Source organism: Streptomyces sp. NPDC052079, assembly GCF_040680275.1.
Taxonomy (GTDB): domain Bacteria; phylum Actinomycetota; class Actinomycetes; order Streptomycetales; family Streptomycetaceae; genus Streptomyces.
This window is the reverse complement of sequence record NZ_JBFAWL010000008.1, coordinates 171,274-259,763: the sequence shown is the minus strand read 5'-3', so window position 1 is coordinate 259,763 and position 88,490 is coordinate 171,274. Positions and strand designations below refer to the sequence as shown.

77 protein-coding genes and 6 pseudogenes (1 of these 83 running past the window's edge) are annotated in these 88,490 nt (G+C 72.5%); 39 read left to right on the top strand and 44 right to left on the bottom strand.

Annotated elements, in window-relative coordinates; all coding sequences use genetic code 11:
* Nucleotides 1–109: 109 nt before the first annotated feature.
* From AB0L56_RS16225 to AB0L56_RS16210, 4 genes are read right to left on the bottom strand one after another with little or no spacing between them, the layout of a single operon-like run.
* A complete protein-coding gene (locus AB0L56_RS16225; RefSeq protein ID WP_365423760.1) occupies nt 110–1,087 on the bottom strand; it encodes a glycosyltransferase family 9 protein in 978 nt (325 codons plus the stop codon).
* Nucleotides 1,084–2,076, bottom strand: coding sequence for a glycosyltransferase family 9 protein (locus tag AB0L56_RS16220; protein WP_365423757.1), 993 nt, complete (start codon nt 2,074–2,076; stop codon nt 1,084–1,086). The genes AB0L56_RS16225 and AB0L56_RS16220 overlap by 4 nt, the downstream gene beginning before the upstream one ends.
* Nucleotides 2,073–2,687, bottom strand: coding sequence for an HAD family hydrolase (locus AB0L56_RS16215; protein WP_365423754.1), 615 nt, complete (start codon nt 2,685–2,687; stop codon nt 2,073–2,075). The genes AB0L56_RS16220 and AB0L56_RS16215 overlap by 4 nt, the downstream gene beginning before the upstream one ends.
* Entirely contained in the window at nt 2,684–3,688 is a 1,005-nt protein-coding gene (locus AB0L56_RS16210) for a glycosyltransferase (RefSeq protein WP_365423751.1), read from the bottom strand. The genes AB0L56_RS16215 and AB0L56_RS16210 overlap by 4 nt, the downstream gene beginning before the upstream one ends.
* 268 nt (nt 3,689–3,956) lie before the next feature.
* Here AB0L56_RS16210 and AB0L56_RS16205 point away from each other — a divergent pair.
* Together AB0L56_RS16205 and AB0L56_RS16200 are read left to right on the top strand one after the other, a co-directional pair.
* Nucleotides 3,957–4,073: pseudogene (locus AB0L56_RS16205) on the top strand (polysaccharide deacetylase family protein); the annotation flags it as partial.
* A gap of 304 nt (nt 4,074–4,377) precedes the next feature.
* On the top strand, nt 4,378–4,818 hold the full coding sequence (locus AB0L56_RS16200; protein ID WP_365423748.1) for an SRPBCC family protein: 441 nt from the start codon (nt 4,378–4,380) through the stop codon (nt 4,816–4,818).
* Nucleotides 4,819–4,837: 19 nt separating this feature from the next.
* Here the strand turns inward: AB0L56_RS16200 and AB0L56_RS16195 are convergent, their stop codons facing one another.
* From AB0L56_RS16195 to AB0L56_RS16175, 5 genes are all read right to left on the bottom strand, one after another.
* Nucleotides 4,838–5,989 (bottom strand): XdhC/CoxI family protein, encoded by a 1,152-nt coding sequence (locus AB0L56_RS16195; protein WP_365423744.1) that lies wholly within the window; start codon nt 5,987–5,989, stop codon nt 4,838–4,840.
* Nucleotides 5,990–6,042: 53 nt separating this feature from the next.
* A complete protein-coding gene (locus AB0L56_RS16190; protein ID WP_365423741.1) occupies nt 6,043–7,500 on the bottom strand; it encodes an NCS2 family permease in 1,458 nt (485 codons plus the stop codon).
* A 337-nt stretch (nt 7,501–7,837) separates the two neighbouring features.
* On the bottom strand, nt 7,838–10,222 hold the full coding sequence (gene pucD / locus AB0L56_RS16185) for a xanthine dehydrogenase subunit D (RefSeq protein ID WP_361036772.1): 2,385 nt from the start codon (nt 10,220–10,222) through the stop codon (nt 7,838–7,840).
* Between the two features lie 2 nt (nt 10,223–10,224).
* Nucleotides 10,225–10,797: a (2Fe-2S)-binding protein gene (locus AB0L56_RS16180; RefSeq protein ID WP_365423738.1), complete on the bottom strand. Its 573-nt coding sequence runs from the start codon at nt 10,795–10,797 to the stop codon at nt 10,225–10,227.
* Complete coding sequence (locus AB0L56_RS16175) at nt 10,797–11,687, bottom strand: xanthine dehydrogenase family protein subunit M (protein WP_365423735.1); 891 nt, start codon at nt 11,685–11,687, stop codon at nt 10,797–10,799. Before AB0L56_RS16175 ends, AB0L56_RS16180 begins: the two co-directional genes overlap by 1 nt.
* A gap of 348 nt (nt 11,688–12,035) precedes the next feature.
* Between AB0L56_RS16175 and AB0L56_RS16170 the strand changes: the two genes are divergently transcribed.
* Together AB0L56_RS16170 and AB0L56_RS16165 are read left to right on the top strand one after the other, a co-directional pair.
* On the top strand, nt 12,036–13,724 hold the full coding sequence (locus tag AB0L56_RS16170; RefSeq protein WP_365423732.1) for a PucR family transcriptional regulator ligand-binding domain-containing protein: 1,689 nt from the start codon (nt 12,036–12,038) through the stop codon (nt 13,722–13,724).
* A 173-nt stretch (nt 13,725–13,897) separates the two neighbouring features.
* The gene (locus AB0L56_RS16165; protein ID WP_365423777.1) at nt 13,898–14,653 is read left to right on the top strand and encodes a hypothetical protein; all 756 of its coding nucleotides are present in this window, start codon (nt 13,898–13,900) and stop codon (nt 14,651–14,653) included.
* Nucleotides 14,654–14,868: 215 nt separating this feature from the next.
* Here AB0L56_RS16165 and AB0L56_RS16160 read toward each other — a convergent pair whose 3' ends face one another.
* The gene (locus AB0L56_RS16160) at nt 14,869–15,699 is read right to left on the bottom strand and encodes a GntR family transcriptional regulator (RefSeq protein ID WP_365423730.1); all 831 of its coding nucleotides are present in this window, start codon (nt 15,697–15,699) and stop codon (nt 14,869–14,871) included.
* A 166-nt stretch (nt 15,700–15,865) separates the two neighbouring features.
* Between AB0L56_RS16160 and AB0L56_RS16155 the strand changes: the two genes are divergently transcribed.
* Both AB0L56_RS16155 and AB0L56_RS16150 read left to right on the top strand, forming a co-directional pair.
* Nucleotides 15,866–16,729, top strand: coding sequence for a (2Fe-2S)-binding protein (locus AB0L56_RS16155; protein ID WP_365423727.1), 864 nt, complete (start codon nt 15,866–15,868; stop codon nt 16,727–16,729).
* A gap of 302 nt (nt 16,730–17,031) precedes the next feature.
* Entirely contained in the window at nt 17,032–18,078 is a 1,047-nt protein-coding gene (locus AB0L56_RS16150; RefSeq protein WP_361036783.1) for a DUF2637 domain-containing protein, read from the top strand.
* Nucleotides 18,079–18,127: 49 nt separating this feature from the next.
* Here AB0L56_RS16150 and AB0L56_RS16145 read toward each other — a convergent pair whose 3' ends face one another.
* Both AB0L56_RS16145 and AB0L56_RS16140 read right to left on the bottom strand, forming a co-directional pair.
* Nucleotides 18,128–18,529, bottom strand: a complete 402-nt coding sequence (locus AB0L56_RS16145) for an ATP-binding protein (protein WP_365423724.1) — start codon at nt 18,527–18,529, stop codon at nt 18,128–18,130.
* A 216-nt stretch (nt 18,530–18,745) separates the two neighbouring features.
* Complete coding sequence (locus AB0L56_RS16140; RefSeq protein WP_365423721.1) at nt 18,746–19,366, bottom strand: hypothetical protein; 621 nt, start codon at nt 19,364–19,366, stop codon at nt 18,746–18,748.
* 260 nt (nt 19,367–19,626) lie between these two features.
* On the opposite strand from AB0L56_RS16140, the gene AB0L56_RS16135 reads away from it, so the two are divergent.
* Nucleotides 19,627–21,099 (top strand): helix-turn-helix domain-containing protein, encoded by a 1,473-nt coding sequence (locus AB0L56_RS16135; RefSeq protein ID WP_365423718.1) that lies wholly within the window; start codon nt 19,627–19,629, stop codon nt 21,097–21,099.
* A 5-nt stretch (nt 21,100–21,104) separates the two neighbouring features.
* On the opposite strand, the gene AB0L56_RS16130 is transcribed toward AB0L56_RS16135, so the two are convergent.
* Together AB0L56_RS16130 and AB0L56_RS16125 are read right to left on the bottom strand one after the other, a co-directional pair.
* Complete coding sequence (locus tag AB0L56_RS16130) at nt 21,105–22,847, bottom strand: pyruvate dehydrogenase (RefSeq protein WP_365423715.1); 1,743 nt, start codon at nt 22,845–22,847, stop codon at nt 21,105–21,107.
* 66 nt (nt 22,848–22,913) lie between these two features.
* Nucleotides 22,914–24,386: a protein phosphatase 2C domain-containing protein gene (locus tag AB0L56_RS16125; protein ID WP_365423712.1), complete on the bottom strand. Its 1,473-nt coding sequence runs from the start codon at nt 24,384–24,386 to the stop codon at nt 22,914–22,916.
* 171 nt (nt 24,387–24,557) lie between these two features.
* On the opposite strand from AB0L56_RS16125, the gene AB0L56_RS16120 reads away from it, so the two are divergent.
* Entirely contained in the window at nt 24,558–25,040 is a 483-nt protein-coding gene (locus AB0L56_RS16120) for a DUF456 domain-containing protein (RefSeq protein WP_361036795.1), read from the top strand.
* Nucleotides 25,041–25,066: 26 nt separating this feature from the next.
* Here the strand turns inward: AB0L56_RS16120 and AB0L56_RS16115 are convergent, their stop codons facing one another.
* The 5 genes from AB0L56_RS16115 to AB0L56_RS16095 all read right to left on the bottom strand — a co-directional run bounded on the left by AB0L56_RS16115 (nt 25,067) and on the right by AB0L56_RS16095 (nt 31,476).
* Nucleotides 25,067–25,573, bottom strand: coding sequence for a methylated-DNA--[protein]-cysteine S-methyltransferase (locus AB0L56_RS16115; RefSeq protein ID WP_365423709.1), 507 nt, complete (start codon nt 25,571–25,573; stop codon nt 25,067–25,069).
* 2 nt (nt 25,574–25,575) lie between these two features.
* Nucleotides 25,576–26,964, bottom strand: coding sequence for an AlkA N-terminal domain-containing protein (locus AB0L56_RS16110; protein ID WP_365423775.1), 1,389 nt, complete (start codon nt 26,962–26,964; stop codon nt 25,576–25,578).
* An 83-nt stretch (nt 26,965–27,047) separates the two neighbouring features.
* Nucleotides 27,048–28,148: a ribosome small subunit-dependent GTPase A gene (gene rsgA / locus AB0L56_RS16105; protein ID WP_365423706.1), complete on the bottom strand. Its 1,101-nt coding sequence runs from the start codon at nt 28,146–28,148 to the stop codon at nt 27,048–27,050.
* Between the two features lie 272 nt (nt 28,149–28,420).
* On the bottom strand, nt 28,421–29,926 hold the full coding sequence (locus tag AB0L56_RS16100; protein WP_365423703.1) for a cellulose binding domain-containing protein: 1,506 nt from the start codon (nt 29,924–29,926) through the stop codon (nt 28,421–28,423).
* Between the two features lie 227 nt (nt 29,927–30,153).
* Nucleotides 30,154–31,476, bottom strand: coding sequence for a radical SAM protein (locus AB0L56_RS16095; protein WP_365423700.1), 1,323 nt, complete (start codon nt 31,474–31,476; stop codon nt 30,154–30,156).
* Nucleotides 31,477–31,630: 154 nt separating this feature from the next.
* Here AB0L56_RS16095 and AB0L56_RS16090 point away from each other — a divergent pair, with 154 nt between their 5' ends.
* Nucleotides 31,631–32,887: a D-arabinono-1,4-lactone oxidase gene (locus AB0L56_RS16090; protein WP_365423697.1), complete on the top strand. Its 1,257-nt coding sequence runs from the start codon at nt 31,631–31,633 to the stop codon at nt 32,885–32,887.
* A 16-nt stretch (nt 32,888–32,903) separates the two neighbouring features.
* Here the strand turns inward: AB0L56_RS16090 and AB0L56_RS16085 are convergent, their stop codons facing one another.
* The 10 genes and pseudogenes from AB0L56_RS16085 to AB0L56_RS16040 all read right to left on the bottom strand — a co-directional run bounded on the left by AB0L56_RS16085 (nt 32,904) and on the right by AB0L56_RS16040 (nt 43,504).
* The gene (locus tag AB0L56_RS16085) at nt 32,904–33,662 is read right to left on the bottom strand and encodes an isocitrate lyase/phosphoenolpyruvate mutase family protein (protein ID WP_365423694.1); all 759 of its coding nucleotides are present in this window, start codon (nt 33,660–33,662) and stop codon (nt 32,904–32,906) included.
* Nucleotides 33,659–34,129 carry a hypothetical protein gene (locus AB0L56_RS16080; protein WP_365423691.1) on the bottom strand — a complete coding sequence of 157 codons (471 nt, stop codon included), beginning with the start codon at nt 34,127–34,129 and terminating at the stop codon, nt 33,659–33,661. The genes AB0L56_RS16085 and AB0L56_RS16080 overlap by 4 nt, the downstream gene beginning before the upstream one ends.
* A 159-nt stretch (nt 34,130–34,288) precedes the next feature.
* Nucleotides 34,289–34,410, bottom strand: a pseudogene (locus tag AB0L56_RS16075) (class II glutamine amidotransferase); the annotation flags it as partial.
* A gap of 113 nt (nt 34,411–34,523) precedes the next feature.
* Nucleotides 34,524–34,961 (bottom strand): hypothetical protein, encoded by a 438-nt coding sequence (locus AB0L56_RS16070; protein WP_365423688.1) that lies wholly within the window; start codon nt 34,959–34,961, stop codon nt 34,524–34,526.
* A 29-nt stretch (nt 34,962–34,990) separates the two neighbouring features.
* Complete coding sequence (locus tag AB0L56_RS16065) at nt 34,991–35,455, bottom strand: SHOCT domain-containing protein (protein ID WP_365423685.1); 465 nt, start codon at nt 35,453–35,455, stop codon at nt 34,991–34,993.
* A gap of 224 nt (nt 35,456–35,679) precedes the next feature.
* The gene (locus tag AB0L56_RS16060; RefSeq protein ID WP_361036815.1) at nt 35,680–35,877 is read right to left on the bottom strand and encodes a hypothetical protein; all 198 of its coding nucleotides are present in this window, start codon (nt 35,875–35,877) and stop codon (nt 35,680–35,682) included.
* A gap of 122 nt (nt 35,878–35,999) precedes the next feature.
* Entirely contained in the window at nt 36,000–36,524 is a 525-nt protein-coding gene (locus AB0L56_RS16055) for a hypothetical protein (protein ID WP_365423682.1), read from the bottom strand.
* Nucleotides 36,524–38,143: an MFS transporter gene (locus AB0L56_RS16050; RefSeq protein WP_365423680.1), complete on the bottom strand. Its 1,620-nt coding sequence runs from the start codon at nt 38,141–38,143 to the stop codon at nt 36,524–36,526. The genes AB0L56_RS16055 and AB0L56_RS16050 overlap by 1 nt, the downstream gene beginning before the upstream one ends.
* A 13-nt stretch (nt 38,144–38,156) precedes the next feature.
* Entirely contained in the window at nt 38,157–40,820 is a 2,664-nt protein-coding gene (locus AB0L56_RS16045) for a LuxR C-terminal-related transcriptional regulator (protein ID WP_365423677.1), read from the bottom strand.
* 185 nt (nt 40,821–41,005) lie between these two features.
* Complete coding sequence (locus AB0L56_RS16040; protein ID WP_365423674.1) at nt 41,006–43,504, bottom strand: SpoIIE family protein phosphatase; 2,499 nt, start codon at nt 43,502–43,504, stop codon at nt 41,006–41,008.
* A gap of 127 nt (nt 43,505–43,631) precedes the next feature.
* Between AB0L56_RS16040 and mmuM the strand changes: the two genes are divergently transcribed.
* Complete coding sequence (gene mmuM / locus AB0L56_RS16035; protein ID WP_365423671.1) at nt 43,632–44,543, top strand: homocysteine S-methyltransferase; 912 nt, start codon at nt 43,632–43,634, stop codon at nt 44,541–44,543.
* A 1-nt stretch (nt 44,544) separates the two neighbouring features.
* Here mmuM and AB0L56_RS16030 read toward each other — a convergent pair.
* A pseudogene (locus AB0L56_RS16030) lies at nt 44,545–44,634 on the bottom strand (ATP-binding protein); the annotation flags it as partial.
* Between the two features lie 125 nt (nt 44,635–44,759).
* Here AB0L56_RS16030 and AB0L56_RS16025 point away from each other — a divergent pair.
* The 3 genes from AB0L56_RS16025 to AB0L56_RS16015 all read left to right on the top strand — a co-directional run bounded on the left by AB0L56_RS16025 (nt 44,760) and on the right by AB0L56_RS16015 (nt 48,702).
* A complete protein-coding gene (locus AB0L56_RS16025; RefSeq protein WP_365423668.1) occupies nt 44,760–45,884 on the top strand; it encodes a hypothetical protein in 1,125 nt (374 codons plus the stop codon).
* 440 nt (nt 45,885–46,324) lie between these two features.
* Nucleotides 46,325–47,662, top strand: a complete 1,338-nt coding sequence (locus AB0L56_RS16020) for a cytochrome ubiquinol oxidase subunit I (RefSeq protein WP_365423665.1) — start codon at nt 46,325–46,327, stop codon at nt 47,660–47,662.
* Nucleotides 47,659–48,702 carry a cytochrome d ubiquinol oxidase subunit II gene (locus AB0L56_RS16015; RefSeq protein WP_365423662.1) on the top strand — a complete coding sequence of 348 codons (1,044 nt, stop codon included), beginning with the start codon at nt 47,659–47,661 and terminating at the stop codon, nt 48,700–48,702. The genes AB0L56_RS16020 and AB0L56_RS16015 overlap by 4 nt, the downstream gene beginning before the upstream one ends.
* Before the next feature lie 146 nt (nt 48,703–48,848).
* Here AB0L56_RS16015 and AB0L56_RS16010 read toward each other — a convergent pair.
* Nucleotides 48,849–49,394: pseudogene (locus tag AB0L56_RS16010) on the bottom strand (carboxylesterase family protein); the annotation flags it as partial.
* Between the two features lie 214 nt (nt 49,395–49,608).
* Nucleotides 49,609–50,265: pseudogene (locus tag AB0L56_RS16005) on the bottom strand (SDR family NAD(P)-dependent oxidoreductase); the annotation flags it as partial.
* Nucleotide 50,266: 1 nt separating this feature from the next.
* Between AB0L56_RS16005 and AB0L56_RS16000 the strand changes: the two are divergent.
* The 3 genes and pseudogenes from AB0L56_RS16000 to AB0L56_RS15990 all read left to right on the top strand — a co-directional run.
* Nucleotides 50,267–50,904, top strand: a pseudogene (locus AB0L56_RS16000) (AraC family transcriptional regulator); the annotation flags it as partial.
* A 31-nt stretch (nt 50,905–50,935) separates the two neighbouring features.
* Nucleotides 50,936–51,613, top strand: a complete 678-nt coding sequence (locus AB0L56_RS15995; protein WP_365423659.1) for a DNA alkylation repair protein — start codon at nt 50,936–50,938, stop codon at nt 51,611–51,613.
* A gap of 64 nt (nt 51,614–51,677) precedes the next feature.
* Nucleotides 51,678–52,238 (top strand): DinB family protein, encoded by a 561-nt coding sequence (locus tag AB0L56_RS15990; protein ID WP_365423656.1) that lies wholly within the window; start codon nt 51,678–51,680, stop codon nt 52,236–52,238.
* A gap of 24 nt (nt 52,239–52,262) precedes the next feature.
* Here AB0L56_RS15990 and AB0L56_RS15985 read toward each other — a convergent pair whose 3' ends face one another.
* Nucleotides 52,263–53,813: a carboxylesterase family protein gene (locus tag AB0L56_RS15985; protein ID WP_365423654.1), complete on the bottom strand. Its 1,551-nt coding sequence runs from the start codon at nt 53,811–53,813 to the stop codon at nt 52,263–52,265.
* Nucleotides 53,814–54,076: 263 nt separating this feature from the next.
* Here AB0L56_RS15985 and AB0L56_RS15980 point away from each other — a divergent pair, with 263 nt between their 5' ends.
* The 3 genes from AB0L56_RS15980 (at nt 54,077) to AB0L56_RS15970 (ending at nt 56,232) form a co-directional block, all read left to right on the top strand.
* Entirely contained in the window at nt 54,077–54,826 is a 750-nt protein-coding gene (locus AB0L56_RS15980) for a hypothetical protein (RefSeq protein WP_365423651.1), read from the top strand.
* 12 nt (nt 54,827–54,838) lie between these two features.
* Nucleotides 54,839–55,741: a transporter substrate-binding domain-containing protein gene (locus AB0L56_RS15975; protein WP_365423648.1), complete on the top strand. Its 903-nt coding sequence runs from the start codon at nt 54,839–54,841 to the stop codon at nt 55,739–55,741.
* Between the two features lie 89 nt (nt 55,742–55,830).
* Nucleotides 55,831–56,232, top strand: a complete 402-nt coding sequence (locus AB0L56_RS15970; RefSeq protein ID WP_365423645.1) for a VOC family protein — start codon at nt 55,831–55,833, stop codon at nt 56,230–56,232.
* On the opposite strand, the gene AB0L56_RS15965 is transcribed toward AB0L56_RS15970, so the two are convergent.
* Both AB0L56_RS15965 and AB0L56_RS15960 read right to left on the bottom strand, forming a co-directional pair.
* Entirely contained in the window at nt 56,215–56,901 is a 687-nt protein-coding gene (locus tag AB0L56_RS15965; RefSeq protein WP_365423642.1) for a helix-turn-helix transcriptional regulator, read from the bottom strand. The two genes, AB0L56_RS15970 and AB0L56_RS15965, sit on opposite strands and share 18 nt — an antisense overlap.
* A gap of 10 nt (nt 56,902–56,911) precedes the next feature.
* Nucleotides 56,912–57,847 (bottom strand): AraC family transcriptional regulator, encoded by a 936-nt coding sequence (locus AB0L56_RS15960; RefSeq protein WP_365423639.1) that lies wholly within the window; start codon nt 57,845–57,847, stop codon nt 56,912–56,914.
* Nucleotides 57,848–57,929: 82 nt separating this feature from the next.
* On the opposite strand from AB0L56_RS15960, the gene AB0L56_RS15955 reads away from it, so the two are divergent.
* Nucleotides 57,930–58,772: an NmrA family NAD(P)-binding protein gene (locus tag AB0L56_RS15955; RefSeq protein WP_365423636.1), complete on the top strand. Its 843-nt coding sequence runs from the start codon at nt 57,930–57,932 to the stop codon at nt 58,770–58,772.
* Between the two features lie 198 nt (nt 58,773–58,970).
* Here the strand turns inward: AB0L56_RS15955 and AB0L56_RS15950 are convergent, their stop codons facing one another.
* A complete protein-coding gene (locus tag AB0L56_RS15950; RefSeq protein ID WP_365423633.1) occupies nt 58,971–60,116 on the bottom strand; it encodes a YihY/virulence factor BrkB family protein in 1,146 nt (381 codons plus the stop codon).
* A gap of 89 nt (nt 60,117–60,205) precedes the next feature.
* Between AB0L56_RS15950 and AB0L56_RS15945 the strand changes: the two genes are divergently transcribed.
* The 14 genes from AB0L56_RS15945 to AB0L56_RS15880 all read left to right on the top strand — a co-directional run bounded on the left by AB0L56_RS15945 (nt 60,206) and on the right by AB0L56_RS15880 (nt 74,016).
* The gene (locus AB0L56_RS15945; RefSeq protein ID WP_365423630.1) at nt 60,206–61,840 is read left to right on the top strand and encodes an acyl-CoA dehydrogenase family protein; all 1,635 of its coding nucleotides are present in this window, start codon (nt 60,206–60,208) and stop codon (nt 61,838–61,840) included.
* 471 nt (nt 61,841–62,311) lie between these two features.
* A complete protein-coding gene (locus AB0L56_RS15940; RefSeq protein ID WP_365423627.1) occupies nt 62,312–63,586 on the top strand; it encodes a hypothetical protein in 1,275 nt (424 codons plus the stop codon).
* Between the two features lie 71 nt (nt 63,587–63,657).
* Nucleotides 63,658–64,230 carry a GNAT family N-acetyltransferase gene (locus AB0L56_RS15935; protein WP_365423624.1) on the top strand — a complete coding sequence of 191 codons (573 nt, stop codon included), beginning with the start codon at nt 63,658–63,660 and terminating at the stop codon, nt 64,228–64,230.
* A gap of 126 nt (nt 64,231–64,356) precedes the next feature.
* Entirely contained in the window at nt 64,357–64,440 is an 84-nt protein-coding gene (locus tag AB0L56_RS15930) for a putative leader peptide (protein WP_310887545.1), read from the top strand.
* A gap of 180 nt (nt 64,441–64,620) precedes the next feature.
* Complete coding sequence (locus tag AB0L56_RS15925; RefSeq protein ID WP_365423621.1) at nt 64,621–66,336, top strand: nitrite/sulfite reductase; 1,716 nt, start codon at nt 64,621–64,623, stop codon at nt 66,334–66,336.
* A complete protein-coding gene (locus AB0L56_RS15920) occupies nt 66,333–66,512 on the top strand; it encodes a hypothetical protein (RefSeq protein ID WP_006136538.1) in 180 nt (59 codons plus the stop codon). Before AB0L56_RS15925 ends, AB0L56_RS15920 begins: the two co-directional genes overlap by 4 nt.
* The gene (locus AB0L56_RS15915; RefSeq protein ID WP_361034153.1) at nt 66,509–67,219 is read left to right on the top strand and encodes a phosphoadenylyl-sulfate reductase; all 711 of its coding nucleotides are present in this window, start codon (nt 66,509–66,511) and stop codon (nt 67,217–67,219) included. The genes AB0L56_RS15920 and AB0L56_RS15915 overlap by 4 nt, the downstream gene beginning before the upstream one ends.
* A gap of 2 nt (nt 67,220–67,221) precedes the next feature.
* On the top strand, nt 67,222–67,782 hold the full coding sequence (gene cysC / locus AB0L56_RS15910; RefSeq protein ID WP_365423616.1) for an adenylyl-sulfate kinase: 561 nt from the start codon (nt 67,222–67,224) through the stop codon (nt 67,780–67,782).
* Nucleotides 67,779–68,714: a sulfate adenylyltransferase subunit CysD gene (cysD, locus tag AB0L56_RS15905; protein WP_365423613.1), complete on the top strand. Its 936-nt coding sequence runs from the start codon at nt 67,779–67,781 to the stop codon at nt 68,712–68,714. Before cysC ends, cysD begins: the two co-directional genes overlap by 4 nt.
* A 171-nt stretch (nt 68,715–68,885) precedes the next feature.
* Nucleotides 68,886–70,214 (top strand): GTP-binding protein, encoded by a 1,329-nt coding sequence (locus tag AB0L56_RS15900; RefSeq protein ID WP_365423610.1) that lies wholly within the window; start codon nt 68,886–68,888, stop codon nt 70,212–70,214.
* Between the two features lie 245 nt (nt 70,215–70,459).
* Complete coding sequence (locus AB0L56_RS15895) at nt 70,460–71,563, top strand: aliphatic sulfonate ABC transporter substrate-binding protein (protein WP_365423607.1); 1,104 nt, start codon at nt 70,460–70,462, stop codon at nt 71,561–71,563.
* 35 nt (nt 71,564–71,598) lie between these two features.
* Nucleotides 71,599–72,387, top strand: a complete 789-nt coding sequence (locus AB0L56_RS15890) for an ABC transporter ATP-binding protein (protein WP_361034138.1) — start codon at nt 71,599–71,601, stop codon at nt 72,385–72,387.
* Nucleotides 72,374–73,270 (top strand): ABC transporter permease, encoded by an 897-nt coding sequence (locus AB0L56_RS15885; RefSeq protein WP_365423604.1) that lies wholly within the window; start codon nt 72,374–72,376, stop codon nt 73,268–73,270. Before AB0L56_RS15890 ends, AB0L56_RS15885 begins: the two co-directional genes overlap by 14 nt.
* 8 nt (nt 73,271–73,278) lie before the next feature.
* Nucleotides 73,279–74,016, top strand: a complete 738-nt coding sequence (locus AB0L56_RS15880; protein ID WP_365423601.1) for a sirohydrochlorin chelatase — start codon at nt 73,279–73,281, stop codon at nt 74,014–74,016.
* 9 nt (nt 74,017–74,025) lie between these two features.
* On the opposite strand, the gene AB0L56_RS15875 is transcribed toward AB0L56_RS15880, so the two are convergent.
* The 3 genes from AB0L56_RS15875 to erm all read right to left on the bottom strand — a co-directional run bounded on the left by AB0L56_RS15875 (nt 74,026) and on the right by erm (nt 76,863).
* Nucleotides 74,026–74,574, bottom strand: coding sequence for a DUF1697 domain-containing protein (locus AB0L56_RS15875; RefSeq protein WP_365423598.1), 549 nt, complete (start codon nt 74,572–74,574; stop codon nt 74,026–74,028).
* Nucleotides 74,575–74,833: 259 nt separating this feature from the next.
* Nucleotides 74,834–76,087, bottom strand: coding sequence for a macrolide-inactivating glycosyltransferase (mgt, locus tag AB0L56_RS15870; protein ID WP_365423596.1), 1,254 nt, complete (start codon nt 76,085–76,087; stop codon nt 74,834–74,836).
* On the bottom strand, nt 76,084–76,863 hold the full coding sequence (gene erm, locus AB0L56_RS15865; RefSeq protein WP_365423593.1) for an ErmE/ErmH/ErmO/ErmR family 23S rRNA (adenine(2058)-N(6))-methyltransferase: 780 nt from the start codon (nt 76,861–76,863) through the stop codon (nt 76,084–76,086). The genes mgt and erm overlap by 4 nt, the downstream gene beginning before the upstream one ends.
* A gap of 441 nt (nt 76,864–77,304) precedes the next feature.
* On the opposite strand from erm, the gene AB0L56_RS15860 reads away from it, so the two are divergent.
* Nucleotides 77,305–78,168 carry an aminoglycoside phosphotransferase family protein gene (locus tag AB0L56_RS15860; RefSeq protein WP_365423590.1) on the top strand — a complete coding sequence of 288 codons (864 nt, stop codon included), beginning with the start codon at nt 77,305–77,307 and terminating at the stop codon, nt 78,166–78,168.
* A gap of 19 nt (nt 78,169–78,187) precedes the next feature.
* Here the strand turns inward: AB0L56_RS15860 and AB0L56_RS15855 are convergent, their stop codons facing one another.
* Both AB0L56_RS15855 and AB0L56_RS15850 read right to left on the bottom strand, forming a co-directional pair.
* Nucleotides 78,188–78,910: a 3'-5' exonuclease gene (locus tag AB0L56_RS15855; protein WP_361034117.1), complete on the bottom strand. Its 723-nt coding sequence runs from the start codon at nt 78,908–78,910 to the stop codon at nt 78,188–78,190.
* 123 nt (nt 78,911–79,033) lie between these two features.
* Nucleotides 79,034–80,275 carry an SAV2148 family HEPN domain-containing protein gene (locus tag AB0L56_RS15850; RefSeq protein ID WP_365423587.1) on the bottom strand — a complete coding sequence of 414 codons (1,242 nt, stop codon included), beginning with the start codon at nt 80,273–80,275 and terminating at the stop codon, nt 79,034–79,036.
* A 321-nt stretch (nt 80,276–80,596) separates the two neighbouring features.
* Here AB0L56_RS15850 and glgX point away from each other — a divergent pair, with 321 nt between their 5' ends.
* Together glgX and treY are read left to right on the top strand one after the other, a co-directional pair.
* Nucleotides 80,597–82,762 carry a glycogen debranching protein GlgX gene (gene glgX / locus AB0L56_RS15845; RefSeq protein WP_365423584.1) on the top strand — a complete coding sequence of 722 codons (2,166 nt, stop codon included), beginning with the start codon at nt 80,597–80,599 and terminating at the stop codon, nt 82,760–82,762.
* A gap of 82 nt (nt 82,763–82,844) precedes the next feature.
* Nucleotides 82,845–85,199 carry a malto-oligosyltrehalose synthase gene (gene treY / locus AB0L56_RS15840; RefSeq protein WP_365423581.1) on the top strand — a complete coding sequence of 785 codons (2,355 nt, stop codon included), beginning with the start codon at nt 82,845–82,847 and terminating at the stop codon, nt 85,197–85,199.
* A gap of 376 nt (nt 85,200–85,575) precedes the next feature.
* Here the strand turns inward: treY and AB0L56_RS15835 are convergent, their stop codons facing one another.
* Nucleotides 85,576–85,998, bottom strand: coding sequence for an SSI family serine proteinase inhibitor (locus AB0L56_RS15835; protein WP_365423578.1), 423 nt, complete (start codon nt 85,996–85,998; stop codon nt 85,576–85,578).
* Entirely contained in the window at nt 85,995–87,260 is a 1,266-nt protein-coding gene (locus tag AB0L56_RS15830) for a M14 family zinc carboxypeptidase (RefSeq protein WP_365423772.1), read from the bottom strand. Before AB0L56_RS15830 ends, AB0L56_RS15835 begins: the two co-directional genes overlap by 4 nt.
* Here AB0L56_RS15830 and AB0L56_RS15825 point away from each other — a divergent pair.
* On the top strand, nt 87,165–87,410 hold the full coding sequence (locus AB0L56_RS15825) for a hypothetical protein (protein WP_365423575.1): 246 nt from the start codon (nt 87,165–87,167) through the stop codon (nt 87,408–87,410). The two genes, AB0L56_RS15830 and AB0L56_RS15825, sit on opposite strands and share 96 nt — an antisense overlap.
* Nucleotides 87,411–87,483: 73 nt before the next feature.
* Here AB0L56_RS15825 and AB0L56_RS15820 read toward each other — a convergent pair whose 3' ends face one another.
* Nucleotides 87,484–88,035 (bottom strand): DUF1707 and FHA domain-containing protein, encoded by a 552-nt coding sequence (locus tag AB0L56_RS15820; protein WP_365423572.1) that lies wholly within the window; start codon nt 88,033–88,035, stop codon nt 87,484–87,486.
* Nucleotides 88,036–88,209: 174 nt separating this feature from the next.
* Here AB0L56_RS15820 and treZ point away from each other — a divergent pair, with 174 nt between their 5' ends.
* Nucleotides 88,210–88,490 carry the beginning of a malto-oligosyltrehalose trehalohydrolase gene (gene treZ, locus AB0L56_RS15815; RefSeq protein WP_365423569.1) on the top strand. The gene runs 1,462 nt beyond the window's last position, so only the first 281 of its 1,743 coding nucleotides appear in the window; the start codon lies at nt 88,210–88,212; the stop codon falls past the right edge of the window.

The following is an 88,490-nucleotide window of genomic DNA, read 5'->3' as shown; positions in this document are numbered from 1 at the left end:
CGGGGGTCCGCTAGGAGGCATTCGCCCACCTGACCCCGGGCATGGTGGATTTCACCCGGGATCCCCAATCTGCCCTGGATTGGCACTATCGGTGGGCCCACGTCGTGCCTCATCGCGTGCTCACCCCCGACGCCGGCCGTGGGCCGGTCGGGAGGCGGGTCAGGGCCTCCAGGACCTCGGGTGGGGTGATGCGGAGGAGGGCTGGGTCGGGGTGGGGGCCGTGGGGGTTGCCGGGTGGGCCGTGCCACAGGGGGATGTGGCGCGGGTGTGGGGGTGGGCCCCAGTGGGCGGGCGGGACCGGGCCGTAGAGGGTGACGGTGGGGGTGGCGTGGGCGACGGCTAGGTGGGCGATGCCGGTGTCGCCGCTGACCACGGCCCCGGCGTCCGCGACCAGAGCGGCGAGCCGGTCGAAGGGCAGGCCTCCGGCGAAGACGTCGGTGCCGGGGAGTCCGGCCCGGTCGGCGAGGTGGGCCACCAGGTCGCCCTCGTCCGCTCCGCCCGTGACCACGACCCGCCGGCCCTGCGCACGCAGGGCGGTCGCGACGGCCGCGTACCGCTCGACCGGCCAGCAGCGGGCGGGGGCTCCCGCGCCGGGGTGCAGGACGACGGCGCCGGGGGCGGGGGACGGGGCCGTGGGGCGGGGCAGCAGCAGGTCCGTGGGGTCGGCGTCGATGCCGTACGAGCGGAGCAGCCGGCACCAGCGGTTCCGTTCGTGTTCTTCCGCGTGCCAGGGTGGGCCTTCGATCTCGGGGGTTTCGGGGTGGGCGAAGGCCAGCAGGCGAAGGGGGTGCAGGGACTGCAGCAGTCGGTGGCTGGGGGGTCCGTTGCCGTGCAGGTCCACCGCGATGTCCGGGGGCGGGCCGGTCCAGTCGAGGGTGCGGGGCACCGCGCGGTGGGGCGCGGAGGCGGGCAGCAGCCGGTCGACGGCGCCGATGGCCCTGGCGGCCGGCGCGAGTTCCGCGGGTGCGGCCAGTACGAGCTCATGGCCGGGGAACGCCCGGCGCAGCGCCCGTAGCGCGGGAACCCCGGTGAGCAGGTCCCCGAGGCCGAGGGCGCGCAGCACGAGCAGCCGGGGCCGGGGGCTCACCGGACGACCTCCACGAGCTTGTCGACGGCGGCGACGACGTCGTGCGCGGTGATCTGCTCCAGGCACGGGTGGCCCGGGACGGGACACTGCCGGGCCCTGGTGCCGGCGCAGGGTGCCTGCTGGTCGCCCAGCAGCAGGTACGGAACGCCGTACGGCCGCCACCGCTCGGCGGGTACCACCGGCGCGAACAGGGAGACCACCGGGGTGCCCACGGCGGCCGCCAGATGGGCGGGGCCCGTGTTGCCGGTGACCACGCATTCGGCGCCGGCGAGGACCCCGGAGAGCTGGGCGGCGTCGGTGCGGCCGCCGAGGTCCACGGCCCGGCCGCCGGCAACGTACGCGGTCAGCTCCCGCTCCCCCGCGCCGCCGGTGACCACGACCCGGCGGCCGGCAGCGGCGAGTTCGCGGACCGCATGGGCGCACCGTCCGGGGCTCCAGGCGCGGGCGGGCACACTGGCGCCCGGGTGGAGGACGACGTAGGCGCCGGGGCCGGTCAGCGCCTCGGTGGCGGGGGGTGCGAGCACCCGTAGCAGTCCGTCGTCGGGGCGGGGGAAACCGGCGGCCTCGGCGAGGTCGAGCGCGGCCTCGGCCTCGTGGGCGTGCGGTGCGCGGTGGTGGCGTACGTCGAGGAGGGAGCCCGGGTAGTCCTCGCTGTCGGCGGCGATGAAGCGGACGCCGGCCAGGCGCAGCAGCAGGGCGGTGGGCAGGGCCGACTGGTGGAAGGAGGTGATGATCAGCGCGGTGTCCGCGTCGACGGCGTCCACGAGGCGCTCGATCTCCTCGCGGCTGACCTCGGGCGGCTGGAATCCGGTCCAGGGCGAGTCCCACACGAGTACCTTGTCCACTCCCGGCAGCAGCCGCGCCGCGGGCGCCCCGTGCGGCCCGCACAGCAGCGTGACGCGGTCGGCTCGGGCCGCGACGGCCCGTACGGCGGGCCCCGCGAGGAGCACGTCGCCGAAGCTGTCGAGCCGGCTGACCAGGGCCTTCATGCCCACCTCCGCTGCAGGGGCCGGCCGGTGTCGTACGCGGGGCCGGCGGACGGGTTCGCGGGGGGCGGGGTGGTCGGGGGACGCTCGCGGGGCGGGGCGTCGAGGACGAGGCGTACGGCCGTGAGCAGGTCCGGGGCCACGCAGGGGGCCGCGGCCGTTTCCTCGGGGCCAGTCTTGGGGGTGGGGACGAGGATGCCGTGGGCGCCGGCGCGGCGCGCGGCCTCCATGTCGGCGCCGATGTCGCCGATGACGACGCAGTCGGCGGGGCTGGTGCGGATGCGGCCGAGGGCCCACAGGATCATGCCGGGGCGGGGTTTGCGGCAGTGGCAGCCGTCGTCGGGGCCGTGCGGGCACAGGGCCCATACGTCGAAGGGGCCGAGGAGTTCCTCGATGCGCCGGTTGACGCGGCGGGCGTCGGCCTCGGTGAGCAGGCCGCGCGCGATGCCGGACTGGTTGGTGACGACGCCGGTGCGGATACCGCGTGCGCGCAGTGCGTCGAGCGCCTCACGGGCACCCTCCACGGGCCGTACGTGTGCGGGATCGGCGTTGTACGGGACGTCGTGGACCAGCGTGCCGTCGCGGTCGAACAGCACCGCCCGCACCGGGCTCACCGGGCCGTCTCCTGCCAGGCGGGGGCGTTGCGGTGGCGCCAGGCGCCGGCCAGCCGGTGCCAGGTCGCGGCGGGCGGGATGACCACGCTGGTGGCCAGCATGGTCGTCACCTCCTCGCGGGTGCGCGGCCCGGGAACGATGCGGGACCCCGCGAACTCGGCGGTTCCGGCGGCCCAGCCGAGCGCACAGACGCGCGCCGCCCGGCGGTGCCCGGTGGCGCGCAGGACGCAGGCGGCGGCCCCGGCGGCGGTGATCGCGGCGTGCCGGCGGATCCGGCCGCGCGGTGCGACCGCCTTGTCCCACCAGTCCGGGCCGTGCAGCCGCCGCATCAGGGCGTCGTCGGCGTGGCCGCGCTGCGGGCTCAGGGACGCCCAGCGGGAGGCGGGACGCACGGGGTGCAGGGTGGTGCGCCGGCCCCGGCGGATGCGCCAGCCGGCGTCGAGGAGGCGCAGCGCGAGGTCGGCGTCCTCGCGGTAGGGGCGGCGGAAGCGTTCGTCGAAACCGCCGGCCTCTTTGAGCGCTTCGGTGCGGTAGGCCATGTCGGCGGTGATCCAGCGGGCCCGGGAGAGCCCGGCCGTGCCGCGTTCCCAGTCGTTGTGGCGGCGCCCCTCGGGCAGCGGCACGGTGATGACGCCTTGGACGCCGGCCGTGTCGGGGGACGCCTCCTTCAGGTCCCGCACGAGTTCCGCGCACCAGTGCGGGCCCACCTGGACGTCGTCGTCGAGGAACGCGACCCACGGCGCGGTGACCGCGCGCACTCCGGTGTTGCGGGCGGCGGCGGGTCCGCGGCCTCCGCCGGCCCTGACGGTGGTGCGTTCGCGCAGGTGGCCCAGGACGCTCAGCGCGTGGCCCAGCGCATCGGGGCCGGGCGGGACCTCGGGCCGGTCGTCGACGAGGACTATCTCGTCGGGGCGCGGTCCGTTCGCCGCGGCGAGGGCGGCGAGGCAGTCGGCGAGGGTGTCCCGCACCAGGGTGGGGATCACGACGGAATACGACGTCATCCGCACGCCCCCTTGCGTGCTCTGGTACCGGGGATGCGCATCGGGGCTGTACTCCGTCCCTGTGAGGCGTGCGGGTGCTACCGGGACGCGGGTGCCGCATTCGCGGTCGACTCAAACACTTGGACACAGCTTGTCCCAAACAACCGGTTCGGGCACTTCTGGGCGTCGATTCAGGTCACGTCCCGCGGGGTGCGGATGACGAGCCTCACACCTCGGTGACGGTCCGGGTAACGGCATGCGAAGTGGACTATGCACGCTATGCATAGTGACCGTCCCCGCCGTGCCGGGCATCATCGACGCCCTGAAGAAGCGGGGCTACGTCTTCGTGACGGTCCCTCAGCTACTCGCCCCCGGGATGGCGGAGCCGGGGAAGGTGTACCGGTGAGCGGCGCCGGGAAGCGGGAGGCCCGGCGATGGCCGTGCGGCACCGGGGGCCCGGCGATGGGCCGTCCGGCCCACGAGACCCGGCCACGGGCCATCCGACACCATGAGACCCGGCGACGCGCCATCCGACCCCAGGAAGCCCGGCCACGGGCACATCCGGCCCCAGGACGCCCGGCCACGGACCGTCCGGCACCAGGACACCCGGCCACGGGCCATCCGACACCATGAGACCCGGCGATGGGCCATCCGGGTGAGCCGGGCCCGGCCGTGCTGACCGGTAGTCGGGGTTTTCTAGGATTCCCCCCGTGGCCACCTTCCAGCTTCAGCGCACGGCGCCCCTCCCCCTCGACGAGGCCTGGCGGCGGCTCACCGCGTGGCCTCGCCACGGTGAGGTGGTCCCGTTGACCCGGATCACCGTGACCACTCCCCCGCCCACCCGCGCGGGCACCAGGATCGTCGCCCGGACGGGCCTCGGTCCGCTCTCCTTCGACGACCCGATGGAGGTGACGGTGTGGCAGCCGCCCGCGGGGGACTCGCCGGGGCTGTGCCGGCTGGAGAAGCGGGGCCGGGTCGTCCGGGGATGGGCGGAGATCGAGGTGCGGCCGGGGCCGGGTGGCCGGGCGCGGGTGGTCTGGCGGGAGGAGATCCGGGTCCGCTTCCTGCCCGCCCGCGCGGAGGCGCTGCTGGCACGGGCCGGACGCAAGGTGTTCGGGCGGGCGGTGAACCGGCTGCTCCGGTGGGCCTGAGACCCCGGACCGGCGGGCCTCAGGCCACGTAACCGATCCGGCCCGCGGGCGCCGCCGCGCCGTCGTGGTGGATGGGGGTGTGCGCCCCGGTGAGGGGCACTCCGCTGCCGCCGCGCCGGTTGGCGACGATCTCCGCCGCGATGGACAGGGCCGTCTCCTCCGGCGTACGGGCGCCCAGGTCCAGGCCGATGGGGGACCTGAGCCGCGCCAGTTCCAGGTCGGTCACGCCGGCTTCGCGCAGCCGGGCCTCGCGGTCCAGGTGGGTGCGGCGGGAGCCCATCGCGCCGACGTAGGCCACGGGCAGGCGCAGCGCGAGTTCCAGCAGCGGTACGTCGAACTTCGCGTCGTGGGTCAGGACGCACAGGACCGTACGGGCGTCCACGGAGGTGCGTTCCAGGTAGCTGCGGGGCCACTCGACGACGATCTCGTCGGCCTCGGGGAAGCGGGCCCGCGTCGCGAACACGGGGCGTGCGTCGCACACCGTAACGTGGTGGCCGAGGAACTTGCCCACCCGTACCAGCGCCGACGCGAAGTCGATCGCACCGAAGACGATCATCCGGGGCGGCGGAATCGAGGACTCCACCAACAGTGTGAGCGGTGCTCCGCAACGCGAGCCCTGCTCACCGATCTCCAGCGTGCCCGTGCGGCCGGCCTCCAGGAAGGCGCCCGCCTCGGCGGCGACCGTGCGGTCGAGTTCCGGGTGGGCGCCGAAGCCGCCCTCGTACGACCCGTCCGGGCGGACGGTCAGTGCGCGGCCCAGCAGCTCCGCCGGACCGCTCACGATCCGCGCCACGGCCGCCGCCTCCCCTCGCGCGGCGGCGCTGAGCCCCGACGCGAGCACCGGGCGGGCGGGATCGACCGCCCGCACCGGTGTGACCAGGATGTCGATGACTCCGCCGCAGGTCAGACCGACGGCGAAGGCGTCCTCGTCGCTGTAGCCGAAGCGTTCCAGGACGGTTTCGCCGTCCCTCAGCGCCTGCTCGCACAGCTCGTACACCGCGCCCTCCACGCAACCGCCGGAGACCGAGCCGATCGCCGTGCCGTCGGTGTCCACCGCGAGCGCGGCGCCGGGCTGGCGGGGGGCGCTGCCGCCGACCGCCACCACGGTGGCGACCGCGAAGTCACGGCCCTGCTCGACCCACCGGTTCAGCTCCTCGGCGATGTCCAGCATCTCTCGGTCTCCTCAACTGCGGTTGCGGGGTGTTGCGGGTGGCGGGCGGCCGGCTAGTGCACGCCCAGCCAGCTCTCGATCGGGGCGAGGGCGAAGTAGACGACGAAGACCAGTGTCAGGCCCCACATGAAGGCGCCGATCTCCCGGGCCTTGCCCTCGGCGGTCTTGATGGCGACGTAGGAGATGACCCCGGCGGCCACGCCCGCGGTGATGGAGTAGGTGAACGGCATGATCACCACGGTCAGGAACACCGGGATCGCGGTGGCCCGGTCCGCCCAGTCGACATGGCGGGCGTTCATCATCATCATCGCGCCGATCACCACCAGGGCCGCGGCGGCGACCTCGCCCGGCACGATCGCCGTGAGCGGGGTGAAGAAGAGGCAGGCGGCGAAGAAGAGTCCGGTGACGACGGAGGACAGACCGGTCCGGGCGCCTTCGCCGACACCGGTCGCCGACTCGATGAACACCGTCTGGCCGGAGGCGCCGGAGACACCGCCGATCGCACCGCCGGCGCCGTCGATGAACAGGGCCTTGGACAGGCCCGGCATCCGGCCCTTGTCGTCGGCGAGCTTCGCCTCCGTGCCGACGCCGATGATCGTCGCCATGGCGTCGAAGAAGCCCGCGAGGACCAGCGTGAAGACGATCATGCCGACCGTCATCACACCGACCTCGCCCCAGCCACCGAACTCCACGTCCGCGAAGACGGAGAAGTCGGGCATCGACACGGCGCTGCCCTGCAGTTCGGGCGCGCCGCTCGCCCATTGCTTGGGGTCGATGACCCCGAACGCGTTGAGGGTGACCGCGAGCAGGGTGCCGCCGACGATGCCGATCAGGATCGCACCGGGGACCCGGCGCGCCTGGAGCATGAAGATGGCGAGGAGGGTGACGGCGAACAGCAGCACCGGCCAGCCGGCCAGCTCGCCCGCCGGACCCAGGGTGACCGGGGTGGCCTTGCCCTGGTGCACGAAGCCGGCCTTGTAGAAGCCGATCAGGGCGATGAACAGGCCGATGCCCATGGTGATCGCGTGCTTGAGTGCGAGCGGGATCGCGTTCATGATCATCTCGCGCAGGCCGGTGACGACGAGCAGCATGATGATCACGCCGTACATCACGCACATGCCCATGGCCTGCGGCCAGGTCATCTCCGGCGCCACCTGCGAGGCGAGGACGCCGGAGACGGAGAGGCCGGCGGCGAGGGCGAGCGGCACCTTGCCGAAGAAGCCCATCAGCAGGGTGCTGAGGGCCGCGGCGAAGGCGGTGGCCGTGATCAGGGCGGTGCGGCCGAGGGTGTTCCCGGCGGCGTCCTGGCCGGACAGGATCAGGGGGTTGAGCAGGAGGATGTACGCCATCGCCATGAAGGTGGTGACGCCGCCGCGCACTTCTCTTGCGACGGTGGATCCTCGGTGGGTGATGTGGAAGTACCGGTCGAGCCAGGACCGGCCGGCCGGGACGCGGGTTCCCGCGCCCGCGTCGTCGGCGGTGGTCCTGGGCTGCACGGACTGGTGCGTCATGGTGCGATCTCCCAAGGTTCATAGGGGCACCCGTGCCATCGGCGAAGGCGCGGGATTTGGGAGGTGCCGAGACTCGGGGGACGGCCCGGTACTGCACCTTGATGTGGGGCCGGCGCCGGGGGTGACCGTGGGGTGGGTCGCCTGCCCGGCGTCGGGGTGCCGCTGCGCCCACCCGTGCCGCCCCAGCGGCACGACTGCCCGCAGCGGCAGTCGGTGTTGCCAGGTGCCGCACGCTGCCCGCAGCGGCAGGCGGTGTTGCCAGGTGCCGCACGCTGCCCGCAGCGGTAGGCGGTGTTGCCAGGTGCCGCACGCTGCCCGCAGCGTGCGGCACGGGGGGTTACATCGTTCCGGTGAGGTGTTCCGGGCGGACCGGGGTTTTGGTCAAGGGGAGGCCCGTGGCGTTGCGGATGGCTGCCAGGACCGCGGGGGTGGAGGACAGGGTGGGCGCCTCGCCGATGCCGCGCAGACCGTAGGGGGCGTGGTCGTCGGCGAGTTCCAGCACGTCGACGGGGATGGTCGGCGTGTCGAGAATCGTGGGGATGAGGTAGTCCGTGAAGGACGGGTTGCGTACCTTCGCGGTCTTCGGGTCGACGACGATCTCCTCCATGACCGCCACGCCCAGGCCCTGGGTGGTGCCACCCTGGATCTGGCCGATCACGGACAGCGGGTTGAGCGCCTTGCCGACGTCCTGGGCGCAGGCCAGTTCGATGACCTTCACCAGGCCGAGTTCGGTGTCGACCTCGACGACGGCGCGGTGCGCGGCGAAGGAGTACTGGACGTGGCCGTTGCCCTGGCCGGTCCGCAGGTCGAAGGGCTCGGTCGGCCGGTGCCGCCACTCCTCCTCGGCCTCCACGGCCTCGTCGCCGAGGACGTCCACCAGGTCGGCGAGGACCTCGCCGCCGTCGGTGACGACCTTGCCGCCCTCCAGCAGGAGTTCGGCGGTGGCCCAGGCCGGGTGGTACGAGCCGAACCGGCGCCGGCCGAGTTCCAGCACCTTCTCGCGAACGAGCTCGCACGCGTTCTTGACCGCGCCGCCGGTGACGTACGTCTGCCGGGACGCGGAGGTCGAACCGGCCGAGCCCACCTGGGTGTCGGCCGGGTGGATCGTCACCTGGCCGACGCCGAGCTCGGTGCGGGCGATCTGGGCGTGGACGGTGACACCGCCCTGGCCCACCTCGGCCATCGCGGTGTGCACGGTCGCGACCGGCTCGCCGCCGACCACCTCCATGCGCACCCGGGCGGTGGAGTAGTCGTCGAAGCCCTCCGAGAAGCCGACGTTCTTGATGCCGACCGCGTACCCCACCCCGCGGACGACGCCTTCGCCGTGCGTGGTGTTGGACAGTCCGCCCGGCAGCTGGCGCACGTCGGCGCCCTCGCTGGACTCCCACTGGCGCTCCGGCGGCATGGGCATGGCCTTGACGCGGCGCAGGAGTTCGGCGACCGGCGCCGGGGAGTCGACGCGCTGCCCGGTGGGCAGCAGCGTGCCCTGCTCCATGGCGTTGAGCCGCCTCAGCTCCACCGGGTCCATGCCGAGCTTCGCCGCCAGCCGGTCCATCTGCGCCTCGTAGGCGAAGCACGCCTGGACCGCGCCGAAGCCGCGCATGGCGCCACAGGGCGGGTTGTTGGTGTAGAGGGCGATCGCCTCGATCTCCACGTCGTCCACGACGTACGGTCCGATCCCGAGGGAGGAGGCGTTGCCGACCACGGCCGGGGAGGCGGAGGCGTACGCGCCGCCGTCGAGGACGATGCGGCACTTGACGTGGGTCAGCTTGCCGTCCGCGGTGGCGCCGTGCTCGTAGAAGAGCTTGGCCGGGTGGCGGTGGACATGGCCGAAGAACGACTCGAAGCGGTTGTAGACGATCTTGACGGGTTTGCCGGTGCGCAGGGCGAGCAGACAGGCGTGGATCTGCATCGACAGGTCCTCGCGGCCGCCGAAGGCGCCGCCGACGCCGGCCAGCGTCATCCGTACCTTGTCCTCGGGCAGACCGAGGACGGGCGCCATCTGGCGCAGGTCGGAGTGGAGCCACTGGGTGGCGATGTAGAGGTGGACGCCGCCGTCCTCCTCGGGGACCGCGAGGCCGGACTCGGGGCCGAGGAAGGCCTGGTCCTGCATGCCGAAGGTGTACTCGCCCTCGACGATCACGTCGGCCCGCTCCCGGGCCGCCGCGACGTCGCCGCGCACGATGGGCTGGCGGTGGACGACGTTGGGGTGCGGGACGTGGCCTACGTGGTGGTCGCTGCGGTTCTCGTGGACGAGGACCGCGTCCGGGGCGAGGGCGGAGGCCTCGTCGGTGATGACGGGGAGGTCGCGGTACTCGACCTTGATCTTGGCGGCGGCGCGCCGTGCGGTCTCCGGGTGGTCGGCGGCGACGATCGCCACGGGCTCGCCGTGGTGGCGGACCTTGCCGTGGGCGAGGACCGGGGTGTCCTGGATCTCCAGGCCGTAGTTCCGTACGTCGGTCGGCAGGTCGTCGTACGTCATCACGGCGTGGACGCCGGGGACGGCTAGGGCCTCGCTGGTGTCGATGGACACGATCTCGGCGTGGGCGACCGGGGAGCGCAGGATCTGCCCCCAGAGCATGTCCTCGTGCCACATGTCGGAGGAGTACGCGAACTCGCCGGTGACCTTGAGGGTGCCGTCGGGGCGGAGCGTGGACTCGCCGATGCCGCCCTTGGTCCCCGAGCCCTGCGTGATCTTGGTGGGAACACCGTTCGTCGGCATGCTCAGACCCCCTCGGACTGACGGGCGGCCGCCAGGCGGACCGCGTCCATGATCTTCTCGTAGCCGGTGCAGCGGCACAGGTTGCCCGACAGGGCCTCGCGGATGTCCGCGTCGGTCGGGTTGGGGTTGTGCTCGAGCATCTCGTCGGCCGCGACCAGCAGACCCGGGGTGCAGAAGCCGCACTGGACGGCGCCGGCGTCGATGAACGCCTGCTGGATCGGGGAGAGCTCGGTGCCCTCGCCGGTCTGTGAGTCGGTGCCCTGGGGCTGCCACTCCTTGGGCTCGTCCAGTGAGGTGTCGTGGGCGCCTGTGCCGCAGGCCCGCTGCCGTGCGAAGTCGGCCAGGCCCTCCACGGTGACGACCTCGCGGCCCTGGACCTGGCCGGCCGCCACGAGACAGGAGCACACGGGCACGCCGTCCAGGCGGACCGTGCACGAGCCGCATTCGCCCTGCTCGCAGGCGTTCTTGGAACCGGGCAGGCCGAGCCGCTCGCGCAGCACGTACAGCAGGGACTCGCCCTCCCAGACGTCGTCGGCTTCCTGGGGGCGTCCGTTGACGGTGAAGTCGATACGCATTACGCGGCTCCCTCCGTGGTGCGGTGGGCGCCGCGGTACGACTCCCAGGTCCAGGTCAGTGTGCGGCGGGCCATGACACCGACCGCGTGCCGGCGGTAGCTGGCGGTGCCGCGCACGTCGTCGATCGGGTTGCAGGCGGCGGCGCACAGGTCGGCGAACTGCTTGGCGGCGGACGGGGTGATGATCTTCCCGTTGTCCCAGAAGCCGCCCTCCTCCAGCACCGCGTTCAGGAACTCCTCCGCGGCCTGCGCCCGGATGGGCGTCGGGGCGGCCGAACCGATGCCGGTGCGCACCGTCCGGGTCTCCGGGTGCAGGGCGAGTCCGAAGGCGCACACGGCGATGACCATGGCGTTGCGGGTGCCGACCTTGGAGTACTGCTGGGGGCCGTCGGCCTTCTTGATGTGGACGGCGCGGATCAGCTCGTCGGGCGCCAGCGCGTTGCGCTTCACGCCGGTGTAGAAGGCGTCGATCGGGATGCGCCGGGTGCCGCGCACCGACTCGGCCTCGACCTCGGCGCCGGCGGCGAGCAGCGCCGGGTGGGCGTCGCCGGCCGGGGAGGCGGTGCCGAGGTTGCCGCCGACGCCGCCGCGGTTGCGGATCTGCGGGGAGGCGACCGTGTGGGAGGCGAGGGCGAGACCCGGCAGCTCGGCGCGCAGATGCTCCATGATCTTCGCGTACGGGACCGAGGCGCCGAGCCGTACGCTGTCCTCGCCGACCTCCCATTCCTCGAGCTCGCCGATGCGGTTGAGGTCCATCAGGTACTCGGGCCGGCGGTGGTCGAAGTTGATCTCGACCATTACGTCGGTGCCACCCGCAATCGGCACAGCGGCGGGGTGCTCGGCCTTCGCGGCGAGCGCCTCCTCCCAGCTGGCGGGGCGAAGGAAGTCCATGACCGGCTCTCTTCTTCGTCTCGTGGGGCGTACAGATTGAGCCAATCCGTGTGCGGCGGGCGCGGCTCGTTCATGTTCTGTTCACGCGGAGTGGGCCCAGTACACCGCCGGGGATCCGCTGGGGTCAGTCACGGAAACCATGAAGGAGTTGGCTGGCCAGCGACGGCATCTTGTAGATTCATATGAACGATGGTCGGCTCTGGCCTCCCCACTTTCCTCCGGTAACAGAGGACACCGTCCGGGAAACGGCCGACATCGCTGATCAGCCACCCGATGGGCCCTCACGGAAGATCCCTTCCCGGTCCTTCGTAGATGTAGATATCGAGACAGAGAACGGCGGCGACGAGAATGCGGCTGCGCGCACTGCTGGACACCGACGCGCTGGGCCTGAAGCTGCTCGGCGGCGAGGAGGAGCTGGACCGCGGTGTGCGGGGCGTGATGACCACCGACCTGAGGGACCCCAGCCGTTATCTCTCCGGCGGGGAACTGGTGCTCACAGGGCTGGCCTGGCGCCGGGACGCCGCCGACTCCGAGCCGTTCGTACGGATTCTGGTGCAGGCCGGGGTGGCCGCCCTGGCGGCCGGTGAGGCGGAACTGGGCGACGTGCCGGACGACCTGGTCGTGGCCTGTGCGCGGCACCGGCTGCCGCTGTTCGCCGTGCACGAGTCGGTGGCCTTCGCGACCATCACCGAGCATGTGGTGCGGCAGGTCTCGGGCGAGCGCGCCGGGGATCTGGCGGCGGTCGTGGACCGGCACCGGCGGATGATGACGTCGGGTCCGGCGGGCGGCGGGCCCGACGTGGTCCTCGACCTGCTCGGTTCCGATCTGGACCTGCGGGCCTGGGTGCTGTCGCCCACCGGCCGGCTGATCGCGGGGCCGAAGGTCGCGGGGTCGGGCGGGGCCGAGCCGACGCTCCCCGCCGAGGTGTGCGCACGGCTCGCCGCGGAGCAGCTGGCGGCCGCCCGCACGGGCCGGCCCGGACCGCACCGGGTCACGCTGGGCCGGACGACGTACAGCCTCTTTCCGGTGCGCGGCAGCGGGCGCTCCGCGCCGACGGCCGGGGACGTGCGGGAGACGGTGCTGTCGGACTGGCTGCTGGCCGTCGAGGCCGATGCCGGGGACTGGGCCGAGGAGCGGCTGGACCTGCTGCGGGGCGTGACCCAGCTGATCTCCGTCGAGCGGGACCGCCGGGACGCGGCGCGCACGGTCCGGCGCCGGCTCGCCCAGGAGGTGCTGGAACTCCTGCAGACGGGTGCCGCGCCCGCCGAGACGGCGGCGCGGCTGCGGGTGGCCGCGCCCGTGCTGCTGCCCGGCCTCGGCACCGCGCCGCACTGGCAGGTCGTGGTGGCCCGGGTCGACTGGGACGGCGGGGAGGTCGCCGGCGGTCCGGTGGCCCAGGCGCTGCTGGAGGAGATACTGGTCGACCCGGCGTCCACCGGTCCCGAGCACTCCGACCGCATCGCGGTGGCCCACACCGGCGACGAGGCGATAGCGCTCGTACCACTGCCCGCGGTCACCGGCGACGACGACGCCACCGGTGCCGGAGTCGTCGCCGAGGCGCTGCTCGAAGCCATACGTGACCCGCTCTCCGCGGGTCTCGACGGCGACGGCCGGCTCACCGTGGGCGTCTCCGCCGCCGTGCACTCGGCCGAGGGGCTGCGCGGTGCGCTGGAGGAGGCACGGCACGCCCGGCGGGTCGCCGCGGCCCGTCCGGGCCGGGTCTGCGCGGCCGGCCACCAGGAACTCGCGTCGCACGTCCTGCTGCTCCCCTTCGTCCCCGACGACGTGCGGCGGGCGTTCACCGCCCGCCTCCTGGACCCCCTGCGGGACTACGACCGCCGTCACCGCGCGGAGCTGATCCCCACCCTGGAGGCGTTCCTCGACTGCGACGGCTCCTGGACCCGCTGCGCCACCCGCCTCCATCTGCACGTCAACACGCTGCGCTACCGCGTCGGCCGGATCGAGCAGCTGACTGGCCGTGATCTTTCCCGGCTCGAGGACAAGCTGGACTTTTTCCTGGCACTGCGCATGAGTTGAGCGAAAAGGACGCCGTGGAGGACGCCCGTCCGGCCAGTTCGGGTCCGCAGCCCATGACTTTGTGAAATCCTTCACCCACCCTCTTGGCCGGGCCCCGTGGTTCGTGCTGAGATGCGGCCACCACTCAACAGCTCGATGGCGTGCTCGGGGAGGGCAACGTGGCGCATACCGCCATGTCCGGTGACGGAACGACCGCCGATGACGATCCCCTCCGGACGGCGGTGTGGCGGCTGCGCTCCCGCGCCTGCTGGGCCGACGCCGCGGCGCTGCTCTCCCCCGGCACTCCGGACGCGGCGCTGCAACGGGCGTCGCTCCTGGTGGAGCGGTGCGTCTACACCGAGGCGGGGTGGGAGGAGGCCGAGGACGCGCTGCGTACGGCCGAGGCGATGGCGCACAGTGACGAGGAGCGGGGGGCGGCCGCTTGTGAACGCGGGTACTTGGCCTACGCGGCCACCCTGTTCCGGGTGCGCGACCGGGCGGACGAGGCGCGGGCCGCGCTCGGGCGGGCGGCGGCGCTGATCGCTCCGGGGGCGCCGGGGCGGGCGCTGCTGGACTTCCGGCGCGGGCTGATCGCGGAGAACCTCACCCGCTCGCCGCAGGCGGCCCGGGCCGCCTACCGCCGCGCCCACGCGGGCGCCACCGCGCACGCCGATCCGCTGCTGCTGTCCGGCACCTGGCGCCACCTGGCCGGACTGGCCCTACGGGACGGCGAGTTGACGGAGGCCCGGCACGGCTTCGCCGAATCCCTGCGCATCAGGGAGGAGCTGGGCTACCTGGTAGGCACGGCCCCGGCCCTGGTCTCCCTGGCAGAAACAGAAACCGCCCCAGAGGCCACCCGCCTCCGAGAGGAAGCCCGCCGCCTCTTCCGCCTCCTGGGCGGAGTCCCCACCTGGCTGGCAGACCAACTATCCCCACCGGACGCGGCCTAACAGCCCGTCCGGCACAACCAGCCCGTCCGGCGCTTGAGGACGAGGCCAGCCCCTTTCAGCCCGTCCGGCGCTTGAGGACGAGGCCAGCCCCTTTCAGCCCGTCCGGCGTTTGAGGACGAGGCCCGAAGGGCCGGCAGGGGGGTCTGGGGGCGCAGCCCCCAGGGACGGGAAGGGAAGGGGCGGCGGGGGCGAAAAAACCAAACGGAACACCCCCCTCACCCCGCCCCGCTGAAGTGCTCCCCCACCAACACCCGCACGATCTCAAGATCCCCCGCGATCAACGCGTCCAACAACGCGGTGTGCTCATGCGCGTCAGCGATCAACTCCGCCCGCCCCCGCCCCCCACCCGCCCCACCGACCAACGGCCACTGCGCCCGCCGATGCAACTCCCCAGCGACCCCCACCAGTTGCTCGTTCCCCCCAAGAGCAAGCACCGCACCGTGAAACGCACGATCCGCCTCCGCATACGACGCCCGGCACCCGGAGGACGCCGCACGCACCGTCGCCTCGGCCAGCGGCCGCAGCTCGGCCCACCGCTCAGCCGGCACCGCACGCGCCAGCCGCAGCATCACCGGCACCTCGATCAGCGCCCGCACCTCGGCCAGCTCGGCCAGCTCCCGCGCCCCCCGCTCGACGACCCGGAACCCCCGGTTGGGCACAACCTCGACCGCGCCCTCGATGGCAAGCTGCTGCATGGCCTCGCGGACGGGCGTCGCGGAGACCCCGAACCGCTCCCCGAGCACGGGCGCGGAATACACCTCGCCGGGCCGCAGCTCGCCCGAGAAGAGCGCGGTACGCAGGGCGGCGAGAACCTGCCCACGCACGGACGACCGCTGAACGGCGACCCGCGGAGCCGAAAAAGCAGCGGGTTCACCGTGCGTATGCTCACCACGCACCCCGCACCCGCCCGCACCCGCCCGCCCACGCGCCCCGTCACCCGGATCCGGTGCCGCCGCCTGCGCAGGCACCCGGCACCGGCCGGAACCGGCCTGAGCAGCGGCCGCCGCCTCACCTGCCACAGCGGAGCCCTGCGTGCCCTGCTTCACAAGGTCCTCCCGCGGACGTGTCGGTACTTGGGGTCATTACGGCGGGTTGCCACCCGTACGTCAAGCACCATAGGCGCACCGGACACCTGTTCACATCTCGGCGATCTTCGGTAAGGTGAGCCTTACCTTTATTGCCCGGCTCCACGAGACGTGAAGGGGTGCCCCCATGCCCGTGCCCGGTTCGGCCGTCGCGGACGCGTACGCCCGCCTGGCGGAGGCCTTCCCCGCGCTGGCCATCACCGAACTCGGCACCGGCGAGGAGGCGCCCCGGGGCGGCGGCTGGGTGGCCGCGTCGGAGCTCGCGGAGGCCGGGACCGGCCTGGACTCCTTCCTGTCCTGGGACGACACCCAGGTGCTGCGGGACTACGGCCAACGGGGCCGCCCGGACGTGGTCGCCGGCTTCGGTCTGCACCGCTACGCCTGGCCCGCCTGCCTGCTGATCACCGTGCCCTGGTTCCTGCACCGCAGGGTGCCGCGCTACCCCGTGACGCATGTCTCGTACGACCGCACCGCCGCCGGTCTCGCCATGGGCCGCATGGCCGTGCGGCCGGAAGGCTTCGCCTGCCTGCCCGGCGACCCGGCCGCCGCACTGCCCGGCGCCCGCGTGGTGCCCGACGAGGAGGCGCTGCGGGCGGAGGTGCGCGCGGCGGTGGCCCAGCACCTCGAACCCGTCCTGGCCGCTTTCGGCCCCCGGATGCGACGACGCGGGCGCGCCCTGTGGGGCATGGCGACCGACGAGATCGTCGAGAGCCTGTGGTACGTCGCCCAGCTGCTCGGCGAGGAGGAGCGGGCGATGCGCGAGCTGGAGCTGCTGCTGCCGGGGGCGACCAAGCCGTACGTCGGCGCGGCGGCGTTCCGCCGGCCGGCCGGGCCCGGCGGGGAGCAGGAGCGCGCGACCCGGGACCGGGTGAGCTGCTGCATGTTCTACACCGTGCGCCCCGCGGACATCTGCGCCACCTGCCCGCGCACGTGCGCCCAGGACTCGGCGACCGCCGGGCGGGTCAGCGCCGTTTCTGCGAAGGCAAGTTGACGCCGCGTCGGACAATAGGCCCGCCTCAGGAGCCGTAGGATCATGCAGCCGGCACACCGCAGAGGTCACAGCTGATTCACAATTCCCTCACCCGTCGCGGGAACTATCCGCAGAACTACCCGTACGGGTAGTCTTATTCGAACCCAACTCCCGCCCCTCATACGGCAGTTCGAGCTGAGCGTCGCCTGGACGCCCCCCTCGCACTTCCTTGGCGGCCTCTTGCGCCGAAACCCCCTGAGGGCAGCCGGGATTGGGCCACTATGGCGGGCGTTACGCCCTATCCCAATGCAAGGGACCCCTAGATGAGACTGACCGACATATCGCTGAACTGGCTGCTTCCGGGCGCCGTGCTGCTCCTGGGCATGCTGGCGGCGGTGGCGGTGCTGGCGCGCGGGAAGCGCTCCTCGGTCAAGGACACGAGCGCGGACGACTCGTGGGAGCGCAGCGAGGAGCGCCGCCGGCGCAAGGAGGCCATCTACGGCACCGTCTCCTACGTTCTGCTGTTCTGCTGTGCGGCGGTCGCCGCCGCGCTCTCCTTCCACGGCCTCGTCGGCTTCGGCGAACAGAACCTCGGCCTCTCCGACGGCTGGCAGTACCTCGTCCCCTTCGGCCTGGACGGCGCGGCGATGTTCTGCTCGGTGCTCGCCGTGCGCGAGGCCAGCCACGGTGACGCGGCCCTCGGCTCGCGGATACTCGTATGGACGTTCGCGTTCGCCGCGGCCTGGTTCAACTGGGTCCACGCTCCCCGGGGCATCGGGCACGCGGGCGCCCCGCACTTCTTCGCGGGCATGTCCCTGTCCGCCGCGGTGCTGTTCGACCGCGCGCTGAAGCAGACCCGCCGGGCCGCCCTGCGCGAGCAGGGGCTGGTCCCGCGGCCGCTCCCCCAGATCCGTATCGTGCGCTGGCTGCGCGCCCCCCGGGAGACCTACCGCGCCTGGTCGCTGATGCTGCTGGAGGGTGTGCGCAGCCTCGACGAGGCGGTCGAGGAAGTGCGCGAGGACAAGATCCGCAAGGACGAGGCCAAGCGGCGCCGCCGCGACCAGCAGCGGGTGGAACGGGCCCGGCTGAAGGCGATCAGCCGCGGCCACCGGGGTTTCGTGGGCCGGGGCGGCGGGCGCGAACTGGAGACGGCGACCGTGGAGCGCGACTCCGAGCTGGTCTCCGCGGAGCCTGCCATAGCGGCGCCGGAGGCCCTGCCCGTCCGCGCGCGGCCCTCCCTGCAGCCGGTGCGCACCGGCGGCACTGACGCGGTGACCGTCGACCTCACCGCCGAGGACGACACCCAGGCCCTGCCGCGCCTGGACTCCCTGGAGCGCAAGCTCAAGGACCTCGAGCAGCAGTTCGGCTGACACAAGCACGCCGTACGGTTCCGCGGAACCGTACGGCGTGACTGCGCCGTCAGGCGGCGTCCGCGCCGAGTTCGAACCAGACGGACTTGCCCACCTCGTGCTTGCTGACGCCCCACTCGTCCGCGAGGGACTCGACCAGCGCCAGGCCCCTTCCGTGCGTCCCGTCATCGGTGCGGGGCCGTCGCGGCCGGGGCTCCCGGGACACGAAGTCCCGTACCTCCACCCGCAGTCCGCGCGGCCCCACCGTGGCCGTCAGCACCGCCTCGTCGTCGGTGTGGACGAGCGCGTTGGTGACGAGTTCGCTGGTGAGCAGTTCCGCGACCGCGGACCGCTCCGGAGTCCCCCAGTGCGTCAGCAACTCGCGTACCGCCCTGCGGGACTCGCGCACCGCTCTCAGATCCGCCCGCCCCAGTGTGCGCCTCAGCCGATCCGCCGAAGCCTGACTCTTCATGGCCCCCGCCCGCGTACAGATGTCGATTCCCCCTGGCGCTCGAACACGTACACGGGATTCCTTTCCCCGTCCCTCGCGCGCCAGTCATATCGCATCGCCGGCAACCGGTAGTTGGCCGAAGTGCACCGGCCACACATGCGCGCGGGGCCGTCCTCCCGACCCCCGTGGCGAGAGGACGACCCCGGCTTTCATGCGGTGGTCGTGGCGGGCCGTGGCTCAATGGAGCTTGTTGACGGCCCTCTTCGTCGTCTTCTTGAAGGCGCCGACCGGTGCGTCGCCGAAGTCGCCCATCTGCCCCCAGTCGACGACGGTCACCGTCCGGCCGTCCCGTCCCACGGACAGCAGGTGGATGTCCGTGGCGCCCCAGGAGGTCTCCGTGTGCAGTCCGCGCACCGTGGCGCCCTCCTCGACCGGCAGCGTGCCGTAGTACCGGCCCTCGGCCTCGATGTCCGGATACGTCCGCTCCAGCCGGTCGGCGCAGGAACGGATCCTCTTGTCGAGCAGGGCGGCCAGCGCCTTGCCCTTGGCGGCGGAGCCGGTGACGACGGTGACCTGTACGGCGCCGGTGTCCAGGTCGGTGTGGAAGAGGCGGTGCCGGCGGTCGTAGGCCGGTACGCCCTCGCCCAGACAGTAGGCGAGCTGCTCCGGGAAGCCGTCCGTGACCGGGCCGGCCGTCCAGTCGGACAACGGGTGCGGGGGCAGTTCGGAGGCGGAGAGGAAGCTGGGCGGGTTGTTCTCCCGCACAGCGGCGCCGGCTGGTGCGGTGAGCGCCGTGCCGGCCGCGAGGGCGGCGACGGTGAGCGTGGCGAGCGCGGCGGCCCGGGTGCGCATGGGCATGGGTGTCCCCCGTGGGGTGTGCGTGATGGAATGGGCGAGGCGGTACGCCATGACGACCGGGACGGTTCGTCCGGCGGCCGTGGGGCGGTGCGTGCCAAGAGCATCGGCCGCCTCGGGGGCGGGCGCAAGCGTCGTCGCCGGATCCACCGGCATGGAACCATCCCAGCCCGTCCGACGTGCAGGTACATGGGGTGCCTGGGATGCCTGGGAAGCCGTCCCGGGGCCCCTCCGGGTCGGAGCAAGTGGGGGGTGAGGTGTCGGTGTCGGCACAGGACGACGTGGCTGAGTTCGCGGCGCTGCTGCGGGAGTTGAAGGAACACACGGACCGCAGCTACGGCGCGCTGGCCCGCCGCCTGAACATGAACACCTCGACGCTGCACCGCTATTGCGCCGGTGAGGCGGTGCCCGTCGATTTCGCCCCGGTGGAACGGTTCGCCGCGCTCTGCGGCGCGTCCCGCGCGGAACGCCTGGAGCTCCACCACCGCTGGCTCCGCGCGGCGGACACCCGACAACGCGCAACGGCTCCCGCCGCCGAGCCGAAGACACCGCCCCCTTCTGACCCCACGTCAACGGCGGACGCGTCCCCCGCCCCCGCCAAGGTCTCCGCACCCGCGACGGACACTGGGTTCGACGCGGGAACCGCACCCGGCACAAGTAACCCGCCCGACCGGGGCACCGCTGTCGAGAAGGCGGCCGGAGCGTCTGCCGCCGACGGGCGGTCCCTGCGTTCCGAGGCCGTGGAGGGCGGTGAGGTGAGCGGGCCCTTGTCGCAGGGGCACGGAGACCGGCGGCCGTGGTATCGGCGGCGTAAGCGGGTCGCCGTCGCCGTGGCCGCGGCGTGTGCGTTGCTCGCGACGGTGGGGAGTCTGTCCGCGCTGCCGGACGACCGGCGGCCGTCCGCCGGCAGGGAGGTTCCCGGCGCCCCGCCCCCGAACACGCTCACCACGACCGAACCCGCCGCGACGCCGCACAGCCGCACCCCCTCACCGACGCCCTCCGCTCCGGCGACCAGCACCGGAACCGGCGGCACCCCGTCGCCGAAGGCACGTCCGGGGGCCCCGGAGACACAGCGCGGCACTTCCGGACAACCCGGGCCGAAGGCACCGGCCGCTTCCGCGCCGCTCACCTGGTCCGCCGACTCCCATGTCTGGGCGGACGGATGCGGTCACGACTACGTCATCGCCCGCCCGCCCAAGCAGGTGCCGCCGCCTCCGGCTCCCCAGGACGCCCGGACGTGGGCGGAGGCGCAATCGGCCGTGCACGGGGGCGAGACGATGGTGGAGCTGTCGGTCCAGGGGACGTCCGGCACGGCCGTGGTGCTCACGGCCCTCCGGGTCCGGGTGACCGGCCGTGTCGCACCCGCCCCGGGGAACGCCTACGCCATGGACCAGGGCTGCGGCGGCGCCCTCACCCCGCGCTCCTTCCACGTGGACCTGGACAAGGACCGGCCCATCGCCCGCGCGGTCGCCGGGAACGACGCCGGTACGCCGATCCCCGCCGTGAAGCTGCCCTACACCGTCTCCGCGACCGACCCGGAAGTGCTGATCGTCACCGCCCGGACCCGTGACTGCGACTGCCGTTGGTACCTCGAGCTGGACTGGTCCTCGCAGGGCCGCACCGGCACGGTCCGCATCGACGACCAGGGCCGCCCGTTCCGCACCAGCGGTATCGCGGACCGGCCCCGCTACGAGTACGACACATCCGCCCGCGACTGGCGCCCACGCGCACAGTAAGCGCCCTATGGCCGGGGCACGTTGCGCAGGTTGGAGCGGGCCATCTGCAGCATCCTGCCCACCCCGCCGTCCAGTACCATCTTGGACGCGGACAGTGCGAACCCGGTCACCATCTCCTTGCTGATCTTCGGCGGGATGGAGAGCGCGTTGGGGTCGGTGACGACGTCGACGAGGGCCGGGCCCTTGTGCCGGAACGCCGATTTCAGCGCCCCGGCGAGTTCCTTCGGTTTCTCCACCCGTACCCCGTAGGCGCCGCAGGCGCGGGCGACCTCGGCGAAGTCGGGGTTCTTCATGGCGGTGCCGTGCGAGGGCAGACCGGCGACCAGCATCTCCAACTCGACCATGCTGAGCGAGGAGTTGTTGAACAGGACGACCTTCACCGGCAGGTCGTACTGCACGAGGGTGAGGAAGTCGCCCATCAACATGGTGAACCCGCCGTCGCCGGACATCGACACCACCTGCCGGCCCCGGTCGGTGAACTGCGCCCCGATCGCCATCGGCAGCGCGTTGGCCATGGAGCCGTGGGAGAAGGAACCGATCACCCGGCGAAGGCCGTTGGGCGAGATGTAACGGGCCGCCCAGACGTTGCACATGCCGGTGTCGACGGTGAACACCGCGTCTTCGTCGGCCATTTCGTCCAGTACGGACGCCACGTACTCGGGGTGGATCGGCACATGCTTCTCCACCTTCCGGGTGTACGCCTTCACGACGCCCTCGAGCGTGTCGGCGTGCTTCTTGAGCATCCGGTCGAGGAACCTCCGGTCGTCCTTGGTGCGGACCCGGGGCGTCAGACAGCGCAGCGTCTCCTTCACATCGCCCCACACCGCGAGGTCCAGCTTCGAGCGCCGCCCGATGATCTCGGGCCGCACATCGACCTGGACGATCTTCACGTCGTCGGGGAGGAAGGCGTTGTACGGGAAGTCGGTGCCGAGCAGGATCAGCAGATCGCACTCGTGCGTGGCCTCGTAGGCGGCGCCGTAGCCGAGCAGTCCGCTCATGCCGACGTCGTACGGGTTGTCGTACTGGATCCATTCCTTGCCGCGCAGGGCGTGCCCGACCGGGGACTTGATCTTCCCGGCGAACTCCATGACCTCCGCGTGCGCGCCCTTGGTGCCGGCACCGCAGAACAGGGTGACCTTCTCGGCCTGGTCGATCATGTCGACGAGGCGGTCGATCTCCGCGTCGCCGGGGCGGACCGTGGGCCGGGAGGTGACGAGGGCGGTCTCGGGGGCCTGGTCGGGCGCGGGTTCGTCGGCGAGGTCGCCGGGGAGGGAGACGACGCTGACCCCGGAGCGGCCCACCGCGTGCTGGATGGCGGTGTCCAGCAGCCGGGGCATCTGCCGGGTGCTGGAGATCAGCTCGCAGTAGTGGCTGCACTCACGGAACAACTGGTCGGGATGGGTCTCCTGGAAGTAGCCGAGGCCGATCTCGCCGGAGGGGATGTGCGAGGCGAGGGCGAGGACCGGGGCGCTGGAGCGGTGGGCGTCGTAGAGGCCGTTGATGAGGTGCAGGTTGCCCGGCCCGCTGGAGCCGGCGCAGGCGGTGAGCCGGCCGGTGACCTGCGCCTCGGCGCCGGCGGCGAACGCGGCGGTCTCCTCGTGCCGGACGTGGATCCAGTCGATGGCGGCATGGCGGCGCACGGCGTCGACGACCGGGTTGAGGCTGTCGCCGACCACACCGTAGAGGCGCTTGACTCCCGCGCGGGTGAGGATGTCGACGAACTGTTCCGCGATGTTCTGTCTGGCCATGGGTTCCGTCTGCCCCTCCGGTGTCGAAGATGCCTGACGGGTTCCATGAATTCACACCGGGCGCTCTCACGCCTCCCAGACGCCGACGGCCGTGCGGTCGTCGGCGTACCCCTTCACCCGTACCTGGGTGTCGGCCAGGAACGCGGCGAGGCCCGGCGGTCCGGGGCGGGACCACCGGTCGGCCAGGTGAGCGCGGAGTTCCTCCTCGCCCCGCAGCGGGTCGGCGAGACCGGTGCCGCACATCAGCAGCGTGTCACCCGGGCGGGCTACGGAGGCACGGAAGCGGAACGGTTCGCGCGGGGGTTCGGGGGCGGGCTCGTACGGGCTCGGGGGTGTGGGGATGCCGAGGTCCATGGTGAGGCGGTCGCCGTCGGGGGTTTCGGAGGGCGGCGAGCCGAAACCGACCACGGGTTCGCCCTTGACGTCGGCGACCTCCGGTTCGATGTCCTGCCACTCGCCGTCCCGCAGCCGGAACAGACCGCCGGGGCCGACGCCGAAGAAGACCCGGGTGCGGCAGGCCGGGTCGGCGGGCAGGAGCAGGCAGCGCAGGGTGGCCGCGTAGACGTCGGGTTCGAGGCCCTGCTCGGCCGCGCCGGCGCGGAGCCGGCCGAGGCTGCGGTCGGTGAGGCGGTGCAGGCCCGACTTGAGGTCGCCGCGCCGGGCGGCCCTGATGTCGTCGACGAGGCGGTCGTGGCTGCGTCCCACGGCACGGCCGATCCAGCGGCAGGCCTCGGCGGCGGCCAGATGCGCCCGGGGCGCGGTCCGGGTGCCGGTCGCCAGCGCGACGAGGAGCAGCGCCCGCTCGCCCGTCCCGAACCGTGCGGTGAGCAGCGCGTCGCGGCGCGGCTCGCCCCGGTACCGCGCGGAGTCACCGCGCACGGACGCGGCCCGCAGGGTGCAGGCGCCGTACCGGGCGCCGTCGAGCACGGTGTCCGGCGTCAGGTCGTCCAGCTCGTCGGGGTCGGCGGCGGGCAGGGCGGTGGGCTCGGCGTCGTAGGTGGGGGGCCGGGAGCCGACATAGCCGCGGGAGGGCGGGGGCGGGGGTGGTTGCAGGCGGGAGGGGCGGGGGGCGGCGGGGGGCCGTGCGTCCTCGGGTTCCGGGGTGGCGGGGGTGTCGGGGGCCTCGGGGGACGTGGTGGGAAAGGGCGTCCAGGTGCCGAAGGTCATGGGCGGCAAGGGCGGCGGTTCCTGCGGGGTGGCTTGGTCCGCGTCCTGGCGCGTCCGGCCGCCGCTCCGGTCCGTGTGCCCGGGGGGCCGGTGGGGCCTCGGTGGGAAGGTCACCGGGCCCGGGGCTGTGGCGGGCGGAGGTTCCCAGGGGGCCTGGGAGGGCGGGGCGGGCGTCGCGCGGGGTGCGGGGATCCTCGTCGTCGGCGCCGGAGTCGGAGTCGGCCCGGTGTTCACCGTGCCGGACGCCGAGGCGAAACGGTCGTCCAGGGAATCGGGCGCCGGTGAGGGGCCCGTGTCACCGGCGGCGGCGTCGTACAGCCGCCGCCACCAGTCGTCCTCAGGACCGGTGGGCCTTCCCCCCTGCTGACTCATGCCCCCAATTGTCGCCCGCACGGGCCGGTTGAAAACGGGGCATCCGGAAAATCTCCGCCCGGCGGCGCACACCGGACGGCCGCTCGGGTGAACCCCGGGACGGCTGTGCGACGGGGGGTGAAGCGGGCGTTCCGTTCTGCACCGGGGCCGGGCCTCCGGCACCCTGGACAGATGGGAGCATGGGACCTCCTGCTCACCGGACTGGTGCTCCTGCTCGGCCTGTGCGGAGTGCTGCTGCCAGGGGTGCCCGGGTCGTGGCTGGTGTGGGCCGGGGTCCTGTGGTGGGCGCTGAAGGATCCGCAGCCCGTCGCCTGGTGGGTGTGCGTGGGGGCGACCGTGGTGCTGTTCCTGTCCCAGGTGGTCCGCTGGGCCCTGCCGCCCCGCCGGCTGCGGACGGGCGGCGCCGACGCGCGCATGCTGGGGTACGCGGGCGGCGGCTCGCTCCTCGGTTTTGTGCTGGTGCCCGTGGTCGGCGCGGTCCCGGGCTTCCTCGGCGGTCTCTACCTCTACGAACGGCTCCGGCTGGGCCGCCGCAGGGAGGCGGCCGCGGCAACGCGGACGGCGATGCGCTCGTGGGGCTGGAGTGTGCTGACGGAGCTGTTCACCTGCCAGCTGATCACGGCGGCGTGGCTGGGCGCGGTGTTCTGGGGCTGAGCCCCAACGCGCCGGGACTGCGGCCTTCAGGGCCGCAGTGCGCCCTCGTGGGTCAGCAGCCGCACCTTCCGCTCCAGTCCCCCCGCGTACCCGGTCAGCGAGCCGTCGGAGCCGATCACCCGGTGACAGGGGCGGACGATGAGCAGCGGGTTCGCGCCGATCGCCCCGCCGACGGCCCGTACAGCGGGCCGGGAGGCGCCGATCCGGGCCGCGATCTCGCCGTAGGAGACGGTCGCCCCGTACGGAACGTCGTCGAGGGCGGCCCACACCTTCTCCCGGAACGGTGTGCCGACGGCGTGCAGGGCCAGCCGGAACTCCTTGAGCTCACCGGCGAAGTACGCGGCGAGCTGCCGCTCGGCCTCGCGGAACGGCCCCGGATCGCGCCGCCAGTCGTCCCGCACGGTGCGCCCGCCCTTTTGACCGGGCACGGAGAGCGAGGTCAGCTCGCCGGTCGGGGCGGCGGTGAGCAGCAGCGCTCCGACGGGGCTGTCCACCCGCGTCCAGTAGGTCGGCGTGGTGATGGTCGTCGTCATGGTTACTCCAACTCCCCTGCGGCACGCAGGTGGTTCAGGGCGTACGAGCGCCAGGGGCGCCAACTGTCGGGGGTGTCCGGTCCGGGCGGGGCCACGTCGGGGTCGCCGAGGGCGCGGGTGCGGATCGTGGCGATGGTGCGTGCGTCCAGGCCGGGTACGGCGGCGAGGGCGTCCCGGGCTTCGTCGCGGTCGGCGCCGGGGCCGAGGCGTACCGTGCCGTCGGCGAGGGCGGCGGTGAGCGCGCCCAGCGGGCCCTCGGGCTCGGCCTCGGCGAGGACACCGGGTTCGGGGAAGAGGTGAGTGAGGGCGCCGCAGGGGGCGTCGAGCCGCTTGCCGTAGCGCAGGACCAGGGCGGCCGCCTCGTCGCGGCCGGTGAGCGCGCGCACCGCGAGTTCGTCCGGGTCGGCGGCTCCCGGTGAGCGCAGCCCTGGCCGGGCGGCGACGAGGGGGGCGAGCCGGGCGTCGGCGCCGAGGCGCGCGTCGACGGCGTACGGGTCGGCGTCCAGGTCGAACAGCCGCCGCAGCCGCTGTACGGCGGTGGTCAGATCGCGGGGGTCGGTGAGGTGTACGCGTGCGTCGAGCCAGCCACCGGGGTGGGCGCCCGTTCCGGAGTGGTGGCGTTCGCCGACGGCGGCGATGCCGGTGCCGTAGGGCAGTCGCAGGGTGCGCCGGTAGGTGCGGTCGCCGGGGGCGCCGCTCACCTCCTCGACGCCCGGGACCGCCTCGCGCTCCAGCAGGTCGAAGACGCATCCTGCCTGGTAGGGGCCGCGGTGGGCGAGCCGCAGGGGGATTCCGGCGGAGGGCGTGGCGGTCCGTGCGGCGGTCCGGCCGGCGCGGGGCGCGGACGCCCGCAGCCCGCTGGGTGTGGTGGCGTACACGGACCGTACGGTGTCGTTGAACTGGCGGACGCTCGCGAAACCGGAGGCGAAGGCGATCTCCGTGACGGGCAGCCCGGTGGTCTGCAGGAGCACCCGCGCGGCGTGGGCCCGCTGGGCCCGGGCGAGTGCGACGGGCCCGGCGCCGAGCTCGCCGGTGAGCTGCCGCTGCACCTGGCGGGCGCTGTAGCCGAGCCGTGCGGCGAGCCCGGCGACGCCCTCCCGGTCGACGACGCCGTCGGCGATCAGCCGCATCGCCCGGCCCACCATATCGGCCCGCACGTTCCAGTCGGCGGAGCCGGGCACGGCGTCCGGGCGGCACCGCCGGCAGGCCCGGAAGCCGGAACCCTGCGCGGCGGCGGCGGTCGTGAAGAAGCGCACGTTGTGCCGCTTCGGCGTGACGGCGGGGCAGCTCGGCCGGCAGTAGATGCCGGTCGTCTCCACGGCGAAGAAGAACGCCCCGTCGAACCGGGCGTCCCGGCTGCGCACCGCCTCGTACCTGCTGTCCTCGTCCATCACACCGCCCAGTCTCCGCCATCCGGGAAACCCCGGCTGGCGGAAATCGGACATCGCGGTAGCCCAAGGCAGCTCGGCAGGCCCTACCGCAGGCGCCCCCGCTTGGCCTCCATCGCCGCCTTGCCCATCGCGCCCTTGCGCTTCCAGTCCTTGCGGATCTCCGCGCGGAGCCGCGCGTCGGTCTTGGCGACGATGTACTGGTTCTCCCGGAGCAGCTTGCGGTAGCTGTCCAGGCGGCGCTGCGGCAGCTCCCCGTTCTCGAGGGCTTCGAGGACCGCGCAGCCCGGCTCGCTCTCGTGGGCGCAGTCGTGGAAGCGGCAGCCCTCGGCCAGCTCCTGGATCTCGGCGAATACCTGGCCGACGCCGGTTCCGGCGTCCCACAGGCCGACGCCCCGCAGTCCCGGTGTGTCGATCAGGACTCCCCCGCCGGGCAGCGCCAGCAGGTTGCGGGTGGTGGTGGTGTGGCGGCCCTTGCCGTCGATGTCCCGGATTGCCTGGACCTCCATGACGTCCTCGCCGAGGAGCGCGTTGGCCAGGGTGGACTTGCCGGCGCCGGACTGCCCGAGCAGGACCGTCGTACCGCCCGCCGTGATGGCGGCGAGCACGTCGATCCCGCCCCCGTCCCTCGCGCTGACCGTGAGCACCGGCACGCCCGGGGCGCTGGTCTCCACGTCCTGGACGAGATGCGCGCGGGTGACCGCGTCCGGCACGAGGTCGGCCTTGGTGAGCACGACCACGGGCTCGGCCCCGGACTCCCAGGCGAGCGCCAGGAAGCGCTCGATGCGGGCCAGGTCGAGTTCGACGGCGAGCGAGACGGCGACCACGGCGTGGTCGACGTTGGCGGCGAGGATCTGCCCCTCGGAGCGCTTGGAGGAGGTGGAGCGCACGAAGGCCGTACGGCGCGGCAGATACGCGCGGACATAGCGGGGGTTGCCGCCGGGTTCGACGGCGACCCAGTCGCCCGTGCACACGACCCGCAGGGGGTCGTGCGGGGTGACGAAGGCGGTGTCGGCGCGCAGGAGCCCGCCGGCGGTGACGACGTCGCACTGGCCGCGGTCGACACGGACCACGCGCCCGGGCAGCAGCCCGTCCGCGTCGTAGGGGGCGAACGCTTCCGCCCAGGCGTCGTCCCAGCCGTACGGGACGAGCGCGGAGGAAGCGGAGGAAGGAGAGAGGGAGCTCAAGGGGTGACCCTTCGGGCGGGTGGCCCCGGCGGCCGTGCGTACGCGGACACGTACGGACGTGAAAAGGGTGAGGTCAGCCGGTGGCCACGGAGGTGGATATGACGGATTCCCGTATGCGGACAGCGTCCAGCGCAAAGACAGTCATCGGTCGACACCTCCTCACTCCGTGAATGCTCCGGTACGGCGGCGCGCGGCCGCCGTGCGATCTGCGGTCACAGTAGCCCGCGGCCGCCCCGGGCCGTCAACCTGTTTTTTTCCCGCGTGCCCCGGCGTCAGACCGTCGTGCAGGTCCGGCCGTTGAGCGTGAAGCCGGCCGGCGGGCCGTTCGTGCCGCTCCAGGAGGCGATGAAGCCGAAGGCGAGCTGTCCGCCGGCGGCGACCGTCCGGCCGTAGTTGTCGGGGGCGGTGGCGGTGACGTGGGAGCCGTCCTGGCGCACCGAGGCGTCCCACATCTGGGTGATCTGCTGGCCGTCCTCGAAGGTGAAGCCGACGCGCCAGGAGTCCAGCGGGTCCCGCGTGGTGACGGTGACGGTGGCCTCGAAGCCGTCGGGCCACTGGTTGGCCAGGTCGTAGTCGACCCGGCAGGCGGCGGGCGCACCGCGGTCAGCGGTCGCGGTCGCGGCGGTGGCGGAGGAGGTGCCCTGGGGTTCGGGGTCGGGGTTCTTCCGGTCCGGTGTGGCGGAAGGGGTGCGTCCGGCGGACTTCCGGGTGGGAGCCGGGGAGCTCGGGGAGGTGTCGTCAGCGGCGACCGTGGGGGTGGACGGCAGGGAGGGTTCGGCGCCGGCCACGGGCCGGCGGTCGGCGTCGGAGCGTGCCGCGGGGTCGTCGGCCGTGTCGCCGAAGGGCATCAGGGAGGCCGCGAGGGCGAGCAGGGAGACGAGGCCGGCGGCGACGAGCAGTCCGTGCCGAGCGACGGGTGTCCTGCGGGACGCGTCCGCCGGGTCGCCGGTGTCCGCGTCGGACGGGTCCGGGCGGCCGGCGCCGAGGCGCACCTCGGCGGCGCGGCGGCGGCGTTCCAGATAGGCGAGTCCACCCCAGCCGATGACACCGCCGGCCAGTGCCCCGGGCAGTCCGCCGTCGTACAGGCGCAGGCAGGCGGCGGCCTCCGCGCACTGGTGGCAGGTGGCGAGGTGCCGGGAGAGGTCGCCGGGGGTGTCCGTGTCCGCGGCGGGCGACCGGGTGACGGCGTCGAGGAGCCGGGCGTAGCTGCGGCACTCGGCGTCCATCGGGGAGTCGAGGTGGTTGCGGTGGCAGCGGTCCCGGAACACACGGCGCACCTGGGCGAGTTCGTCGGTGACGGTGGCGGGGTCGAGGCCGAGCCGGCGGGCCACCAGGGGCAGCGGCAGGGCCTCCGCCTCGGCCAGCCACAGCAGTTCGGCATCCGCCTGCTGAAGGTCGCGCAGTCCCCGTACGCCGACCGGGCGTTGTAGCGGCGGGCCGGTGTAGCGGGCGGCCTGGTCGGAGTGGAGCCACAGCCGCAGGTCGGGGTCGAGTTTGTGTCCCTGTCCCGCTTCCTCCCAGGCGGCCGCGGTGGTGCGAACGGCCGTCAGCAGCAGGGGTATTCGGGGCAGTCTCGACGAGCGGCGTCCGGTGCCCCGTACGGTTCCCTGCTCGGCCGCGCGCAGTTCGCCGATGCCCTGGGCGAAGGCCTCGCGGGCCAGTTCGGCGGCGGCGGTGGATCCCGCCGTGCACAGGTCGGCGTAGGAGAGCACCGCGTCCCAGCACTCGGAGAACAGTGCCGCCTCGCTGGCGTCCTGGGGGCTCGGCAGGTCGGGCATGAGACTCCTGCATCACGTACGAAGTCAACTCGCCAAAGTCGGCGTGGAGTTGGGGGAAACCTCGCGGCAGTGGCCGAGCTTTTCACGTCCTCGACATAACTGACAAGCGCCGTCTTCACTTTCTGTGGCGGTGTGGCCACCCCTCGCGGTGAGAATACGCAAGGAAGGCCGGAACGTCTCGGTTCCGGCCTTCCGAAGGTGCGTGGGACGGGCTGCGCGCCCCGGGATCAGACGGTCCCGGCGGGCTCCTGTGCGGGCAGGCTGTCCATGAAGGAGCTGACGGAGAACACCGCGTTGCCGGGTCCGGGCGGGCCGTACCCGGGGGGCGAGGACAGCCCGAAGTCCTCCATGGTCTGCCGGTACGCCTGGAGCAGCCGGATGTGGTACTCCAGCGGGGCGCCCTGCGGGTTGGCCTTGCCGAGCGGGGTGGTCGGCTCCGGGCACCAGGTGGTGAAGCGGGGCGTGATGCCGTGCGACATGAAGAAGCGCAGGCCCTCGGTGGTGGAGTCGATGGCCTCGTCGACCGTCTTGAAGCCGAAGGGCTCGGCCATCTCCACGCCCGCGACGAAGTTGGGGATGACGTTGCGCGCGCCGAAGATCTCGGCGGAGTCGAGGATGCGCCGGTGCCACTCGTCCCGGCCGACGTAGCGCTCCTTGCCCGGGCAGTACATCTTGAACAGATACTCGTCCCACACCTCGTAGTTGGGGTGGTAGATCTGCACGCCGTAGTCCTTGAAGCGCTGGACGTCGTCCTTGGGCAGCGCCTGGGCGACGACCTTGCCGATCCAGCGGCCGGGGAAGCGCTCCTCGATGGCCTTGGCGTAGTGGCCGTAGAAGTCGGCCTCGTCACGGCCGGAGACCGTCTTGGTGATGGCGCCGCCGGTGAGGGTGTAGGCGGTGGAGGCCTTCGCCGTGTCGTACCGGTCGATGATCTCCAGGGCCTCGAGGACCTCCTCGACGTCCTTGACCCCGGTGTAGGGCCGGCCGGCCGCCTTGTGCTGGCGCCAGTTGTGGTTGATGTCGCAGTACTGGCACTCCTCCTTGGCGCCGAAGTACTGGCAGACCCGGAAGACGGTCAGATAGATCAGATAGCCCCACTGGATGGTGGGGGCGACCTCCATCACCGACTTCCCGTTGGACAGCTTGTGCCGGTAGTACTCCGGCATCGGCGGCACGCCGACGTCGGAGATCCGCTTGCCGTCCAGGTACAGGCCGAGCATGCCGTGCTCGTCGGCGGCGACCCGGTACGGGGACGAGGGGTTCACCCGGACGGACACCACCGTGCGGCGCAGGTCGTAGGGGCCACCCGTGAGGACGATCTCCTCCGGCGGCCGGCGCAGCGCGGCCTCGCCGAGCTCCGGCAGAGTGCCGTGGTCGAAGGAGAAGATGAAGTACGACTTCGGCTTGACCTCGCCGCTCTCGTTGTCGCTGAGGGCGGACGGGTCGAAGGCCACGCCGCCCCGGAGCAGGTCCTCCTTGAAGACGGCTTCCCGCGGCACATGCGGGAACCGCTCCATCAGATCCTCGACCAGCGCGGTACGGCTGCCCATCTAGTGTCTCCTCCCGGGTCGGACGTACGACTCCTCACGGTATGCCCCCGCTGGGGCGTCCGGTGTGCCGGGTCCCCCCACGTGGCGCGGACCACTCCCCAGGTAGGTTCCGACCGGGGCCCATTTCGGCCCCGGTGGCCGGGAAGGACGTGGGATGACCGAGACCGTGACCAACTGGGCGGGCAACATCACGTACGCCGCCAAGGAACTGCACCGCCCGCGCAGCCTGCACGAGCTGCGCGGTCTGGTCGCCGAGAGCCCGCGGGTGCGGGCCCTGGGCAGCGGGCACTCCTTCAACGAGATCGCCGAGGCCGGCGGGGACGGCGTCCTGCTCTCCCTCGACGCAATGCCCCCGGAGATCGACGTGGACACCACGGCCCGGACGGTACGGGTCGGGGGCGGCGTGCGCTACGCCGAGTTGGCGCGGGAGGTGCACCGGCACGGGCTGGCGCTGCCGAACATGGCCTCGCTGCCGCACATCTCGGTGGCCGGCTCGGTCGCCACCGGCACGCACGGCTCCGGGGTCGGCAACGGGCCGCTCAGCTCGTCGGTGCGCACGGTGGAGATCGTGACGGCGTACGGCTCCACGGGGCGTTTCACCCGGGGGTTGTCCAACTGGTTCGGCGGCGCGGTCACCTCGCTGGGCGCGCTCGGTGTGGTCACCTCGCTCACCCTGGACCTGGAGCCGGCCTTCGAGGTCGAGCAGCACGTGTTCACCGAGATGCCCCTGGAGGGGCTGGACCAGGCCGCGTGCGAGACGGTCATGTCGGCGGCGTACAGCGTGAGCCTGTTCACCGACTGGCGGGAGCCGGGCTTCCGGCAGGTGTGGGTGAAGCGGCGCACCGACCAGCCGCCCGTGGACATGCCCCTGGCCGCCCCGGCGACCGAGAAGATGCATCCGGTGCCGGGAATGCCCGGGGTGAACTGCACCGAGCAGTTCGGGGTGCCGGGGCCCTGGCACGAGCGGCTGCCGCACTTCCGGGCGGAGTTCACGCCGAGCAGCGGGGCGGAGCTCCAGTCGGAGTATCTGATGCCGCGCAAGTCGGCCGTCGCGATGCTGCGCGCGCTGGACGGCATCCGGGAGACGATCGCGCCCGTGCTGCAGACCTGCGAGGTGCGCACCGTCGCCGCCGACGACCAATGGCTGAGCCCCTCCTACGACCGGGACACGGTGGCCGTCCACTTCACCTGGATCGAGGACACCCGGACGGTGCTCCCCGTGGTCGCCCGGGTCGAGGAGGCGCTGGCGCCGTTCGACCCGCGGCCGCACTGGGGAAAGGTCTTCACAATGCCCGCGGCGGTGCTGCACGCCCGCTACCCGCGTCTGCACGACTTCCGCGCCCTGGTCCGCGACATGGACCCCGACGGCAAGTTCACCAACGCCTTCGTGCGGGACGTGGTCGGCAACTGATGGTTCGGTCCCGGGCCTACCGGCTGAGCCTGCGGATCTCCTCGTACGACGGTGTCGTCGCCTCCGGGACCGTGCCGCCCGACCGAATCGCGGCCGCCGCCTCCACCGCCGCGCCCAGTGCTCGGCGGTACAGCAGGGAGCCGAGGCTGACGCGGCGGACGCCGAGGTCGGCGAGGTGGGCGACGGACGGACCGGCGGGCGAGTGGAGGATGTTGAGGGGGACGTCGTCCAGGGCGCGCACCAGGCCCGCGATTTCCCGGGGGTCGGTGAGGCCGGGGACGAAGACGCCGTGGGCGCCCGCGTCCCGGTAGGCCTGGGCGCGGGCGAGGGTGTCCTCCGGGTCGCCGTCACCGAGCCAGTGGGTGTCGGTGCGGGCGTTGACGAAGAGGCCGGGAGCCGCCGCGCGGACGGCGGCGATCTTCGCGGTGTGCCGGTCGGCGGGCCCGAGTCCGTCCTCCAGGTTGATGCCGGCGGCGCCCAGGGCGTACAGCTCCCGCGCGAACTCGGCCACCTCGTCCGGGTCGTCGCTGAAGCCTCCCTCCGCGTCCACGGACAGCAGCAGGGGCGCCGGGCCGAGGGCGCGCGTGAGGTGCAACGTCTCGGCCCGGGTGGCGGCCGCGCCGTCGGGGAGTCCGGCCGCCGCGGCGACGCCCAGGCTCGTGGTGCCGACGGCCCGGAAGCCGTGCGCGGTCAGGAGGAGCGCGGAGGCGTGGTCCCAGGCGTTGGGGAGCAGCAGGGGTTGGTCCGTGTGGTGGAGGCCGGCGAAGGCGGTCACGACATGTCTCCCACGGCGTCGGCGTAGTAGACGGACTCCTGGACGTGACGGGCGAGTTCGCGGAAGCTCCAGCCCGTACCCGGTGAGTGGTCGAGCTGCTCGTCGGTGAGCGAGTCGAGGCGGTTGGCCCAGATCCTCGCCAGCCGGGTGAGGCGGCTGCGGGCCTCGTCGAGGTCCTCCGGGGTGAAGGGGGCGAGGTCGGCCTCGGTGGTGACCAGGGAGGCGTGCCAGCGGTCGGGCTGCGTCTCCTCACCGGCGAGGCGTGCCTCCATCTCCGCGAGGTGGTCGATCAGGTGGTCGGCGACGCGGCGGATCGCCTTGTGCGGGGTGTAGACGCGGCCGTCGACGTGGACGGGTTCGCCGTTCCAGTGGGTCCAGGTACCGGCCAGCGCGAGGACATGGTCCACCATGCCGGTGACGGCCGTGGCGGGACGGGCGGGGGCGAAGATCTGCGTGCTCTCGGTCATGGGGGAACGCTAGAAGCGGGACGCTTCGGCCCCGGCCGAAGTGTCCGTGCCCCGGTGGGCTACACGGGCGAGCGGGGAAACGACGTGCCCGGCGATCTCCCGCGGTTGCGGTCGCTCCAGCCGGTCCGATGTCCCCGGACGACGGCGGGGTCCCGCCTCGTCCGGCACGTGCCAGCCGACGCCGAAGCCGTCACCGCTGGTGGTCTCGACGCCCATCCTGGCGTGCAGACACTGATCGATCAGTTAGTGCCCGGCTTGCAGAGGATGCTGTCGAGGAGGATCGGCGTGCCCGAACAGGCGCGCCAACGGCAGCGGGACCGTCGTTCCCGGCGCCCCCGTCACGGACCGCGCCCCACCGCGTACCCACTCGGCACGCATGGGACGCGGACCGCGGTCAGTGCTCCGAGCGGCTGCCCGAACGCGCGACGCACAGGGCCCAGATGATGAATCCGGAGAAGGCGATCATCACGACGGACCAGATCGGGTAGTACGGCAGGGACAGGAAGTTGGCGATGATGAGGAGTCCGGCGATCAGCACGCCGGCGATACGGGCCCAGAGGGCTCCCCGGACCAGGCCGAGGCTCACCAGCACGGCGATGGCGCCGAGCACCAGGTGGGTCCAGCCCCAGCCGGTGAGGTCGAACTCGAAGACGTAGTTCTGCGTCGTGACGAAGACGTCGTCCTCGGCGATGCCCATGATGCCCCGCAGGATGTCGAGCACTCCCACGATCATGAGCGAGACGGCGGCGAAGACCGTCAGTCCCTCGGCCCATTGCCGCTTCGCCGACGGCGCGTGCGCGCGACCTCCGTGGGTCGGGTGTGTCGCTGTCATGACCGATGCCTCGATTCGGTGTCGTGCGGTCAGCGCCCTGCGGACGAAGCGAACGGACCGTGCTGGTCCGCCGGGCCGTGGCCGCTGAGGATCAGTTCCTTGGCCCTGCGGAACTCGTCGTCCGTAATGTCGCCCCGGGACTTGAGCTCGGAGAGCCGGGCGAGCTCGTCGACGGTGCTGGGACGTCCGCCCTTGGCTGTCTCACGGACGTAGCTGTCGAACACCTCCTGCTGCGCCCGCGCCTGCGCGATCTCCCGGCGCCCCATCTCCCTGCCACGGGCGATCACGTAGACCAGGACGCCCAGGAAGGGCAGGAGGGCCGTGAACACCAGCCAGCCGGCCTTGGCCCAGCCGCTGAGTTCGTCGTCGCGGAAGATGTCCATGACGACCCGGAAGAGCAGGATGAACCACATGATCCACAGGAAGAAGACCAGCAGGGTCCAGAAGGCGCTCAACAGGGGATAGTCGTACGCGAGGTACGTGGCACCGCTCATCTTCGTTCTCCGTCCCGGGCGTGCGCCCGACCTGTCTTGCCGCCCCTTGTCTCAGCGTCCGCTCACCGGATTCCCGCTGCCTCACCCGGCACGGGTGATCCGGCCGGGGCGCGGGCGCGGTGGGATGGGCGGCGAGCAGTCGTCGTCCACGGTGCGGCCGCTGGGTGCCGCCGTCCGGCCGGGCCGGGTGCGCGCCGAGAGCCCCTGACGCGCCGGTCGGGCGTTCACTCCGGCACCTGACGCATTTCCAGTACGCGCAGGCCGAGGGACTGGCAGCGGGCCAGCAGCCCATACAGATGGGCCTCGTCGACGACGTGTCCGAACAGCAGGGTCTGCCCCGACATGGTGACGTGGTCGAGTTCCGGAAAAACCTTGATCAGCGGTTCCGAGAGATGCCCCTCCACACGGATCTCGTAGCGCATGAGCCGCTCCCCGGGTGGCTGGAACAGGCGGACCGCGCCCGTACCCGTCCATCGTCCGCCCGCGGGCGGCGTCCCGGTTCACCCCGTACAGGTGAGGGGCCGCCCGTCGCCTGCCGTGGCGCTCACTGTTTCAGCCAGAGCTTGCCCGAGAGGATCACCAGGCCCAGCACCAGGTTGACCAGGGCCGACAGCACGATCAGGCGCCTGGTGGCACCGGCCGAGCGGGCCGCCGCCACCGACCAGCCCACCTGCCCCGCCACGGCGACGGACAGCGCCAGCCACTGGCCGCCCTGCACACCGAGACCCAGCACGGGGGCGACGCCCACGGCGACCGCCGGCGGCACGGCGGCCTTGACGATCGTCCACTCCTCCCGGCACACCCGCAGCACGACGGCACGGTCCGGGCCGCGCTGCGCCAGCCGCGCCCCGAACAACTGCGCGTGCACGTGCGCGATCCAGAACACCCCGCCGGTGAGCAACAGCAGCAGCACCAGCTCCAGTCGCGGGAACGAGCCGAGCGTGCCGGCCCCGACGATCACCGACGCCGCGAGCATGGACCCGTAGACGCCGCCCGTGTAGTCGGCGTGCGTCCCGTGCCCGGAGGCTCGTGGGGCCGGCTGGGGCGCTGTGGTGCCGGGGCCGGCCATCACGGCTTCTTCCGGCCGGACCGGTCCGGCACGTCGGTCCCTGGGCGCTCGGACGCCGGGCCCGGCAGGCGGGGTGTGACGAGGAAACTGGCGAAGGTGATACCGCCGGTCGCCAGGATCGCCGCCTTCAGCCCGTCGAGCTGCGCCGACGCATAGGACTCCGTCACGGCCTCCACCTCGCCCGGCGGCAGTCCGGCACGGGTGGCCGCGTCGCGCACCTGTCCGGTCGGGACGAAGGTGACCCCGGCCTGCAGGGCGACGCCGACCTGCTGCCTGGCCTCCTGGGACAGCCGGGCGTCGGCCTCGACATGCGAGGTGAAGGCGTGCGCGAGGGAGCCGACGAGCAGCGAGCCGATCAGCGCGGTGCCGAGGGCCGAACCCAGGTTCTGCGCCGTGTACTGGAGCCCGCCGACCTCGCTGCGCTCGTCCTCCCGCGCGCTGGACTGGACGACGTTGCCGAGCTGCGAGGCGAACAGCCCCATGCCGACGCCGAGCAGGGCCATCGCCCCGGCGAACTGGGCGTCGTCGATGACCGGGTCGATGGTCGCCAGCAGCCACACGACGGCCGCCGCCACGGTGACCAGGGCCAGCCGGACGATCCGGCGGGGTCCCGCCAGGCGTCCCAGGCGGGCCGCGCCCAGCGAGGTGACCAGCATGGTGGCGGACACCGGCAGCAGCCTGAGCCCCGTCTCGAAGGCGTCGAAACCCTGTACGACCTGGAGGTACAGCGGGATGGTGAAGAACAGGCCCAGCAGGATCAGGTTCTGGCTCACCAGCGACATGAGGCCGGAGCCCAGGGCCGGTCGGCGCAGCAGGGACAGATGGACCAACGGATCGTCGCCGCGCTGGTCCCGGTGCCGCTCCCACCGGCGGAAGACCGCGAGGACGGCCACCCCGGCGGCGATCACGAACAGTGTCGGCGCGAATCCGAGGACGGTGAAGGGCGGGTTGCGCGGCTGCACCCAGCCCCATGTGCCGCTCTGCAGGACACCGAGCACGCCGAGGGCCAGTCCCGCCGCCGAGAGCACGGCACCGACCCCGTCCAGCCGGGGGCGGACCCCGGCCCTCGGTTCCTCGGTGATCGCGCCGCGCAGGAGCAAAACGGCCAGGACGACCACGACCTCTCCGGCGAAGACCAGCCGCCACGTCAGATACGTCGTCACCCAGCCGCCGAGCAGGGGCCCGACGGCGATCCCCGCTCCGGCCAGTCCGCCGACGACACCGTAGGCGACGGCCCGGTCGCGGCCCCGGTAGGACTCCGCGACGAGCGCCGCCATGGCGGGCAGGACCAGCGCGGCGCCGAGTCCTTCGATGACCGACCAGCCGAGCACGAGGACCCACAGCGTGGGAGCGACGGCGGTCAGCGCCGAACCCGTGGCGTATACGACGAGACCGCCGAGGAAGACCCGCCGCCGTCCGAGGATGTCCCCCAGCCGCCCTCCGATGATCATGAACGCCGCCATGACCAGCGCGTACAGAGTGATGACGGCCTGGATCGCGGTGACCTCGGTGTCGAAGTCGTCGACCAACTGACTGATGGAGACGTTCATGACGGACGTGTCGAGGACCATGAGGAACTGCGCGGTCCCCAGAACGATCAGCGCCCGCCAGTGCTTCACGGCGTCCCTCCCCTCACAGCAGGTCCAGCTCGCGGGCGCGGCGCACCGCCTCGTTGCGGCGGTTCACGGACAGCTTCCGGTAGACGCTCTTCAGGTGGGTCTTCACCGTGTTCACCGACACGTACAGGTCGGCGGCGATCTCCTCCGTGGACATCGTCAGGGCCAGGCGCCGCAGCACGTCGCGCTCGCGTCCGCTCAGCTCCTCCACGACGGGCGGCGGCGGCGCGGGCCGGCGCGAGGGCGGACCCGTGCGGGTCGTGGGCCGGCCGGTCGCCTGAGACGGGGACGCCGCTCGCAGATAGCCCCGGATCCACGGCCCGGCCTCGACGAACGGGCGCCGCAGCCGCTCCCGCCGTGCCTGGGCCAGCGCCCGCGCCACGAGTGCGCGCGCCGCCGCCCGGTCCCCCGCCTGGTCGGCGGCCCGCGCCCGCACCAGCGCGGCCCGGACGGTCACCGCCGGACCAGCGCGCCCCTCGGGACGCACCCGGTCGAGCAGCCGTACGGCCGCCTCGGTCCGGCCGGCGGCAAGTTCCACCTGTGCCGCACCCACCGCGCACGCCGGCTGCTCGTCGGGCACCTCCGGCAGCAGCCCGGCGGCCGCCCGTGCCCGGCCCTCGGCGAGATGAACGGCGGCCGCGACGAGCGCCGTCTCCGCCCGCACCCACGGCGAGACGGCTTCGGCCCGCACCTCCCGCTCCACCGCGTGCAGCGCGGCCTCCGTGTCCCCGCGCGCCAGGTGCAGGCGTGCGGTCGTCAATGCGCGGCCGGCCTCCAGTACGGGGTCCCGCAGGGCCGGGTGCGACTCGGCCGACGTGCCGAGCAGGGTCTCGGCCCGGCCCAGCTCGTCACGGTCCACGGCGACGGCGGCCAGGACGAGCCGTTCCACGCCGGAACCGGAGGGCGGGGACAGCCCGAACCGCTCCGTCTCCGCGACGGCATCACGCGCCGTCCGCTCCGCCCTGCCGAGCCAGCCGTTCAGACAGTCGATCAGGGCGAGCCTGCCCAGCGCGTCCTCGCGCGGGAGTGCGGTCGCCGCTCCCGGGGCGAGGCCCGCCACCGCGGTCAGGGCGGACCGCGCCTCCTCGAAGCGCCCGGCCCACAGCCGCACGGAGCCCAGGTGGTCCAGCAGCAGCGCGGTGAGTTCCGGATGCCGGTCCAGCAGCTCGGGGGAAACCACGTCCAGGAGTCTCGCGGCCGCCCGCGCCGCGTCCTCCGCCCGGTCCGGCGCACCGGCCAGCCGGGCGGCGAGGGCTTCGAGCAGGGCGCAGCTCAACCGGGTCGCCGCGTCGTCCGCCGTACCGTCGTGCTCCACCAGCCCGCGCCGTGCCCGGCGCAGATGGGTCAGCCCGCCGTCGATGTCGCACCGGGCCAGCCGTACGGCCGCCCGCACCAGTTCCGGGGCCGCCCCCTCGCCTTCCCGCCCCATGCGTGAGAACAGCTCGGTGATCGTGTCGGAGCGGGGCCCCGTGAAGAACTGGCCGATCGCCAGGTCGTCGATCAGGGCACCGGCGGTGAACTGCCAGTCGCCGGCGGCGGCCCCGTGCCCCAGCGCCTCGGCGAGCGCCCCGGAGCGGCGCAGCAGGACGGCGGCCCGCCGGTGCAGCTCGGGTTCCCGGCCCGGCCGGCGCATCCGCAGATGGGCGCGCAGGATCTCGGCGAACAAGGGGTGCAGCCGATACAGACCATGGCCGACGTACTCGACGAAGGCGTTGCCCCGGCTCAGCCGGTCCAGGATGCCCTCGGCGTCCTCCCTCCCGGTCACCGCGTTCGCCAGTCCGGGACCGAACCGGTCCAGCACGCTCACCCGCAGCAGCAGCTCCTGCGTCTCGGCGTCCTGCCGCTTGAGCACCTCCGCCAGCAGGAAGTCGGCGATCGCGCTTCGGTCGGCCTCGAACTCCTTGAGGTAGATCTCGGGGTCCGGGCTCTGTCCGGCCGCGAGGGCACACAGCCGCAGCCCGGCGGCCCACCCCCGGGTGCGCTCCACCAGCGCGCGCACCGCCGCCTGCGGCAGGCTCAGCCCGTGCAGCTCCAGCAGCCGGCCCGCCTCGTGCGGGGTGAAGGCCAGCTCCGCGTCCCTGATCTCGGTCAGCTCGCCCGCCGCCCGGTAGCGGTGCAGCGGCAGCAGCGGCTCGGTACGCGTGACGAGGACCAGGCGTAGGCCCGCCCCGGCGTGGCGCAGGACGAACTCCAGCTGCTCGGCGATCTCGGGGGCCGTGACGCGGTCGAACTCGTCCAGCACCACGACCACCGGCCGCTCCCGGCCGCTCAGCTCCGCCGCGAGCCGGGCGGGTAGGGCAGGGCCCACCCGGTTCGCGTCCGCCGGGACCCCGACGTCGGCGGGCAGCGGGACACCGGCCGTCCGTAGCGCCCGCAGCAGATACGCCCAGAACACGCCGGGCCCCTCGCCCGCCGCGTCGGTGGTCAGCCAGGCCACGGGCAGCCCGACGCGGCCCGTGACCCAGTCCGCGACCAGCAGCGTCTTCCCCGCCCCCGCCGAGCCGTTGACCATGGTCAGCGGCGTTCTCAGGGCTTGGTCCAGATGTCTGTTCAGCCGCTCCCGCCGCAGATACGTCACCGGGAGCGCGGGGACCGCGAACCGGGTGCGCAGGAACGGGTCACCGCGTGGGTCGGCGTGGTCCTCCACCACCGGCGAGTCATCCTCTTCCGGCCCGGTCATGGCACTCACCGCCCCTGTTCGGCTGTGCCCCCTCCCAGCATCCCAGCCGGGGGGCGGGAGGGCACGCGGTAGCAGGGGACTCCCTGCTACGTCGCCGGCATCGGCGCCACTCGTAGGAGCACCGCCCGCCCGCGGCCCCGCGCGGGCCCGCCCGTCCCCCCCTCGCACGCCCACGCCCAGGCCGGTCACCCGCCGGCAGCCGTCTCCGCCCCCTGCGGACCGGGCACGCCGATCAGGAGCAGGGTGACGTCGTCGTCGTGGTCGGCCGGGGCCGTGATGAGGGTACTGAGCAGCCGGTCCGCCGTCCGGTCGAGGAGCGCCGGGTCGGCGCGGGCGCCCCCCAGCGCGACGCCGGCGGCGCGGGCCAGGACGTCGATCCGCGCCTCGATGTCGGTGCCGGGCTGTTCGACCAGCCCGTCGGTGTAGAGGAGGAGGACGCTGCCCGGCGGCACCGGCCGGGTCACCTCCTCGAACGGCAGCCCGCCGCCGCCCGGGTCGTTGACCCCCAGGGGCACGCCGACCGGTGCCCGCAGCCGGCCCGGGGGCCCGCCGGGAGGCAGGACGATGACGGGCGGGTGACCCGCCGAGCAGACGGCGACCTCGCACCTGTCCTGGTCCAGGATCAGATAGAGACAGGTGACGAGCTGGCCGGGCAGGTCGCCGACGAACACGTCCAGTGAGGTCATCAGCCGGCTGGGCGTGACCCCCGTACCGGCGAGCGCGTGGGAGGCGGCACGCAGCTGCCCCATGACGGCCGCCGCCTCCAGTCCCCGGCCCATGACGTCGCCGATGATGACGCCGGTGCGGCCGCCGCCGAGGGGGATGACGTCGAACCAGTCGCCGCCGACCCCGGGGTCCTTGACGGCGGCCAGATACCGGTACGCGCTGGGCAGGTCGGCAAGGGTGGGCGGCTCCCCCATGAGGCTGTGCTGCAGGGTGTAGGCGACCTGCCGATGCTGCTCGTAGCGTTCGGCGCGCTCGGCCTCCGCCCGCCGGCGCTCGGTGATGTCCCGCACGGACAGCACGGCGAGGGTCTCCCGTCCCGCCTGGAGACTGCTGACGCTGACCTCGACGGGGAAGGCGGAGCCGTCGCCACGCAGCCCGTAGAGGTTCCGGTCCACGACCGCGGGCTGCGGGTCGCGCCGTCGCAGGTAGGCGTCGAGGAGGGCGCCCTGCCGCCGGCGCGCCGAGTCGGGTGACAGGTCAGCGACCCGGGTGCCGACGAGGTCGCCCGGCGACCGGCCGAACACGCGTCGCACCTGTGCGTTGGCCATGACGACGGTGCCGCTGCCGTCCGTGATGAGCGTGGCGTCGGGTGCGGATTCCAGCAACGCGAGGAACCGGTGCTGCGCCCGCTCCACCTCACGCTGGGCGGCGACGCGGTCGGTGATGTCGGTGACCACACCGCACACGGCGTAGGAGGCACCGGACGCGTCGTTGAGCGGGAACAGGGTGGTCAGAAACTCCCGGGGGCCGCCGGGCAGGGTGAGTCGTTCCTCCCGCTGCACGGGCTCGCCCCGGGCCAGCATCGCGAGGTCGGCCTCCCGCGCGTGACGGGCGAGGCCGGCCGGCATGACGTCCAGGTCGCGGCGGCCGAGCACCCGGTCACGGGGCATCTGCAGGCTCTCCTCGAACCTCGTGTTGACCGCGAGGAAGCGGCCCTCGAGGTCCTTGATGAACACCGCCGCGGGGGTGTGTTCCATGAAGTCCCGCAGCAGTTGGTTCTGGCGCACCTGCCATTCGAGACGGCCGTGGGCCACCTCGACGCGGCGGCCCACGGCCAGGGCCGCGAAGATCACCGCGGTGAGGGCGGCCACGTGGCCCCACACCAGCAGGGCGGTACCCAGCCGCGGCCCGTACAGACCCGCGTCCTCGCCGGCCAGGACACCCCAGCCCAGCAGGGGCGGCACCACCACGGCGGTGACGATCAGGCGGCGCCCCAGCGCGCCCGTCGTGCCCGCGTTCATCAGGAGCCCGCTCAGCCCCTCGTCCGGCCGGGCGAGGAAGACGGCCGCGCCCAGGAGGATCAGGGCCGGCGCGGTATGCAGCGCCATACCCGTGTAGGCGCCGAACCGCTCCAGTTCGGGTACCGCGTAGGCGGCGCCGTACAGGCGCAGCAGGCCGAGGGCCCCGACCGCCAGGCCCATGGCCTGACTGATCCACGCGGGGACACGGCGCGCACTCGCGCAGAGGGCCGCCGCACCCGCGAGCGCCACCGCCGCGGCGGTGTTCGGCGCCATCCGTCCGGGCACGCTCGTCTGGACGTCGGCGGTGTCGTCCCGGAAGAGAAGCTCGTCGATGCCTAGTTGTGCCCCCGTGACGTGCTCCGCCAGCGTGAGCACCCCGACCACGACCGCGAGAGCCGCCGCCGCACGGGCCACTGCGGTCGTCCACCAATGGACCGGGCCGCGTACGAGGAGGAACAGCGAGACTCCGAGTGCTACCAAGGCCACGGCGGAGTTCGCCTTCATGGACACCGCGACACCGGGCAGCACGCTCTTCAGTACGTCGATGTCGGCGATCCACCCGGTCAGACCGACCAGGCCCAGGAGGGCGGCCAGCAGCGCCATGATCCCTGCCGCCGTGCGGACGGCGGCCAGAGCCGGCGGGTGAAACGGCAGGCTGTCGGCGCGTTCCATCGCCTGGACGCCGGACAGCCCGGACGCGTGCTGCTGTCGTGTCACCGCGCTCTCATCCCTGACGGAGGGCACACCCGCCGCATTAATCGGATCATTTTATGGTAAAGAACGCGAAAGGTACGGGCACGGTGCCGAGAGTGCCGTGGCGCACGGGTCGGCTAACGTCACCGGTATGAGCAGCACCGCCGCCCTGACCGAGGCACTCACGGACGGCACGGTCGTCCTCGACGGCGGCATGTCCAACCAGCTCGCCTCGGCCGGGCACGACCTGAGCGACGAACTGTGGTCGGCGCGGTTGCTCGCCGAAGACCTGGAGGCGGTGACCGCCGCCCACCTCGCGTACTTCGAGGCGGGCGCGGACGTGGCGATCACGGCGAGCTACCAGGCGACGTTCGAGGGCTTCGCCCGGCGCGGCATCGGCCGGGAGGAGGCGTCCGGACTGCTCGCGCTGAGCGTCGGGTGCGCCCGTGAGGCGGCCCGGCGGGCCCGCGTCTCCCGCCCGCTGTGGGTGGCGGCCTCGGTCGGCCCGTACGGGGCGATGCTCGCCGACGGCTCCGAGTACCGGGGCCGCTACGGCCTCTCGGTCGCCGACCTCGAACGCTTCCACCGCCCACGGATGGAGGTCCTGGCCGCCGCCGCACCGGACGTCCTGGCCCTGGAGACGATCCCCGACACGGACGAGGCGGAGGCGCTGGTGCGTGCGCTGCGTGGTCTCGGTGTGCCGGCCTGGCTGTCGTACTCGGCGGCCGGCGACCGCACCCGCGCGGGCCAGCCGCTGGAGGACGCGTTCGCGCTGGCCGCGCGGGCGGACGAGGTGATCGCGGTCGGCGTGAACTGCTGCACCCCTGAGGAGGCGGACCACGCCGTCGCGCTCGCCGCCCGGGTCACCGGGAAGCCGGTCGTCGTCTACCCCAACAGCGGCGAGACCTGGGACGCCGGGGCGCGGGCCTGGACCGGCCGCCCGACGTTCACCGCCTCCCGGGTCACGGGATGGCGGGAGTCGGGGGCCCGGCTGGTCGGGGGCTGCTGCCGGGTGGGTCCTGAGACCATCGCGGCGGTCGCGGGCACGCTGCGTACGTCGTAGCGAACTTGCACCGGACGACCTTGCCGGGGGCCCGCTCCCCCACGCCCCACTTGTCCGCCGGCCCGTTCACGAGCAGCAGCCCGCGCCCGCTCCGGTCGCGCGGGTGCTCCGGTACGGCGGGTGACCGGCCGGGGTGCGGGTGGGATAGGAGCCGTACACCGGTTGGGAGCCGCGGCCAGGGGAACCCGGGCTCGGCGGATACAGGAAGGAGAGCCCGTGAAGCTGTCTTTTCTCGATCCCCTCTACGCCGTGGAAGGCCCCGTCGCCAGCGTCTTTCTGGACACCTCACGCGACATCGACGATCCGGACCGGGCGATCGAGCTGCGGTGGAGACACGCACGGGACAAGCTGGCCGCCGAAGGAGCCGACCGGGCGACGCTGTCCGCGCTGGGTGACGCCGTCGGCGCGGACCGGGAGGTGGACGGCCCGCACGGCCAGGCGCTGTTCGCCGCCGACGGGCGACTGCTCCTGGCCCAGGTGCTTCCCCGCCCGCCCGCGCGCGACACCGCCCGCTACAGCCGGCTCCCCGATGTGATGCCGCTGGTCATGCAGCTCGCGCCCGACATCCCCTACCTGGTTGTGGTCATCACCCGGGAAGGGCTGACCGGCGCGGACGGCGCCGCCCCGCTGGAAGCCGACTCCATCGTGGTCACCTTGCAGGGGGGCCGCTGGCCGGCCAGCACGGTCGCGCCGGAGCCGGTCTCCTCCTTTGCGCTCCCCGCCGCCCAGTGGCAACAGGGCGCAGCACGCGTCACGGCAACGGCCGAGCAGGCAGTCCGCGACAACGGCAGCGAAGTGATCGTGGTGTGGGCACAGCAGGGAGACGCCTGGCCCAAAGGCGTGTTCGTCAACCGGCTGCCCCCCGAACTGCAGAGACGCGTTGTGACCGTGGAAGGCGAAGAGCCTCCTCGTGCCGCGCCGGGGCGCTCCTTGCTCGAACAGGACCTGGCGAACCTGCTCGACAACCGGCTCGGCGACCGGGACCGTACCCTCTTCGACCGGTACCTGGCGCAGCGCTCCCGCCACGGAGACTCCAGCGAGGGCATGGCCGCGGTTGTCCGCGCGTTGCAGCGTGGCCAGGTCCAGGCCTTGCTCGTCAACGATCAGCCCGGTCTGTCATCGGCACGGCTGTGGACCGGACCGGAACCGACGCACATCGCCCTGTCCGAGGAAGAACTCAAAGCGTTCGGCGTGCCCTCCGTGGCACAGGGACCGGCCGACTCACTGCTGATCCGGGCAGCCGCGCGTACCGACGCCGAGTTGGTGGTGGTGCCGCACGAGGAGTTGGCCCTGAAGGACGGCATCGGAGCACTTCTGCGCTACACCACGCCCGCGCCCTGACCCGTTCCCGTCCTGCCCGACCGCCCACACCGGACACCGGCCTCGCGCCGCGGGGTTCGGCGTCTCTACCGCGACCGCCGGCCGGCATGTGACCGGGACGGTCGGACATCATCCGCAGCCACAGCGCGCAGGGCGAGGCTGAGCACAGCGTGCTGGAACGGGTGTGGGCCCGGCCGGTGGCGGAAGTTCCGGAGCGACCAGAGGGCGGGGCCCGACGCGAAGATCACACCGGCCGCCCATCGATGGGCGTGCTCGCAGACCTACGCGGACGCCCGCCGGTGGACCGCTGTGAGTGGACGCGCGAGGAGCTGGTCCGCAGACATGTGCCGACGTTTGTTTCGCGGCGTTTGCGGCCAAAATGAGGTGATATCCGTCTCAGCGGACACCTGCCGAGCGGTTGATGCCTTGGAGTGGGGAGAGCTGTAGGCGTGTTCGAGTTCATGGCGGCGGACGGCGTGGGAAATCTGCCCTACGCGCGCCACCAGATGGCCCTGACCTTGGGCTGGCACATCATCTTCGCCTGTTTCGGCATCGCGTTCCCCGCGATCGTGGTGTTCATCGAGTGGCTGGGCCACAGGCGGGGCGACGCGGCACTGACGGGACTTGCGCACACCTGGGCCAAGGCGATGGGCGTGGTGTTCGCGGCGGGCGCGGTGTCGGGAACGCTGTTGTCGTTCGAGATGGGCATCCTCTGGCCGGGCCTGATGGACCGCTTCGGCGAAGTCTTCGGCTTTCCGTTCGTGCTCGAGGGCTTCGCCTTCTTCGTTGAGGCGATCTTCGTCGGCGTGTACTTGTTCGGGTGGAACCGCCTGTCGCCGCGGGCGCACATGCTCAGCGCGCTGCCGATGGTCGTCGCAGGCATCGCGGGCGCGTTCTTCGTGGTCTCGGCGAACGCCTGGATGAACAACCCGACGGCATTCCGACTGAACGCCGACGGAGACGTGATCGGTGCCAGGCCCTGGGCAGCGATGTTCGGACCCTCCACATGGCCGCAGTTCACCCACATGTGGCTGGCCGCGTTCATGGTCACCGGCTTCCTGATCGCCTCGGTGTACGCCGTCGGCATGCTTCGCGGCCGGCGCGACCGCCACCACCGGATGGGGCTCCTCATCCCCCTCACCGTCGCCGCGATCATCACACCCGTACAGATCGGTGTGGGGGACTGGATCGCCAACACCGTCGCCGACAATCAGCCCGCCAAGCTGGCCGCAATGGAGGGCCAGTACAAGACCACTGCGGGGGCCGACCTGTCGCTCGGCGGAGTGTATGTCGACCAAGAACTGCGCTACGCCCTGGAGATCCCCAACGGACTGTCGCTGCTGATCCACCACGATCCGGACGGCGTGGTGCCCGGCCTGGAGGAGGTGCCATCGGACCAGAGACCCCCGGTCAACGTCGTCCACATCGCGTACAACGCCATGGTCGCCATCGGCATCGCGCTGCTGGGGCTGGGCGCCTGGTTCGGCCTGGTGTGGTGGCGGCGACGACGGCTCCCCCGTACGGCCTGGTTCCTGCGTGCCGTGGGCGTCTCCGGGGCTGCAGCCGTCGTGGCCATGGAAGCCGGGTGGGTCACCACCGAGGTCGGCAGGCAACCGTGGATCGTCTACCGCCTCATGCGTACCGAAGAGGCAGTCAGCCCGGCAGGCGGCCTGGCCTGGGGCCTGGCGGCGGTGATCGTCGTGTACAGCCTGCTGACCTTCTTCACAGTGGTCGTCCTGCGCAGGCTGGCACGCGGCCGTGACACCTTGGCGCCGCAGGAAGAAGGAGCCGGGGGATGACGCTCGCGTACGCGGTGCTGGGCGTGGCCTTCGTCGGCCTGATCGCCTACGCCCTGTTCGGCGGTGCCGACTTCGGCGGAGGCATCTGGGACCTGCTGGCCGGTGGCACCGAACGCGGCCGTGCCGCGCGCGACCGGGTCGAGAACTCGATCGGACCGGTGTGGGAGGCCAACCACGTCTGGCTGATCTTCGTACTGGTGGTCCTGTGGACGGGCTTCTCCGGCGGCTTCGCAGCCGCCGTCACCACCCTCTACATCCCGCTCACCTTCGCCGCTTTCGGGGTCATCGCCCGCGGCGCGGCCTTCGCCTACCGCAAGAGCGTCGGATCCCTGCGGATGCGCCGCTTCTTCGGGGCGGTGTTCGCGCTGTCCTCCCTGGTGACCCCCTTCTTCTTCGGGGCGGTCGTCGGCGGAGTGGCCTCCGGCCGGGTACCGCCCCGCATCGCCGGCGGTGACGTGGTGACCAGCTGGGCCAACCCGACGTCGGTGCTGGGCGGCATCCTCGCCGTACTGGTCTGCGCCTATCTGGCGGCGGTGTTCCTGTGCGGCGACGCCCGGCGCGATGGCGAGCACGAGTTGGCCGAGGCGTTCCGCCGCCGCGCCCTGGCGTCCGCCGTGGTCACGGGCGTCGTGGGTCTGGCCGGCATCGCGGTGTTGCGGGCGGACGCCCCCATGCTGTTCGACGGGCTGACCGGCCGCGGCCTGCCGGCGGTGCTGCTGTCGGTCGTCGCCGGGCTGGCCGCGCTGTGGCTGCTGCTGACCCGCCGCTACATCGCTGCGCGCCTGACCTCCGCGCTCGCCGTCACAGCGATCCTGGTGGGCTGGGCAGCGGGCCAGTACCCGTACCTCCTGCCACCGTCGCTGACCGTCGAACAGGCGGCCACCGGCCATTCCACCCTGCTGGCCCTGCTGGTCGCCCTGTGCGTGGGGGCAGTCGTGCTCGTCCCGTCCCTGGTCTTCCTCTACACGCTGTTCCAGCGCCCCCCTTACGGCTTCGAACACCCAAACCGGTCCAGCCCCCGGACCGCAGGACCACAGTGACGCTAACGTCGCCTCCTGGCACAGCGCAGGACCGCTCCAACAGCTGCGACTGCACCAGCGAACGCCCAGCCTCGAGGCCTGGGCAGGACCGCTGGGCCCGGGGTGGGTCAGTGAAGGGTTGGACGGGGGACGTCGTCCGTCCGGCATCAGGTCCGGCGGAGGGCGCCCGTGCGGCGTAGGCGGCGTACGACGGAACGGAGTTCGGGGGTCGGCGCGGGGGCCGGGTGCTCGGCGGGCGCGGTCCACAGGGCCAGTTCGCGGTCGCGGGGGCCGGGGACGGTGTGCGGGGGGCCGTCGCCGAAGACGCGGACCGGGTGTTTCTCGTTCCAGCGTTCCCAACCCGGGGACCCGTCGGTGACGAACCGCACCCACGCGCCGTGCATCGCGTCGGCCAGGTCCTGCGGCGCGCCCTCGCCGGCGAGCTTGCGGGCGTCGGGCTTGTCGCCGCTGTCGAAGACGAAGCCCAGTTCCAGGGCGTGGCAGGCGCCCATGCCGGGGCGCCGCGAGGGCCAGGCGAACTCGTAGACGTACGACGGGTCCTGGCGGCCGTCGGCGAGCCGGTGCAGAGGGACGCGGAGCAGGTGGTCGGTGACCATCTGGCCTACGAGTTCCGCGGTGCCGGCGTCCGGGCGCAGGGCGCGGTAGCCGCGCGGCACCTCACTGCCGACGCGGCAGCGGGCCATCGCACCGGCGCCTTCTTCATTCGGTTGAATCAGCGAAAGGCAGGGCCGTCCTAGCGGACAGGTTGCCTTCTTACGCGTCCCCCCGAACCAATGGGCAGTCGGCCATTCGGGCATCCAATCCTTGGCGACACGCCCCGTAAAGACTCCAACGAGCCAATCGATCAACGTTTCCCGGCCGGCTGCCTGGCCTCCACGACCGACGCGATGGGCGCGACGACGACCTCTGGAGGGCAGTCGTGGCGTACTGCCAGAGGTGGTCTGCCGTCTCGGGGTCGAGGGCGTGGGTGGCTACTCCGTCTGCCGGGGGCTCGTCGGGGCCGACGGTTCGCGCCTCCTGGTTGTCCTCGAAGTAGCGGCCGGTTACGCCCTGGAGGAGCGGGGAAGCCGCCAGCAGGACGGAGGTTGCCGCGCCCTGGGCGGGGGTCTTGTAGTAGGGCAGGGGCGTGAGGTTGCCCTGCTCGTCCATCACGCCGAACGCCCGCATGGTGTCGTCGTCGAGGTGGCGTTGCAGGCCGGTGAGGATGTAGCCGGGGTTGAGCGTGTTGGCCGTGATGCCGTCGGCCGCCCAGCGGCGGGCGCCCACCGTGAAGAGGATGCCGGCGGTCTTCGACTGGCCGTAGGCCACCCAGGGGTCGTACGGGCGGTGCTCGAAATGCGGGTCCTCGGAGTCGAAGGGCGCGCTCAGGTGGGCGCCCGAGCTGACGACCACGATGCGGGCCGAGCCGGCGTCCCGCAGGGCCGGGTGCAGGCCGGTGGCCAGGGCGAAGTGGCCGAGGTAGTTGGTGGCGAGCTGCATCTCCCAGCCGCTGGGGGTGAGCGTGCGGGCGGGGAGGGCCATGATTCCGGCGTTCGCGACGAGGATGTCGAGGGGGCCGCGCCAGGCCGGGGCGGGTCAGGGTGACGACGTGTTTCTCGTCGGAGGGCGGTTCTCCTTCGGCGCCCGTGCGCAGGAGTTGCTGCTGGACCGGCTGCGTCCGGTCGTCCGCATCCCGGCGGCGACCGAGCACGCGGAGACGGTGCGCTGGGCGCTCACCGCGATCGACCAGGAGCTGGCCCACGGGCACATGGGGGCCACGCTCGTGGCCGAGCATCTCGCCGTGGTGATGCTGGTCCACGTGCTGCGGCTGCACCTCGCGCGCGAGCCGGACGGGGTGTCGGGGTGGCTGGCCGGGCTCGGCGATACTGTGGTCGCCGCGGCGCTGGCCTCGCTGCACCGCGACCCGCGCGGTCCTGGACCGTCGCCGAACTGGCGGGCGTCGCCGCGGTGTCCCGGTCCACGCTGGCCGCCCGTTTCAAGGCCACGGTCGGGCAGGGGCCGCTGGAGCCCCTGACGCGGTGGCGTATCGAACTTGCCGCCCGGCAGCTGCGGGAAGGCGGCGGAACGCTTGCCTCCATCGCCCACTCGGTGGGATACGGGTCCGAGAGCGCGCTCAGTGTCGCGTTCAGGAGGGTCATGGGGGTGTCTCCCGGTAACTACCGCAGGCAGGCGTCCCGCAGTCCCGCCGCCGTCATAGGCTGAGGCACGCACGCGAGGGACAGGAGGCGCCGACGTGACCGGGACGACGACGAGAACGGCCGAGGTGTTGGCCGAGCTGGCCGCGCTTGAGGATCCGAAGGTCCGTGCGGTGAACGAGAAGCACGGTGACGACCACGGGGTGAACCTCGGCAAGCTGCGCGCGCTCGCCAAGCGGCTGAAGACACAGCAGGACCTCGCCCGCGAGCTCTGGGGGACGGAGGACACCGCGGCGCGGCTGCTGGCGCTGCTCATCTGCCGCCCGAAGGCGTTCGGGCGTGACGAGCTGGACAGCATGCTGCGCGAAGCGCGCGTGCCCAAGGTGCACGACTGGCTCGTCAACTACGTCGTGAAGAAGAGCCCGTACGCCGAAGAGCTGCGCGTCGCCTGGTTCGCGGACCCCGATCCGGTGGTCGCGAGCGCCGGCTGGGCGCTGACCACCGAACGTGTGGCGAAGAAGCCCGAGGGACTGGATCTCCCGGGGCTGCTCGACCTCGTCGAGGCGGAGATGAAGGACGCCCCGGACCGTCTGCAGTGGGCGATGAACCACTGCCTGGCCCGGATCGGGATCGAGCACGCCGAACACCGCGCCCGTGCGATCGGCATCGGCGAGCGTCTGGAGGTGCTCAAGGACTACCCGACGTCGCCGGGTTGCACCTCTCCGTACGCACCGGTCTGGATCCATGAGATGGTGCGCCGGCAGCAGGGTGAGTAGCTCCTCCCCCACGGCGGAGAAAAGGAATTGCGGCGCCTTGCGCGCGGCGTCGAGCATCTGGCCCATGACTGACGAACCCGCGCGATGGACCAAGGCGACCGTCTACCCCGACATGTGGGCCGACCCGAGCGACGATCCCCGGAACAACGAAGGGCCGGGCCCGGACGGTGAGTTGCCGACGCTGGAGGGGGTCCTGAGGGACTACCGGCTGACCCTGCGGATGAAGTGCGAGGGGCTGGACCCGGAGCAGTTGGCGCGGCGGTCGGTGCCGCCGTCGACGATGTCGCTGCTCGGGCTGGTGCGGCACCTCGCCGAGGCCGAACGGGACTGGCGCAACTGGATCAGCGACGGGGAGCCGCTCCCGAAGCTGTACGGCAGACGTGACGGCGACTTCGACGGCGCCGTGGCCGATCAGGCCGTGGTCGACGCCGCGTACGCCGATCTGGAGCGCGAGCAGGCCGCGACCGATGCCGCACTGGCCGGACACCCGGACCTGGGTGAGCGGTTGGGCAAGGAAGGCCTCGCGGTGCGGGAACTGCTCGTCCACCGGATCGAGGAGTACGCCCGCCACTGCGGCCACGCAGACCTGCTGCGCGAGTGCGTCGACGGGCGGGTGGGGCAGTAGGGGGCTGGCGCCGTCGTCCCGGGGTCAGGTCCGGCGGAGGGCGCCCGTGCGGCGTAGGCGGCGTACGACGGAACGGAGTTCGGGGGTCGGCGCGGGGGCCGGGTGCTCGGGGGCGGGCGCGGTCCACAGGGCCAGTTCGCGGTCGCGGGGGGCGTGGGTGGTGTGCGGGGGGCCGTCGCCGAACATCCGGACCGGGTGTTTCTCGTTCCAGCGTTCCCATCCCGGAGACCCGTCGGTGACGAACCGTACCCACGCCCCGTGCATCGCGTCGGCCAGGTCCTGCGGCGCCCTCTCGCCGGCGAGCTTGCGGGCGTCAGGCTTGTCGCCGCTGTCGAAGACGAAGCCCAGTTCCAGGGCGTGGCAGGCGCCCATGCCGGGGCGCCGCGAGGGCCAGGCGAACTCATAGACGTACGACGGGTCCTGGCGACCGTCGGCGAGCCGGTGCAGGGGGACGCGGAGCAGGTGGTCGGTGACCATCTGGCCGACCAGTTCCGCGGTGCCGGCGTCCGGGTGCAGCGCACGGTAGCCGCGCGGGACCTCGCTGCCGCAGCGGCAGCGGGCCATCGCGCCGGCGAGAGCGACCGCGCCGAGGCGGTCGACGCGTTCCATCAGGCCGCCGGGGACGAGCCAGAGACGGTACTCGTCGCGCGTCCAGCCGGTCAGGAGGTCGACGCCCCGGGCCGCGCCGTCGGTGAGGGCCTCCAGGGGGTCGCGCGGTACGAGGTCGCCGTCGACGACGACGCCGAAGGCGGGGCCGCCGAGTATCGGGCTGCTGAGGCGGCCGATGTCGGCCTGGACGCGGAGCAGTTGGCCGCGGTCGACGGCGGCGAAGGCCTCCGCGGTCGCGGGGACCTTCAGACGATGCGCCATGCGGCGGACCACGCGGCGCACCTTGTCGCGGTCCGTGACCTCGGGCGGGCCGCTCTGCAGGACGGCCCGGCGGACCAGCCCCCGCGCCTGCGGGGCGGCGATGAGCGCGCCGGTGCTGATCGCTCCGGCGGACTGGCCGCCGAGGGTGATGCGGTCCGGGTCGCCGCCGAACGCCTCGATCGACTCGTGCACCCAGCGGAGTGCGGCGAGCTGGTCGCGCAGTCCGGGGTTGGCGGGGGCGTCGGGGAAGAGGCCGTAGCCCTCGACGCCGAGGCGGTAGTTGAGCGACACGAACACCACGCCGTCGCGGGCGAAGGTGTGGCCGTCGTAGACGGGGACCGCCGAGGATCCCCTGGTCAGAGCGCCGCCGTGGAGCCATATGAGGACCGGCAGACGGGCGCCGGGAGCGGGGTCGGGGGTCCACACGTTGAGGTTGAGGCAGTCGTCGCCGGGGACCGCCGGGTCGGAGAGGTACTGGGCGAAGGTCTCCGAGTACGGGGGTTTCGGGGCCGTCGGGCCGAAGGCGGCGGCGTCGCGTACACCGTCCCAGCGGTCCGGCGGGACCGGCGGACGGAAGCGGCGGGGACCGAAGGGGGGTGCCGCGTAGGGGATGCCCCGGAAGACGGCCACGGAACGCTCCCAGCGGCCGCCCACGGCCCCGTACGGGGTTCTGATCACAGGGTGGTTTTCATGGTCTGCCGTCATGTGTGCCCACCAGCCCTTCATGGCGCCGCGCCGCCTCGCGCACCGGCCGAACCCGCCGGTAACAGAAGAGCACTGCCGCGCCCCTCGGTATTCCTCGGAAGCACAAGAGGAAGCGCGGCAGGAAGCGCTTTCTATCGTGCTGTCCGATGCCGGGCAGGGCCCCCTAACACAGCAGAACGGCCTGGCGGACCGTTTCGGCCCGTCTTCAACCATGCCGGTGACATGGCCCGTTGTGTCACTGTCCATACCCATATGCTGCGCGCGTGACGAACGACGTAACGAGCGCCATACCGGATGCGTCGGCCGGGACCGGTTCCCCCGAGGGCGACGGGTCACCGCGTCCCCCGTGGCTGCGGCGCGCCGCGCTTCGGGTGCGTGACGCAGCCGCCGGCGCCTGGGTGATCACGCTGCTGCTGCTGGCCGACCTCGTGACCGTCCTCGGGGCGGGCGCGGTCTGGCTGACGCTCGGCGGGGACCCCGCGGTGGTGGGGGTGACGGCGGCGGCCCTGCTGGCCTTCGCCGCCGCGATGCTGCCGCTGATCGCGCGCCGGGGCCCGGACGGACAGCCACCGCTGTGGCCGCCGTTCGTCCTGGTGGTGATTCCGCTGGCGGTGCTGGCCGTCGGCCTGCCGGCCCTCGGCACCTGGATCTTCCTGGACAGCCGTCCCGTGGACGTCACCCATCGCGTCGCCCTCGACGGCGCCCCTCCGCTGGTGAACGGCGACAGGGTCGTCGCCACCGTGCGCACCGACGACCCGAAGCCGCGGCTCACCATCGCCTTCGACGTGGCCCCGCACAACCCCGCCGCCCCGGTGTGCGTACCCGGCACGAAGCTGACCGTGACCTCCAAGGCGGGCGCGGGCAGGGACCAGGTGCGTACGGGCGTCCCGGGTGAGGAGTTCACCTTCGGGCTGGGGCGGGGCATGCGCGAGGTCGAGCTGTCCGTCCTGCTCGACGCGGAGCCCGGCTGCGAAGTGAACCTGTCCGTCGCCTCCGCGCATCTGGACGACTAGGAAGAAGGCCCAGTGACGAACGAACCACGCCACCCGCGCCCCCTCCGCCCCCTCCGCTCCCTCGGTCACCGGTGCGCGCGCGTCGCGGCCGCCGCCCTGCTGCTCGCCCTCGCGGGCTGCGGCTGGACGGCGGACGGAGCGGACGGGAAGACCGTCCTCACCGGCACCGTCTACATCGGCGGCAAGAACGACCAGCCCGGCTTCAACCTCCACAGCGGGCACACCGACCGCGGTTTTGAACCGGACCTGGCCGCCTATCTCGGCAAGCGGATCGGTTTCGCACCGAAGTGGCACGACGTGGTGTCCGCCAAGCGGGAGCAGGAACTCGTCGACAAGGCCTCGACGCTGGTCATCGCCACCTACTCCATCACCCCCCAGCGGGACAAGCAGGTCGACTTCGTGGGGCCCTACTTCGTCACCCGACAGGGCTTCCTGGTCCGCGAGGACTACGACGGCATCAGGACCGAGAAGGACGTGGCGGGCAAGGTGATCTGCACCGTCGAGGGTTCGACGTCGGCTATCGCCGCGCTGCCCGGCGGAGCGACGCTCCAGACGCAGAGCGACTACTCGACCTGCGTGCGCAAGCTCCAACAGGGTGACATCCACGCCGTGTTCACCGACGAGGCGCTGCTCTACGGGTACGTGGAGCAGCAGAAGAACAGCCGTAAACCCCTCAAGGTGGTGCCCGACGTCTCCTTCGGGTACATCAACCGGTACGGCATCGGGCTGCGGGAGGACCTGCCCGGCGACTGCGACAAGCTGCGGGAGGCCCTGCGCGACTACATCAGCGAGGAATGGGCCAGCGATGTGAAGGCCCAGCTGCCCGCGCTGGTCGCCGCCTATCCCGGTGACTGGGAGAACCGCTTCCGCCCCGACCCGCAGGACGTGGACACCTACTCCTCCTGCAAGCCGTGATCAGCGGCCGCCGGCCCAGGTGATCCCGCCGAGCAGGGTGTCCGATTCCTTCAAGACCCGTCCGTTCGGCCGGACCTACGGTGGGCCGCATGAGCGCACGATTCGATGCCATCGGAATGGTCGTCTCCGACATGGCCGCCTCTGTCGCCTTCTACCGGCGGCTCGGGTTCGCCTTTCCGGAGGGGGCTGGGACACAGGGACATGTGGAGGCCGAACTGCCCGGCGGGCTGCGGCTGTTGCTGGACACGGAGGAGGTGGTCCGGTCCTTCCACCCGGAGTGGGAACCGCCGTCCGGCGGGGGCAGGACGTCACTGGCGCTGCGGTGCGACAGTCCCGCGGAGGTCGACGCCCTGTTCGCGAAGCTGACCGCGGCCGGCAGCGAGGGCGAGCTGAAGCCGTGGGACGCGGTGTGGGGGCAGCGGTACGCCGTCGTCCTCGACCCGGACGGGAACGGCGTGGACCTGTTCGCTCCGCTACCCGCGGGCGAGTAGGTCGCCCAGCGCCATCCCCGTCAACTGCTTGACGTCACGGGCCAGATGAGGCTGGTCCGCGTAGCCGGTGCGCACCGCCGTCTCCGCGAACGGGAGGCCCGAACGGGCGAGGTCCAGGGCGCGGCGCAGGCGGAGGATGCGGGCGAGGGTCTTGGGGCCGTAGCCGAATGCCGCAAGGGAACGGCGGTGCAACTGGCGGGCTCCCAGGCCCAGTTCGTCGGCGGTCGCGGAGACCGGGCGGCCCGCGTCGAGGGCGGCCACGAGACGGCCGAGCAGGGGGTCGGGCGGCGCGGTCTCCGCGGCCCGGCGCAGGGCCAGTTCCTCCAGGCCCCGCGCCGGGTCCTCCACGGCGTTGACGCGGGCGGTGAGCCGTCGTACGGCCGCCGCAGGCCACAGGTCGGCCAGGTCGACACGGCGGTCGCGCAGTTCATGGGCGGGCACGCCGAGCAGGGCAGGGGCGGTGCCGGGGGCGAAACGGACGCCCGCCCAGACGGTCGGTGGTCCCGTGGTGGGGTGTGCGTGGGTGTCGGGGCCGGCGACCAGGAGGCGTCCGTCGTGCCAGAGGAGGTCCATGCAGCCGTCGGGCAGCACCGCGCCGTGCCCACCCGGGGACGGCGTGTTGGTCCACACGACCGCGCCCGTCAGCCGCGACGCCCGCTCCCTGTACACGTCGCCCAGGCTACGCCGCGCGCGTCCGCCACTCCTGGGGGCTGACGTCATAGGCCCGTTTGAAGGCGGTGGACAGGGCGAAGGCGCTGCCGTAGCCGACCTGGCGGGCGATGGCGCCGATGGTGTCCTCGGTGTCGCGGAGCCGGTCCGCGGCGAGGGCGAGGCGCCAGCCCGTGAGGTACGTCATCGGGGGTTCGCCGACGAGTTCCGTGAAGCGGCGGGCCAGCGCGGCGCGGGACACTCCGGCCTTCGCGGCGAGGGCAGCGACCGTCCAGGGGTGGGCCGGGTCGTCCTGGAGCAGACGTACGACCGGACCGACGACCGGGTCGGACAGGGCCAGGTACCAGCCGGGCGGTTCGGCCTCCGGCCGGTCGAACCAGGCGCGCAGCGCGGCGATGACCAGCAGGTCGAGCAACCGGTCCAGGACGACCTCCTGGCCGGGGGCGTCCCGCACGATCTCCTCCATGAGGAAGGGCGTGAGCGGGCAGTCCCACACATCGGCGGTGAGGGAGAGCAGCGGCGGCAGCGCGTCCAGCAGCCGGCCGCCTGTCTCGCCGCGCATCCGGTAGGTGCCGATCAGCATCACCGTCCCGCCGTCCGCGCGGTCGCCCCAGGTGCGGACGCCGAGGTCCATGACGCCGTTCAGGGGCCGCCCGTCGGGGTAGTGGCACTCGCCGCCGGGCAGGATCAGCGCCTGCGGTGCCGTGTCCGGGTCGTCGGCGCAGGTGTACGGGTCGGGGCCGCGCGCGATGGCGAGGTCGCCGGGGCGCAGCAGGATCCGTTCTCCCGCGTCCGGCAGGAGCCATGCCTCGCCGCGGACGAGGAGCATCACCGTCAGCGGGGCGCGGTCCTCCACACGGACCGCCCAGGGCGGGTCGAAACAGGCCCGGATCATGAACGCGCCCCGGGCGCGGGGGCCCTCCAGCAGGCCGGTGAGAGGGTCCATGGGGCCAGCGTAGACGGGGGCTTATGGGAATGAGCCGTTCAGCGATGGTTCCGTGCGGTGGCGCGGGAGTTGACTCGACGGCATGACGAACGACACGAAGCGTACGAGGGACATGACCCTGGTCGTCACGGGCGCCTCGGGGCGCACGGGGAGCCGGGTGGCGCGGGCCGCCGCGGCGGCGGGGCTGACGGTGCGGGCGGCGTCGCGGGCGACCGGGTTCGACTGGGCGGACCGGTCGACGTGGGCGGGGGCCCTGCGCGGGGCCGACGCGGCCTATCTCGTCCACCACGCCGATGTCGGCGCCCCGGGCACGGCGGAGGCGGTCGGCGAGCTCGCCGGGGTCGCGCTGGGGCTGGGGGTGCGGAGACTGGTGCTGCTGTCCGCGCGGGGCGAGGACCAGGCGCTGCCGGCGGAGGAGGCGTTGCGCGCGTCGGGCGCGGACTGGACGGTCGTCCGGGCGGCGTGGTTCGCGCAGAACTTCAGCGAAGGGCCGCTAGTAGAGGAGCTGCGGCGCGGTGAGCTGGTGTTCCCGGCGGGCGAGGTGGCGGAGCCGTTCGTGGACGTGCGGGACATCGCCGACGTGACGGTGGCGGCGCTGACGGGCGGGGAGCGGTACGCGGGCCGGACGCTGACCGTGACGGGGCCCCAGCTGCTCACCTGGCGCGAGGCGGTGGCGGAGATCGCGGCGGCCACGGGCAGGCCGCTGGCGTACCGGCCGCTTCCCGCGCGTGACTACGAGAAGGCGCTGGTGGGTTTCGGGGTCCCGGCGGAGGAGGCCGCGTTCCTCACGGAGGTGTTCGAGACCCTGCTCGACGGCCGCAACGCGCGGGTGGAGGACGGGGTTCGGCAGGTACTGGGGCGCGAGCCGCGGGACTTCGCGGAGTTCGTCGCGGAGGAGGCGGCGGCTGGCACGTGGGCGGCGTGAGCCGCGTTTCCTCGCCCCCGCCGCCCCTTCCCGTTCCCGACCTCCGGGGGCGCTGCCCCCGCACCCCCGCTCCTCAAACGCCGGAGGGGCTGGAAGTGAGCCCGTCCGGCGTTTGAGGACGAGGCCCGAAGGGCCGAAGGGGGTCTGGGGCGCAGCCCCAGGGACGGGACGGGAAGGGGCGGCGGGGGCGAGGAAAAGTTACTTGTCCTCGCGCGGCGGCGGGCCCTCGCCGTTCTTCGGGTGCGGGTGCCTCGTGTGCGCGCGCAGGCGGGCCGTGACGTCGTCCGGGGGGAGGAAGCGGGACCAGCGTTCCGGGAACTCCGACGGCATGTCGGGATCGGCCTCGCCGGACGCGGCGGAGGTCCGGGCGACGTACTCGGCGACCTGCGCCTGCCGCAGCCGCTCGTTCGACTCGCGCGCCGCGGCCGTCGCGGCGGCCGGCCACACCCGGTCGATCGCCGCGTTGACCGCCGCGCCGACGAGCACGGCGAACGCCGACACACCGATCCACAGCAGTACGGCGACGGGGGCCGCCAGTGAGCCGTAGATGGTGGGGCCCTCGACGGTGTTGGTGAGGTAGAACCGCAGCAGGAAGCTGCCGAGCACCCACATGCCGAGGGCGACCAGCGCGCCGGGCACGTCCTCGATCCACGGCGAGCGCACGGGCACGGAGACGTGGTAGAGCGTGGTCAGGAAGGCGACGGACAGCAGGATCACGACCGGCCAGTAGAGGATCTGGACGAGCGTCGTCGACCAGGGCACGATCTCCACGACCGCGTCCGGTCCGGCGACCATCAGCGGCAGCGCGATCGACCCGATCAGCAGGGCCACGATGAACAGAAGGAAGGCCAGCAGCCGGGTCTTCACGATCCCCCGGACGCCGTCGAGGCCGTACATGACGGTGATGGTCTCGATGAAGACGTTCACCGCGCGGGAACCCGACCACACGGCGATCAGGAAGCCGAGGGAGATCACATCGGGCCGGCCGCCCTTCGTCACGTCCCGCAGTATCGGTTCCGCGATCTGTGAGACGCCGCGGTCGGAGAGCACCGTGCGGGAGGCGTCCAGGAGGTTGCGCTGCAGGCTCTGGATGGTTTCGGCGCCGGTCCAGGCGTCGACGTAGCCGAGCAGGCCGATCATGCTCAGTAGCAGCGGGGGGACGGAGAGGAGCGTGAAGAACGCCGCCTCGGCGGCCAGGCCCAGGATGCGGTACTCCATGCACGAGTTGACGGTGTCCTTCAGCAGCAGCCAGGCGATCCTGCGTTTGGAGACGTTCCGGTAGAGGACCCGGGCACGGTGGAGGCGGCCGGAGGGCTCGTCTGGGAATTTACTTGCTGGCTGCACGACCTAAAGGTATCCGTCGTGCCTGGTCGCACTCACCCGGAGGCCGGACCGCCGGGTGAGGGGACCCGGCCGCGGGGTACGTTCGGGACATGGCAGGCACCACGCACACCGTGACCAACCAGGCTCCACCGCTGATGCAGTACGACGTCTTCGGCTCCGACCGGGCCCTCGTGGAGGCGGTGGAGCGGCATCTGGCGGCGGACGTGCTGGACGAGGGGCTCTCCGAGCTGTCGGCGCTCGGGCGCACGACCGGGTCCGCGCAGGTGCAGGAGTGGGGGGTGCAGGCCAATGAGCATCCGCCGCGGCTGCGCACGCACGACCGCTACGGGCACCGCATCGACGAGGTCGACTTCCATCCCGCCTGGCACCGGCTCCTCGGTAAGGGCGTCGCGGCGGGGCTGACGGCGGCGTGGGGGCGGCCGGGCGGTCATGTGCGGCGGGCGGCGGCGTTCCACATGTGGACGCAGGTGGAGGCGGGCAACGGATGCCCGCTGTCGATGACCCATGCGGCGGTGCCCGCACTGCGTGCCGAACCGGAGCTGGCAGCTGTGTGGGAGCCCCGGCTGACGTCGACGATCTACGACCGGGAGCTGCGGCCACCCGGTCAGAAGCCCGGTGCCCTGTTCGGGATGGGCATGACGGAGAAGCAGGGCGGCAGCGACGTACGGGCGATCACGACGGCCGCGCGGCCGCTGGCGGAGGATGGCGCGTACGAGCTGACCGGGCACAAGTGGTTCTGCTCGGCGCCGATGTCGGACGCCTTCCTGGTGCTGGCGCAGGCACCCGGGGGGCTGACGTGTTTCCTGGTGCCGCGCGTGCTGGAGGACGGCACGCGCAACGTGTTCCTCATCCAGCGGCTGAAGGACAAACTGGGCAACCGGTCCAACGCCTCCGCCGAGGTGGAGTTCGACGGGACGTGGGCGCGCCGGGTCGGGGAGGAGGGGCGCGGGGTGCGCACCATCATCGGGATGGTGGCGGCGACCCGGCTCGACTGTGTGCTGGGCTCGGCGGGGCTGATGCGGCAGGCCGTGGCGCAGGCGGTGCACCACTGCGCGTACCGGGAGGCGTTCGGCGCGAAGCTCGTCGACCAGCCACTGATGCGCAATGTGCTGGCCGATCTCGCGCTCGAGTCGGAGGCGGCCACCACGCTGGCGATGCGGCTGGCGGCGGCGTACGACGACGGCGGTGAGCAGGAGCGGGCGCTGCTGCGGATCGCGGTCCCGGTGGCGAAGTACTGGGTGACCAAGCGGTGCCCGCCGGTCGCGGTGGAGGCGGCGGAGTGCCTGGGCGGGAACGGGTACGTCGAGGAGTGGGGGATGCCGCGGCTGGTGCGGGAGTCGCCGCTGAACTCGATCTGGGAGGGCGCGGGCAACGTCCAGGCGCTGGACGTGCTGCGGGCGCTGCGCCGGGAGCCGGTGGCGCTGGACGCGTATCTCCGGGAGGTGGCGCCGGCGCGCGGAGCCGACCACCGGCTGGACGGGGCGATCAAGAACCTGCTGACGGAGCTGGCGAACATGGACGGGGCCGAGGGCCGGGCACGGCGGCTGGCGGAACGGCTGGCCCTGGTCCTCCAGGGCTCGCTCCTGGTCCGGTACGCCCCGCCCCAGGTGGCGGACGCCTTCTGCGCCTCACGCCTGGGCGGCGACGCGGGCGGGGCCTTCGGCACACTGCCCCCCACCCTCGACCTGAAGGCAGTGGTGGAACGCGCCCGCCCGCTCATCTGATACGTCCGGGGGCCCGCCGAAGGAGCCGGCGGCCCGCTCAAGGAAGTGGAGCTACTCATCCCGCCAGGAACACTCACCCAGGGACACGGGGAGCGGAGCGACTGTGCCTGGTCTTCACGACGCCGGCGCGGCTTGCGGCACGCTGCCCCCAACCTCGACCTGACGGCGGTGGTCGAACGCGCCCGCCCGCTCATCTGAAACATCCGGCGGCCCGCTCGCGGAAGCGGGACCACTCATCCCGGCCGGGGACACCCACCCAGGGGCGCGGGGAACTGCGCGACCGGCCCCCACCCACCCGCAGCCGCCGACGCGCGTCAAGCCGCACCCCATGCCGCGCACACCACGCATAATTGCTGGGTCTTTGTCTCTTCCGGCGGCCGGCTGTCGTAGCATCCGGTACGGGCCATCCCATCTGCTCCACGGTCAACCCGCGGATCACCGGACGCAGTTGGCTCGTCCCGGGAGGATGTTATGAAGCATCGCGGCAGACACCGCCGGCGCAGAAGGGGCAGGGCCCTGCGGGCCGCGCTGGCCGGAACCGCCCTCGGGCTGACCGCGGCGGCCACCCTGATCAGCGCTTCGCAGGCCACCGACGCCGACGACCCCGGGGCGCTGAAGCCGCTGACCGCGTCCGCGCAGACCGCGCCGCTGCGGCTGACCGAGCAGGACGTCCCGGGTGACGCGCTGGACCGCCTCGCCGGCGAGATGGGCCGGCCGGTGGGTGTGGGTGCCGTGCTCGACGACCCCGACGGCTCGCTGCGTGACGCGCGGGACTGTTCGGACGACGAGCGGCGGGCACTGCCCGTCGAGCCCGCCGCGACCCGGGCGTACTGCTGGCCGGGCGGCGACACCGAGGGCTGGCGGGCCGGGGCGGTCACCACCTCCGGGGACGCGGACGACGACGGCCGCTGGGGCGAGCACCGCGTGATCCTCTCCGGGTGGAGCAGGACCACGGGCTCGGCGGCGGAGCAGGGGCTCGCACGGGTCGCCTTCGTGGACGCCGACGACTCCGGCCGGCCGCGCTACACCTGGGTGCTGCTGGCCGTTCCGGTGGACGACGGCCGCGACTACCGCGGGCTGGGTTCCGCCGTGTCCGGCATGGTCTGGTACCAGGACAAGCTGCTGGTGACCACGGGCCGGGGCGAGGGCGGCGCGCTGTACGTGTACGACGTGGACCGGGTGCAGCGGGCCACCGTGGAGGGCACGTCGGTGGGCAGGGTACCCGGCGGCTGGTCGGCGGCCGGGGCCCGGTACGTGCTGCCGGCGGTCGCCTCCTACCGCACGAGCGGGGCGGGCGCCCCTCAGCCGGGCGGTATCTCCCTGGACCGCAGCACCGCGCCGGACAGCCTGGTCGCGCACGAGGCGACGCCCGCCGGGGAGGACGGGCCGACCCGGTTGTGGCGGTACTCGTTCAGTACGGAGCCGGGGCGTGCCGGACGGCTGGAGGCGGACCCCGTCGCGGTGTACGAGACCGAGTTGACCCATGTGCGCAGTGTGCTGTCGTACCGGTCGGGCTGGTATCTGGGCCGGATGACCGGCACCCCGGACGAGCGGGGCACACTGTGGCGGCAGGACATGGACGGGGCCCTGCCCACCCGCTGCGGCGCGGACGAGACACACCGCTGCTGGAGCGGCGAGGCGACGTCCCTGTCGTACTGGCAGGAGACCGGTGACGTGTGGTCGCAGTCCGGACGGATGCTGTTCGCGCTGCCGCTGGCATCGGTGGACCGGTCCCTCGGCCGTTAGGGCCTACCGTTCGATCAACGTTCGGATCAGGCGTTCGACAGGAACGCGCACCGGATGGTTCCCTTTCGGACATGACGACCATCTCCGTGACCACCTGGTCCCTGGAGCAGACCTCGCCCACCGATCTCCGCCCGGCCGCCGTGCCCGAGGGAGACGTACGGGTGGTCCGCTCCGAGGTGCCCTCCCCCGAGTTCAGCCGCTTCCTGTACGCCTCGGTCGGCGGTGACATCCGCTGGACCGACCGGCTGGGCTGGACGTACGCGCAGTGGATGGAGCACCTGGACCGGCCCGGGGTGGAGACGTGGGTCGCCTACGACCGGGGGACACCGGCGGGGTACGTCGAGCTGGAGGCACAGCAGGACGGGGTCGTCGAGATCGTCTACTTCGGCCTCGTCGCCGCCTTCCGCGGTCGGCGCATCGGCGGGCATCTGCTGTCCTGCGGCACGGCCCGCGCCTGGGACCTCGCGGAGCGCTGGCCGGGGCTGAAGCCGACCAAGCGGGTGTGGCTGCACACGTGCAGCAAGGACGGTGAGCACGCCATGGACAACTACCGGCGCCGGGGATTCGCTCTCTTCGACACCAAGGTGGAGGAGGAGCCGGCGGTGGCGACGCCGGGCCCGTGGCCGGGGGCCTACCCGGCCTGACCATCACCGACAAGACCGCGTGCGGCTGTTGTGACCAAGGACACCTTGTCTCTCTTTCCGAGACAAGGGTGTCCACATTTCGGATAACGGTGGACTGTGTCCAAGCGGCCATGCCAGGCTTCCGCCATGCCTGGAACTGGAATCGCCTTGGTGAGTCGGCGGCACGTCGACCTCGGCCGCATGTCCAGCGCCATCTGTCCGGCGCGCTGAGAGCACCCAGCATCGCCCGACATCCCTTCTTCGCCTCATTCCCCGCGCAACGACGCGCACCTCCATCCGTGCGCTCGTAAGCGCAGGTCAGATCCTCCCTCCCGTCGCCCGACCACCGCCCCTCATCGACGGCGCTCCGCGCCGACACCATCCGTTGCTGTCCCGAAGGACGTATCAGACATGGCCGCCACCCCGCAGAAGCCTGCCGCCGCGCAGCAGCCTGCCGCCGCGACTCCCCGCCGTAAGGTGAGCCGTCACCGCGGAGAGGGACAGTGGGCCGTGGGGCACTTCACCCCGCTCAACGGCAACGAGCAGGTCAAGAAGGACGACGACGGTCTCAATGTGCGGACACGCATTGAGACGATCTACTCCAAGCGCGGTTTCGACTCCATCGACCCCAGTGACCTGCGCGGCCGGATGCGCTGGTGGGGTCTGTACACCCAGCGCAGGCCCGGGATCGACGGCGGCAAGACCGCGATCCTGGAGCCCGAGGAACTGGACGACGAGTACTTCATGATGCGCGTGCGCATCGACGGCGGCGCGCTGACCACCCAGCAGCTGCGGGTGATCGGTGAGATCTCGCAGGAGTTCGCCCGCGGCACCGCGGACATCACCGACCGGCAGAACGTCCAGTACCACTGGATCCGCGTCGAGGACGTGCCCGCGATCTGGGACCGCCTGGAGGCCGTCGGCCTGTCCACGGTCACCGCCTGCGGCGACACCCCCCGCGTCATGATCGCCTCCCCCGTCGCCGGTATCGCCGAGGACGAGATCATCGACGGCACCCCGGCACTGGAGGAGATGAAGCGCCGCGTCCTGGGCAACAAGGCGTATTCGAACCTGCCCCGGAAGTTCAAGACGGCGATCTCCGGCTCGCCCGTCCTCGACGTGGTGCACGAGATCAACGACGTCGCCTTCGTGGGTGTCCGCCACCCCGAGCACGGGCCGGGCTTCGACCTGTGGGTCGGCGGCGGGCTGTCCACCAACCCCAAGCTGGGGGTGCGGCTTGGCACCTGGGTGCCGATCGAGGACGTGCCCGACGTCTACGAGGGCGTCCTGTCGATCTTCCGTGACTACGGCTACCGCCGGCTGCGCAACCGGGCCCGCCTGAAGTTCCTGGTCGCCGACTGGGGCGCGGAGAAGTTCCGCCGGGTGCTGGAGGACGAGTACCTGGGGCGCCGGCTGACCGACGGGCCCGCGCCCGAGCAGCCGGTGCAGCAGTGGCGGGACCACGTCGGCGTGCACCGCCAGAAGGACGGCCGCCACTACGTCGGGTTCGCCCCGCGTGTCGGCAGGGTCGACGGCACCACCCTCACCAAGATCGCCGACCTCGCGGAGGCGCACGGCTCGGGCCGGGTGCGGACCACCGTCGAACAGAAGATGATCATCCTCGACGTCGAGGAGGACCGGGTCGACTCCCTGGTCGAGTCCCTGGAGGCACTGGACCTCAGCGCCCGGCCCTCCCCGTTCCGGCGCGGCACGATGGCCTGCACCGGCATCGAGTTCTGCAAGCTCGCCATCGTCGAGACCAAGGCCCGCGGCGCCTCGCTGATCGACGAACTCGAGCGCCGCATCCCGGACTTCGACGAACCGATCACCATCAACCTCAACGGCTGCCCGAACGCCTGCGCCCGCATCCAGACCGCGGACATCGGTCTCAAGGGGCAGCTGATGCTCGACGAGCGGGGCGAGCAGGTCGAGGGCTACCAGGTCCACCTCGGCGGCGCGCTCGGCCTGCAGGCCGGCTTCGGCCGCAAGGTGCGCGGTCTGAAGGTCACCGCGGACGAACTGCCGGACTACGTCGAGCGGGTGCTCAAGCGCTTCCAGGCGGAGCGCGAGGACGGCGAGCGGTTCGCGGCCTGGGTCGGCCGCGCCTCGGAAGAGGCCCTGTCGTGAGCGAGCGTGCCGCACCGTTCTACTGCCCCTACTGCGGCGACGAGGACCTGCGCCCGGCCGAACAGGGCCACGGCGCCTGGGAATGCGGCGCGTGCAACCGAGCCTTTCAGCTGAAGTTCCTCGGGCTGCTCGCCCGGGGGCTCGAGCGATCCGACACGGGAGGGGACCGGACATGACCGCCGTACAGGAGGAGCGCACCACCGCCGACTTGAAGGCGCTGGCCGAACAGGCGGGCCGCGACCTGGAGGACGCCTCCGCCCTGGAGATCCTCAAGTGGGCCGCCGAGACCTTCGGCAACCGCTTCTGCGTGACCTCCTCGATGGAGGACGCGGTCGTCGCCCACCTCGCCTCCCGCGCCCTGCCCGGCGTCGACGTGGTGTTCCTCGACACCGGCTACCACTTCCCGGAGACCATCGGCACCCGGGACGCGGTCGAGGCCGTGATGGACGTCAACCTCATCACGCTGACCCCGCGGCAGACGGTCGCCGAGCAGGACGCGGAGTACGGCCCGAAGCTGCACGACCGCGACCCCGACCTGTGCTGCGCGCTGCGCAAGGTGCGTCCGCTGGAGGAGGGCCTGAAGGACTACCTGGCCTGGGCCACCGGCCTGCGCCGCGACGAGTCCCCGACCCGGGCCAACACCCCGGTGGTCGGCTGGGACGAGAAGCGGCAGAAGGTGAAGATCTCCCCCATCGCCCGGTGGACACAGGACGACGTGGACGCCTACGTCGCCGAGCACGGCGTCCTCACCAATCCGCTGCTGATGGACGGCTATGCCTCCGTGGGCTGCGCGCCCTGCACCCGCCGGGTGCTGGAGGGCGAGGACGCGCGCGCCGGCCGCTGGGCGGGCCGCTCCAAGACCGAGTGCGGGCTGCACGGCTGACCATGACGACCCCTCAGGAGACTTACGTGACGACCGGAGCCACCGTCTGGCTCACGGGTCTGCCGAGCGCCGGCAAGACCACCATCGCCCAGGAGCTGGCCGCCCGGCTGCGCGAGCGGGGCCGGCGGGTCGAGGTGCTCGACGGCGACGAGATCCGCGAGTTCATCTCGGCGGGGCTCGGCTTCAGCCGCGAGGACCGGCACACCAATGTGCAGCGCATCGGCTTCGTCGCCGAACTGCTCGCTCGCAACGGCGTCACCGCGCTGGTGCCGGTGATCGCGCCGTACGCCGACAGCCGGGACGCGGTCCGCAAGCGACACGCGGCGAACGGCACGCCGTACGTCGAGGTGCATGTGGCGACACCGGTCGAGGTGTGCTCCGTACGCGATGTGAAGGGCCTGTACGCCAAGCAGGCCGCGGGTGAACTCACCGGGCTCACCGGTGTGGACGACCCGTACGAGGAGCCCGAGACGCCCGATCTGCGGATCGAGTCGCAGAACCAGACCGTGCAGGAGTCCGCGGCGTCGGTGTACGCCCTGCTCAGCGAAAGGGGACTGGCATGACGACCGTCGCCACTGTCGAGGAGGGGACGGCCAGCCCGTACGCCCTCTCCCACCTGGACGCCCTCGAGTCCGAGGCGGTGCACATCTTCCGCGAGGTGGCGGGCGAGTTCGAGAAGCCGGTGATCCTGTTCTCCGGCGGCAAGGACTCCATCCTCATGCTGCATCTGGCGCTGAAGGCCTTCGCCCCGGCCCCGATCCCCTTCTCGCTGCTGCACGTGGACACCGGGCACAACTTCCCCGAGGTCCTCGACTACCGCGACCGCACCGTCGCCCAGCACGGGCTGCGGCTGCATGTGGCCTCGGTGCAGGACTACATCGACCGCGGGGTGCTCAAGGAGCGCCCCGACGGCACCCGCAACCCGCTGCAGACCCTGCCGCTCACCGAGAAGATCCAGAGCGAGAAGTTCGACGCCGTGTTCGGCGGCGGGCGCCGGGACGAGGAGAAGGCCCGCGCGAAGGAGCGGGTGTTCTCGCTGCGCGACGAGTTCTCCCAGTGGGACCCGCGCCGTCAGCGCCCCGAGCTGTGGAACCTGTACAACGGCCGGCACGCCCCCGGTGAGCACGTCCGCGTGTTCCCGCTGTCCAACTGGACCGAGCTGGACGTGTGGCAGTACATCGCCCGCGAGGGCATCGAACTGCCGGAGATCTACTACGCGCACGAGCGCGAGGTCTTCCGCCGCTCCAACATGTGGCTGACCGCCGGTGAGTGGGGCGGCCCGAAGGACGGCGAGGTCGTCGAGAAGCGGCTGGTGCGCTACCGGACCGTGGGCGACATGTCCTGCACCGGCGCGGTGGACTCCGACGCCGACACCATCGAGAAGGTGATCACCGAGATCGCCGCCTCGCGCCTCACCGAGCGCGGTGCGACGCGAGCCGACGACAAGCTCTCCGAGGCAGCCATGGAGGACCGCAAGAGAGAGGGGTACTTCTAAGTTGGCCTCTTCCGTCGCCCGCAGACCACAGAATCCGGCGATCGCTCACCGGGCTTCCTGCTTCACAGCCGATAGCCCCCGGGACGAACCCAAGCCGAGGTCTTACATCAGCTCCACAGGCCGAAACCGCCGACCCGGCGGCCGCCACGGAATGTAGCAAAGGGATTACACATGACGCCAGTCCAGCAGTTGTCGACAACGACGCTGCTGCGGTTCGCCACCGCCGGCTCGGTCGACGACGGCAAGTCCACCCTGGTGGGCCGGCTGCTGCACGACTCCAAGTCGGTCCTGACCGACCAACTGGAGGCCGTGGAGCGCGCGTCGGCCAGCCGGGGCCAGGACGCTCCCGACCTGGCGCTGCTCACCGACGGTCTGCGGGCCGAGCGGGAGCAGGGCATCACCATCGACGTGGCCTACCGCTACTTCGCCACGCCCCGGCGCCGGTTCATCCTCGCCGACACCCCCGGCCATGTGCAGTACACGCGGAACATGGTGACCGGCGCGTCCACGGCCGAGCTGACGGTGATCCTCGTCGACGCCCGCAACGGTGTCGTGGAGCAGACCCGGCGGCATGCCGCCATCGCGGCGCTGCTGCGCGTCCCGCACGTGGTCCTCGCCGTCAACAAGATGGACCTGGTCGACTACCGGGAGTCCGTGTTCGCGGGCATCGCCGAGGAGTTCACGGCGTACGCGACCGAGCTGGGCGTCCCCGAGGTGACCGCGATCCCGATCTCGGCGCTGGTCGGCGACAACGTGGTGGAGCCGTCCGCGCACATGGACTGGTACGGCGGCCCGACGGTGCTGGAGCACCTGGAGACCGTGCCGGTCAGCCACGACCTGGCGCACTGCCACGCGCGGCTGCCCGTGCAGTACGTGATCCGGCCGCAGAGCGCCGAGCACCCGGACTACCGGGGGTACGCCGGGCAGATCGCGGCGGGCACCTTCCGGGTGGGCGACTCGGTGACCGTGCTCCCCTCCGGCCGGACGACGACGGTGACGGGGATCGACCTGCTGGGCAAGCCGGTCGACGCCGCCTGGACGCCGCAGTCGGTGACGCTGCTGCTGGCCGACGACATCGACATCTCGCGCGGTGACCTGATCGTCCCCAGCAAGGACGCGCCGACCACCTCGCAGGACGTCGAGGCCACCGTGTGCCATGTCGCGGACCAGCCGCTGACCGTCGGCCACCGGGTGCTGCTCAAGCACGGCACGCGCACGGTCAAGGCGATCGTGAAGGACATCCCGTCCCGGCTGACGCTGGACGACCTGTCCCTGCACCCGCACCCCGGCACGCTCGGCGCCAACGACATCGGCCGGGTGAAGATCCGTACCGCCGAACCGCTGCCCGCCGACTCCTACGCGGACTCGCGGCGCACCGGCTCGTTCATCCTCATCGACCCGGGCGACGGCACGACGCTGACCGCCGGCATGGTCGGTGAGTCCTTCGCCGCGCCGGAGCCCGTCAAGGACGGGACCGAGGACGACGGATGGGACTTCTGAGCATGAACTCCAGCGAGTCCCGCGCCCAGTCCCCAACCGATTTCTACGCGGGGTTCGCGAAGGAGGGCGGCCGGGTCGGCAGCGGGGCCCTCGGTGCCGGACAGGGCGGGGTGGACCGATGTGTGCGATGACGTACGCGCACCGCTCGCGCGCCCTCACGCCCCACCGCCGCAGACGAAAACCCGCCGACTTCCCGGCCACGACCTGAGAACGTGACCGCCGGGCCTCCGAGAGGACAGCCTCCCGTGCCTGCCACATCAGCCCTTCGCCGCGCCCTCGCGGTGATGGCCGTACTGCCGCTGCTCACCCTGGCCGGGTGCGGCTACGGCTCCCAGGCGAAGGACGACGGCGCGGCGAAGGTCGCCCCCGGCGCGGAGAAGACCGACGGTCTCGACTCCGTCAGGATCGGGTACTTCGGCAACCTCACGCACGGGACCGCGCTGGTGGCCAACAAGAAGGGCTTCTTCCAGCAGGAGCTCGGCGGCACGGAGGCGAAGTACGCCGCCTTCAACGCGGGGCCGTCGGAGATCGAGGCCCTCAACTCCGGCTCCCTCGACATCGGTTTCATCGGCCCGTCGCCGGCCATCAACGGCTACACCCGGTCGGACGGCAAGAACCTGCGGATCGTCGGCGGTTCGGCGTCCGGCGGGGTGAAGCTGGTGGTGAACCCGAACCGGGTGAAGTCGCTGAAGGACGTCGAGGGCAAACGGATCGCCACTCCGCAGCTCGGCAACACCCAGGACGTCGCGTTCCTCAACTGGGCGGCCGAGCAGGGCTGGAAGGTCGACCCGAAGAGCGGCAAGGGCGATGTCACGGTCGTCCGCAGCGACAACAAGGTCACCCCCGACGCGTTCCGGTCCGGGTCGGTCGACGGCGCCTGGGTGCCGGAGCCGACCGCCTCCAAGCTGGTCGCCGACGGCGGCAAGGTGCTGCTGGACGAGACTTCCCTGTGGCCGGACAAGAAGTTCGTGATCACGAACATCATCGTGCGCCAGGAGTTCCTCGACGAGCACCCGAAGGCGGTCGAGGCGGTGCTGAGGGCGTCCGTCAAGGCGAACGAGTGGATCAACGCCCACCGGGACGAGGCGAAGACGGTCGCCAACGAGCAGCTGAGGACCGACTCCGGTAAGGCGCTGCCCGCCGAGGTCCTCGACCCGGCGTGGGAGTCCATCCGATTCACCGACGACCCGCTGGCGTCGACGCTGCGCACCCAGGCGGACCACGCGGTCGAGGCGGGCCTGCTGCAGCAGCCGGACCTGACCGGCATCTACGACCTCACGCTGCTGAACAAGGTCCTGAAGGCGGCCGGCAGACCCGCCGTCGACGACGCCGGACTCGGCGCCGAGTAAGCCCGGATCACGAAGAGTTCCAGGAGGTGACGACCATGGCCACGACCCTTGCCAAGGCCGCCGACGGCGTCGGGGCGGCCACGCACGCCGCCCGGATCGAGCATGTCTCGAAGTCGTTCGCGGGTCCGGCCGGGCAGCAGCTCGTGCTGGACGACATCACGCTCGACGTCGCGCCCGGTGAGTTCGTCACCCTGCTGGGGGCGTCCGGGTGCGGCAAGTCGACGCTGCTCAACCTGGTCGCGGGCCTGGACCGGCCCACGGCCGGCGCGATCAGCACGGACGGCCGGCCCGCCCTGATGTTCCAGGAGCACGCGCTCTTCCCGTGGCTGACCGCGGGCAAGAACATCGAACTCGCCCTGAAGCTGCGGGGCATGCCGAAGAACGAGCGGCGCGGGCGGGCCGAGGAGCTGCTGGAGCTCGTCCGCCTGAAGGGGGCCCACGGCAAGCGGGTGCACGAGCTGTCCGGCGGGATGCGGCAGCGGGTCGCGCTGGCCCGGGCGCTCGCCCAGGAGAGCAAGCTGCTGCTGATGGACGAGCCGTTCGCGGCCCTGGACGCCATCACCCGGGACGTGCTGCACGACGAGCTGACCCGGATCTGGCGCGAGACACAGCTGTCGGTCCTCTTCGTCACGCACAACGTGCGCGAAGCGGTCCGGCTCGCGGAGCGGGTGGTGCTGCTGTCCTCCCGTCCGGGCCGCATCGCCCGTGAGTGGACGGTCGGCATCCCGCATCCGCGCCGTATCGAGGACACCGCCGTGGCGGAACTGTCCGTCGAGATCACCGAAGAACTCCGTGGGGAGATCCGCCGTCATGGCCAGCACTGAGACGACCGCGAAGGACAGGGACGGGGGCGACCTCGCCGGTCTGGAGGCGGGCCTCGACGCACTGGAGACGGTGCAGACCGGCCGCACGCCGTTCCGGCAGACCCTCACACAGAAGGTCCTGCCGCCGCTCGTCGCCGTCGCGCTGGTGCTGGCCGTGTGGCAGGGCCTGGTCTCCTTCAAGATCGTCGACGATCCGACCAAGCTGCCCTCACCGGGCGCGGTCTGGCACGTCCTGCGCGAGGCATGGCTCCAGGGCGAGCTGCTCGGCTACATCTGGACCAGTGTCTCGCGCGGTCTGCTCGGCTTCTTCTTCGCGCTGCTGATCGGCACCCCGCTGGGGCTGCTGGTGGCGCGCGTCAAGGTGGTGCGCGCCGCGATCGGGCCGATCCTGTCCGGTCTGCAGTCGCTGCCGTCGGTGGCATGGGTGCCGCCGGCGGTGATCTGGCTGGGTCTGAACAACTCGATGATGTACGCGGTGATCCTGCTCGGCGCGGTCCCCTCGATCGCCAACGGCCTGGTCTCCGGCGTCTCCCAGGTGCCGCCGCTGTTCCTGCGGGCAGGGCGCACGCTGGGCGCGACGGGACTGAAGGGCACCTGGCACATCGTGCTGCCGGCCGCGCTGCCCGGCTATGTGGCGGGGCTGAAGCAGGGCTGGGCGTTCTCCTGGCGCTCGCTGATGGCGGCGGAGATCATCGCGTCCTTCCCCGACCTCGGCATCGGCCTCGGCCAGCTGCTGGAGAACGGCCGCAACGCCAGCGACATGGCCATGGTCTTCGAGGCCATCCTGCTGATCCTGACCGTCGGTATCGCCATCGACCTGCTGATCTTCAGTCCGCTGGAGCGGTGGGTGCTGCGCAGCCGCGGTCTGCTGGTGAAGGGCTGAGGCACACCATGCACCGTCCGGTACTTCTCGTCATCGCCCACGGCAGCCGCGATCCCCGGCACGCCGCGACCGTGCACGACCTGGTGCGCCGGGTGCGGTCGCTGCGGCCCGGACTGCGGGTGGAGACCGGGTTCCTGGACTTCAACATCCCCTCCGTGAAAGGGGTGCTGGAGTCCCTGGACGCGGAGGGCGTCCGCGATGTGGTCGCCCTCCCGCTGCTGCTGACCCGCGCCTTCCACGCCAAGGCCGACATCCCGGCGGTGCTGGCCGAGGCCCCGCCGCGGCTGCGGATCCGCCAGGCCGAGGTGCTGGGCCCGTCGCCGCTGCTGCTCTCGGCCCTGGAGCGCCGGCTGTACGAGGCGGGACTGACGCCCGCCGACAAGTCCTCGACCGGGGTCGTGCTGGCCTCGGCGGGGTCCTCCGACCCGGAGGCGATCGCAGTGATCGCTGAAATCGCGCGGGAGTGGCGGCACACCGGTTGGTGCGCCGTGCGGCCTGCGTTCGCCTCCGCATCCCTTCCCCGCACCGAGCAGGCGGTCCGCGAACTGCGCGCCCTTGGCTGCGCGCGCGTCGCCGTCGCGCCCTACGTCCTCGCCCCCGGCTTCCTCCCGGACCGTATCGCCCGGGGTGCGGCGGAGGCGGACGTCCGGGCGGACGTGCTCGGTCCGGCGCCGGAGGTGGCGCGGGTGCTGCTGGAGCGGTATGAGCAGGCGCGGGCGCCGCGACTCGCCGCGCTCGGCGCCTGACTCGTCCGCTCAGTCCCGGGTGAGCTCCACGAGTTTGGTTACGGTGTTCCAGTTGCGGCTGGTGGCGACGACGCCCTTGTTGATACGCGGCTTGGACAGGTGCTCGGCGAGCTTGGAGCGGCCCAGCCCGTTCGGGGCGTACAGGTAGAGCACACGGTCGCCGAGGCGGAACTCCTCGGGGAGGTAGGCGGCCGGGTCGATCTCGGCGAAGCGTTCGGCCGTGACGGGCTCGGAGAAGTAGGTGACGTGGAGCTGCTTGGGCTCGAGGGTGCCGGCCGGGAACGGGCAGGCGTCGGCGACCGCCTTCAGATAGGCGTGGTCACGCACGATCACATCGACGGCGAACCCGAAGTGCCGCTCGATCGCCGCGGCCAACTCGCCGGCCAGTGACTCCTCGTCACCGCGCCCGGAACTGAACACCGCCTGACCGCTCTGCAGATGAGTACGCACGTCGTCATGCCCGAGCCCTCCGATGACCGCGCGCAGCTCAGCCATCGGCACTTTCCTGCCACCGCCCACATTGACCCCACGCAACAGGGCCGCGTACCTCATCGCCATGCCCCCAGCGTAGGCGCCCGCCGCACCCTGTGGGGCCGATCACAACGACCGGACACCGCCCGCCCCTACGGGCAGTTCCACCTCCCCCGCACCACTGCGAGCAGTCCCGCCTCCCCCCGCCCCACTGCGGGCAGTCGTGCCTCCCTCAGTGCCTTAGAGGCCTGGGAGGTACCCCCAGGGCGGCACGGGTGGGCGCAGCGGCACCCCGCCGGCGCCGGGCTGCGCAAACACCCCCCGCCCAGCCACAGCCACGGCCACCTCAGCCTCGCACGGGCAGCTCCGCCTCGATGAGGTCCGCCGCCCGACGCGTACCACCCTCCTCCGCCATCTCCGACTGCACGTCCTTCAGCCGCCGCGCGACCTCGGGATCGTCGACGAGCGAGAGAGCTGCCCCCCGCAACACCTCCGCACTCGCCTCCCCCGCCGGAACATGCCGCGCCACCCCCAACGCCTGCAGCATCTCCGCGTTCCCGAACTGATCCACAGCCTGCGGTACGGCGATCATCGGCGTCGCCGTGGCCAGCCCCTCCTGACTGCCCCCGGCCCCCGCGTGGGTCACGAACAGGTCGGCCTGCCGAAGGATCGCAAGCTGCGGCACCCACGTGCGCACCTCCACGTTCTCCGGTACGTCCCCCAGCTCGGCCGGGTCCACGTGCTTGCCGATCTGGAGCACCACGTGCCAGCCGGGCAGCCCGGCGAACGCCTTGACACACTCCCGGTAGAACTCCGGCTGCTTGGTGAACGACGACCCGAGCGACACCAGGACGACCTTCTCCGCGCCCGCGGGCCGCTGCCAGTCCCCCTCGGCGCCGCGATCGCCCTGACAGGCACCGACGAAGGAGTGCACCCGTTCGTCGACCCGGTCGGCGTTCGGCTGCAGCGCCTTGGGGATGAGGACGATCGAGCGGGCGGGACGGCCCGCGAAGGGGTCCGGGTGCTCGGTGATCCCGTTCTCCTCCAGCCATGCGTGGAAGCGGGCGTAGTACGCCTGTCCCCGCTCGGTCTTCCTGGGCTCCTCCCACATGGGCTCGGCGATCTCCTGCTCGTACCCGTCCCAGGCGACCAGGTTGGGCGAGAGGGAGATCGCGGGCACGCTCCAGCGGTGGGCGAGCACGCGCGCCGGATAGGAGGTGATGTCGTGCAGGACGAGGTCGGGGGTGTCCCCCTCGTACGCCTCCACAAGCTGCGGCAGTGCCTGGATGGCGTCGTTCAGGAACGGCTCCACGTTGTCCAGCAGCGTGGTGCCCCAGGCCTCCGGGTCGTCGTCGGGGCCCGGGAGCGTGCTGTTCCACAGCCTGGGTTCGGCGCCCGTCTCGGCGACCTTCTCGGCGAAGAGGGGCGGGATCGCGTACGTCACCCGGTGGCCGCGCGCCACGAGCTCGCGGATCACCTCGAGGCTGGGGTTCACGTGCCCGTGGGCGGCGATGGAGAACATGGCGATATGAGCGGGACTTGTGATCATACCGGGACCATAGACGAGACGAGACGTCTCGTGCAACTGATATACGATCACGGCACCAGCACCTCGTGCAGCCGCAGCCACCGCTCCGGCTCCAGCTCACCGACCAGCACCCCGGGATCCAGCCGCGCCGCCCGGAACGCGGCGTCCACCCGCCGCCGCGGATGCGCCCGGCGCAGGGAGGCATGCAGCGAGCCGCCGACCCCCGAGAAGCCCAGTTCGACCAGGCTCCGCCAGCTGCCATGGGCCGCGGCGCCAAGCAGCGGGACAGGGCGGCGCTCGATGCGGACGACACCGGCGTCGACCCGGGGCACGGGCCGGAAGGAGCGCCGGCTGACCCGTGCGAGCAGCCGCCACTCGTAGCGGGGCCAGGTGAGCACGGTGAGGCGGGTCCAGCTGCCGTAGTCGCCGGTGCGTTTGCGGGCGTACTCGAGCTGGGTGAGCAGGGTGGCATCGGTGAGCCGGGGTGCGCGCAGGCACCAGTCGACGACCGCGGCCGTACGGGAGAAGGGCACGTTCTCGGCAACGGAGAACGGTGTGCGCGGCGGCCGCGCGGCGAGGAAGTCGGCGCCCAGGACGCGGACATGGGGTACGGCGGAGAAGCGGTCGCGCAGTACGGGCACGAGCCGCGGGTCGATCTCGTAGGCGTGCAGTTCCCGGCACAGGGGCGCGAGCGCGTCGGTCACCGCTCCCCTGCCCGCGCCCACTTCCAGCAGCAGCGGGGCGGGCGCGCCGTCCGGGACGGCGAGGCGGGCGAAACGGCGGGCGGTGGCGCGGTCGGCGAGGAAGTTCTGCGAGAGCGCGCGGGAGATGGGGGCGGGGCGGGCCATGGCCTGCGGTCCTTGTCTTCCGTGAGGTGAAAAGGGCAGACGAGGGCCCTGACCGGAAGACAGAGGAAAGGAGCGGGGAGGGTGTGCGGACGGCCGCCGCGCAGGATCAGCGGGCGGTACTCCCCGGGCCGGTCAGGGCTCCGGAGCCACGACGCATCCGGACGGAGTGCGTGCAGCCCCGGCACTGACCGGTCTCGAAAATCGCGTTGCAGGCTCCCACGACAAGGACGCTAGGCGGCCGCTGCGACGGCGCGCAAGGGGTTTTCCGGGCGCCGCTCAGCGCTGGCAGCGGGCCAGCAACCAGATTGCCGTCGGCCGAGGTTGTGAAGGGGGTCTGGCTCGTCAAGGCATCGTGCACACCGCCCGACCTGTGCGAATGCGACACTGGCCGGCGGATGGCCGGATTGTGGCGGCCGGAGGCGGACGGACCTGGAGGGACGGATGGACGAGGCACGGGCGCGGGACGTGCTGGCGGCGGCGGGAGTGCTGCCCGGCGCGGCAGGGGACGCGCGGCTGCTCGCCCTCGGCGAGAACGCTGTGTTCGCCGCCGGTGACCTGGTCGTCAAGGTGGGCCGCGACGCCGAGCTGTTGGACCGGGCCCGGCGGGAGCTGGCCATCGCCGGGTGGCTGGAGTCGGAGGGCGTGCCGGCGGTGCGGGCGGCCGGACCGGAGGCACTGCTGGTCGAGGGGCACCCGGTGACCGTGTGGCACCGGCTGCCGGAGGCGGTGCGGCCCGCCGGACCACGGGATCTGGCCGAACTGCTGCGGCTGGTCCACGCACTGCCCGCTCCTCCCTTCCCGCTGCCGCCCCGCGATCTGCTGGGCGGGGTGGAACGCTGGCTGCGGCTCGCGGGCGACGCGATCGACCCCGCGGATGCGGCATATCTGCGCGAGCGGCGCGACGGTTTCGCGGCGGCGGCCGCGCAGCTGACGCCCCGGCTGCGACCGGGGCCCATCCACGGCGACGCGCTGCCCCGCAATGTGCACATCGGGCCGGACGGGCCGGTGCTGGTCGACCTGGAGACCTTCTCGGCCGATCTGCGCGAGCACGACCTGGTGGTGATGGCCCTCTCCCATGACCGCTACGGGCTGCCGGACGAGGACTACGCGGCATTCACCGCCGCCTACGGCTGGGACGTGCGCGACTGGGAGGGCTGCTCGGTGCTGCGCGGCGCGCGGGAGACCGCCAGCTGTGCCTGGGTCGCCCAGCACGCGCCGGGCAACCCCAAGGCGCTGGCCGAGTTCGAACGCCGGGTGGCGTCACTGCGGGACGGGGACGAGACCGTGCGCTGGTACCCCTTCTGACTCCGGGGCGCCCGGCGGGTCAGACCGGCTCGCCCGCCGGCTCCCGCAGCGGCCAGGTGCCGTCGATCACCGCGCCCGCGTTGCCCTTGCGGCGCAGGAAGTCCTGGAAGTCCGCCGCCCACTCGGCGTACCACTCGATCTGACGGCGGTGCAGTTCCGCCGGGCCGAGGGCCGCGACCTTGGGGTGGCGGACGGCTATCGCGCAGGCCAGCCGGGCCGCGGCGAGGGCGTCGGCGGTCGCGTCGTGCGCCGAGTCGAGGATCACGCCGTACTCCGCGCAGACCGCTTCGAGGTTGCGCTTGCCGCGCCGGTAGCGGTCGACGGAACGGTCGATGGTGTACGGATCGATGACGGGAGCGGGGTCGATGCCGCCCAGGCGGTCGCGCAGGGACGGCAGTCCGTACCGCCGCAGTTCGGCGGCCAGCAGGCTGAGATCGAAGGCGGCGTTGTAGGCGACGACCGGTACGCCCGTCTTCCAGTAGGCGGTGAGGACGCCGGCGATGCCGTCGGCGACCTGGTCGGCGGGGCGGCCCTCGGCGGCCGCCCGCTCGTTGCTGATGCCGTGCACGGCCACCGCCTCGGCGGGGATCGGCACGCCCGGGTCGGCCAGCCACTCGCGGCGCCCCATCGGCTCCCCCGCCCTGACCTCGATCACGGCGCCCGTGACGATCCGTGCCTCGCGCGGGTCCGTGCCCGTCGTCTCCAGGTCGAAGCCGATCAGCAGCTCCCGGTGCCAGCCCATGGGCTGCCCCCCTTCATTTGTGGTGCGTTCCCCCAGTGGTCCCCACCTTCGCACGCAGCACCGACAATCAGAGGATGGGGTTCCGCTTCCCCGGCCGGAACAGGGGGCGCCGGCACCGGGCGTTCACGACACCGGCCGCGAATCCGCCCACATCAGCTCGAACTCCTCGCGGTAGGTGGGGAACAGCCCGCCTTCCTCAACTTCGCCCGGCTTGACCACCTTGGTCCCGTTGCGCAGGACCAGCACGGGTGCCTCCATCCCCCGGGCGCGCCGCAGATGGTTCTGCACGACCGCCATGCCGTCCGGCCCGTCGCCGTCCACCAGGTAGGCCGTGCAGCGCGGCGTCTCGTCGTAGACCTGGATCTCGAAGGCACCCGGGTCGCGCAGCCGGGAGCGGACGCGGCGCATGTGCAGGATGTTCATCTCGACGGCGCGCCCGAGCTCGCCCCGCTTGATGCCGAGCTCACGCTCGCGCCGTTTGACCGCGCTGGACGCGGGGTTGAGGAACAGCAGCCGCACCCGGCAGCCGGACTCGGCCAGCCGCACCAGACGGCGCCCGGAGAAGTTCTGCACCAGCAGGTTGAGCCCGATACCGATGGCGTCGAGCCGGCGGGCGCCGCCGAAGATGTCCTCGGCCGGGAAGGTGCGCAGCAGCCGCACCCGGTCGGGATGGACGGCGACGACGTCGGCGTACCGGTCGCCGACCAGGTCCTCGACCGCGTCGACCGGCAGCCGCCGCGCGGACGGCACGTCTCCGCCGGCGCCGAGCATCTCCAGCAGCCGCGCGGAGGCCCGCTCGGCCTGGGCGAGCACCGCCTCCGACAGCGCGCGGTTGCGGGAGACGACGTTCCGGGTGACCTCCAGCTCGTCCAGGGCGAGCTCGACCTCCCGGCGGTCGTCGAAGTACGGCTCGAAGCACGGCCAGTGCTGGACCATCAGCTCGCGCAGCTGCGGCAGGGTGAGGAAGGACAGCACGTTGTCGTCGGCCGGATCGAGCAGATAGCCCTTGCGGCGGCTGACCTCGCGGACCGCGACCGCGCGCTGCACCCACTCCTGTCCGGCCGGTCCGGCGGCGGCGACCACCCAGTCCTCCCCGTGCACGGGCTCGTACACGGGCCGCAGCACGGCCGCGACGACCGCGCGGAGCCGCTGTTCCACCAGGTTCAGCCAGATGTAGGCGCGGCCGGCCCGCTGGGCGCGGGTGCGTACCTCGCGCCAGGCGTCGGCGCCCCAGTCCAGCTCCGGCCCGATCGAGCCCGCGTCCATCGGCCGTGCCAGGGACACCGCACCGGGCGGGACGTCCGTGGAACTGCTCCCCTCGTGACCCTCGTCACCAGGGGGCAGTTCCAGCCCTCCCGAGCCCACCCGCGCACCGCCTTCCGCTCCCCCGAGCACTCCCCGTCCCAACGATCAAGGAGAGTACTCCGGGAGCGGCACACGGTGCAGCCCGATGGACAGGTCCTTCCTCAACTTCCCCATGTCGTGCGACTGTTCCGTCCGCCGGGGGACCGGGAGTGAGCGGATGCATGGCGGATGCTCAGCGGATTCATACGGAGGGCGGCAGGTGCGCGGGTCGTGGGCCGAGCGGGCATGGGTAGAAGGGGGTTCCCGCCCTTTCGGGGAGACACGGGAACACTCGGAGCCAAGGCGCCCCACCGGCGCCGTACACCTGAAAGAGTCGTGTCCATGCAGGTCTGGCCTGGCGAGGCGTATCCGCTCGGTGCCACGTACGACGGCGCCGGAACGAACTTCGCGGTCTTCACGGAAGCCGCTGACCGAGTAGAGCTGTGTCTGCTGCACGACGACGGCTCCGAGACCGCGGTCGAGCTGCGCGAGAGCGACGCGTTCGTACGGCACGCGTACCTGCCCGGCGTGATGCCCGGGCAGCGGTACGGCTTTCGGGTGCACGGGCCGTACGCCCCCGAGCGGGGGCTGCTCTGCAATTCGGCGAAGCTGCTGCTCGACCCGTACGCGCGTGCGATCAGCGGGGCGGTCCAGTGGGGCGAGGAGGTGTACGGCTACCACTTCGACGACCCCGACCGGCGCAACGACCTCGACTCGGCGCCGCACACGATGACGCCGGTCGTGGTCAACCCGTACTTCGACTGGGGCGACGACCGGCGCCCCCGTACGGAGTACCACCACACGGTGATCTACGAGGCGCACGTCAAGGGTCTCACCATGCGCCACCCGGAGCTGCCGGAGGAGCTGCGCGGCACCTACGCGGGCCTCGCGCACCCGGCGGTGATCGAGCATCTGACCGAGCTCGGCGTGACGGCCCTTGAACTGATGCCGGTGCACCAGTTCGTGTACGACCACCGGCTGGTGGACATGGGCCTGAGCAACTACTGGGGCTACAACACGATCGGCTTCTTCGCCCCGCACAACGCCTACGCTTCCTGGGGCGACCGCGGCCAGCAGGTGCTGGAGTTCAAGTCGGCGGTCAAGGCGCTGCACGAGGCGGGGATCGAGGTGATCCTCGACGTGGTCTACAACCACACCGCCGAGGGCAATCATCTGGGGCCGACGCTGTCCTTCAAGGGGCTAGACAACCCCTCGTACTACCGGCTCACCGACGACCCCCGCTACTACATGGACACGACGGGCACCGGGAACTCCCTGCTCATGCGGTCCCCGCACGTGCTGCAGATGATCATGGATTCCCTGCGGTACTGGGTCACCGAGATGCATGTCGACGGGTTCCGCTTCGACCTCGCGGCGACCCTCGCCCGGCAGTTCCACGAGGTGGACCGGCTGTCGTCGTTCTTCGATCTGGTCCAGCAGGACCCGGTGGTCTCCCAGGTGAAGCTGATCGCCGAGCCGTGGGACGTGGGTGAGGGCGGCTATCAGGTGGGCAACTTCCCGCCGCTGTGGACCGAGTGGAACGGCAAGTACCGGGACACCGTGCGGGATCTGTGGCGGGGTGAGCCTCGGACGCTGGCCGAGTTCGCCTCCCGGCTGACCGGGTCGTCGGATCTGTACCAGGACGACGGGCGGCGTCCGCTCGCCTCCATCAACTTCGTGACGTGCCACGACGGCTTCACGCTGCACGACCTGGTGGCGTACAACGACAAGCACAACGAGACCAACGGCGAGGACAACCGGGACGGCGAGAGCCACAACCGGTCCTGGAACTGCGGGGCCGAGGGCGAGACCGACGATCCGGACGTGCTGCGGCTGCGGGCCCGGCAGATGCGCAACTTCATCGCGACGCTGATGCTCTCCCAGGGCGTGCCGATGATCAGCCACGGCGACGAGGTGGCCCGCACCCAGCGCGGCAACAACAACGCCTACTGCCAGGACAACGAGCTGGCCTGGCTCGACTGGCCCGCGGCCGGGGAGGAGGACGGGGGCGGGGAGGGGGAGGACGGGGCTGTGGCCGGGGAGGATCCGCGCCGACAGTTGCTGGAGTTCACCCGCGCGATGGTGTGGCTGCGCAAGGACCACCCGGTCTTCCGCCGGCGCCGCTTCTTCCACGGCCGGCCGGTCGAGGGCACCCACGACGACCTGTCCGACATCGCCTGGTTCACTCCCGAGGGTGCGGAGATGACCCAGCGGGACTGGGACTCCGCGCGGGCGTCGGCGCTCACGGTGTTCCTCAACGGCAACGCGATCTCCGAGCCCGGTCAGCGCGGGGAGCGCATCACCGACGACTCGTTCCTGCTGATGTTCAACGCCTCGCCCAAACCCCTGGACTTCGTGGTGCCGGTCGACCACGGCCGGCAGTGGCAGGTGGTCGTCGACACCGCCCGCGCGGACTGCATACCGCCGGGCACCGGGCCGAAGGTGGCGGCGGGGACGCGGCTCACGCTGACCGATCGGAGTCTGACGGTGTTACAGCGGCCGGTCTAGGGGGCGAGGGTGTGGGGGCTGCGGGGGTTGCGGTGGGGCGAGCCATGACACGAAAGGCCGCCACGGGGGTACGTAGGTTTCCATGACCCCTGAGCGACCTGAACCGGCGGTGCCCACGGCCACGTACCGGCTGCAGCTGCAGCCCGCCTTCCCGTTCCGGGCCGCGGCGGACGCCGTGCCGTACGTGGCCTCGCTCGGCGTGTCCCATCTGCATCTGTCGCCCGTCCTGGAAGCCGTGCCCGGCTCGCTGCACGGCTATGACGTGGTGGACCACACGCGCGTGCGCGAGGAACTCGGCGGTGCGGAGGGTCTGCGGGCCCTGGCGCGCACCGCGCGGGAGCACGGGCTCGGGCTGGTCGTGGACATCGTCCCCAACCACATGGCGATGGTCCCGCGTCACAACCGCGCCCTGTGGGAGGTGCTGCGCGACGGCCCGTCCTCGCCCTTCGCGCGGTGGTTCGACATCGACTGGGAGGCGCAGGGCGGGCAGGTGCTGCTGCCGGTGCTGGGCGGGCCGCTGGGCGGCGAGGCGGCCAACCTGAAGACGGACGGCGACGTGCTGCGCTACTACGACCACGTGTTCCCGCTGCGCGAGGGCACCGAGGGGCTGCCGCTGCCCCAGTTGCTGGACGCGCAGTGGTACCGGCCCGTGTGGTGGCGCCTGGCCCGGACCGAGCTCAACTACCGGCGGTTCTTCAGCATCTCCGAGCTGATCGGGGTGCGCGTGGAGGACCCGGAGGTGTTCGAGGCGACCCACGCCAAGACCCTGGAGCTGCTCCGGGAGGGCGTGATCGACGGGCTGCGCGTCGACCACCCCGACGGACTCGCCGACCCCGACGGCTATCTGCGACGGTTGCACGAGGCCACGGGCGGACGGTGGACGGTGGTGGAGAAGATCCTCGCCGACGACGAGACGCTGCCCGCCTCCTGGCCCGTCGCGGGCACCACCGGCTACGACGCCCTGCGGCACGTGGACGGCCTGTTCACCGACCCGGCCGGGTTCGGGGAGCTGCTCGGCCAGTACCGGCGGTTCGCGGCCCCGCGGACGGACCGGGGCGGCGACTGGGACGCCACGGTGCGGCGCGCGGCGTACAAGGTGCTCACGCACGAGCTGGCCGCCGAGGTGGACCGGCTGGTCCGGCTGACGAGCCGGCTGTGCGCGACCTCGCCGGAGACCGCGCTGCGCGACCGCGCGCCCTGGGCGCTGCGCACCGCGCTCCAGGAGCTGCTGGTCCGGCTGGAGGTCTACCGGCCCTACTCGTCCGTCGACGCCGGTGGTGTGGTGACCGAGGAGGCGGCCGCCGAGGCGCGGCTCGCCTTCGCCGTCCCTGAGGAGGCAGGGGCGGTGGATGTCGTACGGGATCTGGTGCTCGGACGGTACGGGGACGGGCCGGCGCACGTGGAGTTCCGTACGCGGTTCGCGCAGACGGCGTCGGCGCTGCGGGCCAAGTCCGTCGAGGACACCGGGTTCTACCGGTATGTGCCGCTGCTGTCGGCGACGGAGGTGGGCGGTGACCCCGGCCGTCCGGCGGTGTCGCCGGAACGGTTCCACGCGTACTGCGCGCGCGTGCAGCGCGACTGGCCGGCCACGGGGACGGTGGTGTCCACGCACGATGCCAAGCGCAGCGCCGATGTGCGGGCGGCGCTGCATGTGCTCACCGAGTGCCCGGAGCGCTGGGCGGACGTCGTCGCGGAGGTGACGCGCGCGGGTGAGGGCGTGCCCGACGCGCAGCTGGCGTGGGCGGCCTGGCAGACGGTGTTCGGGCTGGGGCCGGCGGAGGAGGAGCGGGTCCAGGCGGCGCTGCTGAAGCATGTGCGCGAGGCGGGGCTGTACACCAGCTGGACCGAGCAGGAACCGGCGTATGAGGAGGCGGTGGCGCGGTTCGTGGCGGCGGGGCCGTGTGGGGTGCCGGGCGAGCGGGTGGCGGAGTTCCGTGCGTCGCTGGAGCCGCATATCCGGGCGAACGTGCTGGGGGCGGCTCTTGTGCATCTGACGATGCCTGGGGTGCCTGATCTGTATCAGGGGACGGAGCGGGAGTACCGGGCGCTGGTTGATCCGGACAACCGGGGGACCGTGCGGTTTGAGAGCGACGGGGGCGAAAAGGAGGCTGTGACGCGGGGGGCGTTGGGGTTGCGGGCGCGGCGGCCGGATGTCTTCGGTGACACGGCGTCGTACGAGCCGCTGTCCGCCGAGGGGCCCGCGGCGGCGCACTGCACGGCGTTCGTCCGCTCCGGGGAGGTGCTGACCGCCGTGACCCGTCTGTCGCTGCGGCTGGCGGAGGCGGGCGGCTGGCGCGACACACGGCTGCCGCTGCCGGCGGGGCGGTGGGTCGATGCGCTGTCGCCGGGGTCGGGGCGGGAGTTCTCGGGGCAGGCGGAGTTGGCGGAGTTGTTCGGACGGTTGCCGGTGGCGCTGCTGGAGCGGACCGCGGACTGAGTGCGCCTGCGGTGGGTGGGTAGTGCGGGACCGGCGGGCTCACGCGCGGCAACCGCCCCGACCCACCGCAGCTGCGGGCAGTCGTGCCGCTGGGGCGGCACGGGTGGGCGCAGCGGCACCCGCCAAGCGCCGGCAAGCGAACCCACACCCGGCTCACCCGCGCACCGGCACGCCTGCGCACGTACGTGACATCCGCGCCGCCGGGCGGGTAACGCCGGGGGGTGTTCACGCAGCCCGGCGCAAACGGGGTGCCGTCGCGCCCACCCGTGCCGCCCTGGGGGTACCTCCCAGGCCCTTAAGGCACTGGGGGAGGCACGACTGCCCGCGGGAACGGGGGCAGGGGGCGAGGTCCGCGCGTGGCGCCGGAGCGGGGGCGTTATTGCGGGGGGAGGTCGAAGATGGGGCCTGTTCGGGCGGTCAGGGTGCAGGTGTTGGGGAAGGTTTCCGTGTAGGTGACGGGGCGGTCGCGCCACATGCCGTGGGCGTGCGCCGTCACCGGGGCGTAGACCATCGGGCAGACGGCGTCCTCCGACGGGACGTCGGCGATGCGCCCGTCCGCCGCGGCCAGCACCGCGCAGGCGTCGGCGGCCCGCCGGTGCTCGCCCCCGGGCGGGTCGCAGCGCAGCATCGTGCCGTCCGCCGACGCGGACGTCGTCTCTCCTTGGCTGACCGAGAGCATCAGCCAGCTCTCCTGGGCGGCGAGGCCCGCGGAGTTCGCCCGTGCGGGTGCCGCGCAGGCGAGCAGGACAACAGCGGCGGCCAGAGCCGCCCGTACCGCTTTCACTGAGGTATGCGTCATTCCCGTTGCATCGGCACGGCGGCCCCCGAACCCCACCCCGGCTCACCCGAACGGGAGCGTTCCGGTGTGCGCCCCGCGGCCAGCGCGAACGCGGCGAGCACGACCCGTGTCTGGTACTCGGCCTGACGTCCGACGGTGATCCACCGCGCCCCCAGGACGTCCCGGTAGTCCGCGCACCGCGCGTCGATCAGCCGGTCCAGCTCCGGCAGCGCCCCCGCCGGATCGCGCCCCGCGCGGGTCACCAGCTGGTGCAGCAGCCCCGCGGTGCGCAGGGCCAGCCGCCGTCCGGCGAGGCGCAAAGCGGTGAGGCCGGCGGTGGCCATGGGCGGCATCGGATGCGCAGAATCGTTACGGCAATCGGGGTCCCACGCGTCGGCGAGGCCGGGGCAGACCAGTAAATAGTCGTCGACCGGGGCGAGCAGCCGCGCCGCGTCGGGCACGCCGGAGACGTACGGCCGGATCCGGGCCGTCAGCGCGCGCAGCACCCGCGTGTCCTCGCGCAGCGTGCGGCTGACGGAGCGCAGTTCCGCCTCCGCGTCGGGGTGCGGGGAGCCGTCCCCGACGGCCGGCACGCCCCACATGGGCGCCTCGACGACCGCGGTCACGGTGCCGTACCGGTGCGGGTGGAACCACGTCGACTCGACGGCGGCCTCGGTGATCGCCGCGGCGAGGTCACGGCGGTGCGGGGGCGGGATCCGGTAGACGGCGGGACCGAGGCCCGGCCAGTACAGGGCGTCGTAGGCGCCGAGCTCGCGCGGGATGCCGAGGCGGGCGGCGATGCCCGCGACCCGCCGGTCGAGGCCGGGCAGGTCATGGGTGAGTTCGACGAAGCCCCCGCCGACGTCCACCCCGTGCAGCGAGCACTGGAGGAACGGCCGCAGTTCGTCCTGGAGGGCGAGCAGGGCGCGGGTCTCCGGCAGTGCGGCGGCAGCGGCGCCGTCGGGCAGCCATTCGGGTTGTTCCAGGAAGCCGGGCCGGAAGAAGTGACGGAAGTGGTGGCCGAGGGTGTACGGGCCGGTCAGCCAGCGCTCGTTGCGGCGCAGGCCGTCGGGGTCCAGGCAGAGCAGCAGGTTCCAGGTGGCGTCGGCGCCCTCGGTGAGCCGGGGGTCGGCCAGGGCGCGCTCGGCCAGCCGCATTACGGTGGCGCCGCCCACGGGCTCGTTGGCGTGCGGTCCGGCGACGACGAGGGCCTGGCGGGCACCATGGCCGATGCTCAGCAGCCACAGGGGAAGGCCCGCGCGGGAGACGCCGACGCGGCGCAGCCGGGCGTCGCGGGGATGCCGGGCGACGAGGGCGGCGGCCCGCGCGCCCAGTTCGTCGACGGTCGGATAGCGCAGGAGGGGCGGCAGGGCACACCTCCACGAAGTGGTGCCGTCTTCTCACCAGGAGTGCGGGGGGGGTACGCACAGTGAGTCACGACTTCGGGGGGTACGTCAACACCGCGGCGGGCACGGTGAGGTGGCGGGGCGGCCCGGACCGGCGCGTTCAGTTTGCCGCGAGCCGGTAGGTGATCTGGCCGAAGCCGATCTGGTCGCCGTCGCGCACGACAGCCGCGCCGACCACCCGGCGTCCGTTCACCGTCGTGCCGTTGGTCGAGCCGAGGTCCCGCAGCACCCACAGGCCGCCCTGGTGCCGGAGTTCGGCGTGTACGCGGGAGACCGTCTCATGACTGAGGCGCAGCCCGCTGGCGGGATCGCGCCCTATGCGCAGCGGGTGTCCGGCCCCCGGGTGCGGCAGCAGCAGCTTGGGCAGCTTCTCGGCCTGCCAGGCCCGGCGCAGCCGCACGGTGAAGCCGGACACCGCCTCGACCGTGCCGAACACCACGCGGGAGAAACGGCTTTCCCTCGGGAGGTCGGCGGTGAGGGCGGCGAGTTCGTCGGAACGCCGCGCGGTGAGCGCGAGTTCCATGCGTCGGATGAACGTGTCGTGCGACAGACGGCCCTTGGCGACGCCGTCCCGCAGCACGCTCAGCGCCTTGTCGCGCTCCGCGTCGGACAGCCGCGCGGGGTACGTGTGGAACTCGAAGGACGACTTCACGCTGTTGATTGTCGGCCAGTGACGGCCGGGCTGTCCAGAAACCGGGGGGAACGGCAGGGACACAGGACAGCCGGCGACACCTGCCGCAAAAGGGAGGATCCCGCGACGAATTGATCTCCGATGACGCACGATGGACGGGCTACATCACGGTGAGCAGACGAAGGGGAACCGTCCGTGCAGTTCGAGGTGTGGGCACCGCAGGCCGGCAGAGTGACGCTCCAGTGCGACGGCGTCACGCGCGCGTTGGAGCGCGATCCGCAGCGTGAGGGGTGGTGGACGGGAGAGGCCGAGGCGCACGACGGCTCCCGGTACGGCTTCGCGCTGGACGACGGTCCCGTGCTGCCCGATCCGCGCTCGCGCCGCCAGCCGGACGGGCCGGACGGGCCCAGTGCCGTCGTGGACCACGACCGGTTCACCTGGCGTTCGGAGTGGGTCGGGCGTCCGCTGCCCGGAGC

Bases quoted from the DNA above. Each gene is read 5' to 3' on its own strand.
- AB0L56_RS16220 (WP_365423757.1), bottom strand. From the start codon at position 2,076: ATGAAGGCCCTGGTCAGCCGGCTCGACAGCTTCGGCGACGTGCTCCTC.
- AB0L56_RS16210 (WP_365423751.1), bottom strand. From the start codon at position 3,688: ATGACGTCGTATTCCGTCGTGATCCCCACCCTGGTGCGGGACACCCTC.
- AB0L56_RS16195 (WP_365423744.1), bottom strand. From the start codon at position 5,989: ATGCTGGACATCGCCGAGGAGCTGAACCGGTGGGTCGAGCAGGGCCGT.
- AB0L56_RS16190 (WP_365423741.1), bottom strand. From the start codon at position 7,500: ATGACGCACCAGTCCGTGCAGCCCAGGACCACCGCCGACGACGCGGGC.
- pucD (WP_361036772.1), bottom strand. From the start codon at position 10,222: ATGCCGACGAACGGTGTTCCCACCAAGATCACGCAGGGCTCGGGGACC.
- AB0L56_RS16180 (WP_365423738.1), bottom strand. From the start codon at position 10,797: ATGCGTATCGACTTCACCGTCAACGGACGCCCCCAGGAAGCCGACGAC.
- AB0L56_RS16175 (WP_365423735.1), bottom strand. From the start codon at position 11,687: ATGGACTTCCTTCGCCCCGCCAGCTGGGAGGAGGCGCTCGCCGCGAAG.
- AB0L56_RS16170 (WP_365423732.1), top strand. From the start codon at position 12,036: ATGCGGCTGCGCGCACTGCTGGACACCGACGCGCTGGGCCTGAAGCTG.
- AB0L56_RS16165 (WP_365423777.1), top strand. From the start codon at position 13,898: ATGTCCGGTGACGGAACGACCGCCGATGACGATCCCCTCCGGACGGCG.
- AB0L56_RS16155 (WP_365423727.1), top strand. From the start codon at position 15,866: ATGCCCGTGCCCGGTTCGGCCGTCGCGGACGCGTACGCCCGCCTGGCG.
- AB0L56_RS16150 (WP_361036783.1), top strand. From the start codon at position 17,032: ATGAGACTGACCGACATATCGCTGAACTGGCTGCTTCCGGGCGCCGTG.
- AB0L56_RS16145 (WP_365423724.1), bottom strand. From the start codon at position 18,529: ATGAAGAGTCAGGCTTCGGCGGATCGGCTGAGGCGCACACTGGGGCGG.
- AB0L56_RS16140 (WP_365423721.1), bottom strand. From the start codon at position 19,366: ATGCCCATGCGCACCCGGGCCGCCGCGCTCGCCACGCTCACCGTCGCC.
- AB0L56_RS16130 (WP_365423715.1), bottom strand. From the start codon at position 22,847: ATGGCCAGACAGAACATCGCGGAACAGTTCGTCGACATCCTCACCCGC.
- AB0L56_RS16125 (WP_365423712.1), bottom strand. From the start codon at position 24,386: ATGAGTCAGCAGGGGGGAAGGCCCACCGGTCCTGAGGACGACTGGTGG.
- AB0L56_RS16120 (WP_361036795.1), top strand. From the start codon at position 24,558: ATGGGAGCATGGGACCTCCTGCTCACCGGACTGGTGCTCCTGCTCGGC.
- AB0L56_RS16115 (WP_365423709.1), bottom strand. From the start codon at position 25,573: ATGACGACGACCATCACCACGCCGACCTACTGGACGCGGGTGGACAGC.
- AB0L56_RS16110 (WP_365423775.1), bottom strand. From the start codon at position 26,964: ATGGACGAGGACAGCAGGTACGAGGCGGTGCGCAGCCGGGACGCCCGG.
- AB0L56_RS16100 (WP_365423703.1), bottom strand. From the start codon at position 29,926: ATGCCCGACCTGCCGAGCCCCCAGGACGCCAGCGAGGCGGCACTGTTC.
- AB0L56_RS16095 (WP_365423700.1), bottom strand. From the start codon at position 31,476: ATGGGCAGCCGTACCGCGCTGGTCGAGGATCTGATGGAGCGGTTCCCG.
- AB0L56_RS16090 (WP_365423697.1), top strand. From the start codon at position 31,631: ATGACCGAGACCGTGACCAACTGGGCGGGCAACATCACGTACGCCGCC.
- AB0L56_RS16080 (WP_365423691.1), bottom strand. From the start codon at position 34,129: ATGACCGAGAGCACGCAGATCTTCGCCCCCGCCCGTCCCGCCACGGCC.
- AB0L56_RS16070 (WP_365423688.1), bottom strand. From the start codon at position 34,961: ATGACAGCGACACACCCGACCCACGGAGGTCGCGCGCACGCGCCGTCG.
- AB0L56_RS16065 (WP_365423685.1), bottom strand. From the start codon at position 35,455: ATGAGCGGTGCCACGTACCTCGCGTACGACTATCCCCTGTTGAGCGCC.
- AB0L56_RS16060 (WP_361036815.1), bottom strand. From the start codon at position 35,877: ATGCGCTACGAGATCCGTGTGGAGGGGCATCTCTCGGAACCGCTGATC.
- AB0L56_RS16055 (WP_365423682.1), bottom strand. From the start codon at position 36,524: ATGGCCGGCCCCGGCACCACAGCGCCCCAGCCGGCCCCACGAGCCTCC.
- AB0L56_RS16045 (WP_365423677.1), bottom strand. From the start codon at position 40,820: ATGACCGGGCCGGAAGAGGATGACTCGCCGGTGGTGGAGGACCACGCC.
- mmuM (WP_365423671.1), top strand. From the start codon at position 43,632: ATGAGCAGCACCGCCGCCCTGACCGAGGCACTCACGGACGGCACGGTC.
- AB0L56_RS16020 (WP_365423665.1), top strand. From the start codon at position 46,325: ATGGCGGCGGACGGCGTGGGAAATCTGCCCTACGCGCGCCACCAGATG.
- AB0L56_RS16015 (WP_365423662.1), top strand. From the start codon at position 47,659: ATGACGCTCGCGTACGCGGTGCTGGGCGTGGCCTTCGTCGGCCTGATC.
- AB0L56_RS15990 (WP_365423656.1), top strand. From the start codon at position 51,678: ATGACTGACGAACCCGCGCGATGGACCAAGGCGACCGTCTACCCCGAC.
- AB0L56_RS15985 (WP_365423654.1), bottom strand. From the start codon at position 53,813: ATGACGGCAGACCATGAAAACCACCCTGTGATCAGAACCCCGTACGGG.
- AB0L56_RS15970 (WP_365423645.1), top strand. From the start codon at position 55,831: ATGAGCGCACGATTCGATGCCATCGGAATGGTCGTCTCCGACATGGCC.
- AB0L56_RS15960 (WP_365423639.1), bottom strand. From the start codon at position 57,847: ATGGACCCTCTCACCGGCCTGCTGGAGGGCCCCCGCGCCCGGGGCGCG.
- AB0L56_RS15955 (WP_365423636.1), top strand. From the start codon at position 57,930: ATGACGAACGACACGAAGCGTACGAGGGACATGACCCTGGTCGTCACG.
- AB0L56_RS15945 (WP_365423630.1), top strand. From the start codon at position 60,206: ATGGCAGGCACCACGCACACCGTGACCAACCAGGCTCCACCGCTGATG.
- AB0L56_RS15940 (WP_365423627.1), top strand. From the start codon at position 62,312: ATGAAGCATCGCGGCAGACACCGCCGGCGCAGAAGGGGCAGGGCCCTG.
- AB0L56_RS15935 (WP_365423624.1), top strand. From the start codon at position 63,658: ATGACGACCATCTCCGTGACCACCTGGTCCCTGGAGCAGACCTCGCCC.
- AB0L56_RS15930 (WP_310887545.1), top strand. From the start codon at position 64,357: ATGCCTGGAACTGGAATCGCCTTGGTGAGTCGGCGGCACGTCGACCTC.
- AB0L56_RS15925 (WP_365423621.1), top strand. From the start codon at position 64,621: ATGGCCGCCACCCCGCAGAAGCCTGCCGCCGCGCAGCAGCCTGCCGCC.
- AB0L56_RS15915 (WP_361034153.1), top strand. From the start codon at position 66,509: ATGACCGCCGTACAGGAGGAGCGCACCACCGCCGACTTGAAGGCGCTG.
- cysC (WP_365423616.1), top strand. From the start codon at position 67,222: ATGACGACCCCTCAGGAGACTTACGTGACGACCGGAGCCACCGTCTGG.
- cysD (WP_365423613.1), top strand. From the start codon at position 67,779: ATGACGACCGTCGCCACTGTCGAGGAGGGGACGGCCAGCCCGTACGCC.
- AB0L56_RS15900 (WP_365423610.1), top strand. From the start codon at position 68,886: ATGACGCCAGTCCAGCAGTTGTCGACAACGACGCTGCTGCGGTTCGCC.
- AB0L56_RS15890 (WP_361034138.1), top strand. From the start codon at position 71,599: ATGGCCACGACCCTTGCCAAGGCCGCCGACGGCGTCGGGGCGGCCACG.
- AB0L56_RS15885 (WP_365423604.1), top strand. From the start codon at position 72,374: ATGGCCAGCACTGAGACGACCGCGAAGGACAGGGACGGGGGCGACCTC.
- AB0L56_RS15880 (WP_365423601.1), top strand. From the start codon at position 73,279: ATGCACCGTCCGGTACTTCTCGTCATCGCCCACGGCAGCCGCGATCCC.
- AB0L56_RS15875 (WP_365423598.1), bottom strand. From the start codon at position 74,574: ATGGCGATGAGGTACGCGGCCCTGTTGCGTGGGGTCAATGTGGGCGGT.
- erm (WP_365423593.1), bottom strand. From the start codon at position 76,863: ATGGCCCGCCCCGCCCCCATCTCCCGCGCGCTCTCGCAGAACTTCCTC.
- AB0L56_RS15860 (WP_365423590.1), top strand. From the start codon at position 77,305: ATGGACGAGGCACGGGCGCGGGACGTGCTGGCGGCGGCGGGAGTGCTG.
- AB0L56_RS15855 (WP_361034117.1), bottom strand. From the start codon at position 78,910: ATGGGCTGGCACCGGGAGCTGCTGATCGGCTTCGACCTGGAGACGACG.
- glgX (WP_365423584.1), top strand. From the start codon at position 80,597: ATGCAGGTCTGGCCTGGCGAGGCGTATCCGCTCGGTGCCACGTACGAC.
- treY (WP_365423581.1), top strand. From the start codon at position 82,845: ATGACCCCTGAGCGACCTGAACCGGCGGTGCCCACGGCCACGTACCGG.
- AB0L56_RS15835 (WP_365423578.1), bottom strand. From the start codon at position 85,998: ATGACGCATACCTCAGTGAAAGCGGTACGGGCGGCTCTGGCCGCCGCT.